This window comes from Ruminococcus flavefaciens ND2009, from assembly GCF_000621785.1.
GTDB classification, from domain to species: domain Bacteria; phylum Bacillota; class Clostridia; order Oscillospirales; family Ruminococcaceae; genus Ruminococcus; species Ruminococcus flavefaciens_C.
Genome location: NZ_KK211346.1, coordinates 1 through 115,343 on the forward strand (window position 1 = coordinate 1; position 115,343 = coordinate 115,343).

At 48.8% G+C, this 115,343-nt stretch carries 112 protein-coding genes, 2 tRNA genes, 1 pseudogene and 1 riboswitch (1 of these 116 running past the window's edge); of the genes and pseudogenes, 87 read left to right on the top strand and 28 right to left on the bottom strand.

Annotation, left to right across the window (positions count from 1 at the left end; genetic code table 11):
- Window positions 1–520, top strand: a 520-nt coding sequence (locus T488_RS0106755; protein ID WP_242838314.1) for a GNAT family N-acetyltransferase, incomplete at its 5' end; no start/stop codon positions are given.
- Between the two features lie 6 nt (window positions 521–526).
- Here T488_RS0106755 and T488_RS0106760 read toward each other — a convergent pair.
- From T488_RS0106760 to T488_RS0106770, 3 genes are all read right to left on the bottom strand, one after another.
- Window positions 527–1,312: a ZIP family metal transporter gene (locus tag T488_RS0106760; protein WP_028520115.1), complete on the bottom strand. Its 786-nt coding sequence runs from the start codon at window positions 1,310–1,312 to the stop codon at window positions 527–529.
- Window positions 1,313–1,524: 212 nt separating this feature from the next.
- On the bottom strand, window positions 1,525–3,111 hold the full coding sequence (locus tag T488_RS0106765) for a DUF1653 domain-containing protein (protein WP_028520116.1): 1,587 nt from the start codon (window positions 3,109–3,111) through the stop codon (window positions 1,525–1,527).
- 20 nt (window positions 3,112–3,131) lie between these two features.
- Entirely contained in the window at window positions 3,132–3,734 is a 603-nt protein-coding gene (locus T488_RS0106770; RefSeq protein ID WP_028520117.1) for an HD domain-containing protein, read from the bottom strand.
- Between the two features lie 315 nt (window positions 3,735–4,049).
- Here T488_RS0106770 and guaA point away from each other — a divergent pair, with 315 nt between their 5' ends.
- Complete coding sequence (guaA, locus tag T488_RS0106775; protein WP_028520118.1) at window positions 4,050–5,603, top strand: glutamine-hydrolyzing GMP synthase; 1,554 nt, start codon at window positions 4,050–4,052, stop codon at window positions 5,601–5,603.
- A 167-nt stretch (window positions 5,604–5,770) separates the two neighbouring features.
- Here guaA and T488_RS0106780 read toward each other — a convergent pair whose 3' ends face one another.
- Window positions 5,771–6,043, bottom strand: coding sequence for a hypothetical protein (locus tag T488_RS0106780; RefSeq protein WP_028520119.1), 273 nt, complete (start codon window positions 6,041–6,043; stop codon window positions 5,771–5,773).
- An 84-nt stretch (window positions 6,044–6,127) separates the two neighbouring features.
- Entirely contained in the window at window positions 6,128–7,429 is a 1,302-nt protein-coding gene (locus T488_RS0106785) for a GH25 family lysozyme (protein ID WP_028520120.1), read from the bottom strand.
- A 201-nt stretch (window positions 7,430–7,630) separates the two neighbouring features.
- Between T488_RS0106785 and T488_RS0106790 the strand changes: the two genes are divergently transcribed.
- Both T488_RS0106790 and T488_RS0106795 read left to right on the top strand, forming a co-directional pair.
- Window positions 7,631–8,410 carry an amidohydrolase family protein gene (locus tag T488_RS0106790; protein ID WP_028520121.1) on the top strand — a complete coding sequence of 260 codons (780 nt, stop codon included), beginning with the start codon at window positions 7,631–7,633 and terminating at the stop codon, window positions 8,408–8,410.
- Window positions 8,411–8,478: 68 nt separating this feature from the next.
- A complete protein-coding gene (locus T488_RS0106795; RefSeq protein WP_028520122.1) occupies window positions 8,479–10,038 on the top strand; it encodes a TIR domain-containing protein in 1,560 nt (519 codons plus the stop codon).
- Window positions 10,039–10,376: 338 nt separating this feature from the next.
- Here the strand turns inward: T488_RS0106795 and T488_RS0106800 are convergent, their stop codons facing one another.
- Window positions 10,377–11,171, bottom strand: a complete 795-nt coding sequence (locus tag T488_RS0106800; protein WP_028520123.1) for an AraC family transcriptional regulator — start codon at window positions 11,169–11,171, stop codon at window positions 10,377–10,379.
- A gap of 160 nt (window positions 11,172–11,331) precedes the next feature.
- On the opposite strand from T488_RS0106800, the gene T488_RS17300 reads away from it, so the two are divergent.
- Window positions 11,332–13,503, top strand: a complete 2,172-nt coding sequence (locus T488_RS17300; RefSeq protein WP_051536382.1) for a SulP family inorganic anion transporter — start codon at window positions 11,332–11,334, stop codon at window positions 13,501–13,503.
- Between the two features lie 48 nt (window positions 13,504–13,551).
- On the opposite strand, the gene T488_RS0106810 is transcribed toward T488_RS17300, so the two are convergent.
- The 3 genes from T488_RS0106810 to T488_RS17305 all read right to left on the bottom strand — a co-directional run bounded on the left by T488_RS0106810 (window position 13,552) and on the right by T488_RS17305 (window position 15,593).
- Window positions 13,552–13,624, bottom strand: a tRNA-Ala gene (locus T488_RS0106810).
- A gap of 118 nt (window positions 13,625–13,742) precedes the next feature.
- Window positions 13,743–13,829: transfer RNA gene (locus tag T488_RS0106815), tRNA-Leu, on the bottom strand.
- Window positions 13,830–13,910: 81 nt separating this feature from the next.
- Window positions 13,911–15,593: a putative bifunctional diguanylate cyclase/phosphodiesterase gene (locus T488_RS17305; RefSeq protein WP_051536383.1), complete on the bottom strand. Its 1,683-nt coding sequence runs from the start codon at window positions 15,591–15,593 to the stop codon at window positions 13,911–13,913.
- A gap of 359 nt (window positions 15,594–15,952) precedes the next feature.
- Between T488_RS17305 and aroB the strand changes: the two genes are divergently transcribed.
- The 5 genes from aroB to T488_RS0106845 all read left to right on the top strand — a co-directional run bounded on the left by aroB (window position 15,953) and on the right by T488_RS0106845 (window position 20,975).
- The gene (aroB, locus tag T488_RS0106825; RefSeq protein WP_028520124.1) at window positions 15,953–16,993 is read left to right on the top strand and encodes a 3-dehydroquinate synthase; all 1,041 of its coding nucleotides are present in this window, start codon (window positions 15,953–15,955) and stop codon (window positions 16,991–16,993) included.
- A gap of 2 nt (window positions 16,994–16,995) precedes the next feature.
- Window positions 16,996–18,228: a 3-phosphoshikimate 1-carboxyvinyltransferase gene (gene aroA, locus T488_RS0106830; protein WP_028520125.1), complete on the top strand. Its 1,233-nt coding sequence runs from the start codon at window positions 16,996–16,998 to the stop codon at window positions 18,226–18,228.
- Window positions 18,209–19,288 carry a chorismate synthase gene (gene aroC / locus T488_RS0106835; protein WP_028520126.1) on the top strand — a complete coding sequence of 360 codons (1,080 nt, stop codon included), beginning with the start codon at window positions 18,209–18,211 and terminating at the stop codon, window positions 19,286–19,288. The genes aroA and aroC overlap by 20 nt, the downstream gene beginning before the upstream one ends.
- Before the next feature lie 9 nt (window positions 19,289–19,297).
- Complete coding sequence (locus T488_RS0106840) at window positions 19,298–19,891, top strand: DUF4364 family protein (RefSeq protein WP_028520127.1); 594 nt, start codon at window positions 19,298–19,300, stop codon at window positions 19,889–19,891.
- A 232-nt stretch (window positions 19,892–20,123) separates the two neighbouring features.
- Window positions 20,124–20,975, top strand: a complete 852-nt coding sequence (locus T488_RS0106845) for a patatin-like phospholipase family protein (RefSeq protein ID WP_028520128.1) — start codon at window positions 20,124–20,126, stop codon at window positions 20,973–20,975.
- A 207-nt stretch (window positions 20,976–21,182) separates the two neighbouring features.
- Here the strand turns inward: T488_RS0106845 and T488_RS0106850 are convergent, their stop codons facing one another.
- Window positions 21,183–21,755, bottom strand: a complete 573-nt coding sequence (locus tag T488_RS0106850; protein WP_028520129.1) for a biotin transporter BioY — start codon at window positions 21,753–21,755, stop codon at window positions 21,183–21,185.
- A gap of 200 nt (window positions 21,756–21,955) precedes the next feature.
- On the opposite strand from T488_RS0106850, the gene T488_RS17310 reads away from it, so the two are divergent.
- Window positions 21,956–24,340, top strand: coding sequence for a cation-translocating P-type ATPase (locus T488_RS17310; protein WP_037297525.1), 2,385 nt, complete (start codon window positions 21,956–21,958; stop codon window positions 24,338–24,340).
- A 59-nt stretch (window positions 24,341–24,399) separates the two neighbouring features.
- Here the strand turns inward: T488_RS17310 and T488_RS0106860 are convergent, their stop codons facing one another.
- On the bottom strand, window positions 24,400–24,651 hold the full coding sequence (locus T488_RS0106860; protein WP_028520130.1) for a heavy-metal-associated domain-containing protein: 252 nt from the start codon (window positions 24,649–24,651) through the stop codon (window positions 24,400–24,402).
- 238 nt (window positions 24,652–24,889) lie between these two features.
- Here T488_RS0106860 and T488_RS18695 point away from each other — a divergent pair, with 238 nt between their 5' ends.
- Both T488_RS18695 and T488_RS0106875 read left to right on the top strand, forming a co-directional pair.
- Window positions 24,890–26,263, top strand: coding sequence for a peptidoglycan DD-metalloendopeptidase family protein (locus T488_RS18695; protein ID WP_028520131.1), 1,374 nt, complete (start codon window positions 24,890–24,892; stop codon window positions 26,261–26,263).
- Between the two features lie 65 nt (window positions 26,264–26,328).
- Window positions 26,329–26,934: a uridine kinase gene (locus tag T488_RS0106875; RefSeq protein ID WP_028520132.1), complete on the top strand. Its 606-nt coding sequence runs from the start codon at window positions 26,329–26,331 to the stop codon at window positions 26,932–26,934.
- A 69-nt stretch (window positions 26,935–27,003) separates the two neighbouring features.
- On the opposite strand, the gene T488_RS18700 is transcribed toward T488_RS0106875, so the two are convergent.
- Window positions 27,004–30,129, bottom strand: a complete 3,126-nt coding sequence (locus T488_RS18700) for a glycoside hydrolase family 11 protein (RefSeq protein WP_051536384.1) — start codon at window positions 30,127–30,129, stop codon at window positions 27,004–27,006.
- Window positions 30,130–30,626: 497 nt separating this feature from the next.
- Between T488_RS18700 and T488_RS0106890 the strand changes: the two genes are divergently transcribed.
- The 4 genes from T488_RS0106890 to bglS all read left to right on the top strand — a co-directional run bounded on the left by T488_RS0106890 (window position 30,627) and on the right by bglS (window position 38,024).
- On the top strand, window positions 30,627–33,596 hold the full coding sequence (locus T488_RS0106890) for a family 43 glycosylhydrolase (RefSeq protein ID WP_028520133.1): 2,970 nt from the start codon (window positions 30,627–30,629) through the stop codon (window positions 33,594–33,596).
- A 179-nt stretch (window positions 33,597–33,775) separates the two neighbouring features.
- Window positions 33,776–34,528, top strand: coding sequence for a helix-turn-helix domain-containing protein (locus T488_RS0106895; protein WP_028520134.1), 753 nt, complete (start codon window positions 33,776–33,778; stop codon window positions 34,526–34,528).
- A 193-nt stretch (window positions 34,529–34,721) separates the two neighbouring features.
- Complete coding sequence (locus T488_RS0106900; protein WP_028520135.1) at window positions 34,722–35,513, top strand: AraC family transcriptional regulator; 792 nt, start codon at window positions 34,722–34,724, stop codon at window positions 35,511–35,513.
- Window positions 35,514–35,603: 90 nt separating this feature from the next.
- Window positions 35,604–38,024 (top strand): beta-glucanase, encoded by a 2,421-nt coding sequence (bglS, locus tag T488_RS19280; protein WP_082320464.1) that lies wholly within the window; start codon window positions 35,604–35,606, stop codon window positions 38,022–38,024.
- A gap of 166 nt (window positions 38,025–38,190) precedes the next feature.
- Here the strand turns inward: bglS and T488_RS0106915 are convergent, their stop codons facing one another.
- Window positions 38,191–39,057, bottom strand: coding sequence for a helix-turn-helix transcriptional regulator (locus T488_RS0106915; protein ID WP_028520136.1), 867 nt, complete (start codon window positions 39,055–39,057; stop codon window positions 38,191–38,193).
- A 223-nt stretch (window positions 39,058–39,280) separates the two neighbouring features.
- On the opposite strand from T488_RS0106915, the gene T488_RS0106920 reads away from it, so the two are divergent.
- The 11 genes from T488_RS0106920 (at window position 39,281) to upp (ending at window position 51,062) form a co-directional block, all read left to right on the top strand.
- The gene (locus T488_RS0106920) at window positions 39,281–40,171 is read left to right on the top strand and encodes a hypothetical protein (protein ID WP_028520137.1); all 891 of its coding nucleotides are present in this window, start codon (window positions 39,281–39,283) and stop codon (window positions 40,169–40,171) included.
- An 18-nt stretch (window positions 40,172–40,189) separates the two neighbouring features.
- Window positions 40,190–42,268: a glycoside hydrolase family 3 C-terminal domain-containing protein gene (locus T488_RS0106925; RefSeq protein ID WP_028520138.1), complete on the top strand. Its 2,079-nt coding sequence runs from the start codon at window positions 40,190–40,192 to the stop codon at window positions 42,266–42,268.
- A gap of 12 nt (window positions 42,269–42,280) precedes the next feature.
- Window positions 42,281–43,594, top strand: a complete 1,314-nt coding sequence (gene xylA, locus T488_RS0106930) for a xylose isomerase (protein WP_196243282.1) — start codon at window positions 42,281–42,283, stop codon at window positions 43,592–43,594.
- A 47-nt stretch (window positions 43,595–43,641) separates the two neighbouring features.
- Complete coding sequence (locus T488_RS0106935) at window positions 43,642–45,051, top strand: ABC transporter substrate-binding protein (protein ID WP_028520140.1); 1,410 nt, start codon at window positions 43,642–43,644, stop codon at window positions 45,049–45,051.
- A 142-nt stretch (window positions 45,052–45,193) separates the two neighbouring features.
- Window positions 45,194–46,108, top strand: coding sequence for a carbohydrate ABC transporter permease (locus tag T488_RS0106940; protein WP_242838326.1), 915 nt, complete (start codon window positions 45,194–45,196; stop codon window positions 46,106–46,108).
- Window positions 46,096–46,947: a carbohydrate ABC transporter permease gene (locus T488_RS0106945; RefSeq protein ID WP_028520142.1), complete on the top strand. Its 852-nt coding sequence runs from the start codon at window positions 46,096–46,098 to the stop codon at window positions 46,945–46,947. The genes T488_RS0106940 and T488_RS0106945 overlap by 13 nt, the downstream gene beginning before the upstream one ends.
- A 204-nt stretch (window positions 46,948–47,151) precedes the next feature.
- Window positions 47,152–48,825 (top strand): formate--tetrahydrofolate ligase, encoded by a 1,674-nt coding sequence (locus tag T488_RS0106950; RefSeq protein ID WP_028520143.1) that lies wholly within the window; start codon window positions 47,152–47,154, stop codon window positions 48,823–48,825.
- Between the two features lie 15 nt (window positions 48,826–48,840).
- Window positions 48,841–49,281 (top strand): tRNA (adenosine(37)-N6)-threonylcarbamoyltransferase complex ATPase subunit type 1 TsaE, encoded by a 441-nt coding sequence (gene tsaE, locus T488_RS0106955; protein ID WP_028520144.1) that lies wholly within the window; start codon window positions 48,841–48,843, stop codon window positions 49,279–49,281.
- Window positions 49,262–49,957 carry a tRNA (adenosine(37)-N6)-threonylcarbamoyltransferase complex dimerization subunit type 1 TsaB gene (gene tsaB / locus T488_RS0106960; protein ID WP_028520145.1) on the top strand — a complete coding sequence of 232 codons (696 nt, stop codon included), beginning with the start codon at window positions 49,262–49,264 and terminating at the stop codon, window positions 49,955–49,957. The genes tsaE and tsaB overlap by 20 nt, the downstream gene beginning before the upstream one ends.
- Before the next feature lie 22 nt (window positions 49,958–49,979).
- Entirely contained in the window at window positions 49,980–50,417 is a 438-nt protein-coding gene (rpiB, locus tag T488_RS0106965; protein ID WP_028520146.1) for a ribose 5-phosphate isomerase B, read from the top strand.
- Window positions 50,418–50,432: 15 nt separating this feature from the next.
- Complete coding sequence (gene upp, locus T488_RS0106970) at window positions 50,433–51,062, top strand: uracil phosphoribosyltransferase (protein ID WP_028520147.1); 630 nt, start codon at window positions 50,433–50,435, stop codon at window positions 51,060–51,062.
- Between the two features lie 280 nt (window positions 51,063–51,342).
- On the opposite strand, the gene T488_RS0106975 is transcribed toward upp, so the two are convergent.
- The 4 genes from T488_RS0106975 to T488_RS0106990 all read right to left on the bottom strand — a co-directional run bounded on the left by T488_RS0106975 (window position 51,343) and on the right by T488_RS0106990 (window position 54,548).
- A complete protein-coding gene (locus T488_RS0106975) occupies window positions 51,343–52,323 on the bottom strand; it encodes a Gfo/Idh/MocA family protein (protein ID WP_028520148.1) in 981 nt (326 codons plus the stop codon).
- A gap of 16 nt (window positions 52,324–52,339) precedes the next feature.
- On the bottom strand, window positions 52,340–52,819 hold the full coding sequence (locus T488_RS0106980; RefSeq protein WP_028520149.1) for an LURP-one-related/scramblase family protein: 480 nt from the start codon (window positions 52,817–52,819) through the stop codon (window positions 52,340–52,342).
- Window positions 52,820–52,862: 43 nt separating this feature from the next.
- Window positions 52,863–53,675, bottom strand: a complete 813-nt coding sequence (locus T488_RS0106985) for a TrmH family RNA methyltransferase (RefSeq protein WP_028520150.1) — start codon at window positions 53,673–53,675, stop codon at window positions 52,863–52,865.
- 81 nt (window positions 53,676–53,756) lie between these two features.
- On the bottom strand, window positions 53,757–54,548 hold the full coding sequence (locus T488_RS0106990) for a flavodoxin family protein (RefSeq protein ID WP_028520151.1): 792 nt from the start codon (window positions 54,546–54,548) through the stop codon (window positions 53,757–53,759).
- 171 nt (window positions 54,549–54,719) lie between these two features.
- Here T488_RS0106990 and ligA point away from each other — a divergent pair, with 171 nt between their 5' ends.
- From ligA to T488_RS18705, 3 genes are all read left to right on the top strand, one after another.
- Complete coding sequence (gene ligA, locus T488_RS0106995; protein WP_028520152.1) at window positions 54,720–56,675, top strand: NAD-dependent DNA ligase LigA; 1,956 nt, start codon at window positions 54,720–54,722, stop codon at window positions 56,673–56,675.
- A 140-nt stretch (window positions 56,676–56,815) separates the two neighbouring features.
- Complete coding sequence (locus T488_RS0107000) at window positions 56,816–57,313, top strand: RNA polymerase sigma factor (RefSeq protein ID WP_028520153.1); 498 nt, start codon at window positions 56,816–56,818, stop codon at window positions 57,311–57,313.
- On the top strand, window positions 57,310–58,095 hold the full coding sequence (locus tag T488_RS18705) for a zf-HC2 domain-containing protein (protein WP_028520154.1): 786 nt from the start codon (window positions 57,310–57,312) through the stop codon (window positions 58,093–58,095). Before T488_RS0107000 ends, T488_RS18705 begins: the two co-directional genes overlap by 4 nt.
- 33 nt (window positions 58,096–58,128) lie before the next feature.
- On the opposite strand, the gene T488_RS0107010 is transcribed toward T488_RS18705, so the two are convergent.
- From T488_RS0107010 to T488_RS0107020, 3 genes are all read right to left on the bottom strand, one after another.
- Window positions 58,129–58,779: a CpXC domain-containing protein gene (locus T488_RS0107010; RefSeq protein WP_028520155.1), complete on the bottom strand. Its 651-nt coding sequence runs from the start codon at window positions 58,777–58,779 to the stop codon at window positions 58,129–58,131.
- A 219-nt stretch (window positions 58,780–58,998) separates the two neighbouring features.
- Window positions 58,999–59,355 (bottom strand): hypothetical protein, encoded by a 357-nt coding sequence (locus tag T488_RS0107015; RefSeq protein ID WP_028520156.1) that lies wholly within the window; start codon window positions 59,353–59,355, stop codon window positions 58,999–59,001.
- A gap of 251 nt (window positions 59,356–59,606) precedes the next feature.
- Complete coding sequence (locus T488_RS0107020) at window positions 59,607–59,834, bottom strand: hypothetical protein (protein ID WP_028520157.1); 228 nt, start codon at window positions 59,832–59,834, stop codon at window positions 59,607–59,609.
- Between the two features lie 211 nt (window positions 59,835–60,045).
- Between T488_RS0107020 and T488_RS0107025 the strand changes: the two genes are divergently transcribed.
- From T488_RS0107025 to T488_RS0107045, 5 genes are read left to right on the top strand one after another with little or no spacing between them, the layout of a single operon-like run.
- A complete protein-coding gene (locus T488_RS0107025; protein ID WP_028520158.1) occupies window positions 60,046–60,237 on the top strand; it encodes an AbrB/MazE/SpoVT family DNA-binding domain-containing protein in 192 nt (63 codons plus the stop codon).
- A 22-nt stretch (window positions 60,238–60,259) separates the two neighbouring features.
- Window positions 60,260–61,048: a DNA-methyltransferase gene (locus tag T488_RS0107030; RefSeq protein ID WP_037297536.1), complete on the top strand. Its 789-nt coding sequence runs from the start codon at window positions 60,260–60,262 to the stop codon at window positions 61,046–61,048.
- On the top strand, window positions 61,041–61,826 hold the full coding sequence (locus T488_RS0107035) for a DNA-methyltransferase (protein ID WP_207640295.1): 786 nt from the start codon (window positions 61,041–61,043) through the stop codon (window positions 61,824–61,826). The genes T488_RS0107030 and T488_RS0107035 overlap by 8 nt, the downstream gene beginning before the upstream one ends.
- 8 nt (window positions 61,827–61,834) lie before the next feature.
- Window positions 61,835–62,620 (top strand): hypothetical protein, encoded by a 786-nt coding sequence (locus T488_RS0107040; protein WP_028520161.1) that lies wholly within the window; start codon window positions 61,835–61,837, stop codon window positions 62,618–62,620.
- Between the two features lies 1 nt (window position 62,621).
- Window positions 62,622–63,155, top strand: a complete 534-nt coding sequence (locus tag T488_RS0107045) for a hypothetical protein (protein WP_028520162.1) — start codon at window positions 62,622–62,624, stop codon at window positions 63,153–63,155.
- 51 nt (window positions 63,156–63,206) lie between these two features.
- Here the strand turns inward: T488_RS0107045 and T488_RS0107050 are convergent, their stop codons facing one another.
- The 3 genes from T488_RS0107050 to T488_RS0107060 all read right to left on the bottom strand — a co-directional run bounded on the left by T488_RS0107050 (window position 63,207) and on the right by T488_RS0107060 (window position 68,553).
- Window positions 63,207–64,568: a hypothetical protein gene (locus T488_RS0107050; protein WP_028520163.1), complete on the bottom strand. Its 1,362-nt coding sequence runs from the start codon at window positions 64,566–64,568 to the stop codon at window positions 63,207–63,209.
- A gap of 98 nt (window positions 64,569–64,666) precedes the next feature.
- A complete protein-coding gene (locus T488_RS0107055; RefSeq protein WP_028520164.1) occupies window positions 64,667–67,273 on the bottom strand; it encodes a DEAD/DEAH box helicase in 2,607 nt (868 codons plus the stop codon).
- A 2-nt stretch (window positions 67,274–67,275) separates the two neighbouring features.
- Window positions 67,276–68,553, bottom strand: coding sequence for a HamA C-terminal domain-containing protein (locus tag T488_RS0107060; RefSeq protein WP_196243283.1), 1,278 nt, complete (start codon window positions 68,551–68,553; stop codon window positions 67,276–67,278).
- A gap of 435 nt (window positions 68,554–68,988) precedes the next feature.
- Between T488_RS0107060 and T488_RS0107065 the strand changes: the two genes are divergently transcribed.
- Entirely contained in the window at window positions 68,989–69,177 is a 189-nt protein-coding gene (locus T488_RS0107065; RefSeq protein ID WP_028520166.1) for a hypothetical protein, read from the top strand.
- Window positions 69,178–69,272: 95 nt separating this feature from the next.
- Here T488_RS0107065 and T488_RS0107070 read toward each other — a convergent pair whose 3' ends face one another.
- Window positions 69,273–70,505 (bottom strand): CGNR zinc finger domain-containing protein, encoded by a 1,233-nt coding sequence (locus T488_RS0107070; RefSeq protein ID WP_028520167.1) that lies wholly within the window; start codon window positions 70,503–70,505, stop codon window positions 69,273–69,275.
- A gap of 328 nt (window positions 70,506–70,833) precedes the next feature.
- Between T488_RS0107070 and T488_RS0107075 the strand changes: the two genes are divergently transcribed.
- The 17 genes from T488_RS0107075 (at window position 70,834) to T488_RS0107160 (ending at window position 83,963) form a co-directional block, all read left to right on the top strand.
- Complete coding sequence (locus T488_RS0107075) at window positions 70,834–71,478, top strand: hypothetical protein (RefSeq protein WP_196243284.1); 645 nt, start codon at window positions 70,834–70,836, stop codon at window positions 71,476–71,478.
- A 35-nt stretch (window positions 71,479–71,513) separates the two neighbouring features.
- Window positions 71,514–71,720, top strand: a complete 207-nt coding sequence (locus tag T488_RS0107080) for a hypothetical protein (RefSeq protein WP_028520169.1) — start codon at window positions 71,514–71,516, stop codon at window positions 71,718–71,720.
- Between the two features lie 15 nt (window positions 71,721–71,735).
- On the top strand, window positions 71,736–72,032 hold the full coding sequence (locus tag T488_RS0107085) for a hypothetical protein (RefSeq protein ID WP_028520170.1): 297 nt from the start codon (window positions 71,736–71,738) through the stop codon (window positions 72,030–72,032).
- Window positions 72,029–72,373: a hypothetical protein gene (locus tag T488_RS18710; protein WP_155267182.1), complete on the top strand. Its 345-nt coding sequence runs from the start codon at window positions 72,029–72,031 to the stop codon at window positions 72,371–72,373. The genes T488_RS0107085 and T488_RS18710 overlap by 4 nt, the downstream gene beginning before the upstream one ends.
- A complete protein-coding gene (locus T488_RS0107095; RefSeq protein ID WP_028520171.1) occupies window positions 72,373–73,500 on the top strand; it encodes a DUF2800 domain-containing protein in 1,128 nt (375 codons plus the stop codon). The genes T488_RS18710 and T488_RS0107095 overlap by 1 nt, the downstream gene beginning before the upstream one ends.
- Window positions 73,493–74,059, top strand: coding sequence for a DUF2815 family protein (locus T488_RS0107100; RefSeq protein ID WP_028520172.1), 567 nt, complete (start codon window positions 73,493–73,495; stop codon window positions 74,057–74,059). The genes T488_RS0107095 and T488_RS0107100 overlap by 8 nt, the downstream gene beginning before the upstream one ends.
- 186 nt (window positions 74,060–74,245) lie before the next feature.
- Complete coding sequence (locus T488_RS0107110; RefSeq protein WP_028520173.1) at window positions 74,246–76,222, top strand: DNA polymerase; 1,977 nt, start codon at window positions 74,246–74,248, stop codon at window positions 76,220–76,222.
- 94 nt (window positions 76,223–76,316) lie between these two features.
- Window positions 76,317–76,535, top strand: a complete 219-nt coding sequence (locus T488_RS0107115; protein ID WP_028520174.1) for a hypothetical protein — start codon at window positions 76,317–76,319, stop codon at window positions 76,533–76,535.
- 1 nt (window position 76,536) lies between these two features.
- Window positions 76,537–76,689, top strand: a complete 153-nt coding sequence (locus T488_RS19585; RefSeq protein WP_155250356.1) for a hypothetical protein — start codon at window positions 76,537–76,539, stop codon at window positions 76,687–76,689.
- The gene (locus tag T488_RS0107125; protein ID WP_028520175.1) at window positions 76,682–77,110 is read left to right on the top strand and encodes a DUF4406 domain-containing protein; all 429 of its coding nucleotides are present in this window, start codon (window positions 76,682–76,684) and stop codon (window positions 77,108–77,110) included. The genes T488_RS19585 and T488_RS0107125 overlap by 8 nt, the downstream gene beginning before the upstream one ends.
- Window positions 77,107–79,329 (top strand): phage/plasmid primase, P4 family, encoded by a 2,223-nt coding sequence (locus T488_RS0107130; protein WP_028520176.1) that lies wholly within the window; start codon window positions 77,107–77,109, stop codon window positions 79,327–79,329. The genes T488_RS0107125 and T488_RS0107130 overlap by 4 nt, the downstream gene beginning before the upstream one ends.
- A 164-nt stretch (window positions 79,330–79,493) precedes the next feature.
- On the top strand, window positions 79,494–79,775 hold the full coding sequence (locus T488_RS0107135; protein ID WP_028520177.1) for a VRR-NUC domain-containing protein: 282 nt from the start codon (window positions 79,494–79,496) through the stop codon (window positions 79,773–79,775).
- The gene (locus T488_RS0107140) at window positions 79,756–81,093 is read left to right on the top strand and encodes an SNF2-related protein (RefSeq protein ID WP_028520178.1); all 1,338 of its coding nucleotides are present in this window, start codon (window positions 79,756–79,758) and stop codon (window positions 81,091–81,093) included. The genes T488_RS0107135 and T488_RS0107140 overlap by 20 nt, the downstream gene beginning before the upstream one ends.
- Entirely contained in the window at window positions 81,090–81,524 is a 435-nt protein-coding gene (locus tag T488_RS0107145; RefSeq protein ID WP_028520179.1) for a DUF1492 domain-containing protein, read from the top strand. The genes T488_RS0107140 and T488_RS0107145 overlap by 4 nt, the downstream gene beginning before the upstream one ends.
- An 83-nt stretch (window positions 81,525–81,607) precedes the next feature.
- Window positions 81,608–81,958: an HNH endonuclease gene (locus T488_RS0107150; protein ID WP_028520180.1), complete on the top strand. Its 351-nt coding sequence runs from the start codon at window positions 81,608–81,610 to the stop codon at window positions 81,956–81,958.
- A gap of 177 nt (window positions 81,959–82,135) precedes the next feature.
- Window positions 82,136–82,696: a terminase gene (locus T488_RS0107155; protein WP_028520181.1), complete on the top strand. Its 561-nt coding sequence runs from the start codon at window positions 82,136–82,138 to the stop codon at window positions 82,694–82,696.
- Window positions 82,697–82,703: 7 nt separating this feature from the next.
- Complete coding sequence (locus tag T488_RS0107160; RefSeq protein ID WP_028520182.1) at window positions 82,704–83,963, top strand: site-specific DNA-methyltransferase; 1,260 nt, start codon at window positions 82,704–82,706, stop codon at window positions 83,961–83,963.
- Window positions 83,964–84,246: 283 nt separating this feature from the next.
- Here the strand turns inward: T488_RS0107160 and T488_RS0107170 are convergent, their stop codons facing one another.
- Window positions 84,247–84,663, bottom strand: a complete 417-nt coding sequence (locus T488_RS0107170) for an iron chaperone (RefSeq protein ID WP_024860237.1) — start codon at window positions 84,661–84,663, stop codon at window positions 84,247–84,249.
- 218 nt (window positions 84,664–84,881) lie between these two features.
- Between T488_RS0107170 and T488_RS17355 the strand changes: the two genes are divergently transcribed.
- The 10 genes from T488_RS17355 (at window position 84,882) to T488_RS0107220 (ending at window position 91,413) form a co-directional block, all read left to right on the top strand.
- Window positions 84,882–85,532 carry a hypothetical protein gene (locus T488_RS17355; protein ID WP_037297547.1) on the top strand — a complete coding sequence of 217 codons (651 nt, stop codon included), beginning with the start codon at window positions 84,882–84,884 and terminating at the stop codon, window positions 85,530–85,532.
- A complete protein-coding gene (locus T488_RS0107180; RefSeq protein ID WP_028520184.1) occupies window positions 85,516–85,746 on the top strand; it encodes a DUF4314 domain-containing protein in 231 nt (76 codons plus the stop codon). Before T488_RS17355 ends, T488_RS0107180 begins: the two co-directional genes overlap by 17 nt.
- Window positions 85,747–85,970: 224 nt before the next feature.
- Entirely contained in the window at window positions 85,971–86,915 is a 945-nt protein-coding gene (locus T488_RS0107185) for an amidoligase family protein (protein ID WP_028520185.1), read from the top strand.
- 298 nt (window positions 86,916–87,213) lie between these two features.
- The gene (locus T488_RS0107190; protein WP_028520186.1) at window positions 87,214–87,408 is read left to right on the top strand and encodes a DUF6900 domain-containing protein; all 195 of its coding nucleotides are present in this window, start codon (window positions 87,214–87,216) and stop codon (window positions 87,406–87,408) included.
- 79 nt (window positions 87,409–87,487) lie between these two features.
- Window positions 87,488–87,952, top strand: coding sequence for a gamma-glutamylcyclotransferase family protein (locus T488_RS0107195; protein ID WP_028520187.1), 465 nt, complete (start codon window positions 87,488–87,490; stop codon window positions 87,950–87,952).
- A complete protein-coding gene (locus T488_RS0107200) occupies window positions 87,949–88,152 on the top strand; it encodes a hypothetical protein (RefSeq protein WP_024860231.1) in 204 nt (67 codons plus the stop codon). Before T488_RS0107195 ends, T488_RS0107200 begins: the two co-directional genes overlap by 4 nt.
- Before the next feature lie 243 nt (window positions 88,153–88,395).
- On the top strand, window positions 88,396–88,749 hold the full coding sequence (locus tag T488_RS17360) for a DUF3846 domain-containing protein (protein ID WP_024860230.1): 354 nt from the start codon (window positions 88,396–88,398) through the stop codon (window positions 88,747–88,749).
- Between the two features lie 158 nt (window positions 88,750–88,907).
- Window positions 88,908–89,252: a hypothetical protein gene (locus T488_RS0107210; protein WP_028520188.1), complete on the top strand. Its 345-nt coding sequence runs from the start codon at window positions 88,908–88,910 to the stop codon at window positions 89,250–89,252.
- A 261-nt stretch (window positions 89,253–89,513) separates the two neighbouring features.
- A complete protein-coding gene (locus tag T488_RS0107215) occupies window positions 89,514–89,753 on the top strand; it encodes a DUF7678 domain-containing protein (protein WP_028520189.1) in 240 nt (79 codons plus the stop codon).
- 58 nt (window positions 89,754–89,811) lie between these two features.
- The gene (locus T488_RS0107220; protein ID WP_028520190.1) at window positions 89,812–91,413 is read left to right on the top strand and encodes a terminase large subunit; all 1,602 of its coding nucleotides are present in this window, start codon (window positions 89,812–89,814) and stop codon (window positions 91,411–91,413) included.
- Here T488_RS0107220 and T488_RS18715 read toward each other — a convergent pair.
- Window positions 91,410–92,411, bottom strand: coding sequence for a DUF4238 domain-containing protein (locus T488_RS18715; RefSeq protein ID WP_051536387.1), 1,002 nt, complete (start codon window positions 92,409–92,411; stop codon window positions 91,410–91,412). The two genes, T488_RS0107220 and T488_RS18715, sit on opposite strands and share 4 nt — an antisense overlap.
- A gap of 80 nt (window positions 92,412–92,491) precedes the next feature.
- On the opposite strand from T488_RS18715, the gene T488_RS0107235 reads away from it, so the two are divergent.
- From T488_RS0107235 to T488_RS17375, 12 genes and pseudogenes are all read left to right on the top strand, one after another.
- A complete protein-coding gene (locus tag T488_RS0107235; protein WP_028520191.1) occupies window positions 92,492–93,739 on the top strand; it encodes a phage portal protein in 1,248 nt (415 codons plus the stop codon).
- Window positions 93,732–94,472, top strand: a complete 741-nt coding sequence (locus T488_RS0107240) for a head maturation protease, ClpP-related (protein WP_028520192.1) — start codon at window positions 93,732–93,734, stop codon at window positions 94,470–94,472. Before T488_RS0107235 ends, T488_RS0107240 begins: the two co-directional genes overlap by 8 nt.
- 12 nt (window positions 94,473–94,484) lie before the next feature.
- Entirely contained in the window at window positions 94,485–95,693 is a 1,209-nt protein-coding gene (locus tag T488_RS0107245; RefSeq protein ID WP_167549424.1) for a phage major capsid protein, read from the top strand.
- Complete coding sequence (locus T488_RS0107250; protein ID WP_024860222.1) at window positions 95,690–95,962, top strand: head-tail connector protein; 273 nt, start codon at window positions 95,690–95,692, stop codon at window positions 95,960–95,962. Before T488_RS0107245 ends, T488_RS0107250 begins: the two co-directional genes overlap by 4 nt.
- Window positions 95,962–96,315: a phage head closure protein gene (locus T488_RS0107255; protein WP_009986404.1), complete on the top strand. Its 354-nt coding sequence runs from the start codon at window positions 95,962–95,964 to the stop codon at window positions 96,313–96,315. The genes T488_RS0107250 and T488_RS0107255 overlap by 1 nt, the downstream gene beginning before the upstream one ends.
- Window positions 96,302–96,670, top strand: a complete 369-nt coding sequence (locus T488_RS0107260; protein ID WP_037280144.1) for an HK97 gp10 family phage protein — start codon at window positions 96,302–96,304, stop codon at window positions 96,668–96,670. The genes T488_RS0107255 and T488_RS0107260 overlap by 14 nt, the downstream gene beginning before the upstream one ends.
- Window positions 96,667–96,984, top strand: coding sequence for a hypothetical protein (locus tag T488_RS0107265; protein WP_024860220.1), 318 nt, complete (start codon window positions 96,667–96,669; stop codon window positions 96,982–96,984). The genes T488_RS0107260 and T488_RS0107265 overlap by 4 nt, the downstream gene beginning before the upstream one ends.
- 2 nt (window positions 96,985–96,986) lie before the next feature.
- Window positions 96,987–97,619 carry a major tail protein gene (locus T488_RS0107270; protein WP_024860219.1) on the top strand — a complete coding sequence of 211 codons (633 nt, stop codon included), beginning with the start codon at window positions 96,987–96,989 and terminating at the stop codon, window positions 97,617–97,619.
- Window positions 97,620–97,630: 11 nt separating this feature from the next.
- On the top strand, window positions 97,631–98,011 hold the full coding sequence (locus tag T488_RS0107275) for a hypothetical protein (RefSeq protein ID WP_024860218.1): 381 nt from the start codon (window positions 97,631–97,633) through the stop codon (window positions 98,009–98,011).
- A 26-nt stretch (window positions 98,012–98,037) separates the two neighbouring features.
- A complete protein-coding gene (locus tag T488_RS19855; RefSeq protein WP_175541940.1) occupies window positions 98,038–98,175 on the top strand; it encodes a hypothetical protein in 138 nt (45 codons plus the stop codon).
- 137 nt (window positions 98,176–98,312) lie between these two features.
- Entirely contained in the window at window positions 98,313–99,179 is an 867-nt protein-coding gene (locus T488_RS0107285; RefSeq protein ID WP_022785503.1) for an EamA family transporter, read from the top strand.
- Between the two features lie 104 nt (window positions 99,180–99,283).
- A pseudogene (locus T488_RS17375) lies at window positions 99,284–102,559 on the top strand (phage tail tape measure protein); the annotation flags it as partial.
- A 1,055-nt stretch (window positions 102,560–103,614) separates the two neighbouring features.
- Here the strand turns inward: T488_RS17375 and T488_RS0107295 are convergent.
- Window positions 103,615–104,820, bottom strand: coding sequence for a cation:proton antiporter (locus T488_RS0107295; RefSeq protein ID WP_028520193.1), 1,206 nt, complete (start codon window positions 104,818–104,820; stop codon window positions 103,615–103,617).
- 43 nt (window positions 104,821–104,863) lie between these two features.
- Window positions 104,864–104,935, bottom strand: a riboswitch (Fluoride riboswitch).
- A 60-nt stretch (window positions 104,936–104,995) separates the two neighbouring features.
- Between T488_RS0107295 and T488_RS0107300 the strand changes: the two genes are divergently transcribed.
- The 7 genes from T488_RS0107300 to T488_RS18730 are packed head-to-tail and all read left to right on the top strand — an operon-like array spanning window position 104,996 to window position 111,789.
- Entirely contained in the window at window positions 104,996–105,853 is an 858-nt protein-coding gene (locus tag T488_RS0107300) for a phage distal tail protein (protein ID WP_028520194.1), read from the top strand.
- Window position 105,854: 1 nt separating this feature from the next.
- Complete coding sequence (locus T488_RS0107305) at window positions 105,855–106,967, top strand: siphovirus ReqiPepy6 Gp37-like family protein (protein WP_028520195.1); 1,113 nt, start codon at window positions 105,855–105,857, stop codon at window positions 106,965–106,967.
- Between the two features lie 3 nt (window positions 106,968–106,970).
- Window positions 106,971–108,320: a leucine-rich repeat domain-containing protein gene (locus tag T488_RS18720; RefSeq protein WP_051536389.1), complete on the top strand. Its 1,350-nt coding sequence runs from the start codon at window positions 106,971–106,973 to the stop codon at window positions 108,318–108,320.
- Window positions 108,320–109,528, top strand: coding sequence for a hypothetical protein (locus tag T488_RS18725; protein ID WP_051536390.1), 1,209 nt, complete (start codon window positions 108,320–108,322; stop codon window positions 109,526–109,528). The genes T488_RS18720 and T488_RS18725 overlap by 1 nt, the downstream gene beginning before the upstream one ends.
- The gene (locus T488_RS0107320) at window positions 109,525–110,196 is read left to right on the top strand and encodes a hypothetical protein (protein ID WP_028520196.1); all 672 of its coding nucleotides are present in this window, start codon (window positions 109,525–109,527) and stop codon (window positions 110,194–110,196) included. Before T488_RS18725 ends, T488_RS0107320 begins: the two co-directional genes overlap by 4 nt.
- Complete coding sequence (locus tag T488_RS0107325; protein WP_028520197.1) at window positions 110,193–110,621, top strand: phage holin family protein; 429 nt, start codon at window positions 110,193–110,195, stop codon at window positions 110,619–110,621. The genes T488_RS0107320 and T488_RS0107325 overlap by 4 nt, the downstream gene beginning before the upstream one ends.
- Window positions 110,605–111,789, top strand: coding sequence for a GH25 family lysozyme (locus T488_RS18730; protein WP_196243285.1), 1,185 nt, complete (start codon window positions 110,605–110,607; stop codon window positions 111,787–111,789). The genes T488_RS0107325 and T488_RS18730 overlap by 17 nt, the downstream gene beginning before the upstream one ends.
- A 95-nt stretch (window positions 111,790–111,884) precedes the next feature.
- On the opposite strand, the gene T488_RS0107335 is transcribed toward T488_RS18730, so the two are convergent.
- Complete coding sequence (locus tag T488_RS0107335; protein WP_028520198.1) at window positions 111,885–112,463, bottom strand: pentapeptide repeat-containing protein; 579 nt, start codon at window positions 112,461–112,463, stop codon at window positions 111,885–111,887.
- 216 nt (window positions 112,464–112,679) lie between these two features.
- Between T488_RS0107335 and T488_RS0107340 the strand changes: the two genes are divergently transcribed.
- The 4 genes in view from T488_RS0107340 to T488_RS0107355 are tightly spaced (at most 30 nt apart) and all read left to right on the top strand, a layout consistent with a single transcriptional unit that may run on beyond the window.
- Entirely contained in the window at window positions 112,680–112,871 is a 192-nt protein-coding gene (locus tag T488_RS0107340; RefSeq protein ID WP_028517487.1) for an SHOCT domain-containing protein, read from the top strand.
- A gap of 30 nt (window positions 112,872–112,901) precedes the next feature.
- Window positions 112,902–114,449 (top strand): recombinase family protein, encoded by a 1,548-nt coding sequence (locus T488_RS0107345; protein WP_051536392.1) that lies wholly within the window; start codon window positions 112,902–112,904, stop codon window positions 114,447–114,449.
- Window positions 114,431–114,823 (top strand): hypothetical protein, encoded by a 393-nt coding sequence (locus T488_RS0107350; RefSeq protein ID WP_024860204.1) that lies wholly within the window; start codon window positions 114,431–114,433, stop codon window positions 114,821–114,823. Before T488_RS0107345 ends, T488_RS0107350 begins: the two co-directional genes overlap by 19 nt.
- Window positions 114,820–115,343, top strand: partial view of a recombinase family protein gene (locus tag T488_RS0107355; RefSeq protein WP_037297567.1) — the 5' portion only. 1,030 nt of this gene lie beyond the right edge of the window; 524 of the gene's 1,554 nt are visible here — the first part of the coding sequence; the start codon lies at window positions 114,820–114,822; its stop codon lies beyond the right edge, outside the window. Before T488_RS0107350 ends, T488_RS0107355 begins: the two co-directional genes overlap by 4 nt.

Sequence of the window (115,343 nt, forward strand, 5' to 3'; positions counted from 1 at the left end):
ATCGGGCAATTATAGCATAACGCTCCGCTTTTATGCTATAATCATCAATAAAGGAGCCGTGGATATGGAAATAAGACGAGCAGAAATAACAGATCTGGAAACGGTAAAACGAATAGTGCATGAGACTATAAGAGCAGTCTACCCTCACTATTATCCCAATGGCGCGGTAGAGTTCTTCATTGCCCACCACAGTCACGAAAACATCATGAAGGACATTAGCGCGGGCGGAGTGTATATACTTTACGACGGCGGAGTTCCTGCCGGAACGGTAACTGCTGCGGAAAATGAGCTGAACAGGCTTTTCGTGCTGCCCGAATTTCAGGGCAGAGGATACGGCGGAAAGCTCCTTGCCTTTGCCGAGGAGCGCATTGCAGAGAGGTATGATAATATAGTTCTTTCCGCGTCACTGCCTGCAAAGCCTATCTACATGAAAAAGGGATATATTTTCAAGGATTATAACAGTATAAAGTGCGGCGGCGGAGACTATCTCTGCTATGATGAGATGAAAAAGAAGCTGTAAGGGTTCTCAGCCCAGAGCCACGTCCAGTATCATCATGGCGGTGAATCCGCCGGCGAAGGAGATAGTTCCCACGTTTGAGTGTTCTCCCTCTGACATTTCGGGGATAAGCTCCTCCACCACGACGTATATCATAGCACCTGCGGCAAAGCTGAGGAGATAGGGCATAGCAGGTATGACAAGACCTGCGGCGAGAATGGTGAGAATAGCTCCCACGGGCTCGGCAGCACCCGAGAGCATACCCATTAGGAAAGCCTTTGGCTTGCTCATGCCTCCTGCGCGGAGGGGCATGGAGATGATAGCGCCCTCGGGGAAATTCTGGATAGCTATTCCCAGTGCAAGGGCGAATGCCTCGGCGGCGGAAATATTTGTATTTCCGTAGAAAAGTCCCGCATATACAACTCCTACAGCCATACCCTCCGGGATATTATGGAGGGTCACAGCCAGGAGGAGCATGGTGTTTTTTGAAAGCTTAGCCTTTATACCCTCCGCCTTGTCGCTGTTCATGTGAAGGTGGGGGATAAGCTTGTCAAGGAGGAGAAGGAAGGCTATTCCTGCAAGGAAGCCCGCAGCGGCAGGTATGAACGCCAGACGTCCCATTTTTCCCTCCGACTGTTCAATGGCAGGAATAAGTAGGCTCCAGACGCTTGCGGCAGTCATTACTCCTGCGGCAAAGCCTGTAAGTATGCGCTGTATAGTAATGCTGAAGTTGTTCTTCATCGCAAAGACGCAGGCAGCGCCCAGGGACGTACCGAGAAACGGTATGGAAAGTCCTTTTACAATTTCAAGCATAATAACTCCTTTCTTGATTAGCAACTGCTAACCATATATATTATAACATAACACAGTTAAAACATCAAGGGCGCAGTGCACTGATGCAACAGTCACCGCGCCCTGTTATTATATTATTCGCAACAGCCTCTGCAAGTGATTAACGTCTGCGGGAGGTATAAGAAAAGCCATAGTATCCCGGATTTTTATGGGGACACTATGGCTTTGATACTATATCAGTCCAGCTTTGTGAAGCGTCTTACCTCACCTGATTTTCCAACGAACATTGCCTTTGGTCTTGCCCAGACCTCGCCGTCCTTGAGGGACTTGTAGACCACAAGCTCCTCCATGGTCTCGCTGTGTCTTGCAACTGCGATGACCTCATACTCATTGCCCTTGAAATGGCGGTACTTAGCGCCCACAACTATCTCTGTATCCTTGTCCTCAACGGGCTTCTCGTCTTCGGGTTCGATGTTGACTATATCATCGGCAACGATTATCATAGCCGAGTAAGGTCTCATGCGGACATAGGCGTTTCCGTTCTCCACCTGAAGGGGAGAAGCTGTGAATACGTCCACCAGTCTTGAGAGGTGGGTGCCGAAGTTAAGGTCGAAGTCATAGTCTGCAAGGTTGAGAGCAACGTAAACGGTCTGATCGCCCAGTACCTTCTTGAACAGCAGCTGCTGATTGGTTATCATGATACGTTCATAGCTGCCTGTTCTGAGTGCAGGGTAAGCGCGGTAGATCCGACCAAGCTTTACGATGTGCTTATAGAGGGATAAGTTCTCACGCTCCATATCCTGAAGGTGGAGGCAGGGGCGGAGGTTATCGTCGGAGTTGTTTTCCTTTCTTCCCTCTATGCCGTATTCGCTTCCGTAGTAGATAGAGGGGATACCGGGCATGGTGTACATGAGAGTGTAGACGAGGGGCAGATGTGCATGGTTGTGGAGGGTGCTTGCCAGACGGTTGACATCGTGGTTGTCCACGAAGTTGTACAGGTCGATATTGCGGTAGATACCGCCGTTAGCGCCCGACTGTCTGTTTATGGAGTAGTCTATCTCGAAGTAGTTCTTGTCGTTGTGAGAGGACCACAGTCCCTTGTAGCACTCATAGTTGGTAACGCTGTCCAGCATCTCGGGGTTAGCCCAGCGGTTGTAGTCCCCGTGGATTATCTCACCCATGAGCCAGAAATCGGGCTTCTTGCCCTTGCAGAAGCTTCTTATGCGCTTGAAGAAGTCGAAGTCGATACAGTCAGCGGCGTCGAAGCGTATACCGTCAATGTCAAAGGACTCTATCCAGTAGTTCACAGCGTCCAGCAGGTGGTCGCAGACTCCGGGATTGCGGAGATTGAGCTTTACCAGATTGTAGTGACCGTTCCAGCCCTCGTACCAGAAGGGGTCGCCGCAGGGGCTGGGACCGCCGAAGTTCAGGTTCTGGAACCAGTCGCAGTACTCAGAGCCCTGGCCCTTTTCCTGTATATCAACGAACTGAGGGAATTTTCTTCCGACGTGGTTGAAAACTCCGTCAAGGATTATGCGTATGCCGTTTTCATGAAGTCTGTCACAAATGAAGCGGAAGGAGTTATTGTCACCGAGTCTGCGGTCTATCTTCTTGTAGTCGATGGTGTCATAGCCATGCTCAACGGACTCAAAAACGGGACCGAAGTAAACGGCGTCCACGTTCATTTCCTTGAGATGAGGGATCCAGTCCAGGACCTTGTCGAGACGGTAGGTAACGTCCTCGCTTCCGTCATTGAATTTAGGTGCCCCGCAGAATCCAAGCGGATAGATGTGATAGATTATCGCGTTATCGTACCAATTCATAAATAACACACTCCTTATTTTTATTTGTTTGAGCCTTCAAGGAAATATGACGCCTCCATATCAGCCACGTTCAGTGCCAACGCCAGCGGATACATTTCGAGCGCCTTTCCGATGGTACCTCTTTCCTCGGTACCGCCATATGAAAAGCCCATGTGGTAGCGTATTGCGAATGCTTCCTCGCGGGTCAGTCGGTTCTCACCGTAGAAATAACCCGAGAGTATGTATACGGACTTCTCCCCATGTCCGTAAGGAAGCGTATCATTGATGGCGTAGAAGGGGACCTTTTCCCACTGTCCCGTTTCATCGTTCTTCTTGTTGCGCATCTCAACGGTGTAGAAATTCACCTTGCAGACGTCATGGAGAAGAGCGACCAGAGCGATAGTCTCCTCGGAATAGTCCATACCGTAGAGCTCCTTGGTGCGGGGGCGTGAAAGATAGTCCTTCAGGCAGTGGTACACATTCAGGCTGTGCTGAACGAGACCTCCCTCATAGGAGCCGTGGAATCTTGTGCTGCTGGGAGCGGTGAAGAAATCGCTTCTCTCGAGAAACTCCAGAAGCTTGTCTGCACCCTCGCGTTTGATGTTTTCTTTGTAAATTGATATGAATTCTTCTTTTGCCGTCATAATGTTACTCCTTAAAATACAGTATAATTATTATACCACAAATTGTAATTAAATTCAATAGGGCGTATATGATTTTTTTATGGATTTTAACTATAATTGGCAGTACAACTTTTCCAGCGGAAAAAAAGTAGGTGCAGGCACTTGAAATTTCTTCTGAAATATGGCATAATTAAAACATGATCCTTTAGCCGTCAGCCATTGGTATCGGAAGGATCATATCATCCGTATGTTTGAGCGGCGAAGCCGCTTCCCGAAGGCTGACAGCTTCATAAATACGGCGTCCGCAGCCGAAAAGCGGAAGTTAAGGAGGGACTTATGTCTAACCAGCTTTGTATAGTCCTCGATTTCGGCGGTCAGTACAATCAGCTCATCGCAAGAAGAGTCAGAGAGTGCGGAGTATACTGCGAGATCAAGAGATTTGACACGCCCATAAGCGAGATAAAGGCGATGAACCCGACTGCTATCATTTTCACAGGCGGTCCCAACAGCGTTTACGATCCCAGCTCGCCCCATATCTCAGAGGAGATATTCAGCATCGGAGTACCGATACTCGGTATCTGCTACGGATGTCAGCTCATGGCGTACACTCTCGGCGGCAAGGTAGAGAGCTGCGAGAAAAGCGAATACGGAAAGATCGAGATCTCTCAGAACAGCGGAAGCCTTATATTTGAGGGCGTTCCCGAAAAGAGCGTAGTATGGATGAGCCACACCGATTTCGTAAGTCAGCTTCCCGAGGGCTTCAGCGTAACGGCAAAGTCTGCGGACTGTCCCTGTGCCGCATTTGAAGCACCCGATAGAAAGCTCTATGCAGTGCAGTTCCACCCCGAGGTGACACACAGCGAATACGGCAAGCAGATACTCCATAATTTCTTATATAACGTTTGCGGCTGCACAGGCGACTGGGTAATGGACGATTTCATCGAGAACACAGTTGCGAAGCTCCGCGAGCAGATAGGCGACAAGAAGGTAATACTGGGACTTTCAGGGGGAGTTGACTCCTCAGTCGCAGCAGGACTTCTCAGCCGTGCAGTGGGCAAGCAGCTTACCTGCGTATTCGTGGATCAGGGACTTATGCGCAAGGACGAGGGAGACTTCGTCGAGGAGACCTTTACAAAGCTTTTTGACATGAACTTTGTCCGTGTAAACTGCAAGGACCAGTTCCTCAAGGCGCTCAAGGGCGTCAGCGACCCCGAGCAGAAGCGTAAGATAATCGGCACAGAGTTCTACAACGTATTCTGGGACAAGATAAGAGAGCAGGGAACAGACGGATTTTTCGCACAGGGAACCATCTACCCCGACCGTATCGAATCGGGCAGAGGAAATCAGGCAGGTCACGGCAGCACAGCTGTCATCAAGACCCACCACAACATGGTAAAGATGCCCGAGGACATCAAGTTCGCAGGAACTATCGAGCCTCTGGGCGACCTGTTCAAGGACGAGGTAAGACAGGTGGGCGAGAAGCTTGGCATACCCCACGATCTTGTGTGGAGACAGCCCTTCCCGGGACCGGGTCTCGGAGTTCGTATCATCGGCGAGATAACCGAGGAGAAGATAAAGATACTTCAGGAAGCAGACGCAGTATTCCGTGACGAGATACGCAAGAGCGGCATTGAGTCGGAGCTCAAGCAGTTCTTTGCAGTTCTGCCCGACGTGCGTACAGTAGGCGTAATGGGCGACCATCGTACATACGACCACCTTATCGCAATACGCGCAGTTACCACCGATGACTTCATGACAGCGGACTGGGCGCGTATCCCCTATGACGTGCTTGCGAGAGTATCCAACCGTCTCTGCAACGAGGTAGAGCACGTTAACAGAGTAGTGTATGATATAACCTCCAAGCCTCCGGGAACCGTGGAGTGGGAATAATAAACAAGGCCTCAGAAACGGCGTAAATACGCCAAAAGCCGTTATTAAACCGTTATCATGGCAACGTTTTGGCAACAATTCTCGATTATCGGCAACAGTTATAAATATTCTGTCTGAAAAGATAAGAGCTATCTGATTCAAGTTAGAATCTGATAGCTCTTTTTGTTTTATTGTGATATTCCTAAGAGTTTTTCTAATTCCGGTTTATTGGCTATTCGACATCTAAGAGATATGGTGAATGACGCAAGCCAATTCGGACCATCAAGCATAAATCTGAACCTTTGGTAGATAGGAGCATATTCAATCACAATTTCTTTTAGAGCATCATTATTTAAGCCTTCAAGTTTCCGAGGATTCATTATAAAGGCAAGTAGCTTCTTTGAAATGTCAATTCCAGTTCCTTCTTTAATAAAGTTTTTCACATCTTGATGTTTATCCATTGTTCTCCTCTTTCAATGCTCTGCGCTCAGCTTCATTCCGCTCCGCCTCCGACCTCGGATACCTATATCTCCATTGGTCGTGTTTTATCTATTCATATACTGTATGTCCATATCCACATCACCAATAATACCGGGGATATGACCGTAGGCGCTTGCCTGCCAGATAGCGTAGTCGCCCTCATAGTCGGTCTCATCGACGAAGTGAGCCAGCCATACGGGGTGAGAAGCCTTTGTGCGCTGGCTCCAGAAGTTATTGAGGAAGTTCTTGCTGCTGTAGAGCATAGCGGAGTAGCCGCACTTTTCCATTTCGTCGGCGAAGGCGGCATATATGTCATTGAGGTCCCTGATGCTCATGCCGTATTTCTGGAAGTTTCCGAACTCCTCCCAGTCGAAGGCGACGGGGAAGTCCAGCTGCTGACCGTTCAGGTTATCGGCTATCCAGCGGGCGTGTTCGCGGACGCCCTCCTCGGAGTTATCGGTGGTATAGAAGTAAACGCCCACATCGAGACCTGCGGCGGTGGCGTTCTCGATATTCTGGCGGAAGTAGTCATCCATGGTGATCTGGCTGTAGTAATAGCCGATACGGATAATGACGAAGCTGCACCCTGCGTCGCGGACCGCGTTGTAGTCCACATTGGTCTGCCATGCAGATACATCGATGCCGAAGCGGACACCCTCCTGATCGTATCTTTCGATAAAGCTGCTGTAATCCACTCTCGGGTTATTGTCAACGGGAGCAGGCACCTGTTCCACAACAGATATAGTCAGGTCCCAGGAAACGGAATTGCCGGAGCTGTCGGTGGCTGTGGCAGTAAGGGGATAATCGCCCACAGCATTTGGGTCAACGTCTCCCTCGTAGGTAAGGGAAGGAGTCTTATCGAAATTATCCGCAAATCCCACATAATTGTTCAGGTCAAATGGAGTTCCTACTTTATGATTTGGAGTCCACCCTGCATTGAGCACAATGGGAGGAGTGGTGTCCAACACGCTGTACTGAAGCTTCTGTTTGAACTCATTTCCCTTGTAGATATAGGGTATCTCAACCTCGAAAACGCCTGTATCTGAGGTGTTGAGCATTACCTCACCGTCCTTGAGGTCCACATTTTTCTCGGTGATGAAGTCCTTGAGCTTTATTTCCTCATAGACCTCTACGGAGTCCTTGCCCTTGAGCACCAGATCCTTGGGAGGCTCGGGCTTGGCGGCGGTAGTTGTTGTGGTAACAGCCGTAGTTTTTACGGCAGATGAAGAGGTTTTTGCAGTTGATGTAACAGCGGTTGTGGTATTGACCTCAACGGAAACGCTTGCTGTATTGCTTACCTTTTTGCTGCCGCAGCCTGCGAGGAGGCAGAGTGCAGCGAAAACGGGGATTATATATTTTGATCTCATGTTGTTCCTTTCGGCAGATGGATTTTATCGTGTAAAGATATAATCAATTATATCATAAGCGGAGCCGATTGTAAAGAAAAACTATATCATGTGCAGAAAAGAATGGGTACAAATTTGACTTTTTATCGGCTGTTTGCTATAATATTATATTATTTTGATTATGTACAGTTCAGCGCAGCTTCTTATGAAAGGAATAATACAATGATCTTAGATGCACATTTACATCTTCCCTGGCAGGAGCCTGAGCTTAACGCGAAGAGGGACAGGCTCACGGCGGAGCTTGAAAAAAACGGCGTCAGCGGCGGAGTAGTCATAGCCGATTCCGAGCTTGAAAGCGTTATCGGCTCCGTCGCAGAGTGTGCGGAGCTTTTCCGCGGCAGCGATAATATTAAGGTAGTCGCAGGCATAAGCCCTCTTATCAGCTTTGAAGGGCAGCTGCGGCTTTGCAGGGAGCTTCTTGACCACAGAGACATTGCGGGGCTGAAGGTGTACACAGGCCATGAGGACTTTTACTGTACCGACAGCAGCCTTTTCCCCGTGTATGACCTTGCGGCGGAGTACCGCGTGCCCGTACTTTTTCACACGGGCTGGGACAACTCTCACTATGCTTCTCCCGAGCGTATGAAGGAGCTTGCCGAGAGCCGACCGCAGAACATATTCGTCTACTGTCACTGCTTTTATCCTGACACAGATAAGTGCTTTAAGGTGCTGGGAGACTGCGGCAACGTCATGTTTGACACCTCATCGCTGGCAGACAGTGAGGAGCATATCCCTGCCATAGCCGAAAGCCTTGAAGGAGCCATTGAGCGTATTCCCTACAGGATAATGTACGGCTCCGACTTCGGGAGCTGTGACATGGGAGCCCATATCCGCTTTGCAAAGGGGCTGCACCTGACAGATGTACAGCGCCGCCTGTTCATGTGGGGGAACGCAGCAAGGCTCTACGGCATAATGCAGGGGAGGGCGTCCCGCATCTTGTAATAACAAATAACGTTGCATTTTTTACAAATACGTGTTATAATATCAAAGTATCAAAGGAGGTGGAGCTGATGGACTATATCTGCAAGATGTGCGGCGGTATCATATCACCCGATGACGGTACGGGAGTATGCGACTGTGAGCACTGCGGCTCACGACAGACCTATCCGCTGAGGTATTTCGGCGACCATGCGGAGATGTACAACAGAGCCTGTCAGCTTCGTCTCAAGACCGATTTTGAGGGAGCGGAGAAGCTTTTCACCGGGCTTTCCGAGGAGATACCCAACGAGTCCGAGGGCTTCTGGGGAGTGCTCATGTGCCGCTGCGGACTTGTATATGAGGACGATCCTATCTCGGGTATGAAGATACCCGTTTGCAGCAGGACTGAAACGGGAGAGATAACCTCAGACCCAAACTATCATGCCGCATTGCTGACTGCCACTCCGTCGCAGGGAGCCTTCTACCGCAGAGAGGCGGCTGCATTGGAAATGCTGCGCCGCGAGACCGTGGAGCGAGTGGGAACAGGTGAGAGATACGATGTGTTCATCTGCTGCCGTCTCACCGATGACAGCGGACGCTCCACACCTGACAGCGCAGTTGCTGAGGAGATATGCCATCAGCTCACTGAGGAGGGCATGAAGGTCTTCTACGCTCCCGTAACTCTCGGAGATATACCGGAGAGCGAGTATGAGCCCTATGTGAATGCGGCTATAACAAATGCTTCGGCACTGCTTGTAGTGGGCTGCAAGGCTGAGAACTTCAGCGTGCCCAGATTCAGGAGCGAGTGGAGCAGGTGCGGAGCTGCCATAAAGCGCGGCGAGAGCAGGCTGCTTTATGTGTGCATAAAGAACACCGATCCCCGCGACCTTCCCGATGAACTGAGTGAGTATCCTGTGAAGGACGTGACGAGAATGGGCTTCCTGACGGAGGTCATAAGGAGCATAAACTCACTGGGCGACAGCAGCGGCAGCCGTCCGCGGAGCATAGTGAAAAAAACTCCCGAGAAGCTCATCCGCCGCATGAAGATTTTCCTTGCAGATGAGGATTTCGACGCCGCCGAGGAGTACAGCGGACTTATACTCGACGCCGACCCATATTGCTGGCAGGCGCATTTTGCACGTTTCCTTGCGGACAACGGCTGCCGCAGCACCGACGACCTTATGCTTGAGGAAATGGTGGGCAGCTTCGCCGATGACTATGTTGAGCGCTTCGGCTTTGATTTTACCGACGATGACATCTACCGCGCCCAGCTTTCGGATATGCTGGGAAGCTCTCTCCGCAGCGCCCTTCGCTTTGCAGAGGGAGAGGACAGCGTAAAGCTCACGACCCTGTATGAGCGCTTTGTAAGTGCGGTCAGGGACGCAGTCTTCCTACGTGAGCAGGAGCAGATAGACAGTGAGGAGCAGGCTGAGATGGAGAAGCTCCGACAGCTCCATGCAGAGGAGGAGACGGAGCGGGAGTCGCGGAAGCGGAAGAAACAGGTGATAAAGGCACGCTTTCTGGGCTATATGGCGATAATTGCCGCTGTGCTGATAGTTCTGGCAGTAAAGTTCCATTCAAAGCTTGCGGTGGTACTCATAGTCGTACTTGCAGTTCTCATGGTCGCCGTACTTGCAGGACTTGAAAAATAAAAACAGTTCCTGAGCATATAAGTGTTTCTATTGACAATACGGCAATGTCATGCACATAAATCGGGATTTAGCGCGTATGCGCTAAGTTGATAGTTGAAAGTTGAGAGTTGAGAGTTAATGTGTTCGCTTCGCTCACAATATTTAAATATTGTCGCCGCAGGCGACTCCACAACTTTCAACTCTAAACTCTCAACTCTAAACTCAAATCAAAATTCAGCAAAGCTAAATTATGATTTAGCTTATTAACTGTATAAATACAATGCCCCGAAGCATTTTAAAGTGCTTCGGGGCAAAATGTCTATATGGTTATCTGTAATATTTGCTCAGGGGCTTTGGATTTATCGTTTATCCTCGGATTGCCTGAACTGAAGGGGCGTGAGACCATAGGAGCTTCCGAAAAGCTTCACAAAATAAGAGGTGTTGGTGTACCCAACATTGATACCCACGTCCTTGACGGAGAGGTCGGTAGTTTTCAGCAGCTCCGCAGCCTTGTTGAGACGGCTGGTGATGACATCCTTATTGACGCTTACGCCGAAGGTCTCGGTGTAGATATGCTGAAACCGAGAGCGGCTGAGAGAGAGCTCCTTAGCCATATCGTCAATGGAGTAGTCTCTGCCGGGCCAGCGGTAAATTGACTGGCGTATCCACAGCAGCTTTTCCGAATAAATGCCCTCGGGACGGTCGGTGAGGGTCTGCTTTTTGCGGAGCTTTTCCGAGGTCTTATACATGAGAAGCTGAAAATAAAGGTCGATAGCCTTCTCCTTGAATGTATTGGAAGAGTAGTGCTCAAAGCACATACTGCGTATCATTTCCGACATTTCGGTTATATCTGTTATATCAACGGGACGGTCCAGGGGGATATTGAGCTCAGCCATCATTTCCTGCTCGTCCTCATCGGGAAAAAAGTGCATCCAGTCGTCGAAATATTCGGTACTGGCAGGATAGTAATATTGGGGGGTATCAGGACGGAAGATTATGAACGAATGGGCACCTGTGCGGATGTCCTTGCCTTTTATTCTGAAATGTGCGGGGGTCTTTACTATGAGCATGAGCCAGCTTTCTGTGCCGTTTGGTCTGTCTATGCAGAAATTTTTGCCGTGGCGGTGGTTATAGCCGATCTCGACCATTTTCATGAGCTTTCCCTCCTATTGCAAATTACGGGAATATTATACCACAGTAGGCGCTGGCGTGTCAATGACTTTCAGCACAAAAGTGATATATAAATACCTTATCCTCCGATAGTTGAATTTTAAAGCGGGATATGGTATACTTATTCAGTCGGGAGGCGATATATTGAAACTTAAAGACATCACCGCCGCATCAGCGGCTAAGGATATATTCACTGGCATCATCATAGCACTTGTATCCATCCCCATATCCATGGGATATGCCCAGGTATCGGGACTTCCTGCCGTTTACGGCTTGTACGGTTCCATTTTTCCCATACTCATCTTCGGACTTCTTTCCACCTCGAAGCAGTTCATCTTCGGCGTGGACGCGGCACCTGCCGCCCTTGTGGGAGCTTTTCTTGCCACACTTGGCATAGAGAGCGGCTCTGCTGAGGCAGTACAGCTTGTGCCGGTCATCAGTTTTTTCGTGGGAGTCTGGCTGCTGCTTATGGCGCTGTTCAGGGCGGGCAGGGTAGTTTCCTACATATCCACGCCTGTTATGGGCGGCTTTATAAGCGGTATCTCCACCACAATAATCTTCATGCAGATACCCAAGATACTGGGCGGCACCGGCGGCAGAGGAGAGATAGTTGAGCTGGCAGAGCATATTGTTGAGACCTGCGCTCACAGCTTCAATGCCACATCAGCTATACTTGGCGGAGCGGCTCTGGCAGTTCTGCTCATATCGAAAAAACTGATGCCCAGGCTGCCCATGTCTGTATTCGTAATGATAGGCGGAGCGGTGCTGGGCTGGACAGGCTTTGCGGAGAGCCGCGGCGTTGCCCTCCTTGAAAACGTGGAGCGTGGACTTCCTGCGTGGCGGCTTCCCCATTTCAGCGGCTGGGACCTTACACAGGTGCTGACCACAAGTCTTACCGTTGCTGTTGTAATAATGGCAGAGACCCTTCTTGCCTCCAGCAGCTATGCTGCAAAGAACGGCTACAAGCTGAAAAACGACCGTGAGATACTGGCATACGGACTGGGGAATATAGCCGCCTCCATGACGGGCTGCTGTCCTGTCAACGGCTCAGTGTCACGAAGCGCAATGGGGGAGCAGTACGGCGGGAAGTCACAGATAATGTCAATAGCTGCGTCATTTTCCATGATGCTAATAATGCTTTTCGGCACAGGCTTCATAAAGTATCTTCCCGTACCAATACTGACAGCAATAGTGGTCTCGGCGCTTCTGGGAGCCGTGGAATTCCACCTGATGAAGCGGCTTTTCAGGCAGGACAAAAGAGAGCTTTTCATCTTTTTCGGCGCCTTTTTCGGAGTTCTCATATTCGGAACAGTTTACGGCGTAATGACGGGCGTGATACTTTCCTTTATCAGCCTTATCCTCAATGTTGCCAACCCGAAGCGCTCCTTCCTTGGCGTTATCGAGGGGCACGAGGGCTTCCACAGCCTTGAGCGCAACACCTACGCCTATCCCGTTAAGGGGGCAGTGCTGTACAGGTTTTCGGGCAATCTCTATTTTGCCAATATCAATATATTCATCTCGGATATTGAGTCCGCCCTCAAGGACGATACAAGGGTAGTCGTGGTAGACTCGGGAGCCGTCTGCAATATAGACATAACCGCCGCCGACAGGATAGCTGAGCTGAAAAAGCTTCTTGACGGCAGAGGGATAAAGCTGTATTTCGCCTCTCATATCGGCTCGCTGAATGACCGTTTCCGCCGGCTCGGACTGGGCTCCATGGTGGAGGAGGGGCATTGCAGGCGGACTATCCCCGCGGCGCTTCTGGACGCAGGCTTTACGGCTCCCTATGATACCGAAAATGACAAGGATCTGGTCAAGGATGAGCTTCCGGTCCGCAGCTTTGAGCGTCTTGAGTTTGAGTGGGCGTTTGGCTCAGCTGCTGATGAGGAAATGGAGAAGTACGCCGAAAAGCTCCTTGTGAGTATCAACAGCAGCGGAAATGCCGAAGAGCAGCTGACTGGGATAATCAATGCCGATGAAAACTGGAAGGGCATGGGGGAGCTTGACCGCGAGGAGCTCCTTGTGCATCTGGAATCCCACCTGAAGGAGCTGTCGGAGAAGCTCCACATCAGCGAGGAACGCATTGAGGAAGCCATAGAGCTCCGGAAGCTGCGCCTTGCAAAGAGTATCGGCGTCAGGGATCCCAAGGCACTGAAAACACTGCGAGAGCATGACCGCCGCTTTGTAAGGACGCTGAAAAAGCATGACTCAAAGTTATATGAGAAGCTGCTTGCCCACAGACGCGAGGCACTTGACAACCTCAGAAAGTCCAACCCCGAATTCACCGATCTTATCGACGATCTCTACAAGCACTGAAAAAACAAAAAGCCTGAGAGCGAAAAACTCTCAGGCTTTTTCATGTAATGGACCCGAAGGGGATTGAACCCTCGGCCTCTGCGTTGCGAACGCAGCGCTCTCCCAACTGAGCTACGGGCCCATGCTTATTTGAAGTCTGCATAACTGATGATATTTTCGTTGTTGAACGCAGACTATCGTTGTTAACAGGATAAGCGAGCCTGCGGGCGTCAACGCGGACGGGTGCACAGGCTCTGTGCTGGTGCCGGTGGCGGGGGTCGAACCCGCACGGTGTTGCCACCACGAGATTTTGAGTCTCGCACGTCTGCCAATTCCATCACACCGGCGCATTGTTATAATTATAACACATAATATTACAGATTGTCAATACCAAAATTAAAGGCTGCCGAAGAAGGCAGCCCTTAGCGTTATTTATCATAGATATAATTATCGTAAAGCCGTTTCTCGAACTCCTCAACGGGGAGGGGCTTGTCGAAGTAATAGCCCTGAGCCAGCTTGCAGCAGTTTGAGGTGAGCAGGTCAACGTGCTCTTTGGTCTCAACGCCCTCCGCGATACACTCCAGTCCCATTTCCTGAGCCATGGCGACGATGTACTTGAACATGATGCCTTTCTGCACATCGTTATTGCTGTTATGGTCGGGGAGCAGGCTCTTGTCCAGCTTCAGCACGTTCCAGGGCAGCTCCTTTATGAGGTTCAGCGAGGAATAGCCGATACCGAAGTCATCTACCGAGGTTGAGATACCTGTTGTGTGTAGACCGCTGATAGTGCGTTTCAGGTCCTTGAACTCCACATCGGTGGTGGTCTCTGTGAGCTCTATCTCTATGAGCTCATGGGGCACATTATGCCTGTCGATTATTGCCACGATACGATCGAGGAGATCCATATCCGAGAGATGCCGTCTTGAAAGGTTGACGGAGATCCTGACAACCTTTCTGCCTGTATCCAGCCATCTTCTTATATCCCTGCAAACTCTGTCCAGAACGTAGAAATCCAGCTTGCAGATGTCGCGTCCCTGTTCGAGGACGGGTATGAAGTCTGCGGGAGAAATGAGCCTTCCGTTATGGAACCAGCGTGACAGTGCTTCTGCGCCTGCGATATTCCTGCCATCAAGAGCAATCTTGGGCTGATAGTAGACGAGGAACTCCTCGTCCTCAAGAGCCTTGGGGAAGCTGGCGGTAATGTCGTTATTTCTCTTGCTCCTTGTGAGGAGGGCGTCATCGAAGAACACCACATCCTGTGTGAGCTTAGCAATATGGAAAGCCATGCTTACTCTGTCCATTATATCGGTGGGCAGGACGAAGCTGTCCATATCGGGGATGACGTAAACGCCGACGGTAGCGGAGATAAAGATACGCTCCGATCTGCTGTCGTCAATGGTGATGCCTGTGCCGTTCAGTAGCTTCAGAACGGGTTCAAGCTTAGTATCCTCAAGGATTATGATGAAGTTGTCGCCGCCGATACGGCAGACGAACTCATGTTTATGGTCAAGAAGATCGTCGATCATGCCGATGAATTTTTTCATGACGCGGGTGCCGTTTTCGCGTCCTATCTGCTGATTGACGATGGAAAAGCGCTTGAGGTTGAAGTAAACAGCGGTATAATCCTCGATTATCTCCTCTTTGCAGAGCTGTCTTACCGTCTTCATGAACTGTCTGAGGTTGTACATATTGAGCTCGCCGTCGAAGAAGGTGAGTCTGTGCGTCAGTTTAAGAAGTCTTGCTCTTGCGTTGAAGGTGCTGAGCAGAGAGATGAATATCTCAATTCTTGCACGGTCCAGCTGAGTCCACTCGTCGGCCCCGTCGCGGAGAATTATTTTATACACTGCTATATTCTCATCGGGCGTGATAAGGCGCCTTGTGATGTAATCGCCGTCACAGCTGCCCCCACAGTCGTAAAAGCAATAGCTCCTGAAAAGTCCCATATGCTCAGAAGCCTCGTTGTCATAGGCAACGAAATCGATCTTGCCGATCTTGAGGACGTAGCACAGATCCTCCATTATCTCGGAAGTTTCGGGAGCAAGTGTATCCGGGATCAGGTACATACCGTTTATGAATTTCTCAAGTGCTGTCAGATACTCGTTTGTATTCATGCATATCCCCTCCGAACAGGCATAAGCCTGCATCAGATTATATTTTTATACATCATAATTATATCATAAGAAAATGCCATAATGATTGATAATTTATGAACATAGTGTGAATAATACAATGTCGGTTTTTGAATGTTATTTTTTGTTGTTGAAAATCACCAAAGAGAAGCTTCTGCTTCTCGGCTTTGAGTCATATATTAAGTATGGAGCAGCGGCTGAAATGACAAGAAAATAATAGTTTCAGCGGATAAAAGTTTTAGAGTGGAAAAGCGTTGACAATTTTACTGTGCTATGGTATAATTTTTCTAAGATGACCGCAGTGTTTAACGGCGGTCGGTCAAGTATCGGAGGTCGGTAAAATGAAGAAAATAAGCGTAAAGACCAGTCACCCCTATGAGGTGCTCATACAGCGTGGGGGGCTTGCTCACTGCGGAGAATATATATCAGAGGTAACAAAGTCGAGAAAGGCAGCCATCATCACTGATGACATTGTGGAAAAGCTCCACCTTCAGACTGCCCTTGACTCAATGAAGGCTGCGGGTTTTGAGTGCAGCGTTTTTGTTTTCCCCAACGGCGAGCAGTCCAAGTGCCTTGAAAATCTGGGAAAGATATACGACTTCCTCTGTGAGAACAACATCACCAGAAGTGACATCATCGTAGCTCTCGGCGGCGGAGTTGTTGGCGATATTACAGGATTTGCCGCTGCTTCCTATCTCAGGGGAGTAGAGTTCGTGCAGATACCCACCACTCTTCTTGCACAGGTGGATTCATCTGTGGGCGGCAAGACCGCTATCGACATTGCAGGGGGCAAGAACCTTGTGGGCGCATTCAAGCAGCCTGCACTTGTCATCTGCGACAGTGACATACTGAAAACTCTCAAGCCCGAGACCCTTGCAGAGGGCATGGGCGAGTGTATAAAATACGGCATGATAAGGGACGAAAAGCTCTTTGAGCTCATGGAGTCCAAGGACCTTGATACTGTTGACGACATAATGGACGAAATGGTATATGCCTGCATAGATATAAAGCGTATCGTAGTCGAGCACGACGAGTTTGACAGGGGAGAGCGCATGGTGCTCAACTTCGGTCATACTCTCGGACACGCCTTAGAGGGCTGGCACAACTACAAGGGCATTGCCCATGGCGAAGCAGTTGCCGCAGGTATGTGCATGATAACCGACCGTCTCGCACCACAGCTGGCGGACAGGCTCAGAAAGGTCTGCGAGGCGTACAGGCTGCCCACAGGAAGCGACATTCCAATGGGAGAGCTGCTGCCCTTCTGCTCCAAGGACAAGAAGAACGAGGCGAAGGACATAAATTACATCATCTGCAATGAGATAGGCAAGGGCGAGATAGTGAAGGTTCCCTTCACTGAATTCTGCCGCCTTATGGAGGGCTGACCATGGACGTAAGTATCAGACCCTCGGTGCTTCGCGGAAAGCTCAGTGTACCCGCTTCTAAAAGCTGTGCACATCGCTCGATCATCTGCGCTGCGCTGGCAGACGGAGTTTCACACCTCAGCGGAGTCACAATGTCCAAGGACATTGAGGCTACTATCGGAGCCATGACCGCCCTCGGTGCTCAGTTCACCGTAGACGGCGGCGATATTACCGTTATAGGCTCGGGAAGCCGTAAGGCGGACAAGTGCGTTATAGACTGCAACGAGAGCGGCTCCACTCTCCGCTTTATAATCCCCATAGCGGCTGCACTGGGCAGCGATACAGAGTTCCGCGGCAGGGGAAGGCTGCCTCAGCGTCCCATTGACATTTTCATCAGGGAGCTGGGGAAAAACGGTGTTGCCTTTGACTACCACAACACCATGCCCTTCAGTGTATCGGGCGGACTTAAAAGCGGCATTTTTGAGATAGAGGGGGACGTTTCCTCACAGTTCATCACGGGACTTCTCTTTGCGCTGCCCCTTCTTGAGGGCGACTCCGAGATAGTTCTCACCTCACATCTGGAATCCCGTCCCTATGTGGATATAACCATTGATACCCTGCGCAGATCCGGCGTTTCCGTTGAGGAGACCGACTGCGGCTTCCGCATAAAGGGCGGTCAGAGCTATGCTCCTCACGATGAGAGGATAGAGGGAGATTACTCACAGGCAGCATTTTTCTGCGTGGCAAATGCTCTCGGCTCACAGGTGGAGCTTGGAAATCTCAACGAAAACAGCGTTCAGGGCGACAAGAAAATCCTTGAAATTATACGCGATATGTGTTATAATGGCAGTATCGGACACTACAGTGCCGACTGCTCGGACATTCCCGACCTTGTACCCATACTTGCGGTGCTTGGTGCCTTCGGCAGCGGCGATTCGGTAATATACAACGCTAAACGACTCAGGATCAAGGAAAGCGACCGCCTTCAGACCACTGCCGCCATGCTCAATGCTCTCGGCGGAAATGTGGAGATAACCGACGATGGTCTCATTATCCACCCTACAGGTGCTATGCACGGCGGTACAGTTGACAGCTTCGGAGACCACAGGATAGTAATGGCGGCTGCCATTGCTGCTACCCGTATCGACGGGGAGGTGGTCATCACGGGAGCTGAGGCTGCGGAAAAGTCTTACCCTGCTTTCTTTGACGACTACAATATGCTCGGAGGTAAAGCAAATGTCATCATTCTGGAATAATAGGATATCTGTCTCCATGTTCGGTGAGGCTCACGGACCCGCCATAGGCGTTACCGTGGACAACCTTCCCTCGGGAGAATATATTGACGCCGAGGAGCTTGCACGCTTCATGGCAAGAAGATATTCCTGCGGCAGCGCTCCTGCCGTTAATTCCATGCCCCATATCATGTCGGGTATCTTCAATGACCGCACTACGGGAACTCCCCTCTGTGCGTTTTTGCAGAATACCGACATATCCGCACCTCAGCATGAGCAGCCCGATAATCTGGTGAGACCCGGTCATGCCGACTATACGGGTACTCTCCGCTATAAGGGCTTCAATGATGTGCGCGGCGGCGGACATTTCTCCGACAGACTTACAGCTCCTCTCTGCTTTGCGGGAGCTGTCTGCGCCCAGATACTGGAAAGACGCGGTATCTACACAGGCGCACATATTCTTCAGATACATAACATAAAGGATAATCCCTTTGACCCCGTCAATATCACAAGAGACGGCATACTCAGCGTAAGGAACAAGGATTTCCCCGTCATCAACGACCGCAAGGGCTGGGAGATGACAGAGGACATCAACAAGGCTTTCGAGGGAGGCGAGTCCCTCGGCGGCGTTATCGAGTGCGCTTCGGTGAATGTTCCCGCAGGTATCGGCTCTCCCATATTCGACGGACTTGAAAACAGCATCGCTCAGCTCATCTTCGGTATCCCCAATGTCAGGGGACTGGAGTTCGGAGCAGGCTTCCTTTCGGCAAAAATGGTGGGAAGCCAGAACAACGATGAATTCTATGTGGACGATCACGGTCACGTTGTCACAAGGACCAATAACCACGGCGGCATAATCGGCGGTATCTCCTCGGGTATGCCCATAACTCTCAGAGTTGCCTTCCGTCCCTCGGAATATGTGGGCGGTCAGCAGAATGCGGTGAACTACCGCGAAATGATCGGCGAGACCGCAGAGAGCGTAAAGCACATTCCCTGCAATGTCCCTGCGGCAGTTCCCTGTGTGGAGGCTGCGGTGAATATTGCCCTTCTTTCCCATATGATGGACTATCCTAATTTCTGTTAAGGTGATTATATGCAGGACGAAAATATCATGAAAATGGCAGAACGTGCCGATACTGAGATAAGGGATATTCCCACCCTCAATATCCTCCTCTGCTATCTTCTTTACAAAATAGACAGACCCGTCAGTCCCGACCAGCTCTATGATATAGCTATCGGGACGGGTATCATAAACTATTTCTACTATCAGGACTCAATCGGCTATCTCCTGAAAAACGGACATATCACAGCCGAAAAGGACGACAAGGACGAGGACTGCTATGTGCTCCAGCCCAAGGGCAGAGAGTGTGCAAAGCAGCTTAAAAACTATGCTCCCAAGTCCTACAGGGACAAGCTGGTACTGGCTGCGCTCCGCTATTTTGCGCGTATTCAGTATGAAAAGGAGCTGAAGATAGAGTATGAGCCCGTGGGAAACGGCTACTATACCCATGTAAGGTGTATCGACTCAAGCTTTGACCTTATGGACCTGAAGCTCTATGCTCCCGATCTTACACAGGCTAAGCTCATAGGCGAGAAGATACTTCTCAATCCTGCGGGATTTTACGGCAAGGTCATTGAAGTTGCTCTCTCAAACGAGGAGCCTCCCTACGACCTCAGCGACAACTGAAAATATAAGGAGCTGTCTTTGGTCAGCTCTTTTGTTTTATGCCCGTTATAATTTGGGCAGCATCATCTCCGTTCTGAAAAAGTGCTTTCACTATAGGTTCGGAAATGCTGTATTTTCAACGGAAAACCGTTGTATAACTCAGAATTTGTTTTCAACTTCGTAGGAATGACTGAATCAGTATACGAATAATTGTCAGTATTGAATAATAATGGCAAGTTATAAGGAGTAAGCTATGAAATACGGACTCGTTCTCGAGGGCGGCGCTATGCGCGGACTTTTCTCCGCAGGCGTTATCGACGTCCTCATGGAAAACAATATTATCCTCGACGGTACTGTGGGAGTTTCCGCAGGCGCTGCCTTTGGCTGCAACTACAAATCGGGACAGATACGCAGAGCTATCCGCTATAATACGCGGTTCTGCAAGGACAAGCGCTATTGCAGCAAGCGCTCTCTCATAAAAACAGGAGACCTTTTTGGTGCGGAGTTCTGCTATCATACAGTGCCGCAGGAGCTGGATATTTTCGACAATGAAGCCTTTGCAGCTTCTCCTATAGAGTTCTGGGTGGTGGCTACTGATATTACCACAGGCAAGGCAGTTTACCACAAATGCGGTCCCATAGACTACGACGAGCTGGAGTGGATAAGAGCTTCCGCTTCTATGCCAGTTGTTGCGCGTATCGTTGAGGTGGGCGGCTATAAGCTGCTGGACGGCGGTATCTCCGACTCTATCCCGCTAAGGTTCATGGAGAGCAGGGGCTACGACAGGAACGTCGTAGTGCTCACACAGCCGCGCGACTACGTCAAGAAGCCTGCAAGCGGCATAGGTCTTATGAAGATAAAGTACAATAAGTATCCCGAGGTCATAAAGGCTGCCGAGAACAGGCACAAGATGTACAACAGTGAGCTGAAGTATATCCGCGGTGCCGAGGAGAAGGGGACCGCCTTCGTTATTGCTCCCGAGGAGGCTCTGCCTGTGGGACACGTTGAGCACGACCCCGATGTCATGCGCGAGGTCTACCGCATAGGCAGACGTATCGCAAAGGAACGCCTTGAAGCCCTGAAAGCTTTTCTGGAGCAGGAGTGAAGTAAATCAAAATTTAGCTTTGCTAAATTTTGATTTGAGCCCTTAGCCCTTAGCCGTTAGCTAATGTAGGGGACGCCGCCCTCGGCGTCCCGCGAGATATATTACACTCCCAACGGGACGTCGAGGACGCCGTCCCCTACAAATGTAAATTATGATTTAACACAGCAATGAAAAAATCCCCGAAGCATTTAAGCTTCGGGGACGCTTTTATATATCCGCGTGTTTCTTTATGCGCTCTGTGATGACCAGTGCAAGTATCAGCTTCACTACATCTCCCGGGATATAGGGAAGTACGCAAAGCTCCATGGCGTGTATGAATGTCATGTCGCTGCCTGATTTGGTATAGCCGAATACGAACCAGATAGTGCCGAAGGTGTAGCAAAGGATAAGTCCAACGACCATGAGGGCTACCCTTACGGGAAGGCTCCTGCCGAAGAGCTTCGTGCCTCCCCAGTATACCAGCGCCATCAGGACAAATCCAAGTATATAGCCGCCTGTGGGACCTGTTATGACTCCGGCGCCGCTCTGCATCTTCGAGAATACGGGAAGTCCCACACAGCCAAGAAGTATGTACACCAGAACGGAGAAAAGTCCGTTTCTGCCTCCTATGACGTTAAGGGCACAGAACACCGCGAAGGTCTGGAGGGTGAATGAGATCTCTCCTATTGGTATGGAGATTATGGAGCAGACTGCGATAAGCGCCGTGAACATGGCGGTGAGTACAAGCTCCTTTGTGGTGAATGGTCTATGTGGTTCCTTTACGGAAACAGTGCTGTTCATAATTCATTACTCCTTTCGGGATATGTTCTATTATAGCACAGTGGGGCAACTTTGTCAACTGCCATGCTGTATATGGGTGACGATACTGGAATTGGAGCTGAGGCAATTGTTATTAATATTTTTTTGTTCCGTGTGTTGCTTTATTTTGAATTATGTGTTATAATTAAAAAAGTATATTTTGCGAGGTGTTTATCGACATAATGAAAACCAGTGAATTCCGCGAGGTGACCGACCCGGAACGCTTCAAGGCAGATCCCGATGAGGGACTTTCCGCCTCTCAGGTAAAACAGCGTATCGCTGAGGGACTCGACAATAAGCCTGTTGAGTCGCCCTCAAAAACGGTGAAGGAAATTCTCGCTGACAACATCTTTACCTACTTTAACCTTATATTCGTTATCCTATCTGTGCTTCTCATTGTAGTGGGCTCATACCGAGACCTGACATTCATGCCTGTTATCATCGCAAATGCCCTTATAGGTATCATTCAGGAGCTTCGTTCAAAGTCCGTTCTGGACAAGATCACGGTGCTCAATGCTCCTGTGAGCACGGCGGTCCGCGACGGACAGGTCATAAGCGTCCCCTCAAAGGAACTTGTGCTTGATGATATAGTCATTTTCAAGGCAGGAAACCAGATATGTGCCGACGCTATCGTGGTGGACGGAAACGTTTCCGTAAACGAGTCGCTGCTGACCGGTGAGTCCGACGAAATATCAAAGAAACCGGGCGACACCCTCATGTCGGGAAGCTATATAGTTTCGGGAAGCTGCCGCGCAAGGCTTGAAAAGGTGGGCAGACATTCCTATATCTCAAGACTGACCCTTCAGGCAAAGAAGTCCAAGAAGGGCGAGCAGTCCGAAATGATACGCTCACTCAACAAGATAGTAAAGTTCGCAGGCGTGGCTATCATTCCTATCGGCATTATCCTTTTCTATCAGGCTTACTATGTGAACCACTATAATGTCAAGGAAAGCGTCCAGTCCATGGTCGCGGCTGTCATAGGCATGATCCCTGAGGGACTTTTCCTCCTCGCCAGCGTTTCCCTTGTTATCAGCGCTATGAAGCTGGCTATAAACAAGGTTCTCGTCCACGATATGAAATGTATCGAGACTCTTGCCCGAGTTGATGTGCTCTGTGTGGATAAGACAGGTACTATCACCCAGAATGAGATGACAGTTGCGGACGTTGTCTCGGCTTCCGATGACTATGCGGACGATGTGATACAGGGACTTCTCAGCGATTTTGCCGCTGCACAGGAGTCCGATAACCAGACCATGACCGCTATGAAGGGGCACTTCCACCGTCCCGCAGGAAGAATGGCGATCTCTACCACAGGCTTCTCCTCCGAGTTCAAGTACAGCAGTGTTACCTTTGAACGCGAAGCCTTCGTTCTCGGCGCTCCCGAGTTCGTGCTCAAGGACAACATAAGGGAGTTCAAGAGCGTTATCGACAGCTACAGCCGCAAGGGCTACCGTGTTCTTGTGTTCGGAAGATACAGAGGCATTCCCGACGGAAAGGCACTTACAGCTCCCGTTGAGCCTGTTTGCTTCGTTATGATGTCAAATCCTATCCGTGAGAATGCTCCCGAGACCTTCAAATACTTCGCCGAGCAGGGTGTTGAGATAAAGGTCATTTCAGGCGATAACCCAGTGACCGTTTCTGAGGTCGCCAAGCAGGCAGGTATCAGGAATGCAGGGGAATATGTTGACGCTACTACGCTCACCACAGATGACGCTATCAAGGACGCTGTGAGAAAGTATACCGTATTCGGACGTGTTACTCCCGAACAGAAGCGAAAGTTCGTCAGGGCTCTCAAAAAGGCGGGCAAGACCGTTGCCATGACAGGAGACGGTGTAAACGATGTCCTCGCTCTCAAGGACGCAGACTGCTCCGTGGCTATGGCTTCGGGAAGTGATGTTGCCGCTCAGGCTGCACAGCTGGTTCTCCTGGAGTCAGACTTCTCAAAGATGCCCGACGTTGTTGCCGAGGGACGCAAGGTGGTAAACAACCTGGAGCGCTCGGGAAGCCTTTTCATCGTAAAGAATATCTTCTCGCTGATAATCGCTATACTGTCTATCTGCTTCGGTATGAAGTATCCTCTCATGCCCTCGCAGATCTCGCTCATAAGCGTGTTCACTATCGGACTTCCTGCCTTCTTCCTTTCATTCATGCCAAACCGTGACCTCATACGCGGAAGGTTCATCACAAATATCCTGCTGAAGGCTCTGCCTGCGGCACTGACTGATGTACTTGTTGTCGGCGCTATGATATACTTCGGCAATATCTTCAGCGTGGCGCCTACGGATATTGCTACGGCTTCAACCATTCTCATGAGTATCGTCGGTATGATGATAGTTTACCAGATCTCCAAGCCCCTTGATGTGTACAAGCTGGGCATATGGATATTCTGCGGCGTGGGACTTGCCTGCTGTATGATATTCGTCAGCAACCTGTTCGCTATCACTTCAATGTCGAACCGCTGTATCCTTCTCTGTGTGAACTTCTCTATCATCGCAGAGCCCTGTCTCAGGTATATGACACTGATAACCAAAAAGGTCCAGGATTTCTTTATCAGGGACAACACATAAAAAGAGCTCCCCGAGGCTTCGGGGAGCTTTTTGTATAGTTTATGCAATGGCAGGGAGGCTTACTTTCTGCCGAAAAGTCCCTTCTTTTCATAGGGCTCGGAGGTGATGTCCAGCACCTTGTAGCCGTCCTTCTCTACCGCTTCTCTGAGAACTGCGCTGTCAAGCTCGTTTTCTGAGATTATCTCGGTAATTCCCTTGCTGTGGGAGGAGTTTACCTTTTTGGGTGAGACTGCTGCGCGGATAGCGTCGTTTACGTGTGCCTCGCACATCCCGCACATCATGCCGTCGATCTTCATTATTGTTTTTACCATATTATACACTCCTTTGGGTTAGTATATGCTGACAATATAATTCTAAACCTTTTTTCGCCGATTGTCAAGTGGAAGTGCCAATATGAAGAAATCTTATGAAATGGTGACAGAATATGACCGGAGACAGGCAAAAATTGCTCCCTTTGTCAGAAATTACGGTTTTGCATTGACTTTTTGCCAAAAATATGGTAATATATATATTGTTCAGTTACTTTTTACTATGTAAGGAGAAAATATTATGAAGAATGTGATCAAAAGGGCGGCTGCTGTTATGCTTGCATTTGCAGTGCTCTTCACAGTACAGATATGTACTCCCATCGGAACAGTCCGCGCTGCAAACTACGCGGTTTGGCCTACAGAGCCTAAGTACAAGAACATTACCACCTACTTCAATCCGCAAAGAAATATCACTGATGTTTCGGGCTATCACAATGCCATCGATATTGAAGCAGCAGGCGGTTCCAATATCTATGCCGCTTGCAGCGGAGAGGTCATCTCCGCAGACTGGAAGGGCGCTTACGGTAATACAGTCATTCTGTATCATGCCGATCTGGGCGTTTATACCTTCTATGCACACGCTTCACAGCTCTGCACAAGCGCAGGTGCTAAGGTAAATCAGGGCGATATTATCGCCAAGGTGGGCAGCACGGGTGAGTCCTCGGGCAATCATCTCCACTTCGGTATCTGCGATACCCTGCTGGGTGCATATCCTGCCCGTACATACTACGATCCGCTTACCTATTTCACATACTCGGATAACGACGGTTCAGGGGTTACAACTCCTCCTCTCGCTTCTTCCGGACCCCAGTGGGATGCATCTGAGGAGTATGCAGGTCTTTATACCACCAAGAATGTGGTGACCTACCTCAATATAAGATCGGGTCCCAATACAAGCTCTTCGATCGTGGGCTCTATACCTGCGAATGCGGAGTTCAATGTCTCAAAGGGAGACGGAAAGTGGGCTGCTGTTGAATATAACGGCGTCAACGGCTATGCTTCCATGGACTATATGCAGCTGAAAAAGGCTCACGAGCCTGTTGAGTCCGATATGAAGATCGAGAACGTGGCTGCTCCGGAGGGTTCTCTTCCCAAGGGCAAGGCATTCTCGCTCAAGGGCGTTATAACTTCAAATCTGCCCATCACTAAGGTGAGCGGCGGTGTTTACTTCAAGAGCGGAGAGGCTACCAGCCAGGTTGCTGAGGCGGCTCCCAATGCTGTGAAGTACGATCTTTCCACCTACTTTGACAAGAATATAGTTTTCAACGCTCTCTATGACGGAGAGTACATATACAAAATAGTTGCTGAGGATAACAGCGGCAAGTCCTATGAGCTGGTGAACACAGAGTTCACTATCGGCGAGGTAAAGCCCTCAGATCCTCCCGCTGATCCCCCTGCAGAGGAGGATCCACCCGAGGACAAGCCCCGGGGCGACCTGAACGGCGACGGCTCCCTTGATGCTTCCGATGCAGAGGTGTTCCAGAGCTATCTGCTGGGCAGTACTGAGAGCTTCACTGAGGAGCAGTACAAGGCTTCCGACCTCAACGGCGACGGCGTTGTTGACGTTTTCGACCTCATCGAGCTGAAACAGGCTATCGTTAAGGCAGCTTCATGACCCAGGCAAAAAAAGGCAGTGTCACTGCGGTGATGCTGCCTTTAATTTTTTATAAGGAGTACAATATGAACGCAGTAAGGATCACAGACGAGATTATGAAAAGACGGAGCACCGACAAGACCTTTATGGTCGGGCTGGACGGTCTGGGAGGCGCAGGCAAGAGCACTGTGGCGGAGAAGGTGAAGTACCTTCTGGAGGAAAAGGGCGTCCATGCGGAGATATTCCACATCGATGACTTTATCCACCCCAGAGCTGTCAGGTATAATGACGATTACCCTCAGTGGGAGCAGTATTACTACCTTCAGTGGAGATACGATCACTTTCTTGAGGCTGTGGCAGGTCCCGTAAGTCAGGGGAGAGAGCTTCCCCCTGTGGAGCTGTATGACAAGGACAATGACACTTATATTCTGAAAAGCATTCAGATCCCCGAGGGCAGCGTGGTCATTACCGAGGGTATCTTCCTTCAGCGCAGGGAGCTTGAGGGCGCCTTTGACTACATGATATATTTTGACGTTCCCGAGGAGACAAGGCTCAGGAGAGTCCTCCTCCGTGACGGATATATCGGTGACGAGATCGCTATCCGTGAGAAGTACGAAAACAGGTATTTCCCTGCGGAGAGATTCTACGCCGAAAAGTACAGCCCTGCTGAAAAGGCTGATCTGGTACTTTGAATATAATAAAACAGCGCTCAGAATTGCTCTGAGCGCTGTTTTTATGCTTACTATATCATGTCCCCACGCTTATTTGAAAGCGTATCTGAAGAATGTATAGAGGTGGGGTTTAACTGAGTTGTCGCCGTGTCCGCCGCCGGGTATGGACTGGTAAACATGGTCAACACCGTTTCTTGTGAGAATGTCACTGTACTGCTTGGGGAATGTGCCGACAACAGAATCGTTTGTTCCGCCTGTGATGAAGAATACGTTAGGCTCGGGACCTACGTCTCTGAACTTCATCTCGCTCTCCTGCATACAGCCGGGGTGAGTCATGAACATATCGCTGCCAGGTGTTATTCCGGGAGCAGGACACGCACCGCCAACATAAGCGAAGAGGTCGGGACGCATAAGTCCGATGTAGATAGCCTCACGGCCGCCCATTGAGAAGCCTGTGATAGCTCTGTTCTCTCTGCCTGTCTTAACGGGGTAGTTAGCCTCGATGAAGGGGATAAGGCTGTCTGAGATGTCATAGAGGAAGTTGTCATAAGCTGCGCATACTTCCTGATTGATACCGAAACCGCCGCCCTGTGAGCCGTTCTTGCTTGTATACTGGCTGGGAAGAACAATTATCATTTCTTCTGCCTTGCCGTTGCTGATAAGTCCTGCAAGGAGCTCCTGAACACCCATGCCGCTTAACATGGAGTCTTCGTTGCCGCCGATACCGTGGAGAACGTACATTACGGGGTACTGCTTGGATGAATTATAGTTGGGAGGAAGAATTACATTACAGCTCTTCTGTCCGCCTGTGAATTTACAGTTATAAGTTTTCTTCTCGACCTTGCACTTGTTGCTCTGCTCATTGCCGCTGGGCACTGAAGTAGGCATATCCTGACGGATCTGTGCGTTGAGGTTCTGACCCTGTGATACGGGCTTTGTTGTGGTAGTTGTGGTTACTCTGGGTGCTGTTGTAGTAGTTGTTACAGCAGCCTCGGGGAACTTGTCGATCTTGCCGAGGAGGAACTGCTTGAGTGTAACAAGGTCAGCAACTGATACGTCATTGTCTCCGTTGACGTCTGAGTTGGGAGCAGCCTTGCCGCTTCCTGCCATTACTGCCATGATTCCCTTTCTCAGGGGGATAAGATCGAATACGTCAACTACGCCGTCCTGGTTCGTATCGCCGCGTACACCTGTTGAAGGCTGTACCACGGGAGTTGAGGGCTGTGAAGCTGAGATGTACTCGTCGATAACGCCTGCCCAGTACTTGCCCATCTTCTCATAGCCTGCCTTGCTGGGGTGGATACCGTCGCCAAGGTCTGCTGTGCCGTTGAGGCAGCCGTGAATGTCAGCAAATGTAACGTGCTTGCCGCTGTTGCTGTATTCCTGAGCTACCTTCTTTACAAGGCTGTTGTAGTTGGCTATCTTCTGTGTGTTGTCTCCGCCGCCGAAAGCGCTGAGCTCGGGAATGGTGGAGAGGAAGATCATTCCGTCTGAGGACATATCTCCCAGCATATAGTCCAGGAGGGTGTGGAGGTCGTCCTCGCACTCGCTCATGGAGCGGTTAGCAGTCATATCGTTTGTACCGATGATGAGGAGGATGATGTCGGGATCAGCCTTCTTGACTGCATTGTTGTTCTTGAGTGTCTCATAGAGACCGCTGTTATTGCTCCAGCCGCCTGCGTGCTGCTTGATGGTGTAGCCGCTGTAGCCTGCGTGGTTGTCATCATAAGTAACGGTCTTGCCGTTGTAGCTGAATGAAGCGCTGTTTGAGCCCTCGGGACCTACGAAGTCCACATTGGTGTAGCCCTTTTCCTTGAGGAAGTAGTCGAGGAACTTTCTGTAGCCGCCGTCATCTCCCATACCGAAGGTGATAGAGTCGCCTGCGGGCATGATCTTGATCTTGTCGGTCTTTGATACAACAGGATCGGATGTTGATGTTACGGGAGTGCTTGTGGAAGGAACAACGCTGGGCTTTGTGCCGCTCTTGGCAGCGAAAGCGTTGTCAACATATAAGTCTGCAAGGCTGTCTGTGGTCTCGATATAGAGAACGAGATCGGTAGCGCCTGCGGGAATAGTGTAGCTGGAATTTGCAACGGATACCCACTGTCCCTTGGAAGCCTTGACTGATGCTACTTCATCGTAGGATGTGCCTGAGCTGCCTGAATACTGGAGAGAGAGCTTCATTGTAGCTGAAGAATCAGTATTCTGCATTGCCATTATTCCGAAGCTGTATGTTTCGCCTGCCTTGAAAGCGCTTGAATCCAGGTTTATAGCTGCGCCGTTCCATTCGTTGGCTCTGTCGGATACAAGGATTCCCTTTGTGTTGTTATAGCCTGTGGAAGAGGTGAGGGTCGCGCTGCCTCTGCCTGTCCAGCTGCCCTTGCCTGACTCAAAGTCGGTGTTGAAGTAGTATCCGTTTGCATCGGGCTCTACAGGATCCGGATCAACTGTAGGTGTAGGGTCGGGATCGCCCCCACCGAATGTGATGGTATTTTTGTTGACTGTAGCCTTGCCGCTGCTCTCCCAACCTTCTACGTTGAAAGCAACCTCGTACATATTACCCATCTGGAGGCCCTTGCTCTCCCAGGCTTCAAAGTGCTTGGAAACGCTGATGGTACCCTTTGTTCTTCCGCTGCTGCGGACACTGAAGTACTGTACGAAGGGCTTGTTACCCTCGATAGTATAGGAGTTACGGTTTTCCTTGTAGATGTAGTACTTTGCACCGTCAAGATCAACTGTGCCTAAAGGACTGCCTGCACCGGGTGAACCGTTTGGAGGACACCAGTTCTTCCAGTCCTCAACGATGTAGTACTCTACGAGAGGATTCTGTGTCCAGCCGTAGATACAGATACGTGAGTTACCTGAAGAGCCTGCTGACCAGCTTACGTCGAAGTCACAAGTGATTCCGTTGTATGACTGGAACTTTCTTGTGCTTCCCATATCCTTACCGCGGCGGGCAAGGAAGTTTCCGTTAGGTCCTGCGCAGTTCCACTCTGTTGAGAATGTACCGTTGTCGCCGAGAGTCATTGATGACGGCTGGCTCGTATCTGCTGCCCAGATCTCATAACTGTAGCCGTCGGGGCCTGTGCCCTTGTGCTGACCGGCGCCGTTGAGCCTGTATGTTTCACCTGCGGCGCTTGAGGGCAGAGCTGCGGGAAGACTTGTAGCGACTAATAATGCTGAAACTATCCCGCTGATAAATTTGCTTGTTTTCACTTAAATCACTCCTTTGTTTAATTAAGCAATGTCATGATTTTAGTAATCCCCTGAGGAGTGCCCGAACTCCTCTTTTTTTATCTTGATACTATTATATATTAATAAACTATGAAATAACAAGTCAAAATTTGTGACCTTGGGCAAAATTGACTAAAAATTGCGATAAATCTGAAAATATCGGTCTAATAGGGACAAAGCGAAAGGGTAACTATATATAATACTTCTAAACCAAAAGATTGACAACCCATATTTTGAAGAATAGGTGGACAAAATAACGGAAGTTTTTGAGAAATTTAGTTTAAAGATAAAATCATGATATTCGTAGCGCAAAAATGCTATTTGAAGTAGAAAAATTACCATAATTATCATTATAATGATATAACGTGTCAAGGGTGACAATTATAATTTAGATAATAAATAAAGAAATGTGTATTATGTATATCTTTTACAAATACACAAAAGAAGGGTAATTAAAAATCTAAAATGGGGGCGTACTTATGAAAAAGCTACTCTCAATGCTGACTGCCGCAGCTCTGGCTATACCTGCAGCAGTTATCACACCGCCTGCATATGTAAATGCGGACAATCCTGCCATCCAGACCATCTACAGCACCGATCCCGCACCTATGGTCTACGGTGATACGGTATACCTGTACACGGGCAGAGACGCGGATAACTCCGACAATTATCATATGCCAGACTGGCACTGCTACTCCTCACAGGATATGCAGAACTGGACTGACCACGGAATGATCCTCTCATGGGACAGCTTCTCATGGGGCAAACAGGACTCAGCCTGGGCAGCTCAGTGTATCGAACGCAACGGTAAATTCTATTACTATGTGACTCTCGAAAACAAATCGGGAGGCGGACGCGGTATAGGTGTTGCTGTTGCGGATTCTCCCACAGGTCCTTTCAAGGACGCTCTGGGCAAGCCGCTCTGTGGTCCCGACTGGGCTTATATCGACCCGACGGTCTTCATTGACGACGACGGTCAGGCTTGGCTCATGTTCGGAAATCCTACCTGCTACTATGTAAAGCTCAAGGAGGATATGGTCACTCTCGACGGCGAGATCAAGCATTTTGACATGAACAAGGATACCTTCGGTCCGTCATCCAAGCAGAGCTCCTATGGTGAGGGTCCCTGGTTCTACAAGAGAGGAGACCTTTACTATCTGGTGTTTGCTGCTTTCTACGGCAGCGACGGAAGTGAGAGCATCGGCTACTCAACTGCTCCTTCGCCTACGGGTCCCTGGACATACCGCGGTCAGGTCATGAAGAAGCATAACTGCTTCACCAACCACCCCGGCGTTATCGATTTCAAGGGACACTCATATCTGTTCTATCACGACGCAAGTCTCCCCGGAGGAGGCACCTTCGACAGAAGCGTCTGCGTTGATGAGTTTACTTACGGCTCTGACGGCTCTATTCCTACAATTTCGCCTTCAAAGACAGGTCCGAAGCAGCTGAAAAGCGTAGATCCCTTCAAGAGAGTTGAAGGCGAGACTATGTGCTTCTCAAAGGGCGTAAAGACTGAGACCTGCACCAACGGCGGTCTCGACCTTGCCAATATCGAGGACGGCGACTACGTTAAGGTCAGCGGCGTCGATTTCGGCAGCGGTGCGGAGAAATTTACTGCGAATATTGCGTCTGCTACAGACGGCGGCAATATAGAGATCTATCTCGACAGCCTTTCAGGGAAAAAGATAGGTACCTGCTCTGTACCCGCAACAGGCGGCTGGCAGGACTGGAAAGAGGTCTCATGCGATGTCAGCGGTGCAAGCGGCGAGCATGACCTGTTCTTCAAGTATACAGGCGGCAGCGGCTATCTGTTCAATGTGGACTGGTGGACCTTCGGCAATGACGAGGAAACTCCACAGACTACAACTTCACCTGCACCTTCGGGTGACAGCGGTGATTACCTCCTGAGCTGCTCCTTTGAGAGCGGCGATGACGGCTGGGAAGGCAGAGCCGGCGCGAGTGTAGCGGTTTCGTCCAAGGCTTCTCTTACGGGCAGCAAATCCCTCTGCTGCTCGGACAGAAGCAGTGAATGGCAGGGCGCAACATACAAGCTGGGCAGCAGCTTCAGACCAGGCGAGAGCTACAGCTTCAGCGCAAATGTCATGTATGATGAGGGCAGCGCAGACAGTCAGCTGTTCCACTTCACCATGCAGTATGACCTGGACGGAACTACAAAGTACGATAAAATTGCAAGTGCTTCTCCCATGAAGGGCAAATGGACTCAGCTTGCGAATACAAGCTTCAAGATACCCTCAGGCGCGGAGAATGTATACATATATGTTGAGACAGACAAGGGCTCAACAAGCTTCTACGTTGACGATGTGAAGATAGCTGCGGCAGGCACCGAGATAGAGGGCGCTGTGGGCGGTCAGTTCATTCTCGGCGACGTAAATTCCGACGGCATTATCAACTCCATGGATATGATCTCTGCGAGAAAGCTTATACTCTCGTCAAACAAGGCTGCCGATCTTGTGAAGCTGGCTGACGTTGACAGAAGCACGGAATTCGAGGTCAATGACCTTGTGCTCCTCCAGCAGTATATCCTTGGCAAGATACAGGAGTTTCCCGACAATACTCCGGAGCCGCCTCCGAGCAATTTCAATTATGAAGAGAACAAGAGATATGTTCCGGCTCCTGACTCTCCCGGGAATAGTTATTTCGACTCATGCTCACAGCAGGGCAAGGTAACGAAGGAGACATATAACGGAATAAGAGGCAACAAGTCACTGTATGTCTATACTCCTTATAATTACGATCCCAGCAAGAAGTACAATATCTTCTACCTCATGCACGGCGGAAGTGAGAACGAGAATACACTGTTCTTCCAGAACGATACTATGATACAGAATATGCTTGACCACATGATAATGAACGGAGAGCTGGAGCCCCTTATCGTGGTAACTCCAACCTTCAACGGCAATGGAAGCTCGGCTCAGAATTTCTATGAGGAGCTCCGCCAGAGCGTTATCCCCTTTGTAGAGAGCAAGTACTCCACTTATGCGGAGGATACCACAGCAGAGGGTATGAAGGCTTCGAGAATGCACAGAGCATACGGCGGCTTCTCCATGGGCGCAGTTTCCACATGGGCTGTGTTCAAGAATGACCTTGACATCGTTGGTTACTTCATGCCTCTCAGCGGCGACCACTGGGGTCCCAACAGCGCTGACGGCAAGGCGCAGGATCTGGCAGATGCTGTTCATAAGTTTGGATTTACCCCGAGGCAGTATTTCATCTTTGCAGCAACAGGTACAAAGGATATGGCACAGCCAAATATCGGCCCTCAGATAGAGGCAATGAAGAAGCTTGATGAGTTCAGGTTCACATCTGATTTCTCAAAGGGCAACTTCTACTACTTCGAGGCTCAGGGCAACGAGCACTGGTGGGGCCATGTAAGACACTATGTATACAACGCACTTCCTTATTTCTTCCATGAATCAGGACAGTAATAGCTGATCACCGACGGCTCACCGCAGTATCCTGCGGTGAGCTATCTTCGGATATATGAAATGGTAGATTAGTTCATAATTATATGATATAATATGTATAAGGAGAAAAATCGCCTTCCGCAGGCTAAGTTTAGCCGGGTGTGAAGAGTGTCCATATTATATCAGAGAGGTGTTTTGACATGAGTGACTATACAGAGAAATATATTTCTTCCCATCTTTTCCTCAAGCGTGAGGAGGGCTTCGAGCACGCGCCCTTTGACCGCGAGATAGCCTGCTATGAGAGTATCTGCTCGGGTAACATCGAGCTGGTAAAGGTCTTTGCGACTCCACTTTGCAGCGAGGGCTACGGTATCCTCAGCAAGGATCCCCTCAGGAACCTGAAATACCACTTTGCTATCTCTGCTGCTCTTATCGCAAGATTCTGCATCAACAGCGGAATGACTCTTGAGGAGGCTTACAACCTCAGTGACATATATATAATGAAATCCGATGAGTGCCGCACGGAAGCAGAAGTCCACGCGGTGCATCAGGAGATGATAGAGGGCTATACCCGCCACATGAGACGTGTGCGCAACAGCGGTATCTACTCAAAGCAGATCGTCCGTGCCCTCGACTATATCAGCGATCATCTCCACGGAAAGATCATGATCGAGGACGCTGCGGCTTACCTTAAAATAAGCCCTGCTTACCTTTCAAGGCTTTTCAAGTCGGAAACAGGTATCGCGTTCAGCAACTACGTCAGCAAGACCAAGGCTGAGGAAGCTGCTAACCTGCTTACCTTCTCGGAGTATACCGACTCTGAGATAAGCAACCTCCTGGGCTTCAGCTCGCAGAGCTACTTCATCAAGATATTCAAGAAATATCTCGGCGTTACGCCCAAGGAGTACAAGAAACGATACAAATTCCCTGACTTCAGTAAGGAAAATCAATGATCTGTGACTATCCCCTGCTTCTGCAGGGGATAACATTTTATGCAGATGTCATAAAATTGCCAATTTTGACAATAAAATAATATATTTATAGGTTTGAAAGTGGTATAATCATTGTAGAAAATAACATGGATCACGGATTTTTAAGATAGGGATTTGTCAAAAACAGAATAATTCAGAAAATGGAGAGTTGACAATGATAATTAATAATGTTGGCTTCGATCACTGCCACGACGCAGACTTCTTTATTGACAGACCCGACGGGAGCGGAGACTACCTTCTCCTGCTTGTAAGGACTCCCGCGATTTTTGAAATAGATGGCAGGGAGGTCACTACCTCGCCCGGCACCGTCTTCATCTACCCCAAGGGCAGACCTCAGCGCTATCGCTGCGTTCCCCTCAGTGTGTTCGAGAATGACTGGGTACACTTTGATTTCGATGACAGGGGAGAGGAAGAGGAATTCCTCAGGATGGGCATCCCTCTGGAGGCTCCTATGGAAATGCCTCTTGAGTTCCTCAGCTACTGCGTAAAATCCATCGCCTATGAGAAGTATTCCGATAATCCCTGTAAGGCAGAGTCGGCTGAGCTTTTCATGAAGCTGATGTTCATTAAAATAAGAGAGAGCTCCATCAACAGCGTCTCAGGCAGAAGGAGCACTCAGTTCGAGCTTATATCAACGGTGCGAAACAAGATCTACAGCCGCCCCTACGAGCAGCGCAATGTGGACAGCACCGCCCATGAGGTGCGCATGAGCCGTTCGGCTTTCCAGCACGCCTACAAGAAACACTTCGGTATGACCTTTATCGAGGATCTGGTAAGGAGCAGGGTCAGCTACGCAAAAATGCTGCTCTCTACTACCAATATGAACATAAATGACATCTCCGCAAGCAGCGGTTACCACAGCTATGTTCACTTCGCCAGACAGTTCAAGGAGCAGACGGGATTTACTCCCTCTGAATACCGCAAGAAAGCACAAAATGCAACATGACCCGTTACACCTCTCCGGTGACCGAGGCCGTGCTGCTTTAATGTAAATAAAACAGTGACTTATGTCACAGAATGAGAGGGCTGATATATTATGAAATTCAATGGCGTTAAAATGGCTGCCCTGAGTCTGGCAGCAACCATCGCTTGTGCTTCATCGTCTGTTTTTGCCGGCACTACAGCTGTAGCAGCAGGTACAACTTACAGTCTTAACGGTGCAGGACAGCACAAGGGCACAGGTCCCGACGGCTACAGCTATGAGATCTGGGCAGCAGATACAAACCAGCCGTCATCAATGACTCTTGGTGACAACGGTACATTCTCTACACAGTGGAACTGTGCAGGACCTAACGGCAACTTCCTTGCACGCCGCGGTATCGACATGGGAAGCACAAAGAACTTCCAGGATTACGGCGGGATCACTTGTGAATTCGATGTAAGCTGGTCCGCAAGCAGCCAGGGCAACTCACGTCTCTGTATCTACGGCTGGACACAGAATCCTCTGGTCGAGTACTACATCGTTGAGGACTGGAAAAACTGGTGTCCTCCTAACGGACAGCCCGGAGCAGGTAGTCCTTTAGGCACAGTTAGTCTTGACGGCGCAAATTACTACATCTACAAGGAGAACCGCAACTCCTATACAATTGAAGGTAACAAGCCCTTCGTACAGTATTTCAGCGTTCGCAGCAGCGGCAGAACATCAGGTACCATCAGCGTTTCAAAGCACTTTGAGGCGTGGGAGTCCAAGGGACTCCAGATGGGTAAGATGTACGAGGTAGCTTTCAACGTTGAAGGCTGGGAGAGCAACGGTCAGGCAAGTGTAAATAAGAATACTATCACTCTGGGCAAGGAGCCCGAGCCCGAGAAGCCCATAGAGCCCGATGCAAACGGCTACTATCTCACTGAGGCTTTCGAGTCGGGTGCAGGTGACTGGACAGGACGCGGAAGTGCTAAGGTAACATCAAGCTCAGGCTACAACAGCTCAAAGGGTCTGCTGGTTTCAGGACGTGCAGACAACTGGAACGGCGCTTCAATGAACCTCAGCAGCAATCCCTTCAAGGCAGGCGAGACATTCGCTTTCGGTACTGCTGTAATGCAGGATTCCGAGGACTCTGTTGAGTTCAAGCTCACACTTCAGTATAAGGACAGCTCAGGTACTGAGAAGTATGATGAGGTTAAGACTGCTACCGCTCCAAAGGGTCAGTGGGTAGACCTTTCAAATTCTGCTTACACTATTCCCGAGGGTGCTACAAGCATGGTCCTCTATGTTGAAGCTCCCGAGAGCCTTACAGACTTCTATATCGACGGCGCTTATGCAGGTGTAAAGGGCACAAAGCCTCTCCTCAGCATTGAGGCAGCACAGCCTGTAACTACAACTCCCGTCGTTACAACTCCTATAGTTACTGATCCCCCTGTTGCATCTTCAAATGTAACACTCTGGGGCGATGCTAACCTGGATAATAACGTGGAGCTCAGCGATGCTATCCTGCTCATGCAGCACCTCGCTAACCCCGACAAGTACAGCTATAACGGTTCTTATGACAAGCACCTGACAAAGCAGGGCGCACTCAACGGCGATGTTTACGAGAACGGTTCCGGTATCACAAGCAATGATCCGCTTTCTATCCAGAAGAAGCTCCTCAACCTGATACCTGCACTTCCCGAGTCATATGCACAGGGACAGACACCTGTTGTTACTGATCCCCCTGCACCTATAATGACTACAACGACATCAACAAGCACTACCACAACAACTACAACAACAACCACAACTACCACAGCGCCTGTTGTGACAACTACACCCGCTCCTGCTGTATACGGCGGTATGCAGGATAAGGGCACTCCCATGAACAAGAATGCCACTATGGTATCTGACTTCCGTACAGGCAATGCAGGTGACTTCTTTGCTTCCGACGGATGGACAAACGGCAAGCCCTTCGACTGCTGGTGGTATAAGCGCAACGCTGTTATCGGCGGCGGCGCACTTGAGCTCAGCGTTGACCAGAAGTGGTCAAACGACAGCAACCCTGACTGGAATCCCCAGTACTCAGGCGGCGAGTTCCGTACAAACAACTTCTATCACTACGGTTACTATGAGACCTCTATGCAGGCTATAAAGAATGACGGTGTTGTTTCTTCGTTCTTCACCTACACAGGTCCTTCAGACAACAATCCCTGGGATGAGATCGATATCGAGATCCTGGGCAAGGATACAACAAAGGTTCAGCTCAACTACTACACTGACGGTAAGGGCAAGCACGAGTATATGTATGATCTCGGATTTGACTCATCTGAGGCATTCCACACCTACGGCTTTGACTGGCAGCCCGATCATATCACATGGTATGTTGACGGCAAGGCTGTTTACACTGCTTACCAGAATATCCCCAAGACTCCCGGTAAGATCATGATGAACGCATGGCCCGGAAGAACTGTTGATGACTGGCTCAAGGCATTCAACGGCAGAACACCTCTCAAGGCACACTATCAGTGGGTAACATATAACAAGCAATAATTGCGGTGGTATATAGTTTTTCTTCCATTAAAAAGCAAAAGGCAGTACGAAAGTACTGCCTTTGCTTTTGAGCAGGAAAATATGCAGAATGGTGGATCGGATACACCAGAAATTGCGATAAAAAGATCCCGAAGGCAGCTTCAACAGCTGTTTTCGGGATCCGTTTTTATGTAGTATCAGAGATCTTGTACAAGGTCTTGAACTCGGTTGGGGTGCAGTTTTTGGCTTTTTTGAAGGCTCGGTTGAAGGTGGTGAGACTTGCAAATCCTGCCCTCATGGCGACCTCCGTAACGGAGAGGTTCGGGTCGATGAGAAGCCGTTCCGCAGCCTTTATCCTCTTACTATTTATATATTGTATATAGGACACATTGTTGTATTTCTTGAAAATACGCGAAAAATGGTACTTGCTGTAGCCTGCGATGGAGGCAATCTTTTCAAGAGGTATCTCGTACATATAGTTCTGGTTGATATACTTCATTACCATGCTGAACTTCCGGGTGTCGTCCCTGCCGGAAAGATCTCCCGTAAAGGCGTCAGCTGCCTGAGTGAGCTGATACTCTCTTACGGCAGTGAGCATTTTTATGAGACACAGGTAAATGCGTACGTCTGCCAGAGCAGATTTTGAATAGTATTCGGAATATATATCAAGTATGCTCTTTCGGGAAAGTATGTAAAGCTCCTTGCTGACTGCGGGAGTTATATGGAAAGCCTCGGAAAATACGGGAACTAAGGCTTCAAGTGCTGGAACATCGCTGATTATGCTGTTGTCACACTGGAAGATTATGCGCCTTCCTTCCTGGGCGGGCATGGAATGAAGCTCTCCCGGGGGAATGATGATTATTTCCTTTTCGTTCAGGTGGTAGTCAATACCGCCAGATGTTACCGTAAAACCGTTGTGCAGAGGTATAATGACTTCCACGGCGTTATGCCAGTGAGTAGGGTACTCTTCGACCTGGTCGTTGTCGTAAAGCATGACAAATCTTTGGTTTTCGTATTCAACGGTCTCGTAATCGCCCGATAGATTTTTAATCATGATTAGCCTCCTTAACCAAAAATTGTTGTGAAATTTATGTCAATATTCATAATTCACCGTAATATCTGGATATATTATACACTATTATCATAGTATTTGTAAAGTGGGTTTGAAGAATTTGTGCAATGTTAGCAATTCTTGAATAAACAGCCGCAATATTTGATTAGTATAAATTGCCGAAGTAGTATATAATAGCATTAGAGCTTACGAAAGGTGATGTGTGATGTCTGTTAAGTGCTATGAGACCGACTACAAGAATTACGGAAAATGTCTTTGCCTCGATAATGGTGTTATCAAGCTCATCGCTACTATAGATGTGGGACCGAGAATAGTTTTCTTCGGGTTCACCGATGGTGATAATGTTCTTTTTGAAGACATCGACAGAAACTTCTATGAGATAAACAACGGCTACGGAGTCTGGTACGCCTACGGCGGCCACAGGATATGGAGTGCTCCAGAGGTGATGCCGGAAACTTATCTTCCCGATAATTCAAAGGTCGAGGCGCACTTTGACGGCGGAGTGCTTACCCTCACACCTGCAATGACAAAATTTGAAAAGCAGTTTGAACTGGTCATCTCTATGGACGATAAAACATCGGTCACTATTGAGAACAGGATCACCAACTGCTCCGAAAAGCCCTCGGAATTCGCTCCCTGGTCCGTTACGGGACTTGCAGCGGGCGGCACCGAGATCATTCCTCTTTGCAGAGATGACAAGGGCTTCCTTCCCAACAGAACGATGGCATTGTGGAGCTACTCCGCAATAAATGATCATCGTTTTGTGCTGACTGACAAATATGCTCTCCTGAGACAGGATCCCAAGGAGAAGAAAGCTTTCAAGGTCGGCTTCAATGTAACGGGGGGACAGGTGCTCTACATAAAAGGCAGAAATATTTTCAGAATGAGTTTTGACGGATATGAAAATGTGAATTATCCGGATTTCTGCTGTAATTATGAAACTTACACCAATGACCTCTTCCTTGAATGTGAGCTGCTGGGCGAGCTGAAAAGCTATCAGCCCAATGAGACAGCCTCTATAAAGGAAAAATGGGAACTCTCCACCACGGAATGGTCTCCCGAAAAGGTCATAGATGAGTTTATAAGCAAAATATAAATAGAAAGGAAAATGCTGATGGAGAAGTACATGGACGAAGCATTATCCGCAATTGAGAGAGCTGAGGACCTTACGGACAGGCTTTCTGTTCAGGAAATGGCTGAGCAGCTCAAATATGACGCTCCTGCGGTGGAGCGCCTGGGGATATCCGCTTACAATTGGTGGAGCGAGGGATTGCACGGTGTTGCAAGAGCAGGAACAGCTACCATGTTCCCGCAGGCAATAGGAATGGCTGCTATGTTCGATGAGGAGGCTGTCCGCAGGGCAGGCGAAGTCACATCGACAGAAGCAAGGGCCAAGTACAATGAATATTCCGCTCACGATGATCGTGACATTTATAAAGGTCTTACACTCTGGTCACCGAATATAAATATATTCCGCGATCCGAGATGGGGCAGAGGTCAGGAGACCTACGGCGAAGACCCGTACCTGACAACTCGTCTGGGTGTTGCTTACACCAAGGGACTTCAGGGCGAAGGCAAGGTCCTGAGAGTCGCAGCCTGTGCAAAGCATTTCGCTGTACACAGCGGTCCCGAGGCTACCAGACATGAGTTTGACGCCAAGGCAAACATGAAGGATATGACAGAGACCTATATCGCAGCCTTTGAGGCTCTCGTAAAGGAAGCCAAGGTCGAAAGCGTTATGGGCGCATACAACAGAGTAAACGGCGAACCCGCCTGTGCAAATACCTTCCTCATGGATAAGCTTGAGGAATGGGGGTTCGACGGCCATTTCGTTTCTGATTGCTGGGCAATAAGAGATTTCCACACCAATCACGGTGTTACCAAGACCGCTCCCGAGTCAGCAGCACTCGCTCTCAAGAAGGGCTGCGACCTGAACTGCGGTAATACATATCTCCATCTGCTTGCTGCTTACGGAGAGAAGCTCATTACCGATGAGGACCTCAGAAAGTCCTGCGTCAAGCTGATGAGAACAAGAATAAGACTTGGTATGTTCGACAAGTCCACCGAATACGACGGACTTGATTACGATGTTGTTTCCTGTGATGAGCACAAGAAGTTCGCTCTTGAATGTTCTGAGCGTTCTATGGTGCTTCTCAAGAACAACGGTATCCTGCCACTGGACGGCAGTAAATACAAGACCATCGGAGTTATCGGTCCCAACGCCGACAGCGTTCCCGCTCTGGAGGGCAACTATAACGGCAAGGCTGATGAGTATGTGACCTTCCTGAATGGTATCAGGGAAGCGTTTGACGGCAGAGTGATCTACTCCGAGGGATGTCACCTGTATAAGGACAGATGCATGGGTCTTGCTCTTCCCGACGACAGACTGGCTGAGGCTGAGATAATCACAGAGCATTCTGATATAGTTGTTCTGTGCGTAGGTCTTGACGCTACTATCGAGGGCGAAGAGGGAGACACCGGCAACGAGTTCTCCTCAGGCGACAAAAATGATCTCAGACTTCCTGAGTCACAGAGAAAGCTTGTTAAGACGGTAATGGCTAAAGGAAAGCCCGTTATCATAGTTACTGCCGCAGGCAGTGCAATAAATGTAGAAGCAGACTGCGATGCACTCATACACGCGTGGTATCCAGGTCAGTTCGGCGGAAGAGCTCTTGCGAATATACTTTTCGGTAAGATCTCTCCCTCGGGAAAGCTTCCCGTTACATTCTATGAGGACGCTTCAAAGCTGCCCGATTTCTCGGACTACAGCATGAAGAACCGTACTTACAGATACGCCGAGGGCAATATTCTTTATCCCTTCGGCTTCGGACTTACTTACTCCGAGACAGAGTGTTCGGAGCTCAGCTTCGCAGACGGCAAGGCATCGGTGAAGATCACCAACACAGGCAGCCGTGCAGTTGAGGACGTAGTCCAGTTCTATATCAAAGGTAATTCGGAGAACGCAGTTCCCAACCATAGCCTCTGCGGCTTCAAGAGAGTCGCACTTGACGCGGGCGAGAGTCAGGTCGTACAGATCACCCTTCCCGAAAGAGCCTTTATGGCTGTCAATGAAAAGGGCGAATGGGTAAAGGAAGGCAAGGAGTTCACCCTCTATGCAGGCACCTCTCAGCCCGACTCACTCAGCAAAAAGCTGACAGGAAAAGAATGCACATCTCTGAAAATAAATGCTTAAATGGAGGATATAATGGAATTTTTCAGCAATATCGGTAAAATTCAGTATAAGGGTAAGGATAGTACTGATCCTCTCTCTTTCAAGTACTACAACCCTGATGAGGTCATCAACGGAAAGAAAATGCGCGAGCACCTGAAGTTCGCTCTTTCATGGTGGCACACAATGGGCGGCGACGGAACAGATATGTTCGGCTGCGGCACAACAGACAAGACATGGGGTCAGTCAGATCCCGCTGCAAGAGCTAAGGCTAAGGTAGATGCAGCTAAGGAGATCATGGATAAGCTTTCCATCGATTACTACTGCTTCCACGACCGTGACCTTTCTCCCGAGTACGGCAGCCTCAAGGCTACCAATGACCAGCTCGACATCGTTACAGACTATATGAAGTCTGCAATGGGCGACAAGAAGTGCCTCTGGGGTACAGCTAAGTGCTTCGATCATCCCAGATTCATGCACGGTGCAGGTACTTCTCCTTCCGCTGACGTTTTCGCTTTCTCAGCTGCTCAGATCAAGAAGGCTATTGAGTCTACAGTAAAGCTTGGCGGTAACGGCTATGTATTCTGGGGCGGACGTGAGGGTTATGAGACTCTCCTCAACACAGACATGGGCCTTGAGCTCGACAACATGGCTCGTCTCATGAAGATGGCTGTTGAGTACGGACGTTCTATCGGCTTCACAGGCGATTTCTACATTGAGCCCAAGCCCAAGGAGCCCACAAAGCATCAGTATGATTTCGATACCGCTACAGTTCTTGGATTCCTTAGAAAGTACGGTCTCGACAAGGATTTCAAGATGAACATCGAAGCTAACCACGCTACACTTGCTCAGCACACATTCCAGCATGAGCTCCGTGTTGCAAGAGACAACGGTGTGTTCGGTTCTATCGACGCTAACCAGGGCGATGTTCTTCTCGGATGGGATACAGACCAGTTCCCCACAAACATCTACGACACAACAATGTGTATGTACGAGGTTATCAAGGCAGGCGGCTTCACAAACGGCGGTCTCAACTTCGACGCTAAGGCTCGCAGAGGAAGCTTCACTCCCGAGGATATCTTCTACAGCTACATTGCAGGTATGGATGCATTTGCTCTCGGCTTCAGAGCTGCTCTCAAGCTCATCGAGGACGGACGTATCGACAAGTTCGTAGAGGACAGATACGCTTCATGGAAGACAGGCATCGGTGCTGACATAATCGCTGGCAAGGCAGATTTCGCATCTCTCGAAAAGTATGCTCTTGAAAAGGGCGAGGTTACAGCTTCACTCTCAAGCGGCAGACAGGAAATGTTGGAGTCTATCGTAAATAATGTTCTTTTCAGTCTGTAAAGACTGATTGAAATAATATCAATTTTTATAATTGGAGGTCAAGAAAAATGAAAAAAGCATTATCGGTCATCTCAGCAATCGCTCTTCTGGCATCTTCTGTAGCTGCTACAGGCTGCAGCAAGAAGGAGGAGGCAACCACAAAGGACGGCAAGACCATTATCAACCTGTGGACTTTCACAGACGAAGTTCCCGGAATGGTTAAGAAGTTCATGGCAACACACCCTGACTTCGCTGCAAAGTACGAAGTAAAGGAAACAATCATTCCTACAACTGACGGTAACTACCAGCCTGCTCTTAACAAGGCTCTTCAGGCCGGCGGTAAGGACGCTCCTGACTTCTTCTGCGCAGAGGCTGCTTTCGTTCTGAAGTATACACAGGGCGATATGTCAAGCTATGCTGCTCCTTACAAGGATCTCGGAATCGACGTTGACAAGGAGATCAAGGACGCTGACATTGCTCAGTACTCAGTAGATATCGGTACTAACCCCAACGGTGATGTAGTTGGTCTCGGATACCAGGCTACAGGCGGTGCTTTCATCTACAGACGTTCAGTAGCTAAGGCTGCTTTCGGCAGCGACGATCCTGCTACAGTTTCCGCTAAGATCGGCGGCGGCTCAGGCAGCTGGGATAAGTTCTTCGAGGCAGCTGAAGAGCTCAAGAAGAAGGGCTACGGAATCGTATCAGGCGACGGTGATATCTGGCACGCTGTTGAGAACAGCTCAGACAAGGGCTGGCTCGATGGAGATTCACTCTACATCGATCCTAAGCGTGAGGAATTCCTCGACCTGTCCAAGAAGCTCAAGGACAACAACTACCACAACGACACAGAGGACTGGAGCGATGCCTGGTTCGCTGATATGAAGGGCGAGGGCGATAAGGAAGTTCTCGGATTCTTCGGTCCTGCTTGGCTCATCAACTACACAATCGCTAAGAACTGCGGTTCTTGGGTTGACACAGGTGAGAAGGATGCAGACGGCAACGCTATCCAGGAGCTCGATACTTCTATCGGTACATGGGGCGACTGGGCTGTTTGTGAGCCTCCTATCGGATTCTTCTGGGGCGGTACATGGCTTATCGCTAACAAGGATTCAACAAAGAAGGAGGCTGTTGGACAGATCATCGACTGGATCACACTCGACTGCACTAAGGACGGTCTCCAGTATATGTGGGCTAACGGTACTCTCAACGGCGAAGGCGGTACTAAGGACTCAGTAGCTTCAGGCACAGTTATGGCTATGTCTGACGGTTCACTGGACTTCCTCGGCGGCCAGAATATGTTCGACGTATTCGTTCCCGCTAACCAGTACGCAAACGGTAAGAACCTCACTCAGCACGATGAGAAGATCAACCAGAAGTGGCGTGGTCAGGTTCGTCAGTACACTGCTGGCAACAAGTCCAGAGAAGATGCTATCAAGGACTTCAAGCAGGAAGTTGCAGACGAGCTCGATATTCACTAAGTAACTTGAGCGCTGTACCGCAGGCTTCTGCGGTACAGCCCTCTAAATAAAAAGGAGGCTTTAGGCTTTGAAAACGAAGCTCAAGGGTATTAGTTATTCAAAATACGGATATCTCTTTAGTATTCCTTTTGTTGTTGCATTTTTGATATTTACGCTGTATCCTACGATTTATACAGCAACCCTCGGTTTTACCGATTGTAGAGGTGTACTTAACGACAATTATCATTTCCTTGAACATCCCTTTGAAAACTTCAAGGAGATCTTAAAGAATGACTCATTCCGATTATCTCTGAAGAATACTATAGTTATCTGGATAGCGAACTTTATTCCCCAGATATCAATTGCTCTTCTTCTGACTGCTTGGTTTACCTCGCATTCCAACGAGATCAGAGGAAAAGGTTTCTTCAAAGTCGTTTTCTATATGCCTAACATCATTACGGCTGCAACAGTTGCGATCCTCTTCCATTCACTGTTCAACTATCCTGTAGGCCCTGTAAACGATATCCTCGTAAGAACAGGACTCAGGGATTCATCTTATTATTTCTTTACCAGTAAGACTGCCGCGCGTCTCATAGTTGCGTTCATTCAGTTCTGGACATGGTACGGAAATACTATGATAGTGCTCATTTCGGGTGTACTCGGAATCAGCCCTGATATCTATGAAGCGGCAGAGATCGACGGAGCGAACGGTGTTCAGACCTTCTTCCGTATTACGATACCTAATCTTAAGACAGTTTTACTGTATACACTTATTACCAGCCTTGTCGGCGGACTGAATATGTTCGATATTCCTTTCCTCTTCCTTTCAGGAGGACCCGACAGAGCTACGCTTACCACAAGCGTATTCATTTACAATCTTGCCTTCTCGGGCAACTACATTTACAACAGAGCGGCTGCAGCAAGTATGATAATGTGGCTGTTAATAGCGTTCTTCTCGGCTATCCTGTTCTATATCATGCGTGATAAGGATCAGATCAAGATCGATAAGGAGATCAAGAAAGCAAAGAAGGAAGCTAAAAGAGCAGCGAAGGGAGGAGTCAATCAATGGCAGTGGTAAACAAAAAAGCATCAAGCTATGCATTCAAGATATTTGCTTATGCTTTTTGTATACTCCTTACCGTTCTCAGTCTTTTCCCGTTCGTTATCATGATCGTTAACGCTACAAGAAATACCGCTGAGATCCAGAGCCACGCTGTATCCTTCATTCCCGGACATAATTTCAGAACAAACTGGAATATCCTTATGGGACGCGGATTCAATCCTCTGGACGGCTTTAAGAACTCTCTGATCGTATCAGTAGGTTCCACAGCCTGCAATATTTATTTCTCAACAATGACCGCATTCGCACTCGTTGCGTATGACTGGAAACTGAGAAAACCGTTCTTCACAGTTATCATGGCAGTTCTTATGATACCTGCTCAGGTAACCAGTATCGGTTTCTATTCACTCATGTACAAGATCGGATGGGTAAACAGTTTCCTTCCCCTTATTCTTCCTTCGATCGCAGCACCTACTACTGTTTTCTTCATGAGACAGTATATGATACCCTCGCTTCCTATGGAGATACTCCAGTCAGCGAGAATCGACGGTGCAGGCGAATTCAGGATCTTCAACCAGATAGTGCTTCCCATGATGAAGCCTGCTATGGCTACACAGGCAATTTTCTCCTTCGTAACCAGCTGGAACCAGCTGTTTATGCCTCAGATACTTATCACAAGACCTGAGCTCAGAACAATGCCTATGATGGTAAGCCTCCTCAACGGTGACGCGTACAGGACCGAGTACGGTTCCGTTTATCTGGGACTGCTTTTGACAGTCGTACCTATCCTTATTGCATACTTCCTGTTGTCTAAGTACATCATCGAAGGTGTTGCACTGGGCGGCGTCAAGGGTTGATGTTTTCTTAATGTTATCACATTTTTCTTTCTTAAATCTTTGGGGACTGTACCTTCGGGTACAGTCCTCTTTGAGTTATATGGTAAAAATAGCAGGCTCGGCTTTTTTCACTGAGCCTGCTATAATATTTCCCCAGACCTTGCAATTAAAGAAAAAACGTGGTATAATAAAATTACTATTACAACGACACGGAGGATATTTCTTATGTTATCTGATATTGAAATCGCTCAGGCTGCCGAAATGAAGCGCATCAATGAGATCGCTGCAACGCTCGGCATTGATGAGGAGGACATCGAGCCATACGGTCACTATAAGGCTAAGCTTTCCGAGAACCTTTTCAATAAGCTGGAAGACAAGGAGAACGGCAAGCTCATTCTGGTCACTGCTATCAATCCTACTCCCGCAGGCGAGGGTAAGACCACTATCAGCGTCGGTCTTGCTGATGCTATGCGCAGGATAGGCAAGAACACCGTTCTTGCTCTCCGCGAGCCTTCTCTCGGTCCTGTTTTCGGAATGAAGGGCGGCGCTGCCGGCGGCGGATACGCTCAGGTAGTCCCCATGGAGGACATCAACCTTCACTTTACAGGCGATATGCACGCCATAACTGCTGCAAACAATCTTCTCTGCGCGATGATCGACAATCATCTCCAGCAGGGTAATCAGCTCCAGATAGATCAGCGCAGGATAATGTTCAAGCGCTGCATGGATATGAACGACCGTGCCCTCAGAAATATCCTTATCGGTCTCGGCGGAAGAGCCAACGGAATCCCCCGTGAGGACGGCTTCAATATCACAGTCGCTTCCGAGGTGATGGCTATTCTCTGTCTTGCTTCCGATATTGCCGACCTGAAGGAGAGACTGGGCAATATCCTCGTTGCCTATAACCTCAGCGGCGAGCCTGTCTACGCTAAGGACCTGGGCTGCACAGGCGCTATGACTGCACTCCTCAAGGACGCTCTCAAGCCCAATCTGGTGCAGACTCTGGAAAATACTCCTGCCTTTATCCACGGCGGTCCCTTTGCTAATATCGCTCACGGCTGCAACTCACTGAGAGCTACAAAGCTTGCTCTCAAGCTGGGCGACTATACTGTTACCGAGGCAGGCTTCGGCTCTGACCTGGGTGCAGAAAAGTTTATGGACATCAAGTGCCGTATCGGCGGACTTGCTCCCTCATGCGTTGTCCTTGTTGCAACTATCAAAGCTCTCAAGTACAACGGCGGAGTTCAGAAGCAGGATCTTGGAAAGGAAAATATGTGGGCTCTGGAAAAGGGTATCGAGAACCTGAGAACTCACATTGAGAATATGCACAAGTTCCACGTTCCCGTAGTTGTGGCTATCAACAGATTTGCTGCAGATACCGAGAATGAGATTAAGTTCGTACAGGACTTCTGCGCTGATATGGGCGTTGAGGTATCTATGTGCGAGGTCTTCGCTAAGGGCGGCGAAGGCGGCAAGGATCTTGCTCAGAAGGTCTGCGAGACTATCGACCTTGTAAGCGGAAATGAATTCAAGCCCGTTTACGATACAGAGGCTACCATCAAGGATAAGGTGGAAAAGATCGCTAAGGAGATCTACCGCGCTGATGGCGTTATCTTTACTCCTCAGGCTGAGAAGGCTATCAAGGAGATCGAGAGCATCGGCTTCTGGGATCTGCCTATCTGCGTTGCAAAGACTCAGTACTCGCTTTCCGATAATCCCAATCTTCTCGGAAAGCCCAAAAACTTCAAGATCACTGTCCGTGACGCAAGACTGTCTTCAGGCGCAGGCTTCGTTGTTATATACACAGGCGATATTCTGACTATGCCGGGACTGCCCAAGGCTCCTGCCGCTCTCAATATCGACTGCGACAATAACGGCAATATCACAGGACTTTTCTGATCGGACGGAGTATTTATGAAGATCATCACTCATTCTCCTCAGGAGACCATAGCCGCTGCGGAAAAGCTTGGCGCTATGCTCAGGGCGGGAGATATGATAGCTTATAAAGGCGGACTTGGTGCGGGAAAAACCACCTTCACCAGAGGTCTTGCCCTTGGTATGGGGCTGGGAGACAGCGTTACTTCTCCCACCTTTGCACTTGTAAATGAATACCGCGGTGAGAATATGACTCTCTACCACTTCGATATGTACCGCATAAACTCCGAGGAGGATCTGGAGTCTACGGGCTTTTATGATTACCCATTCGAGGAAAACGTTGCGGCAGTGGAGTGGTCTGAGAATATCGCGGAATTTCTCCCAAAGGACACAATTTATATCACTATAAACAGCATAAGTGAGAATGACAGGGAAATAATTATCGAGGACGGTGGAAGATTTGCTGCTGCTTGGGATTGATACATCGGGAAAGACAGCTTCCGCAGCGCTTTTTGACTCAGAGACTGAGCTCTTTCTGGCTCAGAGCTCGGTTTATACCCAGAAGACCCATTCACAGGTCATTATGCCTATGGTAAAGGACATAATGGCTCAGGCAGGGAAGGAGCTCTCTGACCTGGGCGGCATTGCAGTTGCAAACGGTCCGGGCTCATACACGGGTCTGAGGATCGGTGTAGCCGCTGTTAAGGCGCTCAGCTTCGGGCTCGGTGTGAAATGCTGCGGCGTTTCAACACTTCTGGGACTTGCCTGCAATAATCTCGCCTATAAGGGGCATATCTGCTCTATCATGAAGGCGAGGGGAGAGCTGGTCTACACCTGTACATACAAGAGCGACGGCTTCTGCGTTGAGCAGGTCACTGAGGAGCAGATGATCTCCCGTGACGAGCTTGCGGAGTATCTGGCGCTGAATGTGGGAGAGGCTTTGCTCTGCGGAGACGGTGCTGCCGACTTCTACAATACCTACAGTTCACCCGCCTTCGTTATCGCTCCTCCACAGGGAAGGCTCCAGAGCGCTGTGGGCGTCTGCCTCGCAGGCGTTTCAAGAAAGCTCATCGACCCTGACAGCCTTGAGGTCTCTTACCTCCAGAAGGTAAAGGCTGAGAAGGATCTGGAGGAGAAAAACAAGAATTTAGCGTAATTTTAAGATCGGAGATGTTGATATGATAGCTATCGGTTGCGACCACGCAGGAGTGGAAATGAAAAAGGCTATAATCGAGGCTCTGTCAGTTCAGGGTTTTGATTTCATGGATCTGGGTACCGACGGTGAGCCCTGCGATTATCCCGACGTTGCTGAAAAGCTCTGTCATGAGGTGCTTGCGGGAAACTGTGAAAAGGGTATACTTATCTGCGGCACAGGTATCGGAATGTCCATAGCCGCTAACAAGTTCAAAGGCATAAGAGCAGCTCTCTGTGCGGACTCTTTCTCTACACGCTTCACCCGTATGCACAACAACTCAAATGTAATGTGCATGGGCGCAAGAACTCTCGGCTGCGGACTTGCCTGCGAGCTGGCTGAGATTTTCCTCACTACAGAATTTGAGGGCGGACGCCATCAGAGACGTATCGACCTTATAACAGCAATAGAAGAAAAACAGTGAAGGGAGTAAATTACTATGGCTGAATTACACATTATAGATCATCCTCTGGTACAGCACAAGATCTCGCTGCTCAGAGACAAGAACACAGGTACAAAGGAGTTCCGCGAGCTGGTATCGGAGATCGCTATGTTCATCTGCTATGAGGCTACAAGAGACCTTCCTTTGAAGGAGATCGAGCTTGAGACTCCTCTTGCAGTTGCAAAGACCAAGATAATCTCGGGCAGAAAGCTTGCTTTCATTCCCATTCTCCGTGCAGGTCTGGGCATGGTCGAGGGCGTTACAACTCTCGTTCCTGCTGCAAAGATCGGTCATATCGGACTTTTCCGCGATCCTGTCACCAAGGAGCCTGTGAAGTACTATGCCAAGATGCCCGATGACATCAACGAGCGTGACGCTATTATCGTTGATCCTATGCTGGCAACAGGCAACTCGGCAGTTGCAGCTATCACAGAGCTGAAAAATCTGGGCGTTAAGCACATCAAGTTCATGTGCATCATATGCTCTCCCGAGGGTGTTGAGGCTGTTCAGAAGGCTCACCCCGATGTTGAGATCTATGCAGGCGTTATGGACGAGAAGCTCAATGAGGACAAATACATTGTTCCCGGTGTGGGCGATGCAGGCGACCGTATTTTCGGTACAAAATAATAGTGAAATAAAGCAGCCCCGAAGCATATGCTTCGGGGCATTATGTTTTATTTGAGTGCAAGATAAATCAAAATTTAGCTCTGCTAAATTATGATTTAAGTTTAGAGTTGAGAGTTTAGAGTTGAAAGTTGTGGAGTCGCCTGCGGCGACAATATTTAAATATTGTGAGCGAAGCGAACACATTAACTCTCAACTCTCAACTTTCAACTATCAACTTAGCGCATACGCGCTAAATTATGATTTATCTTAGTAAGCTATGCTTTTGGAGAGAGCTAAAAGCTTATTCGATAGGGAACTTCATTCCCCACTGGCTGCGGCACTGATCCATGAGCTTCATGACTGCCACAGTATCACTGTGGGGCACAAGTGAACTCTCAGTCAGTCCACGGTCAAGGCAGCGATGTACCTCGTCCACCTCGTACTCGTAGCCGTTTATGGCGTCCTTGTAAACGAATTTCTCCACCTCTCTGCCCTCACGGTCAAAGAGTGTAGCCTCATCAGTACAGTGGAACCAGTTCCCAAGGGTGATGAATCCCTTTGTTCCCGAAATTATGGCATTGTTGCGGAGCTGTATCTCAAATCCGTTGTCCATTGAGGAGAAGGCTCCGTTTTTGTATCTGAACAGAATAGAATTGCTCATGTCAATTCCGTTCATCATGTGTGCGGAGCTTATTATCTCGTCGGGAACTCCAAGAAGATCATGGGTGAGGGTAATGGGATATATTCCGAGGTCAAGGAGACAGCCGCCGCCGCAGTCTGCGCGGAAAAGACGATCCTTTTCATCAAAGGGGATAAAGTTGCTGAAATCAGCTTTGATATACTCAATATCACCGATAGCTCCCGAAGCTATCCACTCCTTCATCTTGCGGTAGACAGGACGGCACTTCATCCACATAGCCTCCATGAAGAAAAGCTTCTTCTCACGGGCAAATACCAGGAGCTTCTCGGTCTGTGAGCTGTTGAGAGTAAGTGACTTCTCGCACAGCACGTTCTTTCCGTTTTCAAGGCAGAGCCATGCGTCCTCAAAGTGTGAAGCCATGGGCGTTGCGATATAGACTATCTCCGCATCGCTGTTCTCAGCAAATTCCCGGTAGCTTCCGTAGAAGCTATTGAAGCCGAATTCATCGGCGAATTTTTTTGCCTTTTCCTCAGTTCTTGATGTAACTGCACATAGCTCTGCATTTTCACAGTGTGCCAGCGCTGTTGCAAAGGTGTGGGCTATCTTTCCTGTACCGATAACGCCCCATTTATACTTGTGCATGATAATGATCCTTTCATCATGAATTGTTGGAACTGTTTGCGTCCATAACGCAGTCTATGGCAATGACTGCTGCAAGCACCATGACTACGTCCTGTCCGTCGGCGATGTCAAGCTCATAGCTGTCGCCCCAGGTCATCCAGTGCTTGTGTACGGAAGCAACGTACATATTGCCCGAGAAAACTCTGTAATCGTGGGAGAATACCTCGCCGTCAACTCTCCAGCCTATGCGCTCAAAGACATATGAGGGCTTGAAGAATGTGAACTCCTTGACAATGTCGGTGACATACTGTCCCATTACATAGATGGAAAAGCGTGGGAGAAGCCTTAACAGCTTGCGCTCCACATAAGCTACCTCGTTGCCTGTACGGTCATAGATGTGCATTTTCCTTGCCAGAGATATCTCACCTATGGCGCTGAATAATACGTTTCCGAATTCGTCATATATCTCGGAACGCTGTCTGAGCGAAAACATCTTCTGCTTGAAATAAAGTTTCATATAAAATCCTCCATATCATTATATATCCGTACCCCACGGATATTCAGTGCAGCCCCAGCTGCCAGAAGGCAACTGCGCTTGCGGCGGCGACGTTGAGTGAGTCTACACCATGGGACATGGGTATCTTCACCGTGTAGTCGCAGGCTGTGATAGTCTTGTCGGCAAGTCCCTCGCCCTCAGTACCGAGGACTACGGCAAGCCTTTCTACGTTTTTCAGCTCGGGAGCTTCAATGCTCACTGAGTTGTCGCTGAGCGCCATTGCAGCGGTTTTGAAGCCCATTTCGCGGAGCTGCTGCGGATAGTCCGTATCGCTTGAAAGGTAGGTCCAGGGTATCTGGAACACCGTTCCCATGCTGACCCTTGATGAACGCCTGTACAGCGGGTCACAGCAGGATGGCGTCAGAAGTACGGCGTCCATGCCCAGAGCAGCTGCGGAGCGGAAAATTGCTCCGATATTGGTGGGGTTGACCACGTTTTCCAGTACAGCTATGCGCCGTGCGTTTTTGCAAAGCTCCTCGGCTGTGGGAAGGGCTCTCCGTCGGAAGGCGCACAGTGCGCCGCGGATAAGCTTGAAGCCCGTTATGGCGGTTATCTCATCAAACTCCGCGGTATACACGGGAGCGTCTCCGCAGCGGCAGAGAAGCTCCTTCATCTGTCCCTCAATGTCCTTGTGCTCCATGAGGAGTGCATAGGGCTCATAGCCGCCGTTGAGCGCCCTTTCGATGACCTTTGGGCTCTCCGCAATGAATAGTCCCTCCGCAGGCTCAAAATAGTGCAGGAGCTGCGGCTCCGACATCAGTACGAATATTTGCAGTACATCCGTATTGCTTTTGTTTATCTCGATAATATTTGACATAAATTACCTTTCTGTCTGTATGGAACGGCGTCCCGAAATTTAAAAGTTGTTAGCTGCTGAAGTAAATCAGAATTTGGCAGTCTATTTCCTGTATGTGATCACCATTTTCTGTGAAAGTTTCTTTCCAATTTGATATATAAGCCAACCAATGACTCGTTTAAAATGCGTCATTGGTATACCTGGTGCATATCTCATACCATTGTATTTCGGCCAAAAGTTATTATCCTCAGTGGGATATTCTTTTTCGCCCTTATTATCGACGCACATGGCTTGAAATAAATTAAACGGTATCAGCACGCCCACTCCCGGAACATGTGCTTTTCCGGATTTCACATCAAGGTAAAATCTCTTCGTGATATCATATGTCCTTCGCAGATCCTTCTCAGTTGGCTTGTAGTCATTCCAGCTCAGTGCAGTTATCGGAAGCTGGTAACACTTATTAAAGCCCCACCCGGGCAACGTTGCTGCCAAAGCTTTTGTTGTACTCTCAGCAGATACACCTCCGGTTGTACTGATTATAAGAGCCTTCTTTTTGAAATATCTCGGCCTATGCAGCATAAATGCCATATGATCTGTAAAATTTTTCATAATCCCGGGCAAATGCCCCTGAAAACAGGGAATAGAGAAAATAACCGCATCGCATTCTTCTATCATATCTATTATTGGCTGCATCTTATTATGATGCGGACAAGTTTTATGTCCTTTACGAAAACAGTTGCTACATCCAGTGCAGAAGGGGATATTTATATCTGATAAATGTACTTCACAAAACTGGACCGTATTATCAATTTTCTGAATATACTTCTTTGCAATCTGAGTTAGCCGCCATGTATTCCCTTTGTGTGGTCCACCATTGAAGATCAGTATTTTCATATACAATTACCTCATTCTTGCACAAATTATGATTTATCTCATTAAAACCATTATACCAGTTCCCCTCAATTTCGTCAATATCCTCAGCCATAACTCTTTTTATCTTTTCCTATGGCTTTTTTATCAAAATCATGGTATAATATGAGTATACTTTTTTAAGGAGAGCTTGCTATGGCTAATAATGATATAAACAGAATGAAGGAGCTGAATGAGCTGCTGGCAAAGGCGGCTGACGCTTACTATAATACAGGCGTTGAGATAATGTCCGACAAGCAGTACGACCAGCTTTATGACGAGCTGGAGGCACTTGAGAAAAAGACAGGCGTTATCCTCAGCGGAAGCCGTACCCAGCAGGTGGGCTACGAGGTATCATCGGGACTTCAGAAGATAAGACATACCACCAAAATGCTGTCTCTGGACAAGACCAAGAGTGTTGAGGAGCTGAAAAGCTGGCTGGGTGAGCATGAGGGCTTCCTCAGCTGGAAGCTGGACGGTCTTACACTGGTGCTGACCTATGACGGCGGTACCCTCACGCAAGCGGTCACCCGCGGAAACGGCGAGATAGGCGAGGACATCACTGCCAACGCAAGGCACATTATCGGTATCCCTGCACGCATTCCGTTTACGGGACATCTTGTGGTCCGCGGCGAGTCCCTCATGAAGTACAAGGACTTCGAGAGGGTCAACGAGGAGATAGAGGAGGGGGCAAAGTATAAAAATCCCCGTAATCTCTGCGTGGGAACTGTACGAAACTTGGACTCCCGTGTTACTGCGGAGCGAAATATCAACTTCTTCGCATTCAATCTTGTGTCTGCCGAGGGCTATGAGGAGAACTCCTTTTCGCGCCGTCTGGACTGGCTTGAGGAGCAGGGCTTTCAGCGTGTTTACGGTGTTAAGGTGAAGTCCGACACCGTGGAGGGGGCTGTTTCGGATTTTGAAAAGGCTGTGGCGGAGAACGAGTTCCCCTCGGACGGTCTGGTGCTCATGTACGACGATGTGGCATACGGCCTCAGTCTGGGCGAGACCTCACACGCCCCCAGAAACGGCATAGCCTTCAAATGGCGTGACGAAACTGCGGACACTACTCTCCGCGAGGTGGAGTGGTCCGCCAGCAGAACGGGTCTGCTCAATCCTGTGGCTATATTCGATCCTGTGGAGCTGGAAGGAACTACGGTCACGAGGGCTTCCGTTCACAACCTCAGCATAGTTAAGCAGCTCCGTCTGGGAATAGGTGACACCCTTACCATTTTCAAGGCGAACATGATAATCCCGCAGGTGCTTGAAAACAAGACCGCCTCAGCAAGTCTGGAGATACCTGCGGTATGTCCCGTCTGCGGCGGCGCAACAGAGATACGCACCTCCGATGAGGACGTGGAAACTCTTGTATGTCCCAACAAGGACTGCGCTGCCAAGCATATCGGAAAGTTTGAGCACTTTGTCCAGCGGGACGCCATGAATATCGTGGGAATGTCAACGGCTACCATAGAGACACTGGTCTCGGAGGGCTTTGTCAGGGAGTTCCGTGATTTCTATCACCTTGACGACTACAAGTTCAAGATAGTTGTGCTTGAGGGCTTCGGCGAGAAGTCCTATCAGAAGCTTGCGGACGCCATCGAAGCTTCACGAAAGACAGAGCTGAGCCGTGTGCTCTACGCCATGGGTATACCCAATATCGGCAGACAGGCTTCACGCCTTATCTGCGCAAAGTACACCACTGCCGGGGAGCTTGAGAAGCTTTCTGCGGCGGAGCTTACCTCCATTGACGGTATCGGAGAGGTGCTGGCAAATGACTATGTGAAGTTCTTTGCGGACGAGAAAAATCTCAGGGAGTTCCGAGACCTGCTGGCAGAGCTGGAAATTGAAGAGGCTGAGGCAGTGAACAGCGAGTCAGCCATTGCAGGCAAGACCTTTGTCATCACAGGCTCGGTGCACATCTGGAAGAACCGCAAGGAGCTCCAGGCATATATCGAGCAGAACGGCGGCAAGGCGTCGGGCTCGGTGTCATCAAAGACGGACTACCTTATCAACAACGACAACACCTCTAACTCCACCAAGAACAAGACTGCAAAGGAGCTCGGCATTCCGATAATAACCGAGGAGGAGTTTCAGGCGCTTATCAACGGCTGAAATTCAGTGAATTGAAAGTGCAGGGACGACCATTGGCCGTCCCTGCAAATAATATTAAGGCGGACAATTTGTCCGCTTTTTTTGAAAATTCTGTAATAAAACCAGAAGTCACTCGTCTAACTAAGTGAGGAGGTGAGAAGATGAAGCAGGAATTTCATGAGATATACGAGAAATACAGCTCCGACCTCTATACCTTTATCCTGAGACTGTGCGGCAATGAGCAGCTTGCAAAGGACATTCTTCAGGATACCATGCTGAAGGCTATGACAAGCGCCGACAGCTTTCGGGGAAGCTGCTCCGTGAGGACGTGGCTGTGTACTATCGCGAAAAATCTCTGGTACGACCACCTGAAAAAGGCTGAGAGCAGGAACAGCTCTGCGGAGAGCATCGGCGAGACAGCTGCACAGGGGAGCCTTGAGGAATGCTTTGCCGACAGGGAGACTTCCCTGCGGATACATCATCTTCTACACGACCTTGAGGAGCCGTACAGAGAGGTATTTACCCTGAGAGTTTTCGCGGAGCTGAAATTCGCCGACATAGCAAAGGTTTTCGGAAAGAGTGAGAACTGGGCAGGCGTGACCTATTACCGCGCTAAACAGAAGCTTTTGCAGCTTCTGAAAAAGGAGGGACTTTTATGAACAGAAAGGATATAGACTGCAATGTTATCATCGACCTGCTGCCCCTTTACAAGGAGGAGATATGCAGCGAGGCGACAAGGGAGCTTGTGGAGGAGCACCTCCGCAGCTGTGAGGACTGCCGACAGCTCTGCGAGAACATGATCCTGCCCGAGCCCGAGAAAAAGGCAGTTCCCGACGAAGCCGAGACCTTTAAAAAGGTGGGTAAGAAACTGAAAAAGAGCCGTTTTACCAAGGTCATGGCGGTGCTTATGTCTGTATTTCTTGCGATATTTTTAGGCTTCAACAGTGCATGGTATTTTCTTAAATATCGACCGATGAAGAAACTCTGTGAGGGTATGCAGCTTATAGAGCGTGATTCTACTGCTGTAAAACAGGTAGGTATATACGGAAGTACAGACGATAAATTTTTTTATGTTGTAAGACTGCCTAATTATCTCAGTTTTAGCACAGGATATGTAACTGTTTCGCCGTTAGAAAGCGTCGCTGTAAACGGTGATGGCGGTTTTGTTTATAAAGACACACATTCTCCCGTGATAACTATTCCGCATGAGCTGTCAGGCAGACGAACTTATCAGATCATATGTGAGTCGGATGCAGAAGAAAATGGACATAAAATAACTTATCATTTTGAAGTCGATGAAGATTTTGAACTGATAAACTATTTTGATAATTATAATACCGAAGATGCAAGGAATATGAAAGATATTGTTACAGCTCACAAAGATGAACTGAACGAAGAGATCGAAGCCGCACAGAAAAAGTGGGGCGAATATCTGAAATAAGAAAAGCGGACAGTCATGCTGTCCGCTATGTTTTTACATATTCTTGTTGAGCATCTCCACAGCCCACTCTGTGTCGATTATCACTTCATTATCGGCAAGAAGGGAGGTCTTGAAGGTCTTTGCAACCTGATCGTAGTTTTCCTTGGAGAAGGCAGTGCCGCCCCACTTGTCATTGTCGAACCTGATAGCGAAGCTGTATGTATCGTCCTTTTCCTTTGTGAAGTATATCTCGGTTATCCTGAGGTCCTGTGATGAGGTCTGTATATCGGCAACGATGAACAGCTTCATGAGCTCGATGATACGGTCATCAAGTCCCTCGTCGAGAATGACGAGCTTTTCGCGGAGCTGGTTCATATCGGTCACAACACGCCTTGTGTAGCCATTATCGAAGTTGTAGCCGCTTTCGTTGTCATTGCTGAGGTCCTTCATGCACTTTTCGGCAGTGTCGGGATCTCCGGGAACGTAGCTGACGATGTACTTATCTCCGGGCTGGTGATAGATGGTGGGGAAGAAGATGAGAGAGTTGTCCTCACATTCTGAGCAGTGCCATCTGAAAGCCTCGCCGTTCCTTATCTTCTGCTTCATCTCGGGAGCGTCGGTAACGTCGATAACGTCCCATACTGTCATTTCCGAGATCTTTTTGCACTTAGGGCATTTTATCATTTCAACATGAGTCTTTGACATAGTTATTCCTCTTTTCTCCGGTGCCAATATCTGCACAGGTGATTTTTATTATTATATCATAAAAGCGAAGCGTTATGATATAATTGCCCGATATGCAGGGAGCTGATCTGTGATCAGCGTATCTGCAAGGGCTTTTTGATCAATTATAATGAATGCTTTGCATTCATTATATCACATATTAAGTGATAAAGCAAGTATAAAACTACTGCGGGGCTATGTTTATTCTTCCATCGGCATTCCAGCCGCTATGTATTCCGGTAGGGGAAGCGGTACGCAGAAATCGTTGTCCACATACACATTCTTCGGAAAATCCGGCTGCGTCAGTACATGACGAACATTTGCCGCATTCCGGTAAACGATCATGATAACTGCTGCCGCCTGAAAAGGGAGTTTTTCAAGCTCATCCTTCCAGTCTGATAGATCCGTATCATAATCAAAAAAGATATGCCCGTCAGGAAATTCAGCGCAAAAGCGGTCATCAGACACCTGATAAGTTCTGGTGGCTCCGGGCTGTCTCATCTTTTGAATGCTTGTGAGCGTCAGATTCCTGTCGCCGAGAATACTGATATACTTCATATTATTGTCTCATTACAACCTTTCCCCACACGGGGCGCTGTTTTGCAATCACCCGAATCGCAATTTTTAATTCGTCTGTTTCGGCGATTTTATACCTTACCCCTTGACATCAATACTACGCACTCAACGTGCCGCGACTTACTCGATTTGATGTTTTCCTGCAAAATACTGTGCTTTCGAGTAGCGGGGGATATGTTCAATGCTCTTATCACTACGGGGAAACATAGCTGAAATAGTGCCAAGGTCGGCGTTCATACGCCCAGATGCTTTTCAATTACAGCCATGATTTCCTCTATACGCTTATCGCCGATACCATTGATCTGCCGGAGGTCTTTCTCAACCTCCCGCAGGTCAATGGATTTGCCGTCGTTCTCCAGCAGCCCATCTGCGTAGCGCATCAGGAAGGCTTGCAGCTCCTCACGGCTCATTTTCTTGATAGCACGATAGGTATCTCGATCAATGATTTTCTGTTCCGGCATAGACAGTATACTCCTTTACTATTCCGTATAAATAAATCAGCTTTCTTTCATTCTACCATATATATGGCAAAAAATCAACCCATTCAATTGATATGAATTAGTAAAAGCACAACAATCTTGAGGATACTATCAGTCACTTGACTTAAACGGCTTTTTATGCTATAATAATCTTATTACAGGCCAATATTGGCCTGAATCCAGGAGGGCTATTATGGAGAATAGCGAAGTGCTTTTAGAAAGAAATATGTTGCAAAAAGACCTACGAATTCGTCTTCCCAAGCAAATTTTGACTAATCTCGACATTGTTGTTGGCGAGGAATTAGATATTTATATTGACACGCTTAAACAGGAAATCATTATTCGAAAGAGCAAATCTAACAGCAATGATGCGCTGGAAGCATAATAATTAAGGTGGATAAGAAATAATGATACTTGATCACATTTTTAATTCAACAAGTGAGAATATGTCTGATGTCCCAGACGAATCCGTGGACCTCGTTGTTACATCACCCCCATATAATATCGATATTCAATATGGAAATAAAACTGAAAAAGGAAGTATTCTTGAAAGCAAAGGCATAAAATATGCCGATAAAATGGACGAAGATGATTACAGACAAATGCTATTTACCGTTTTTTCTGAATGCAAGCGCGTTCTTAAGAAGAATGGTTCAGCATGGATCAACATAAAGAACAGATATGATAACGGAATAGTTGTTCCGCCATTCTGGATTCTTGATTTATTTCAAGATATGTATTTGAAGAATCTTATAGTTTGGAATTTTGATTGGGGCGGTTCTACAAATAAACGATTTGCTCCCAGATATGAATTCGTTTTCTGGTTCGTTAAAGACAAGAATAATTATACTTTCAATCTTGACGATGTTAAAATTCCTGCTTTAAATTATAGGCCCGATAGATATAAAAGTCAGTTAAAAAACCCGACGGATGTTTGGCGTATTTCTATGGTATCTGGAAACTTTGAAGAAAGAACGTCGCATCCTGCTCAATATCCTGAAGAACTGATTGAACGGATAGTTCTTGCTGGAACAAATAAAGGCGATATAGTTTTAGATCCTTTTATGGGAAGTGGAACATCAGCGGTTGTAGCAAAAAAACTGGGTAGACATTACCTTGGTTACGAAACTGTTCCAGAATACTGTCAAATCGCAAATGAGCGCTTATCAAGAGTTTCGGAGGGATACAATGAGTGAAGTTATGTACAAGATTGGTGATTGTAGAACGCTCTTGAAGGAGGTCCCAAGCCAGTCGGTAAAATTGGTTGTGACATCACCACCATATAATATTGGTAAGCCGTATGGAAAGTATTCCGATAAGATGCCGCTTGAAGATTGGAAAGCTCTTATCAAAGCGGTAACTCAGGAAGTATATAGAATACTAACACCAGATGGTAGTTTCTTTTTAAATCTTTCGCCTGTTCCGTATGGAAAGGATAAGGAAATATTGCCGTTACCTTTTATCGGATACGAAATCATGCAGGAGTGTGGATTACACCTGAGAAACATGATAACATGGACTTTTAACAATATGCAAAATTGCACGAACAGATTATCAGGTCGTTACGAGAACATATTATGGGGAGTGAAAGACCTAAATAATTATGTTTTCAATTTAGATGATATCAGAATCCCATATATAACCCAAAACGACAAACGTCTCGAAGGTGGAAAAGGAAGAAACCCCACTGATGTTTGGTATTTTGATCGTGTAAACAACATGACAAAGAAGAAACTTGGTTTACAGCACCCGACTGTATATCCTCTTCCGATGATTATGCGTATTCTGCAAATGTCGAGCAATCCGGGGGATACAATACTAGATCCTTTTTTAGGCAGTGGAACTTCACTTGTGGCGGCCAAACTGCTTGACAGAAATGGCATCGGATTTGAATTGGATGCAAAGTATGTTGACGAAATTGAAATGAGATTAGCACAAGAAGGGGTAAGACAATTATCTCTTTTTGAGAATTGAGGAAATGTATGTTATATCAAGAATTATTAGATTCATGTCGTGATCGCTTTGATGAATTTTTTCAAAACGTACCTATTTTTCATAATCAGTTCAGGTGGAATGAATATAATAATGCCTGCTACCAATTGATGTATTCTGAAAATCTGGAAGATAGTATTGCCACCGTAAAAGAATTGAAATCAAAAATTCCGGAACTCACAGACTTGTGTAAGCAATGCGGTTCCTTCTTCATTCCAGCAAGAAATAAGAGCCTTCCCAAATATGATGTAATAATGGGACAACAGCACGAAGAAGCTCTTATGAAATATCTTTCACAGAAGCTTAATACTGAAGTATGCCGTGCTGATCTTGAAGATCGTAGTATGCCTGATTGTAAAGTATTAAAGTCTGATGGCACAGTGGCAGCTTATTTTGAAGTGAAATTTCATGGAGCCCCGTTTGTTTGCGCGTTACAAAAGACCGGAAGGTATTGTTATGAAGGAAGTGCCACACTGGATTATAAAAAAATAGAAAAACAACTTGGAATAATCGAAGGATTAGAGGCCCCGGTATTCTATGTTCATTGGATTGAATATCCATGCTTAAAAGGTGTATTCTACGAGACAAGTGATCAGGTTAAGCAATACATTGCTGAACAACATGAAACATTTGAAAGAGAAAAGCGGGAAGGCGATGATATGAAATCAGCTAAAGCTGTCTATTTGAAAAAGATGTATTCTCCGCTTCTACAAATGAAAGACTTTGATTCTTTCGTTGAGACAATAAGAGCATTGCTTCAATCAAGAGGTGTGTAAAATGAGCGGTCAAGAATTCATATCTTTCTGTTGTTCTCCTACTATGCAACTTCCTTTGGTTATGGATAATGCTGATATCTGCACCTCCGATATCGGCGTTATCGACTATTTCATTCAGTATATGAAATCTCAATATAAGATTAACATTGTAGCATGGGATCCGTCATCGCGTGCCTATCCTAATTATATGTTTCTTGGCGGCGACAGAGGGATTTTAGCATATATTTCATTTCGATATATCCATTCACCTTCAACTATTACATCAGATGATATAAGTTGGAAAAGCAAAGATGTTCTGAATACAGTTCGTGTAGCTGCTTCACAGTTGGATAGACCTGTATTCTATGTTTATCTTATAAATACAGCAGATCGCATTGGGATATATTTTGAAACAGATGAGCAGATTCGAGATCGTTGGTTATCAACCGATTTTTCTGCTGATATTTACACACCCATCACATCAGAAATGGGAGATTTTCAAAACCTATTGTCATTGCTACTCGATTTAAAGCGTAACAGCGTGAAGGTTTCATAATCTGCATTATAACAGGAGCAGCTGCCCTAAATTGGACAGCTGCTCTTTTTTTTAAAGGCGCTCAGAGATATATTTCAGTCCACGGAACAGTTCGTTTGGATAGGCTATTGAAAAATCTTGGATACCCGCATAATTAGGTAGGATTTCGCAGAGTTTGCGATGCTGCATCACTGCATGAAGGCCGATCAATTGCCTGCTATAATAATTGGCTTCCGAGTTTGTAGATTTCATAGAATACAGTTGTTTTATATTGTGTACTGTTTGAGCTTGCAGACAAGCTGGGCAACCACACAAAGGCATACTATCTGGAACTTCATTCAATTTTATATACCCAGTTTTTTCAGGTCTCATGGTATTATCCATATTGATACCGCCCATAAAGAATTTACTAAACCCTACTTTGGAAGGAGTAGGATCGAATACAATTCTTGTTGATTCTTCACTGCCGTCGCCGACACGTCTAACGGGAGAGGCGGCATCAAAAGATGTGGCACCACAGTAATAATTAAGTGCAATGTTATTATATCCGCCACATCCTAAAGCATGAATCGGCCTATCTCCAACGAGTTCTCTGACAATTTTGCTTGCTCTTGCAGGGACGATAGTTTCTATAAACCCACGTTTTCCTATCCGTGATAGATTTATATCATTGTACCAACTTGGATCTACTTGTTTATAGCTTGCAACACCACCAAGAGCAAAGCCCCAAAAGCGAGCATTATACTGTTCTTCCAAGCTAAGAATATATCTCGTGTTTTCGGAATATTCTGCTGGGGTATCACCGTGTACTGTCGCTAAAACATAAGGATAGTAATCGGGATGCTCTTTGATGTACTTCACTGTAAGTTCAAGCAAAGCGTTATTGATCTCATTTTTATCAAGCGAAGCAAGAAATCTCACGAGTCTTGGATTTTTCTTCTCTCCGTCTTTTTCTGTGTATTTACCGCCTAAATCAAACCCGACAACAATATCACACTTGATTCTATCTGCAAAATCATAATATTCAGCGGCGGCTTCAAGAATCCTTTCTCTGAATAAGGCGAGATTGTAGTCTACTGACTCTGCAATCTGCTTCATAATATTGTAAGCACCAGAATCAAGAAGAAACACTTTCTGATTAAAATCATAATCTGGAGAAGAATAGCCACGATAAATCTCACCCTTCTTTATTAAAGAAGCGCGAATGAAATTGTACAAGTCACCAACAGTATTGAAACGTCCGATTTCGTTGAAGAGTTTACTGCTAAACGTATGCGGGAATGAATTGTTGATATAGAAGTAATTGATTAAAGCAGGTGTATTACCGGTTAACTCTGCGTAAACAATTTCTCTGTCTTTGTCACCGTTTCCGCCACCATAATTGTAAACCTGAAAGAAAGATGGGACTGGTAGATCTTTTCCATGAACGTTCATAATAAACCTCCTAAATAAACAAGAATTATAATTATATCAAGGCGCCCTGCCTTAGAACACGTTTAAGAAAATGCCTTTTAGTGATTTGACACACATTATTATTCGACAAACAATTCCGGCATATTAAACATAAGCTCGTTTAACTCCATAACTACGTCGATTCTGCTACATTTGGTAGCAGATTTTTTTATTCTCACTTCTTCACCAGAAATAACAAGGTACTTAGAATTCCTTTGAAGAAACGTAGACACATCTCTTGATAATCCACATTGCTGCAAAACAATTGTTGTAGGGTTAATAGTTCCATACTCTATATACTCATACCAATCATTTTCGAAGTGGTCACATTTATGAAATGCCTTATACTCAATAGAAAATTTACGAAAATAATTTGAAAGCGTAAATAAAATTACGTTTTCAATGATGCCAAGTGTTTCGGCAATAACATAATTCTTATGTAGTTGCGAGTTGCTATTGTAATATGGGACAATTTGATAATGCCCTATCCAAATACCTGACTCTGGATTTTTGGCTTTATGATCAAGGGCTGCATGAATCATAGAATTTAGGCCATTTCCTCTGATCCAACGTAAAAGAACAACCGCATAGCTCTTAAGTACATCTTCAATGTGCTTTTTCCCCGGTCGTCCGATTGTTTGCTTTTCATATATGCCCCATTTGAAAATAGTACGCAATGCCATTAAAAAAGCAACTACCTCATCATAATCAACATCGCCGTCTTGGCTTATTGAAGGATACTCCATACCGTTTTGTATGGCTTGTTTAAGATTAATATCTTGATCATACGACAGTGTAATATCGTCTGATGTTTTAGATTTTGGATAATTGGCTTTAATTGCTGTGGTTAGCTCTGGAGTAATATAATGTGAAAATACACGGGCTATAGGTGAGTCAGCGCCGTTAGCGAGATCACGCACATATACAAGTGCAAACTTTCGCATTGCTTCATAGTCTTTTTCAGCTTTAGCAGCTTTGTGACACTCACTTAACTCAATATCTCCATCAGCAAGTCCTTGAAGTGTTTTTGCAATTAAACTCTGGTTTTCTTTTCGCTCAAGAGCTATTTGCTGATGCGGAACGTCTGATGTCAGAAGCTGCTGATAACGCTCAGCTTTTTCCGCCTCATTCATATGCACCAAGAATACATTTCCATACAAGTTGAATTTAATCCGCCCAACTCGTCCAGAGAGATTCCTAAATTCAACCTCATCCATATTGGATCTACCGTTTTTATAGCTTGTGATAAAAAGATTATCGGCGGGGAGATTGACACCTTCAACAAGTGTACTGGTACAAAATATGGTTCGTATTAAACCGTCTGTGAAACTACTCTCAATTCGCAGCCGTATATTTGCGGGTAAATACCCTACATGATATGCCACTCCACGACGAATGCATTCAACAAGAAAGCATTCTTTATGAACATCCTGTTCGATATCATTTGCTAATGATTGTAAGGCTGGATCAGCGATAATAGGCAGCTTTAGGGCATATTGATAAGCTAAATCCACCACGTTTTGCCTTGAATGACAGTAAACAAGGTTTTGCTTTGCGCCGCCAATGGTCGTAATCAGATGTTCAAAAGTAGTTGATGTCGGTAATAGAAACGCTGGCTCTAAGCAATTAAGCTGCCCGTTGTAAAATGAAACAGCATGACCGCAAAGATCAATATAATATTTGAACTGGCATACTGGAGAAAAATCAGATGCCAGTTTTCTTATTTCTGTTTCCTTAATGTCCGGAATCAAATTTAGGTAAACTTCGGGATTAGGAATATTCGGTGAAGCAAAAACAACCGTAGGAAAATGCTGTTGTTGTTTAAGCTGCGATATGAGTTTATAGTAGTAAACGCTTCTTCCGCCGCGTTCGGATATCTTATGTGCTTCATCAATAAACAGAAAATCGATCGAAATCGCGGGCTTTTCAATTAACAAATGAAGTAAGCGTTCAGGAGTCATAACGAAAATAAAATGATGCTTGCCTTTCAGCAAAATATCACCGGCAGAACTTACAATTCGATAGTTAGCTGAAACAAGATGATCCCGGAAACTATCCAGCAAACTGCTACGTACCTCATTGATCAGTGCCTTTGTTGGCACAACAATAGCATAGTTCTTTTTTAACCCTTGCTCAACTTCTTGTTTGATATATGTCTGAACCACAAATGACTTTCCCATTGAAGTCGGACCGGAGTAACTGTAGTATTTATATTTTAAGGAGTCATAAACTCGTTTCTGATCATGAAAAAAGAATTCTTCATCCGTGTGAGGAATACGTAAATGCTCTTTTTCAGCTTCATGATATACACCATCTAATGCATCAATTGCTTTGTATTCACTTAAGGACGACGTTTGTACTCCTCTATAGTTTCCTACCGTGGAAAGAACAGAATAAAGATATTGATTAACACGAACATCATGGGGATACAGAATCTTCAATAGGATCGCAATTTCTTGACCGAGTTTTCTATGCTGACTGGAGTGTGGATGGTCAATAGATTTTGACAGAATATCTGCAAATCTAAGGGCGTCTCTAAGATTCACAGCGATAGAAGCGTCATTTCTTTGAAATACTTTAACAGCATAATTGAAAAGCAGGCTGGAGTAAATCTTTTTCAAGTACTCACTTTCTTCAACTTTACGATACAGCTCTTCTGCAAGAGTTGATTTTCTTGGGACATACATAGTTATCCTCCTGCAATTATTTCTTCGATAATACTTCTCCGTTCATTATCAGCGTCATTAAATGGAACAACATAAAAATAGAAACTGTATCCTTGAAGTCCAGCGTTTATTATTTTATCGTATACATATGTTTTCATTTCTTCGATGTCAGCTACAAGTTGGTTATGTGCTGCTGTTCTGTATTCATCGTTATTTAATCCTTCTGCATCAACATGAATTGTGTATCCAAGAAAAACTCCGAATGACATATCTGCAGTTGGACTTTTATCATCTTCTGGAACAATCAGCTTTACCAAAAAGGCTGTTGTATCTGGCGACAGGATTTGATTATAGTTCGTGTTGGATACGAACTGATATTCCTTATCGCTATTTGCCTCAATATCGATTATTTTTGAAAACGCTCTATCAACGGCATCATGAAGGTTTCCGCATATATTGGAAGCACCACATACAAGCTGATGAGATGGTAAGCCGGAATTAAAAGGAGCAAGTAAATGGATACATTCACTCTTGCTTTTTATGATTCCAGTTACTTCATCTATTTCAATTTTACTAAGTATTTTCGGTGCTTTTAATGCAACCTCAAGGAAGATGTATAATAGCATCTCGCCTAAAAGAGCCTCTGCATCATCTTTATATATCCGCAGGAAACGCTGCATTCCCTTTATTCCAAGAGTTCGGCTTTTGGCTAAGGTATCTGCCGCATCGATGCTTACTCTTGAAAAAACATAAGAATTTATAGTTTCAAATAATTTTTCCTTTAGTTTTTGAAAATCAAATTTATTGTTCCGGATTAGAACTGAGTATATCTGCGCTGTTGTTTTATTAGGCAGTCCATTTATAACGCCTTTGTTGTCGAAAACAAACGGAGAGAGTGAATCAGCAGATAATGTCGGAAGAAGAGTAGAATCAGGATTAGTTTTCTCCTGCACACGTAGTTGAATACAGTTAGCAGCCTCGTGGAGGCTTTGAAGGAAATCCTTACTGATGGCTTTGGTTTCAGCCTTGCAATCCCGATTCTTAACACAGGTAAGAGCATAGTAGAAAGCGTTGCAAAGCAAATCCGCAAGATTAAAATTCGTAGAGATAATAATGTTCTTCTTTTCATATCCGGATATTTTTCCGATAATTGTATCTTCAGGTATAGTATTATCATCTTCTAAGATTACCTGAATTGCCTTAACGATGTCTTTACAAAGTGAGTTCTTTAGCAAAGGAATCACATGAACAGTAAATAGACGGGAGGCTTCATTAATATCGCAAGTAGTTACTGCATCCATAAATGGTAGTGGAGGGTTATCGTGGCAATCCATCTGATGCGATGCGCTTGTCGAATCAAACTCATATAAAGAGTTAAAGCCTTTAGCAACAGCAGTACATAGCTTAGGCTTTGTGATTCCATTTATTCGTGCTTGATAGATGATTTTTAACAATGCCCCAAAACACAGTCGTTTCATTTTATTTCCTCACTGCTTAATTTAGCGAGCGCAGAGCAATTGAGTGTTGAAAACTCACAAATACTCTTAAACAATAACCGGATGATGTATATATTATAGCACACTTGGGGCGAAAAAGCAATATATCACAGATGTATTCCATTGAAACCTACCCGCTTTTTCCCAAGTATTTTCCCTTATTCCCCCCATATCTTTTTCGAGCCAGCTTTGATAGAATGGGAAGCAAGGTAACTACAACAAGTATGGGAGGTCAACATCATGACAATCACTGAGAGAAAAACAAGGGAAAATCAGGCTTTTATGCTGATAAGCCACATCAATACCCGCTATGAACCGGAAGTTAGCAGCTCTGTTATGACCTTGCACGGTGGCACACCGACCAGTGTTAGCTCTTGGGAACTTGAAGCTATGCTGGATGATCTTCTCACCATTGAGAATGATCGATAATTGTATTCTTAACAAGCGGCTCTTCGATCATGATTATATGAACAATTCTCGCCTCATGGTGCTAAACAAACAAGACCTATGTTTTATAAGAATATTTATAATTTTGGGTTGCGTTTGGCGCGATGACGACGCTGAGCTGTTGCATTTGCGCATTCAGGAGAGCAATACTTTTTGCGGTTGTTTGTTGTTTCAACTTTGAAATAGCATTCACAAGAGGGATTAGCGCATTTTCTGTAAATCTGACTGTTTGTATTCATATAGAAAATGGAAAAGTAGATTGCAGTTATGAAGTGTTCAATTTCCCATGCAGCAGACATTTTGTCGGAGTCATATGAAGGCTTAATATGACTTAATGCATCGTCAATTTCTTCTTTGACAGTTTGCTTTGCAAAGCGTGTGAGTCCAACCTTCATATTATCATCAAATTTGTCCATCTCATTAATTGACATTTGGCGTGTGAATGGAACTTCACTTGTAATTGAATTTGAATGCAATATTTCCGTTAAGTGGTAGGTAAATTCAATGATCAATCTATTTGCAGGAGAGATGTGTATGGTGTCTCTATATAAAACAGATGCATCTGGATATGAGATGAAATAGTCAGCAGGATTATAATCCTCAGGATCGAATCCGTTTATGTCAAATTCAAAATTTAAGTAGTCATACTTTTTTTGGGGAGGGTATATAGAATCTGGAATAACATAATACCAGCTATCCTCCTGATAATCATATCTTTCAAGAATGCTGTCATCTGTTTTAAATTGCTTAATATGTTCGAGAGCTTTTCTCCAAGTATGAATGCAGGAACAATATGTCCTCCTACCTAACTCAATAGATGTTTGATTTTTGTAATGTAACCATATAGCATAATCAAATATAGTATCAAGGTTTTGCGGGGATTCAGTTACTGCTTGCAGCAATTGAATCGTTTTTTGGAGCCGGAGAATAATGTCGAAGATATCTTTCTGCTTAAAAATGTAGAGCTTTTCTTCAGGAAGGTTAAATAAAAAGCCGTATTTATTCACAAATTCAACTACATCGTTGGGAGAGTCCGATCTTACAGATAAGATTTCAGACAAGATATCATTGCTTATTTTGGTGCCATTATCATCAATCATAACAAGACCGATATGTTCAACATACGCATATTTATGTGTGATGTCAAATCTTGGTGTGACCAAAAATCGTTCTTCTAAACTGTTATCACTTAGATGAAACGACTCAATTTGACAAAGGCACGCATGATTATAAATTCTGAAATGGCTTCCTGTCCATGAAGCGGTCATGGAGGATTCAACATCGTGAAAGCTTCCGTTTGTTTTTTTCATGTAACACCTCAAAAGTAATATATTATTGAAATTTCATCATTTTCGTAAAGGAAAAGATAAGACTATATAAATTATATCATACATCTGTAAGAAATACAATAATGTATTATCTAAAAATCTGAAAAAATAATAGATAATTTAAAGAGAACCCTTTATCGCAGATTCGCGGTATAATTAAGCTTAAGAAGGCATGATGCCTTCAAATTATAATACTACAGCCGGAGCGAAGTACAAGCTCAGGGTGTGAGGATATTCTTACGGGACGTCAGTTTTTCTGATGTATCGGTAATAGGATACCCTTCCCTTCTTGTACCTTTTTTCCGGTGCTATGGGAGTCGGTATCTCTACCGACTCCCATTTTTATTGTCCTCAGCCCATACAGTTTTCCGGCGGAGAGGACAAGCACATGACAAATTTACCGTTCGAGAGAAAAAGCAAAGTCAACACAAGCAGCGACAGCTATTTGGATGCCAATGGCAACTATGTGTACACACGCATGGTACGCCAACCTAACGGGAAGTGGGAACGTGAGGTCATTGACGTTGTGCCGCTGACCGCTGAAAACATGGAGTGCCTCATCGTTCTGGAGGAGAACGACCACGATATCGATCTGGCAGAACGCTATGATGCTGAGAACTCCGACTACGGCTTCCTTGCGCAGAAGGATGCAGACGAGGGCGATCCGTTTGACCGCATTGCCGTTCAGATGTTTGAGGATGACGTTCCGGAGCATCCGGGCATGGAAAAGGTTCTCGCCTTCATCGAAGCGCTCACACCTGCACAGCAGGATTTACTGTATGCCCACCTCGGTGAGAGAAAGTTCCTCGAAGATATCCGCAGGGAGGAAGAAGCAGCGACCGGAAAGAAAATCACCAAACAGGCGATGCACAATCGCTGGAATAAGATCATCACCAAAGCCTGTAAGTACTTCGGTGTGGAGAAACCGAAGCAGACGCATAAGCAAGGGGGTTGACTTTTTCGGCTTAGGGTGAAAGGCAGGTGAGATATATGAAGCACAAGGTCAAGATTGCCGTCTCCAACGGCGGCACGAAAACACAGGTACTGGCTGGCGGATGTATCAGGCTTCCGAAGCGTCTGCTCCGCTGGCTGCTCGGCGACTTCTGCGAAATCCTTGTCCTGACTCCCGGTAAGACGGTGCAGGGCGTGGAAATACAGGAAGTCACCGAGGGGGGTGACTTTTCCGGCAATGTATGAAAGGTGGTGTTAAGCATGGAAATTCAGAAGCGACAGGAATATCTGCCTGAAGAGGTTGCTATTGCAATGACGGTGGTTGTTGAGAAAAGAACACTCATCGTTGAACGCAGTAAGAATCCCAATGCCTCGACTGGTACTCCGATATCCGACCTGAACGGTATTGCGAAGTCTCTGGCGATGATTTCAAATCTCGGAGGAGGCTCCAAAGCTATCGGCGGCGGTGGTGTCGAGGAAGGAATCAGAAACATTAATGACCTTGCACGTGCGGAGGCATATATCGCAGGGTATCGTGATGGAAAGAGAGGAAAATGATGGACAAGATGTTTGAACTGATCAACTCTCTGAATGCGCTGACCAAAGCTGTGTCAGCGCTGACAGAGAAGATCACAAAGGAGTACCTCGACACGTTCGAGGTTCTGTATGATCCCGAAAAGGACGAGCCGCAGGCAGAGACACCGAAGGAACAGCCTACACTGAAGAATGAAGAAGCGACTGTTTCCTTTGTTCAACTCCGCAGCCGTCTGTCCGAGATCAGCCGCAGCGGACATACACAGGAGGTTAAGGAGCTGATTGCCAAGTACGGCGCAGAGAAGCTCTCCGACCTTGCCGAAAGCGACTACGCTGCAGTGCTTGCAGAAGCGGAGGGATTGTGATGCCCGGAACACACGCGATTCTGTCACCGTCAAGTAGCGAACGCTGGATTAACTGCCCGCCCAGCGCAAAGGAAAATGCGGGCGGCGATACCGGCAGCACCTATGCCCAGCAAGGTACGGACGCACACGCCCTCTGCGAGTACAAGGTCAAGAAGGCACTCGGCTTCAAGGTTCGTGATCCCACCGACGATCTGGAATACTTCGACGAAGAAATGGCGGAATGTACCGATGCTTATTGCGAGTTCGTCATGGAGCAGGTGCAAGCGGCAAAGGAGACCTGCGCTGATCCGCTGGTTCTGGTCGAACAGCGCCTCGACTTCACACGTTGGGTGGCAGAGAGTTTCGGAACCGCCGACTGCATTGTTGTTGCCGACGGCGTTATGACTGTCATCGACTTCAAGTACGGGCTTGGCGTCCTCGTCGAAGCGAATGGAAACAGCCAGATGCGGATGTATGCGCTGGGCGCTCTTAATCTCTTTGAGTCGCTGTATGACATCAATACAGTCCGTATGATTATCTTCCAGCCCCGCCGCGATAACGTCAGTACGGCAGAGGTCACAACCGAGGAGCTGCTTCGCTGGGCTGACGACGTCCTTATCCCTGCCGCAGCACTTGCAGCGAACGGTGATGGTGACTACAAGGCGGGCAAGCACTGTCAGTTCTGTAAGATCAAGGCGACCTGCCGGAAACGGGCGGAATATAATCTCCAGCTCGCGCAGTATGATTTCGCCGTTCCGGATACACTCGCAGACGACGAAATCAGCATGATACTCGACCGCGCAGATACCTTCATCGGTTGGATCAACGATATCAAGGACTACGCACTCGAACAGGCTATCAGCGGCAAATGCTATCCCGGCTTCAAGGTCGTGGAAGGACGCAGCAACCGCAGATACACAGACACCGATGCCGTTGCAGCAGCAGTTACCGAAGCAGGCTATGATCCCTTTGAGAAGAAGCTCATGGGCGTGACCGCAATGACCAAGCTGCTCGGCGCTAAAAAGTTCAACACCCTGCTCGGCTCTCTGATCGAGAAGCCGAAGGGCAAACCCACACTCGTACCAGAGTCGGACAAGCGTCCGGCATGGACAATTGATGATTTCAAGGAGGAAACTGAAAATGAGTAAAATGACAAATCCGTGCAAAGTGATCACCGGCAAGAATACACGCTTCAGCTATCTGATCGTGAACGAGCCGAAAGCAATCAACGGCGGCACCCCGAAGTACAGCGTGTCGCTCATCATTCCGAAGTCTGATACCGTGACAGTCGAGAAGATCAAGGCGGCTATTAAGGCTGCATACGACGAAGGTCAGTCCAAGCTCAAGGGCAACGGCAAGTCCGTCCCGGCGCTGAAGGCGATTAAGACTCCGCTGCGTGACGGCGACGAGGAACGTCCTGACGATGAGGCATACGCAGGCTGCTATTTCATCAACGCAAACAGTGCTACCAAGCCCGGTGTTGTGGATGCCGACTGCCAGCCGATTCTCGATACCAGTGAACTTTACTCCGGTATCTACGGCAGAGCTTCCATTAACTTCTACGCTTTCAACACCAACGGCAATAAGGGCATCGCCTGCGGTCTGAACAATCTCCAGAAGCTCCGTGATGGTGAGCCTCTCGGCGGCAAGTCCCGTGCTGAGGATGATTTCAGCGACGACGATGATGACGACGATTTCCTTTCATGAGGTGACGGCGTATGAGTACAGTATTCTCTCTCATTCTGTGTGTTTCCGGCAGCATCACGATGATCTGCTGGACGATTATGACGGTCAGCATTATGATTGACCACTTCAAGAACCGTAAGAAATAAGTGAATGTCGGGAGGGCGACTGGCGGTATAACCGTTCGGGTGGGTTTAAGGAAGTGTTACCATGAAAACTTTAGAAATCGATCTGGAGACTCGGAGTGACCGTGACATCACCAAGTGTGGTGTGTACGCTTACGTCGATTCTCCGTATTTTGCTATTACGCTGATGAGCGTGTCAGTGGATGACGGTGCAGTGCAGCTTTATGATCTGGCGAACGGCGATCGTGTCCCCGAAGATATTCTGACTGCGCTTGCGGATGAGTCCGTCATCAAGCGGGCGTTCAACGTGCAATTTGAGCGTGTATGTCTTTCCAAATATCTGCGGGAGGAGTATCCGCAGTTCTTCCGCAGTTACAGCATTGAAGCCGATACCGTCGGCGATTATCTGAGTCCTGTCGGCTGGCAGTGTACCATGATCCATTGCAGGACGCTCGGTCTGCCATCGACGCTTGCCTCTGCTGGTGCTGCTCTGAAGCTGGAACAGCAGAAGATGCCGGAGGGCAAGGCGCTCATCAAGTATTTTTGCGTTCCCTACGATACCGTTGACGGCGTTCCGCAGTTTCATACACCCGCCGATGCTCCGGATAAGTGGGAAACCTTCAAGGCTTACAACAAGCAGGATGTGGAGGCGGAGCTTGCCATTGACCTGCGCCTTTCACGTTTTCCCGTACCGGATTTCATCTGGGAACAGTTTTATCTGGATCAGGAGATCAACGATCGCGGCATCCGTGTCGATATGGAGCTTGTTGAGGCAGCGCTGACGCTGGATGCACAGGCGAAGGCAACGCTGTCGGCAGAAATGTGCAGGCTTACCGGTATCGAGAATCCGAATTCCGTGTATCAGCTTCTGGAGTGGCTCGGCGAACAGGGATATAAGTCCGACTGTCTGGATAAGGCAGCGGTTCGTGAATTACTGAAAACAGCAAAAGATCCGGTGAAGTCAGTGCTGGAGCTTCGACTCATGCTGTCAAAGTCCAGCGTCAAGAAGTATCAGGCGATGCAGACAGCAGCCTGCTCGGATTCCAGAGCGAGAGGGATGTTCAGCTTTTACGGCGCTGCCCGCACGGGACGCTGGGCGGGGCGCATTATCCAGTTGCAGAATCTGCCGCAGAATCATATTCCTGACCTGACCGAAGCGAGAAATACAGTCAAGTACGGCTATTATGATGAGGTCGAAATGTTCTATGAGGATGTACCGGATACTCTGTCGCAGCTTATCCGTACCGCTTTTGTTCCCAGACAGGGATATAAGTTTATTGTCGCGGACTTCTCTGCAATTGAAGCGAGAGTTATAGCGTGGATCGCTGGGGAGCAATGGCGCATGGACGCTTTTGCGAACGGCGCGGATATTTACTGTGCTTCGGCATCAAAGATGTTCGGTGTTCCAGTTGTGAAACACGGTGTCAACGGCGAACTGCGTCAGAAGGGCAAGGTCGCGGAGCTTGCCTGCGGCTACGGCGGCAGCGTGGGCGCAATGAAGGCTATGGGCGGCGATGCCCTGAACCTCTCCGATGCAGAGCTGAAGAAGATCGTGGACGACTGGCGGGCTGCTTCTCCGCATATTACAGCGCTGTGGTGGGCTGTCGATGCTGCGGTCAAAAAAACGATAAAGCAGAAAACCACCACAGAAACACACGGATTGCAATTCAGCTACCAGAGCAAGATGTTGTTCATTACGCTGCCCTCCGGCAGAAAGCTCTGCTACGCACACCCGCAGATCGGCGAGAACCAGTTCGGCGGCGAGTCCGTCACCTATATGGGTGTCGGTGCATCGAAGAAGTGGGAGCGCATCGAGAGCTACGGTCCGAAGTTTGTTGAGAATATCGTGCAGGCGGTCGCCCGTGATCTGCTTATGTTCTCTATGCAGACGCTGTCGCACTGTTTTATCGTCGGTCACATACACGACGAAATGATTATTGAGGCTGACCGCAGGATGTCTCTTGATGAGGTTTGCCGACAGATGGAACGAACGCCTTCGTGGGCAAAAGGTCTGCTCCTGCGGGCGGACGGGTACGAGTGCGAGTTTTATAAAAAGGACTGATTGTTTCGTCCAAAACGCTCCCGATTCTGTAGTGGGTTGTAGAGCAGGAATGCTCTCCCCACATCTGGGGGCAAAGAATGAAGGGAGAATAGTTATGTTTTATGTGAAGGAAAAGACCGATGAGATCGAGGTTAAGGTGGAGTTGAACAGCGAGAACGTGTTCTGCGCCTGCCCGGACTGCGGCAAGGAGGTCGCTGTTGATCTGTCGTGTGTGTTTGCCGATGGTCTGGGCGATATGTACGGCACGGCAGTCTTCTGCAACGAGTGCGCTTGGAAGAGACTGCACGTGAAGCTGAAAAGAAAAGAGGGATGATATGAAATACAGTATTGAATGGTTTTATGCGCTGGTCAGCGGAAAGCTGGTCAAACCGGAGAACGTCTATGTGAAATGCCCCCGCTGCGGCAAGCTCTGCAACAAGGGCTGCGACAGGAAGCCCTGCGGCAGGAACGAGGTGAAGCATGGCTGATTATTATAACAGCGAAGGCTATGCAAGTCCGACGGAACATGAGGCGTTCACCCGCATCGAGAAGGAGGAGAAGGCTGCGGCAAAAGCTGCCGCCTTCCGTCCGGTCGTGTATATCTGTTCGCCGTACTCCGGTGATACGGAGAGAAACGTCGAGAACGCCAAGAGATACAGCCGCTTTGCTGTTGACCGGCACTATCTGCCGATCACGCCACATATCTACTTTACGCAGTTTATGGACGACAATATCCCGGAGGAACGGGATACAGCCATTTTCATGAACTGGGTGCTGATGAGTAAGTGCGTGGAGCTGTGGGTGTTCGGCGACACGGTCAGCTCCGGCATGAAGGCAGAGATTGACCGGGCAAAGCGCAAACACATGAAAATCCGTTATTTTACGGAGAATTTGGAGGAAAAGATATGAAGTTTACCCTGTACACTGCCGATTGTACCGGCAACGCAAAGAACACGATTTACCCGAATCAGAAGGTCATTACCTCGGAAGCGGATCTCCGCAAGGCAGTCACGTTCGACCATGTGTGTGCGCTGTATGCGAATAATGCCCGCAGCGATGCCAATTTTCAGCTCTCAGATGTTGTGCCGATGGACTGCGACAATGATCACAGCGACAATCCCGATGAGTGGATCACTCCGGAAAAGCTGTCCGAAATGCTCAGCGATGTGGAGTTTGCGATCACATACAGCCGTCATCATATGCTGGCGAAAGGCTCTGTAACAGCTCGCCCTCGTTTCCATGTATTTTTCCCGACTACGCCCTGCAAGGATGCCGCATTCCATAAGAACATCAAAGCCCGCATCTATTCGGAGCTTTCATTCTTTGACGGCAATGCGCTGGATGCGTCAAGATTCTTGTTCGGATCGAACGGCGATGTTGTCTGGCATGAGGGCAGTCTGACCATTGAGAACTGGCTGCAGCTTATGAAAACGAACAACAGCATTCCGGAAGGACAGCGCAACAGTACAATGTCCCGTATCGCAGGCAGACTCGTCAAGCGCTTCGGCGTGACGGAGAACGCCCATGCTAAGTTCCTTGAAAAAGCAGCGGAATGCGATCCGCCTCTGGATGACGAAGAACTGGAGGGTATCTGGGCAAGCGCCTGCAAATTCGGTACGAAGGTCACATCGCAGGAAGGATATGTGCCGCCGGAGGAATACGGTCAGGAGCCGATGATGCCGGAAGACTTTTCTGATGTTGGGGAAGCTCGCACACTTGTCAACTGTTACGGTGACGAGCTGGCGTTCACGATTGCTACCAACTATCTGCGTTATAACGGTACCTACTGGGAGGAGTCGGAGCAGGCAGCAGTAATGGCTATGATCGAACATACAGATGCTCAGCTTGCCGAAGCGGACAAGCAGATCAGTGCCGCATTGGAGGCACTTGAAAAAGCAGGTATCAGCAAACAGGACGCCGAAAAGGGCGGAAAGAAGTTTGAAAGCGATCTCGGCTTGGGAGAGATGAAGTTGTATTCCCGCATGAAACGTTATGATGTATTCCATAAATTCGTCATGAAATATCGTAATATCCGCAGCCTGAACAATGCGCTTGATGCTGCAAAGCCGCTGGTTCTTCACAACCCGGAGCAACTTGACGGAGATCCGATGCTGCTGAATACTCCCGGCGGTACCTACGACCTTTCCAAAGGTCTCGAAGGCTGGAAAGCGACCGATCCTGCCGACCTCATCACAAAGGTGACGACGGTCGTTCCGAATGGGGAGGGGCAGCAGCTCTGGGCTGATGCACTGCAGGTTTTTTTCTGCGGCGACCAGAGCCTTATCGACTACGTCCAGATGATCTGCGGTCTCTGTCTGATCGGAAAAGTATACACGGAAGCGATGATTATCGCATACGGCGACGGCAGGAACGGCAAGTCAACTTTCTGGAATGTCATCTATAAGGTTCTCGGCAGCTATTCCGGCAATATCTCTGCCGATGCCTTGACCGTCAACTGTAAGCGTAACGTAAAACCGGAGATGGCAGAGCTGAAAGGCAAGCGTCTCATCATTGCGGCGGAACTGCAGGAAGGTATGCGTTTGAACACCAGCGTGGTAAAGCAGCTCTGTTCGACCGATCCCATTTTCGCAGAAAAGAAGTTCAAGGCTCCGTTCTCCTTTGAGCCAAGTCATACGCTGGTGCTGTACACGAATCACCTGCCGAAGGTGGCGGCTTCTGATGACGGCACTTGGCGCAGACTGATCGTGATCCCGTTCCATGCAAAAATCGAAGGTTCTGCAGATATAAAGAACTATACCCAGTATCTTATCGACAATGCAGGCGGAGCGGTTCTGTCGTGGTTAATCGAAGGTGCCATGAAAGTAGTCGCCGCCGATTTTAAGGTAGACCGCCCGCAATGCGTGCTGGACGCGATCGGAGCGTACCGTGACGGCAATGACTGGCTCGGCTCCTTCATAAATGACTGCTGTGATGTCGATGCATCATATCAGGAGAAGTCCGGCGATCTGTATAAGCGTTATCGTGAATACTGCACCGATACCGGAGAATATGTCCGCAGCACCACAGATTTTTATACTGCACTGGAGCAGGCAGGCTTCAAGCGTAAGAAAATGAATAGCGGAAAGTATATCATGGGGCTTTGCCTCAGATTTGACTTCCTCGACTGACACTTTCATCATACGAAAAACAACGTAGAATTGGGAAAGTGCCGGTCGGTGACACTCATATACATACTTTACGCACGCGAGAGAATTTTAGAAATTTCTCTCTATATATAAGGTTTGCAAATGACCGTCACCGACCGGCACTTTTGCCCTGAAAGGTCGTATTTATGCGAGAAAATGAAATTGAAGCGAAACTGGTCAAAGCCGTGAAAGCTCACGGCGGCGTCTGCTGGAAGTTTGTATCTCCGGGAACAGCAGGCGTACCCGACCGCATTGTATTGATGCCGTCCGGCAGGATCGCTTTCGTGGAAGTGAAAGCACCCGGAGAGAAATCGCGTCCGTTGCAGCGTGTACGCATAAAACTTCTGCGTCGGCTGGGCTTCAAGGTGTATGTCCTTGACGGCGCGGAGCAGATTGGAGGTATCATTGATGAAATACAATCCGCATGATTATCAGAAATATGCGATCGACTTTATCGAAAAGAATCCGCAGGCAGCGGTATTGCTCGAATGCGGATTAGGGAAAACGAGCATTACACTTACAGCGCTGAACGACATGATGTTCGACCGCTTCGAGGTCAGAAAGGTTCTTATCATCGCACCGATCCGTGTATGCAAGAATAGCTGGGCAGCAGAGATCGGGAAATGGGATCACCTGAAAGGGCTGACGTACAGTCTGGTTCTCGGAAACCGTGAACAGCGCCTTGCGGCTCTCCGAAAGAAAGCTGATCTGTATATCATCAACCGTGAGAACGTACAATGGCTTATTGAAGAAACCGGGATGCCGTTTGACTTTGACATGGTGGTGATCGATGAGCTGAGTTCCTTTAAGAATCATCAGTCCAAGCGCTTCAAGGCGCTGCGGAAGGTGCGCCCGTTTGTGAAGCGTATCGTCGGGCTGACCGGTACACCTTGCAGCAACGGTCTCATGGATCTATGGGCGCAGTTCCGCCTGCTGGATAAGGGAGAGCGCCTCGGCAAGAGAATCGGGCAGTACCGCGATGCATATTTCACGCCTGACTGGAACGGTTTTACCTATTCTCCCCGACCGGGTGCTGAAAAAGAAATCTACGGCAAGATCGCAGACATCAGCATTTCCATGAAAACCACCGATCACCTGAAGATGCCGGAACTGGTGTCCGTATCTGATCCGGTTATCATGTCGGAAGCAGAAATAAAAGCATACCGGAAGCTCGAAAAGGAATACACGCTTCCGCTGCTGCATGATGATGTCACTGCCGCCAATGCCGCTGTTCTTTGCGGAAAGCTGGTACAGCTTGCAAGCGGATGCGTATATGACGACGGCGGCACTCCGACCATCATTCATAACCGGAAGCTTGATGCGCTGGAGGATTTGCTGGAAGCGCAGAATGGGAAGCCGGTGTTGGTGGCGTACTGGTATCAGCATGAGCGGGAACGTATCAAGGCGCGTTTCGACGTTCGTGAGATCAAGACCGATCAGGATATCGCCGACTGGAACGACGGCAAAATACCGGTCGCGCTGATACAACCATCCTCCGCCGGTCACGGTCTGAATCTTCAGGACGGCGGCAGCACAATCATATGGTTTACGATGCCGTGGTCGCTGGAACTGTATCAGCAGACGAACGCCCGACTCTGGCGACAGGGACAGAATGCAGATACCGTTGTGATACATCATCTGGTAGCGACGGGAACAATCGACGAAGATATCATGGACGCGCTGGAAAGCAAGGATAAGACACAGTCGACAATGATGAGTGCAGTGAAAGCGAGGTTGAGGGAATGAAGGAATACTGGAACAAGATGGAGCAGCTCCGCAGGCGTATTGACCGGAAGATTCATGAGATACATCTTCTGCGGCAGCGGGCAGAAGGCATGAACGGCAGTGGCATCAATGATATGCCGAGGACGGTATCACCTGACCGCAGCAAGATGGAAGGTACCGTTTTCAAGATCATGGCGCTGGAAAAGGATATACAGGAAACGCAGGCAGAATACGATGCGCTGCTTGCTGATATGGAAGTCCGCATAAACGCAGTTGAAGATGGCGATGCAAGTGATCTTCTGAGGAAGCGTTACCTCGAATTCCTGCCGTGGTCGGAGATCATGAAGGAAATGGGATACAGCAAATCCCACGTGTTCCGCCTTCACAGCACAGCCGTAGCTGCCTTGAAAAGTTGGGACACCGTGGGACTTGCAAACACCGGTAATGTGTGATATAATGTATAATAGAAGAATATGTATAAAGCCGTTGTGGGTATCCGCAGCGGCTTTTGTTATGCCCGAAGGAGGTGTCGGCGATGCCGAGGAAGGCACTGAAACCGTGCAAGCACCCCGGCTGTCCGAGACTGACCGAGGGTGCGTACTGCGACGAACACAAGCCCCTGCACCCTGACCGACCGTCAGCCGCCAAGCGTGGCTACGGCAGCAAGTGGCAGCGTGTCAGCAAGGCGTACCTGCGCAAGCACCCGCTGTGCGTGAAGTGTCTGGCGCAGGGAAAGTATGTGACGGCAACTGTTGTCGATCATATCGTTCCGCATCGTGGCGATCACTACCTGATGTGGAGTGATACCAACTGGCAGGCGCTGTGCAAAGCGTGTCACGACCGCAAGACCGGAACAGAAGACAAAAACCCCGAATATCACTACTGATGGGGAGGGCTGGGGGCTGCCCGGTGGGGGTATCGAAATCTCTACGGAGCAGCGATCACAAGACCGGCGCCCCCTCTCACGCGCAAAAAGTCCGGTTCAAACACCCGATTAACCCCTCGAATATTTTACAAGCCGAAATCCGCGTGGTTTCGGCATTTTTTATAGGCAGGTGATGATATGGCAAAGGACGGTACAAACCGTGGCGGACGCAGAGTCCGTGCAGGCGACAAGCCGAAGCCTCTCGCCGAGAAAATTGCCGCAGGAGAGGATGCCGACATCATCGAATTCACCCCGACCACGCTGGAAGGTGCTGACCTTGATGATGCCGCTGACCTTGTCGGTGAGGATATGCCCACGCCGAGTGAATACCTCTCGGCACGGCAGAAGGACGGTAAGCCTCTCGGCGCTGATGAAATCTACAAGGAAACATGGATATGGCTGAAAAATCGCGGCTGCGAAAAGCTGGTGAACAAGCGCCTGCTCGAAAGCTACTCGCTGGCGTTCGCTCGTTTCGTACAGTGCGAAGAAGCGCTCTCGACCTACGGTCTGCTTGGCAAGCACCCGACGACCGGCGGCGTGGTCGCATCCCCGTTCGCATCGCTCAGCCAGTCCTATCAGAAACAGGCAAATCTGCTCTGGTACGAAATTTTCGATATCGTGAAGCAGAATTGCACGACCAAGTTCGACGGCTCTCCGCAGGACGATATGATGGAGCAGCTACTCCGCAGCAGGAAGTGAGGTACACATGAAAACAACGACAGACTTTCAGCTTGTCCCAACTGACAAGCTCATCCCGTATGTAAATAACGCCCGCACTCACTCGCCGGAGCAGATCAAGAAGCTGCGCTCCTCTCTGCGTGAGTTCGGTTTCGTGAACCCGGTCATCATCGACCGGGAGTACAATGTCATCGCAGGTCACGGTCGCCTGATGGCGGCGAAGGAGGAAGGTATCACGGAGGTGCCGTGTGTCTATGTTGACCACCTGACCGATGCGCAGAAGAAAGCCTATATCCTCGCGGATAACCGTATGGCGCTGGATGCGGGCTGGGACGAGGAGCTTCTTGCCGTGGAGATGCAGGAACTGCAAGACCTCGGCTATGACCTTTCTATGACCGGCTTCGATGAAAAGGAACTGGCTGACCTGTTTTCCGACGGCACTGACTCCGATGCGAAGGACGATGACTTCGACCTGACGGCGGCGCTGGAGAAGGCTTCCTTCGTGGAGCGTGGCGACGTCTGGACGGTCGGCAGGCATCGCCTCATGTGCGGTGATGCGACCAGCCCCGAAGATGTAAATACACTTATGGGCGATACGAAAGCAAATCTCATCCTGACCGATCCGCCCTACGGTGTATCTTTCAAGAGTGCCAGCGGTCTGACCATTCAGAACGACAGCATGAAGAACGAGGAGTTTTACAACTTCCTGCTTGCTGCGTTCCAGTGTATGGCAGCGCACCTCGAAAAAGGCGGTGCGGCTTATGTGTTCCATGCCGATACGGAAGGACTGAACTTCCGCCGTGCATTTGTCGATGCAGGATTCCACCTTGCAGGCTGCTGCATCTGGGTGAAGGACAGCCTCGTCCTCGGACGCTCGGATTATCAGTGGCAGCACGAACCGGTGCTGTACGGCTTCATGCAGAATGGCAAGCACAAGTGGTATTCCGACCGCAAGCAGACGACCATCTGGCACTTCGACAAGCCGAAGCGCAATGCGAACCACCCGACCAGCAAGCCTCTCGACCTGCTCGGTTATCCCATCGGCAACTCCACGCAGGAAAACGGCGTGGTGATCGACACCTTCGGCGGCAGCGGCTCGACGCTTATGGCTTGTGAGCAGATGAACCGCATCTGCTACATGATGGAACTGGACGAAAAATACGCCTCCGTCATTCTCCGGCGCTACGTTGAGGACACCGGTGATGCCGAAGGCGTGTATGTAATTCGTAACGGACAGCAGATTCCTTATTCCGATCTGGTTAAAGAAGTCGAGACGAAGGAAGGCTGATGGTGTATTATTCGCGTAAACCAGAATTTGTTAGTCTGCTTTATCTGCCATAATTACGATATACCTGTTCATTCACCTGCCAGATTCTTTCAAGACTTCCCTCGAAATATCTTTTTGTACAGGAAACGACTCAGCATCCCGATCACCACATTGAACACAATTAACAGAATGATAAGGAGCGCGATATCATTATCGATCTGGACAGTTGCATCAACAATTCTGATTACAAACCTTGATGTGATCAGCATTATAAAAACAGTCGTGATAATAAATATAGCCTTTTTCATTTGCGGTATTTTTCATAGCACCATCTTGCAATGTTGGCAATAAGGTCTTTAGGAAGAGGTGAAATATACGGAATCCGTATAGTACCTTTACTCACGTCATACCCTGCAAGTTGATCAGCAAAGACAACAGGGGCTTCATCGCCGGGATAGAGTCCGATATGTTTTTTTGATGCGGCAAAATGTATAATGTTCGCGCCCTTCCAGTATGTTGGCATACTCCACGATATCTTTTCCTGTGCTTCAGGAATAGCACTGCGAAGTATTTGCCGAATTTCATTCAAATAAGGCTTTACACTTTCATCCTGCGCATCAATATACTCATCTATCGTTTCGACTTTTCCACAATAGTGCCCCTGGCCTGTCCGGCTAAAACTACGGCCGCACTTTGGACACTTCCACTTATTATCTTTCATAATCGAATAACCCTCACAAATTCCGATTTCTATTACTATGATTATACAGCACATCCGCCGATATGTCAATATCTGGAGCCGTTGTAATATGCACAAATATCGGAAAATCCTCCCCGCACATATTCTCCGTTTTACAGTCTTGCTATCTGTGCGATTCAGAGTTAATATGTGACTACAATCAAAACCGCAGCAAGCGGTGAAAAACAGGAGGTCACATCATGAATATCAAGTTTAATATTGAAAAGAGCCAGCGCAAGGCACTGGCACAGAAGATCGGTGAGCTGACCGGCGATGAGGTGAAGTACCTCGGCGTTCCGAGCTGCGGATACCAGATCGGTGCATACACCCTCGACAAGGAAGCGGTGCTGCACGGCAATGAGCTTCCGGACGAGATCCGGAGCGAACTGCAAAAGGCAGGCTACACCGCAGAGAACGAGCCGGTGGCACTGACGATTTCGATGCCGCGAGACTTCTTCGGCGAACAGGGACTGGAGAACCTGCTTCAGATTATCGAGAACAAGGAAACGCTTCTGAAGCACGCACTGAATACAGAGAGCCTTGCGGTCAACGAGTGCGAGGAAACGATCGAGTTCCCGTGGTTCACGGTCGAGAAGGACGGCGACGGCGATGCCTACGCCCGCTTCATTACCGCCCTCTGCGAGTTCGCAAAGAACCTCAAGCGCGTGGTCAACAAGCCGGATACCAGCGACAACGAGAAGTACGCATTCCGCTGCTTCCTCCTGCGCCTCGGCATGATCGGTGAAGAGTACAAGCCGGTGCGCAAGGTTCTGCTCCGCAGCCTGACCGGAAGCTCCGCCTTCCGTCACGGCAAGCCCGAAGGAGGTGCTGACGATGCGGTTTCCGAATGATGCTGAACTGAAAGCCCTGCGGGAGCGTTATCCCGCAGGCACCAGAATCCGCCTGATACACATGGCGGACGACATCGCGCCCGTACCGCCCGGTACGATCGGCTCGGTAGCGATCATCGACGACGCAGGCAACATCCACATGAACTGGGAGAACGGCAGAAGCCTTGCCTTGATCGAGGGCGTGGATGAATTCGAGGTCATCTCCGGCGGCTGATTTTACAGCCTCCGGGGGCGCCGGAAAATGTGAGAACCTATTCCATCGTACCCCATATTACCACACGATTGCAAGTAAGTCAAGGGTGTATACTACACAATCATCAAGGCTGTATTTTCCCCGATATTCTGTGGTTTTAGCGGCTTGATATATCCTCGGTTTAGAGTTAATATGTGACTACCGAAAGGGAAAACACACCAAAAACCAAACAGGAGGATACCACCATGAACGCAAACACACAGGCACAGATCAACAGAATGAAGGAGCAGACGATCGGGGTTGAGGTTGAGATGAACAGCATCACCCGCAAGGCTGCCGCAAAGCTCGCCGCCGAGTTCTTCGGCACGAACCGCTACGAGGACACCGCCTTCCGCAACGGCTACTACACTTGGAGCGCTTGGGACGCACAGGGACGCGAGTGGAAATTCCAGCGCGACGTGAGCATCAGCGGACCGGACAGCGAAAAGTGCGAAATGGTCACACCGATCCTGCACTACGAGGACATCGAAACCCTGCAGGAGCTGATCAGACGCCTTCGCAAGGCGGGCGCAAAGAGCGACTACACCAGAGGCTGCGGAGTTCACATTCACATCGGCGCAGCGGGACACACACCGCAGAGCCTGAGAAACCTCGCAAACATCATGGCAAGCCACGAAACCCTGATCGCCGAGGCAATCAAGGTTGACCGCAACAGAATGAACCAGTATTGCAGAACGGTCAACCCGAATTTCCTGCAGCAGCTCAACGCCAAGAAGCCCAGAACGATGGCGCAGCTCGCAGACATCTGGTACGGCGCACAGGGATGCGACAACGGCAGAAGCCACCATTACAACAGCAGCCGCTACCATATGCTGAACCTCCACGCCACCTTCACAAAAGGCACGATTGAATTCCGCCTTTTCCAGTTCGACAAGCCTGCAGGCGGCAAGCAGAACGGACTTCACGCAGGCAAGCTCAAGAGCTACATTCAGCTTTGCCTCGCAATGAGCCAGATGGCAAAAGACCTGCGCAGCGCAAGCCCGAAGGAACAGCAGAAGGAAAACAAAAAGTTCGCAATGAGAACTTGGCTGATGAGAATGGGCTTCATTGGCGACGAATTTGCAACGGCAAGAGAAACCCTGACGCAGAACCTTACCGGCGACAACGCCTTCAGATTCGGCAGACCTTGAGGGAAGCCGAATCCCAGCCGCCAACCACGGCGGCTGGGGCGGCAAGCCGCACACAGCGCCCACGTTGCCCCGTGTGGGGCGGGAGTGGTATCCTCCAAGTAACTGCCCCTTTCGGTAAAAAGCCCTGTACGGGGCGCACACGGCGCAAACAGCGGCAAGGCATATTCTACACAAAGAACGGCGCATTTTTCCCCGCGATGTTTTGTACATTTAGCGGCTTGCTATTCTCCCTGAAAAGAGTTAATATGTGACTACCGGAACGGAAAACGACTGGAAAACAAACACGGAGGAACGAGCAATGAGCAACATCGAATGGGGAACGGAAACTGACAAGAAGCTGGAGCAGATCGCAATGAAAGCGGACTACGCACTGGAGCAGCGGGGCGGGCTGGACACCCGCTGGAACGACACCGAGGACTTCCCGGAGGTGAGCGTCTGGGGCATACGCGAAATGCTGCGAAAGGCATACGAACTGGGCAAGGCGGAACGCTGATCCGCCGCCTTTCCCCACCTGCCGCCTACGGGCGGCTCAGGGTGGTAGAAGGAGACTTCCTTCGGAAAGGACGATTAACATGGAAAAGAAGTACTACCTTGCCTACGGCTCGAACCTGAACATCCGCCAGATGCGGTACCGCTGCCCGACCGCAAAGCCCATCGGCATCACGGCGATCCCCGACTACGAGTTGCTTTACAAGGGCAGCAAGACCGGCGCGTACCTGACCATAGAACCGAAGAAGAACGGCATCGTTCCGATCGCGGTCTGGGAGGTCACCGCAGCCGACGAGAAGCGGCTGGATGCCTATGAGGGCTGCCCGACCTTCTACTACAAGAAGGAAGTCCGCCTGCCCGTGAAGCTGGCAAGCGGCAAGACCAAGAAGCTGACCGCCTTCGTGTACATCATGCATGAGGAACGCAGCCTCGGCATTCCGTCGCTTGCCTACATCCGCACCTGCGAGGAAGGCTACCGGAACTTCGGCTTCGACACCAAGTTCCTCGATGCCGCCTACGAAATCAGCGCAAAGGAGGTGCAGCGATGAAAGACCGCAACAACGAGCCGCGCATCTGCCCGAAATGCGGGCAGGCGTACACCGCCCGACCAGCACTTTCCCGCGTGGATAACAGCCCGATCTGCCCCGACTGCGGAACGCGTGAGGCGCTTGAAAGCATCGGCGTCGGACGCGAGGAACAGGACAAAATTCTCGGCATCATCCACGAGAAGTACGAAGGCGAAGAATAAGGCGCACAGAGCCGCCACGTTGCAACGTGTGGCGCGGGACGGGTATCCTCCAAACGGTATCCCTTTCGGTAACCCGCCCCACACAGGGCGCGTGTGCGGCTCTTGTGCGATGTACAATACGGCGCTGAAATGCAGGCAATGTTTGTCACATTTATTTTTCCGATATTGCTTGATATATCCTCGGTTCAGAGTTAATATGTCACTACCGCAAGAGAAGCGGAATAAACACAAAGGAGCATTCACATGAACATTTTAGTTGTTGAACCGGGCAAGCGCCCCTACGCAAAGGAGATCAGCGGAGAGCTTGAAAGCCTGCAGCAGACGGTCGGCGGCTACATTCAGGCGATTTACCCCTTCGATGATCCGGTCGCACTGGTGTGCGAGGAGGAAGCCCTCTACCATCCGGAGCAGAAGTGGAATCGCCCGATCAAGGGCTACGGCGTTATCAAGGGTACATTCTTCCTTTGCGGCTTGGGCGAGGATGACTTCACCGACCTGCCGCAGGAGCTGACCGAGAAATACACAGAGTTCTTCCGGCAGGCATACGATTTCGTGCTGGTCGGAAACATCCTGATGCCGATTCCCCTCGGCGAATAACCGAAAAGCGGCGGGTGTAATATACACAACACCCGCCGCACATTTTCCCCGTATCTTCTGTAGTTTTAGCGGCTTGATATAATGTGCTTTTAGAGTTAATATGTACACAACGGAAGGGCAAAGCCCGCCGGAAACTACGAAACACGGAGGAAAAAACAATGATCAGCTACGGAATGGCAAAGGCAAGAGCAATGGCAGGCAGAGACGACTGGAACGAGCGCGAGGCAATCAAGAGCGCAACGATCCTTTGGTACGACACCGAGGAGGAAGGCTACGAACTGGAGATCGAGAACGAGGACGACCTCGACGCAGAGGACTTCAGGGCTTGGGTTGAGGAGAACGCCGACAGTCTTGCGCAGGAAGACGCAGCCGCAAACGGCACGACCTTCGAGGGCATCGAGGAGATCGAGTACGAAACCGAATGGATTGACGACGATGCACTTTTTGACGAAGACTACGCCGCCGCCTGCGAAAGCGAATGGGAATGGATGACCGGCAGATGAGCCGGTCGCCTCACCGGGGCGGCACAGCGCCGCCCTGTGCGCGGGCAGCCGATTCCGCGCAAACGGATGCCATGCCAGAACAAGCTCGACACAGCGCGTTTCTGCGGCACCTGCTGGCGGCGTAAAGTACACAAACAAGCGAAAAATACCGCAGAGATCATTGTTATTACTCACACTTGATATATCCGCCGTTTAGAGTTAATATGTGTACAACGGAAGGGCAAAGCCCACCGAAAACTACGAAAAACGGAGGAAAACATTATGTGGCATGAAGGTACGATTGGAGTTCCGAAGGGAGACGGCAAGTACACGGTCGTTCATTACTGGGTGAAAGCCTATGACGAGGGCAGCCAGTACGGAATCGACGGCGGCAGGATCAGCAAGCTGACGCTGAAGATCAGCGGCGAGGTTGTTTACAACTACGACCGGGGGCTGGATGTTCCGCCGCAGAACGAGGCAGCGGAAATGGCGCTGGCGATCCTGATGCACGAATACAACTAAAAACACGAAGGCGGCAACCGGAAGGATGCCGCCTTTCTCTCTGAAGGAGGTGAGGCACTTGCGAAAGCTGAAAGATTATACACCGACAAAGTTTATGGCGGAGGATTCCCATTACGACAAAGCCGCCGCCGACTACGCAGTCCGGTTCATCGAGTGCCTTGCCCATACAAAAGGTACATGGGCGGGAAAGCCGTTCGAGTTGATTGACTGGCAGGAGCGCATCATCCGTGACCTGTTCGGTGTCATCAAGCCCAACGGCTACCGTCAGTTCAACACGGCATACATCGAGATTCCGAAAAAGAACGGCAAGTCTGAGCTTGCCGCCGCTGTTGCGTTATTGCTAACCTGCGGCGACGGCGAGGAACGTGCCGAGGTCTACGGCTGCGCTGCCGACCGTCAGCAGGCTGCGATCGTGTTCGATGTCGCCGCTGACATGGTACGAATGTGTCCTGCGCTGAATAAGCGAGTGAAGATACTGACTTCGCAGAAGCGCATCGTGTACGTCCCGACCAACTCCTTCTATCAGGTGCTTTCCGCCGAGGCGTACAGCAAGCATGGCTTCAATATCCACGGAGTCGTGTTCGATGAGCTGCACACGCAGCCGAATCGAAAACTCTTTGACGTTATGACGAAAGGCTCCGGCGATGCCAGAATGCAGCCGCTGTATTTCCTTATCACAACGGCAGGCACGGACACCAATTCCATCTGCTACGAGCAGCACCAGAAGGCGCAGGATATTCTCGAAGGGCGCAAGATTGACAAGACCTTCTATCCGGTCATCTACGGCGCTCCTGATGATGCCGACTGGACTTCTCCGGAGGTCTGGAAGAATTCAAATCCATCCCTCGGCGAAACGATCGGCATGGACAAAGTGGAAGCCGCCTGCGAATCCGCCAAGCAGAACCCCGGCGAAGAAAACGCCTTCCGGCAGCTCCGTCTGAATCAATGGGTGAAACAGACCGTCCGCTGGATGCCGATGCACAAGTGGGACGCCTGCAAGGTCGATTTTGACGAATCCTTCCTCGAAGGTCGTGTATGTTACGGCGGTCTTGATCTTTCAAGCACCACGGACATCACGGCTTTTGTTCTGGTTTTTCCGCCGACCGAGGAGGACGACCATTATTATATTCTGCCGTACTTCTGGCTACCGGAGGAAACGCTTGATCTCCGCGTCCGGCGCGACCATGTGCCGTATGACCTCTGGCAGCGACAGGGCTACCTGCTGACGACCGAGGGCAATGTCGTTCACTACGGCTTCATCGAAAACTTCATCGACGAACTGGGTACACGGTTCAATATCCGGGAGATCGCCTTCGACCGCTGGGGCGCAGTGCAGATGTCGCAGAACCTTGAGGGGCTGGGCTTCACGCTGGTGCAGTTCGGTCAGGGCTACCGTGATATGTCGCCGCCGACCAAAGAGCTGATGAAGCTGACGCTGGAGCAGAAAATAGCTCACAACGGGCATCCGGTTCTCCGCTGGAATATGGACAACATTTTCATCAAGCGTGATCCGGCGGGCAACATCAAGCCGGACAAGGAAAAATCCACGGAGAAGATTGACGGAACGGTCGCCACGATCATGGCTCTCGACCGGGCAATCCGATGCGGAAACGAAACCGGCGACAGCATTTATGATGAAAGAGATTTGTTGATACTTTAATTCGGATGAATAATGAACTCTGTTGCATTATTTCCAATAGCCTTATTGTATTCTCTCACGTCGTCATCGCTAATATGAGTTATATAAAATTTATCAAAATCGTTGGGATCAGAGCATTTTCCTTTAGCCATTAGTATTTGTGGCGTAATTGGAAGTAAGCCCATTTTCAATCCGTCTTTTCGCGTGTAAATAAAAGCAGGACTATCACAGGTTAGAAATTTTGTTGCGCCATCAGCAATCATAAAGTGAAAATTTGTTTGTTTTAAGTTTATCATAGCATCTTTATATATTACACCAGAATCATTTAAAAATGCTCTATACCAACTGAGTAGTAAATAATGTCGCATTTCTTCGGCTGCAGTTTTAATTGATGGAAGAATTCTTTCATCAACTGGGATTTCCTCATCTGTCAAACAATCCTCCATTTTTTTATAAACGGATTCAAAAATGACGTTTGATGTAAATCCTCGCCAATCCAACGCAGTAAAGAATAGCATTAGAAAATCTCTTTCAAATGCTGTTAAATATCCGTTTGGCGCGGATAAAATAGTGCTGCTTATCTGAGAAACAATGGATTTCCATTTGTTTTCATATTTGGTACACCAGTTTTCTTCTATATCTTTTATTTTAACTTGTTCTATTATATCTTTGAGTCTTTTTTTAGAAACTGGCGTGCCATCCGGACGAGTAATTACCCACTTATGAAAATCAATATAATGCCTATTCAATTCTAAAGGAGTTGCAAGTAATACTCCGTCGCATGATACTGAGTATGAAGACAATTCAGAAAAAATAAGTTTTGCATCTGATTCAGTACAAATCGGCATACCGGCTTTGATCGAGTGAAAATCAGTTATGCCGCCTATTCTTTCCTTGTTTCGATCAACAATTGTTCCAAGATTGGACTTGAATTCTACTTTAAGAGTTCCGCTTGCATTAGCCCATGCGGACATATATGTTTGAGGTATTAGATGATGGTATTTTGCTTCTGTACTCATAATTATTCCCTCCAATTGTATGCGTTATACAACATTATAACATAAGCCCATACAAAAAGTCAACGAAAGGAGTGATGCACATGGGTATTTTCAGCGGACTGTTCCGGTCACGGGACAAGCCGAAGGACAGCTACGACAGCCCGTCCTACAGCTATTTCTTCGGGCGGACTCATGCAGGCAAGCGAGTCAACGACCGCACGGCAATGCAGATCATTGCGGTGTACGCCTGCGTGAGAGTGCTGTCGGAGGCGATTGCACAACTGCCGCTGCACGTCTACCAATACACCGATAACGGAAAAGAGCGAGTGCCGAAGCACCCGCTTTATTTTTTGCTGCATGACCAGCCGAATCCCGAAATGACATCGTTCGTTTTCCGGGAAACGCTCATGGCACACCTGCTGATCTATGGCAACGCCTATGCGCAGATCATCCGAAACGGCAGAGGTGACGTCATCGGGCTGTATCCGCTGATGCCGGATAAGGTGCGTGTTGACCGTGATGATCGCGGCAGGCTCATTTACCGCTACAGCCGGTACGACGAACACAACCCGAATTTCAGGCAGCAGGGCGAGATCATTCTGCCGATGGAACAGGTACTGCATATTCCGGGACTGGGCTTTGACGGTCTGGTCGGATACAGCCCTATTGCAATGGCGAAGAACGCACTCGGTCTGGCGGTCGCCTGTGATGAGTACGGCTCGTCCTTCTTCGCAAACGGCGCAGCGCCCTCTGCGGTGCTGGAACATCCGGGCGTCATCAAAAATCCGGAGCGTGTGCGTGAGGCGTGGCAGCGGGCGTATGGCAGCAGCAATGCGCATAAAACTGCGATCTTGGAGGAGGGCATGAAATACACGCCCATCTCCATTCCCAACAACGAGGCGCAGTTCCTTGAAACCAGAAAGTTTCAGATTGAGGAAATTGCCCGCCTGTACCGTGTGCCGCTGCATATGATCGGCGACCTCGATCATGCTACTTTCAGCAACATCGAGCATCTGTCGCTCGAATTCGTAAAATACACCCTTGATCCGTGGCTGGTACGCTGGGAACAGGGACTACAGAAGGCGCTTCTTTCGGATTCCGAAAAGGGGCGCTATTTCATTAAATTCAATGTGGAAGGTCTGCTGCGCGGCGACTACGCAAGCCGTATGCAGGGATATGCGACCGCACGTCAGAACGGCTGGCTGTCCGCCAACGATATCCGTGAGCTGGAGGATATGAACGCAATTCCCGATGAGGAAGGCGGCAATCTGTATCTGGTGAACGGCAGCTTCACAAAGCTGGAGGACGCAGGCGCTTTCGCAGAGAAAGGAGGAAATGCAGATGAATAAGTTCTGGAACTGGGTACGCAATGAAGACACCGGCGCATCCGAGCTGATCTTCAACGGACCGATTTCGGAAGACACATGGTTTGGCGATGAGATCACGCCTGCCATGTTCCGTAACGAGCTTTCAAAGGTCAGCGGCGATCTCACCGTCTGGCTGAATTCACCCGGCGGAGATGTATTTGCGGCATCGCAGATTTATACGATGCTCCGCAACCACAAGGGCAAGGTCACAGTCAAGATCGACGGCATTGCTGCTTCGGCGGCAAGCGTGGTCGCTATGGCTGGCGATGAAACCCTCATCGCACCGACCGGTATGCTGATGATTCACAACCCCTCTACGGTCGCTTTCGGCAACAAGGAAGCGATGCAGAAGGCAATCGAGCTTCTGGACGAGGTCAAGGAGAGCATTATCAACGCCTACGAGGAGAAGTCCGGTCTGAGCCGCAGCAAGATCGCCCGCATGATGGACGAGGAAACATGGCTCAATGCGAAAAAGGCACAGTCCCTCGGACTGGTGGACGGTATTCTCTTTGCGGGCAGCGCTCCGCAGCCGAAGCCGGAGGAAGAACCCGATGAAGATACACCGGATGAGGACGAGCCGAAGGAGGACACCCTCACGGCGATGTCTTATTCCCGTGCAGCAACCATGCAGAGCCTGATGCAGAAGGTCTCTGCGGAACACAAAGGTACACCCGTGGATCAGCTCATGAGTCGGCTGAATCTGCTGAAATACTGATTGGAGGTATGTATAATGACTATTCAGGAACTTCGTGAAAAGAGAGCGAAGGCGTGGGATACCGCCCGTGACTTCCTCGACAGCAAGAGACAGGCAGACGGTACGCTTTCCGAGGAGGACAGCAAGACCTACGATGCAATGGAGGCAACTATCGTCAACCTCGGCAAGGAGATCCAGCGCATGGAGCGTCAGGCAGAGATCGAGGCGGATATGGCGAAGGCAACATCTGCACCGATTCTCACCACACCTGCTGCGCAGAATACCGAGCCGGAAAAGACCGGAACTGCATCTGCTGCATACAGCGATGCATTCTGGAACAGCATCCGCAACCGCAACTGGATCGATGTCCGCAACGATCTTCATGTCGGCACTGACACAGAGGGCGGCTATCTTGTGCCGGATGAATTCGAGCGCAAGCTCATCGAGGCGCTTGAGGAGGAGAACATCTTCCGCCAGATGGCAACCGTTATCAAGACCAGTTCCGGCGACCGCAAGATTCCTATCGTGACATCGAAGGGCGATGCGGTCTGGATGGATGAGGAGGAGCAGTATACGCTTTCCGATGACACCTTCGGTCAGGCATCGCTCTCCGCATACAAGCTCGGTACAGCGATCAAGATTTCCGAGGAACTTCTCAACGACAGCGTGTTCGACCTTCCGTCCTACATCGCCCGTGAGTTTGCACGCAGAATCGGCGCAAAGGAGGAGGAAGCCTTCTTCATCGGCAACGGCACCGGCAAGCCTACCGGTATTTTCAATGCAACCGGCGGCGCACAGGACGGCGCGACTACCGCAGGCGCAAGCATCACCTTTGATGATGTGATGGAGCTGTTCTATTCGCTCCGCAGCCCTTACCGCAAGAAGGCTGTCTGGGTGCTGAATGATTCTACGGTCAAGGCACTCCGTAAGCTCAAGGACGGCAACGGCAACTACATCTGGCAGCCTTCCGTTGCGGCAGGCGTTCCCGATACCATCCTCAACCGTCCTTACAAGACCTCCAGCTATGTTCCGGAGATCGGCGCTGGCAAGAAGTGTATGGCATTCGGCGATTTCAGCTATTACTGGATCGCTGACCGTTCCGGTCGTACCTTCAAGCGTCTGAATGAGCTGTTCGCTATGACCGGTCAGGTCGGCTTCCTTGCAATGGAGCGTCTTGACGGCAAGCTCATTCTCCCCGAAGCGATCAAGACACTCAAGGTCAAGAGTGGCAGCGGTGCATGATCACTCTGGCTGAGACAAAAAACTATCTTCGTGTGGATCATACAGAGGATGACAAGCTCATCCTCTCGCTGATCGACACTGCCAAGCGGCTGGTGCAGGACGTCGGCAGAATGGACGATGCGGCACTTGCGGTCAATGAGGAAACCACCCGGCAGGCTATGCTGTATACTGTTTCTTACCTCTATGAGAACCGCAACGGCGCTGACTACCACAAGCTGACGCTGACACTCCGGTCGCTGTTATTTGCGCAGCGTGAAGGGGTGATCTGATGGAGATCGGAACGCTGAATCAGCGCATCGCCTTTCTGGAACACAGCACGAAGATAGACGGCATCGGCAACCACAAAGCCCGGTGGGAGGAAGCCTTCTCCTGCTGGGCTGCCGTGTCCGTAAAGACATCGACGGAAACAACCGAGGCGGGAGTAACGCAGGAAGTCGTATCGCTGGAATTCACTGTCCGGCAGACACCCGATACCAAACGCATCAATACAACGACGCACAAGTTGCGCTTCCGTGGACTGGTGTACGACATCAACGGTGTACTGCCGAATTATAAATCACTCGACTATATGAAGATCACGGCAGGTACACGAAAGGCTGGTGAGCAGGATGACTTCGATTGACGATATGGCGGCGGAGATCATGCAGGGGCTGACAGAATATGCAGACCTTGCGGATACCGCTATGAAAGCCGCTGTGAAAAAGACAGCAACCTCCGTCAAGAAGGAAATCTCCGCCAATGCTCCGAAGCGCAGCGGCAAGTACCGCAAGAGCTGGACGACCAAGAAAACGAAGGAGAACAGCCATACACTCGAAATGACCGTTCACTCCAAAGACCGCTACCAGCTTGCGCACCTGCTGGAAAAAGGTCATGCAAAGCGCAACGGCGGACGTGTATCCGGCAAGCCGCATATCGCGCCTGCGGAAGCGCATGGCGAAGAAATGCTCACGCATCTTATCGAGGAGGCGCTGTCATGACCTATGAAGAAATCAATGAAATGATGCAGGAGATCGGGATGCCGTTCGCCTATCATCATTTTGCCGAGGGCGAGTCTCCGAAACCGCCTTTCGTTATTTTTCTCTCACCTGGCGAGGATACCTTCGGCGCGGATAATCTGATGTATCACAGCTTCAAGCAACTCGATATTGAACTGTATACAGATGAAAAGTCACCCGATACGGAAAGCCGTGTGGAGGAAGTGCTGACGCAGCACAATATCTATTACACGAAAACTGAAAGCTGGATCGAGAGCGAAAAGCTCTACGAGGTGCTTTACGAAATGGAGGTATAACAATGGCACTGCAGAAGAATAAGGTAAAATTCGGTCTGAACAAGGTGCATTGGGCAAAGATCACAGCATGGAGCGATGATGGCGTTCCGACCTTCGCAACGCCTGTACGCCTGCCCGGTGCAGTTTCCCTGAGCATTGATGCGAACGGCGAAAACGAGAACTTCTACGCTGACAACAGCGTGTATTATGTAATCAATAACAACGCAGGCTACGACGGTGATCTGGAGGTCGCACTCATCACAACCGACTTTGCTACGGCGATTCTCGGTGAGCAGCTCGATGCAAAGGGCGTTCTGGTGGAGCGTAACGATGCGGAAACATCGCAGTTCGCACTCATGTTCGAGTTTGACGGCGACAAGAACCACATCCGCCATGTGCTGTACTGCTGCTCTGCATCCCGTCCTGCGACTGAGGGTGAGACCACGGAGGAAAGCAAGAGCGTCAAGACGGAAAAGCTCTCCCTCAAGGCATCGGCGCTGCCGAACGGTCTGGTGAAGTCCAAGACCTGCGAAAGCACTGACCAGACCACCTATGACAACTGGTACAATGCTGTGTATATGCCGACTGCTGCTACCAACAACAGCACCGGCACACGTTCCGCAGGCACAACCAAAAGCAGCAGCACGACCGAGTAAGGAGGTACAGCATGGCTATTAAAAAGACGATCACCGTTGACGGTATCGAGGTTCCTTTCAAGGCGAGTGCCGCTGTGCCTCGCCTTTACCGTATCAAGTTCCGCAGGGATATTTACAAGGACTTCGCTGCACTTCAGACTTCCGTGCAGGAGGGTGACGAGGAAAGTTCTGCTCTTGACATCGAGAGCCTTGAAGTGTTCGAGAATATCGCATACATCATGGCGAAACACGCTGATCCGGAAAACGTCCCGGACAACCCCGACGAGTGGCTCGAAGCGTTCAACACGTTCTCCATTTACGAGGTGCTGCCGCAGCTCATCGAGCTGTGGGGACTCAACGTGGAAACGCAGGCGGAATCTAAAAAAAACATCGAAAAACTGACCGCCCGATGACAACGCCCCTCTTCCTTCTCCGATGTGTGCAGATCGGGCTGTCCCTTTCGGAGCTTGATCTGCTCACGATCGGAGTCGTGAATGATATGTTTACCGAAAAGGAAAATGACGAATATGACGGCTGGCATGAGGTCGCTGGACAGGCAGACTTTGATGCGTTCTGATTGACTTTTTCTTCCTACTGTGTTATAATTCTGTTGTGAAGGAAACATGAAGCTTCCTTCGCTAAATCGGGATTTATCTTAGAGATAATTGATGGACGAGAATTACCAGAATATATGACAATGAATAAGGGGAAGATATGTGGCTGATCATGGCGGCTTTGTCCGCGCTCTTTGCCGGACTTACGGCGATACTTGCGAAATGCGGAATCAAAAAGACTGATTCAGACGTGGCGACTGCTCTGCGGACGGTCGTTGTACTCCTTTTTGCCTGGATCATGGTGTTTATCGTTGGCTCTGCTGGAACGATCACGGAAATATCGGCAAAATCTATCATCTTCTTAATTCTGTCCGGCTTTGCGACAGGAGCCTCGTGGATCTGCTATTTTAAAGCCCTGTCCGTCGGCGATGTGAACAAGGTCGTTCCCGTCGATAAATCCAGCACGGTTCTGACAGTGCTTATCGCAATCATCCTTTTCAGTGAGACAGAACATCTGGCGGTCAAGCTGATCGGTACTGCACTTCTTGCGGCAGGCGTGTTTCTGATGATCGAAAAGAAGAAAACTGAAGCAAAGGACACAAAGCGCACGTGGCTGCCCTACGCGATCGGTTCCGCTGTTTTTGCTGCCCTGACCTCTATTCTGGGAAAGATCGGCATAACGGATGTAGAATCAAATCTCGGGACGGCGATCCGTACTGGTGTTGTTCTTGTTATGGCTTGGCTGATCGTCTTCGTTAAAGGCAAAGGTGCTGAACTGAAAAATACTGATTCCAAAGAACTTGTATTCATAGCTCTGTCCGGGATTGCCACAGGCGCATCATGGCTCTGTTACTATTACTCCATACAGAACGGCGTTGTCAGCGTTGTCGTACCGATTGATAAGCTCAGCATTATCGTTTCCGTCGCTTTTTCCTATTTCGTATTCAAAGAAAAGTTGAGCAGAAAGGCGCTTGCCGGGTTGATTCTGATTGTTGTCGGCACTTTGGCGATGGCGATCTGGGCATAGGAAACAAATAACGGCAAATTCTGATTTAGCTTAGTAACTGAATATACACTGAGCAGTCCTTCGGGGCTGCTTTTTTCATGCCCTCACAGAGGAGGTGAAACCGCATGGCAAACAGAATCAAGGGCATCACGGTCGAAATCGGCGGCGATACGACCAAGCTGTCGAAGGCGCTGGAAGGTGTCAACAAAAACATCAAGAACACGCAGACGCAGCTCAAGGATGTACAGAAGCTGCTGAAGCTCGATCCCAGCAACACGGAACTGCTCTCGCAGAAGCATAAGCTCCTCGCCGATGCGGTGAAGGCTACCAAAGAAAAGCTGGAAACTCTGAAAACGGCAGCAGAGCAAGCAAATCAGGCGCTTGCGAACGGCGACATTTCGCAGGAGCAATATGATGCCCTCCAGCGTGAGATCATCGAAACGGAACAGGAGCTACAAAACCTCCAGCGTGAGGTAGAGGCTTCCAGCACGGCTCTTGCCAAGCTCGGTCAGGCGGGTGAAATGCTCGAAAAGGCAGGCGACAAAATCGCCGATGTCGGTACGACACTGACCACCCATGTGACCGTTCCCATTGCGGCTGCGGGTACAGCCGCCGTAAAAACAGCAGCGGATTTCGATTCTGCAATGTCGAAGGTCGCTGCTGTATCCGGTGCGACTGGTGATGAACTGGACGCACTGCGTGACAAAGCCCGTGAAATGGGCGCAAAGACCAAGTTCTCCGCTTCCGAGGCTGCCGATGCTATGAACTACATGGCAATGGCAGGCTGGAAAACCGGAGATATGCTGGAAGGTATCGAGGGCATCATGAACCTTGCTGCCGCTTCCGGCGAGGACTTGGCGACAACATCGGATATTGTAACAGATGCACTGACCGCTTTCGGCTTAACTGCTGCCGACAGCGGTCATTTTGCTGATGTGCTGGCGGCGGCATCGTCCAATGCAAACACGAACGTCAGCATGATGGGTGAAACCTTCAAATACTGTGCGCCTGTTGCAGGTTCTCTCGGATTCTCCTGTGAAGATACCGCACAGGCAATCGGTCTGATGGCAAACAGCGGTATCAAGGGTTCGCAGTCCGGTACTGCATTGCGTTCGATCATGACCGCCCTTGCGGGTGATGTGAAGTTCTGCGGTGATGCCTTCGGCGAAATCGAAATTGCAACGACAAATACAGACGGCTCTATGCGTGAGCTGAATGACATTCTGGCAGACTGCCGTGTGGCTTTTGCGCAGATGTCCGAATCGGAACAGGCATCAGCGGCACAGGCACTGGTCGGCAAAAATGCAATGTCCGGCTTCCTTGCGCTGATGAATGCTGCACCTGCGGATATTCAGAAGCTGGAGGGTGCGATCAGCACTTGTTCCGATGAGATTGACGGCTACAACGGTGTTACTGAAAAGATGGCTGCCGTCATGCAGGATAACCTTGCAGGACAGCTCACCATTTTGAAATCCCAGCTTCAGGAGCTTGCTATCTCTTTCGGCGAAATCCTGATGCCTGCAATTCGCTCTATTGTATCTCGTATTCAGGGACTTATTGATAAATTCAACGCGCTGTCGCCTGCGACAAAAGAAACCATTGTCAAGGTCGCTCTTGTAGCGGCTGCACTCGGACCTCTCCTTGTGGTGGTCGGCAAAACAATGGTCGGTGTGGGCAAGCTGATGCAGCTTGTTTCCAATCTCCCGACAATCATCGCAGGCGCAAAGGCGGCATTCACTTCCTTCGGCGCTGCGATTGGCGGTATCAGTGCGCCCGTGGTCGCTGTCATTGCCGTTGTTGCGGCACTGGTGGCGGCTTTTGTGCATTTGTGGCGTACAAACGAGGACTTCCGCAATAAGATCACTGCGATCTGGGAGCAGATCAAGAGCATTTTCTCCGGCTTCTGTCAAGGCATTGTTGACCGCATCAATGCGCTGGGCTTCGATTTCAAAAACATCACCGAGGTCATCAAGGCTGTATGGGACGGACTCTGCAAGTTCCTGAAACCGATCTTTGAGGGGCAGTTCCAGCAGATCGCAAATATCTTCAAAGCCGTGACAGACATTATTCTGAGTGTTCTGGATATTTTCGTCGGCATCTTTACCGGCGACTGGAGCAGAGTGTGGGACGGTATCAAGGGCATTTTTGCTGCTGTATGGAATTTCATCAAGGATACGCTGAAAAATGCGCTGAATATGATCTGTGGTATTTTCGGCACCGATCTTTGTGAAGTGAAGGAATTCTGGGTGAACGTCTGGACGAGCATCAAGAACTTTTTCGTCAACATCTGGAACGGCATCAAAAGCTTTATTACCGGCATTCTAAACGGTATCAAAAACTTCTTCATTACGATCTGGACGGGTATCAAGAATTTCTTTGTTGGTATCTGGACGGCGATTTATAACTCCGTCGCTGAAAAGATCAACCTGATCAAGACGGTTATTACTGTTGTCTGGAATGCGATTCATACAGCGATCAGCACGGTGCTGAATGCAATCTGGAATGTCATTTCTACAGTATGGCAGACAATCTACGACTTTATCTCTCCGCTGCTGGAAGCATTCAGATATCTCTTCGAGACGATTTTTGAGGCTATCCATGTAATTATCAGTCGCGTCATGGACTGGATTCACGATAAAATCGTGGAGCGCTGGGAAACCATCAAGGCGGTTGTAACGATCGTGCTTGAGGCGATCAAGAGCGTTATTGAAACCGTATGGAACGCGATTCATACAGCGATCACCACGGTGATGGACGCGATCAGCAATGTCGTTTCTACAGTCTGGAACGCGATCTCCGGCTTTATCTCCGGTGTGCTGAATGCGATCTGGTCTGTGATTTCTTCTATCTGGGAGAGCATCAAAAACCACATCACAAATACACTGAACGCAATTCATGCTGTCGTATCGGCGGTGTGGAATGCGATCAGCGGCTTTATTTCCGGAGTGCTGAATACCATTTCTTCCGTTGTATCCTCCGTATGGAACGCGATCAAAAATACAGTCACAACCGTGATGAACGCCATTAAAACAACGGTATCGAATATCTGGGACAGCGTCAAAAATGCCATTACCCAGAAGATAACGGCGATCAAGGGTACGATTGTCAACGGCTTCAATGCTGCGGTGAGCTTCATCAAGAACCTTGCATCGCAGGCGTTCCAGTGGGGCGCAGACATTATCAACGGTATCGTCAACGGCATCAAAAACTGTATCGGCAAGGTCGCAGATGCGGTCAAGGGCGTGGCAAACAAGATTAAGTCCTTCCTGCACTTTTCTGTACCTGATGAGGGACCTCTTGCGGATTTCGAGAGCTGGATGCCGGACTTCATGCAGGGACTTGCAGACGGTATCAACGCAAATACAAGCGTGGTAAACGATGCAGTCAACAGCTTTGCTGGCGGACTGGCTGAGAAAATCAGCAGTGTGATTCAGAGCGCTCTCTCCAATGTGGTCACATCGGTGCAGGGCTTCATGACGCAGGTGTTTGATACCGTGAAAACGGTCTGGACAAACGCCAATGCTGCGATTGATGCGACGATGTCGCAGATCAGCAGCGGTATCACTTCTGGATGGAAAACGATCGTCAGCACGATTAAAACGGCGCTTGAAAATATCCGCAATGTCATCACGACCACATGGAAGGCTGTATCTTCTGTGATCTCCGCAACGCTGGACGGTATCAAGAAAATCGTCACGGCGGTATGGACGGCGCTGAAGAACCTCATCAAAACGGGGCAGCTTGACATCAAGTCCGTGGTGACGACTACTTGGGAAGCTGTATCCGGTGTAGTTCGGACAGCGGTCAATGCGATCAAATCCGTTGTGCAGGCGGTCTGGGATGCAATGCCAGATACCGTGCGCAGTGCCATGAACCGTGTCAAGGAAGCCGTGCTGTCTATCTGGGACGGCATCAAAAACGGCATCGGTGACAGGCTCGGCGGTGTGCGGGATGCGGTCGTCAACGCCATGAACGCTGTTTATAACGCAGTCATGGACAAGGTCAACAGCTCGTGGTCGTGGGGACGCGACCTCATGCAGAACCTTATCAACGGCATCACCTATATGCTCGGCAGCCTGATTAACACAGTCGCGGATGTGGCTCGTTCCATCTGGGAATACCTGCATTTCTCTGTGCCTGAAAAGGGTGCGCTAACCGATGTGGAGGAGTGGATGCCGGACTTCATGAAGGGGCTGGCAAAGGGCATCAACAAGAGCAGAAAGTATGTGGAAAAGGCTGTGTCCGGTGTGGCTGATGCCATGACGATGACGATGCAGTCCGGGCTGAACGTCGATATGGACGGCATCTCCGGCGCGATGATGAACGGAGGCAGCGGCGGTGTGGTCAATAACTACTACAACAATGACAACAGCCGGACAGTGAATCAGACAAACAATAGTCCGAAATCGCTGTCGCGGCTGGAGATTTATCGTATGACGCGAAATGCATTGAATGTTTAGTCAGATTTGTTTGAACTAAGCCAAGCCCTGCTTGTTGCATCAATTCCGATTGCACCAAGTGGGGCTGTAATCAGTATTGCAAGAACTGCAACAGAAAGTATGATTTTTCCGCAGGGTAAGCCCAGTGATAACGGAACGGAGCCGATTGCTGCCTGAACAGTTGCTTTCGGAAGGTATGCTATTATGCAGAACAGCCTTTCTTTTAAGGAAAGATTTGTTCCGATCATACAGAAACACACGCCAATTGCGCGAAAGGCAAGCGCAATGAAAATCATAATAATGGCTGAAATACCTGCTGTCAATGTATAACGAATATCCACAGCAGCGCCGACCAGAACAAATAACATGATCTCGGCGGCAATCCAAAGCTTTCCGAATTTCTGAGAAAGTCTCTCAGATACAGATTTGTCTGTTTTTATTTTAATGACACAAGCCATTGCAACTACTGCGAGAAGTCCAGAAACAGAAATATGGGTTTTGAGAGCCGTTTCAACGGACATCAGTACAAAAGCAGTTGCAAGCAGGATGAGCGCTTTTGTGCTGTTTCGTATTTTATGTTGCGTCTGGTAGCATTTTTCAAACAGAATGAATAACACAGCCCCCGTGATGATACCGAGTGAAATGCCGAGGATTATTGAAATGGGAATATTAAGAAAATCAGTAATCTGGGCTGAACCGCCCTGTGCCATCGTTACAAACGTACTGAAAAGAACAATTACAAAGATATCATCACAGGAAGCTCCGGCGAGAATCATTTGCGGTATGCTTTTATTTGTTCCGCGTTTTTCCTCTATCAGTTTTACCATTCTTGGTACTACTACAGCAGGAGAAACGGCACTCAATACAGCACCCATTACAGCAGCTTCGATTTTTCTGACATTCAGAAGAATTGGTGCAAAGCAAAGATATCCAAGTATTTCAAAGCAAGCCGGAACAAATGACATCATTACAGCAGGTCTGCCGACCTTTTTTAAATCAGACAAATCAAGTGACAATCCCGCTTTAATCAGAATGATAATAAGTGCAATCTGGCGTAATTCTGAAGAGATACCGAGTATAGACGGATCAAGCAGGTCAAGCACATACGGTCCGGTAATGATTCCGACTGCAAGCATACCTATAATTCGCGGAAGTTTAAGTTGCTGTACGATCGCAGAAACAGAAAGACCAACAAGAAAAACAATAGCAAGTGATAATAACATTATATTTCCTCCTGATATAACAAAAAAGCTGACAACATCTGCGTAAAATGCAGACGTCATCAGCTTAATTAGCGGTTTAGTTTTCACAAGGGAGAACATCATTCCCTGAATATTCATTTTTTATATTATAGCACTTTCCCAGCGTGTTGTCAATATAAAGAACGGAGGTGTAACCATGTTTTTCAAACTTATCCTTGAAAATGCCAACGGCGACCGGGTGGATATGACCACGACCGCCAATCAGTATATGACATCAAAGGTGGAAGGACTGAATCCTCCCACCGGCACGATCAGCACCTCAAGCTATGCGGGCATGGATGGAAGCTACCTCAATAACGCTTTCATAGAAAAGCGAAATGTTGTCATTTCCTTTGAGCTGCGCGGAGTGGGCGTGGAAGCCCGCAGGCATCAGCTTTACAAGGTGGTGAAGCCGTCCCGCTACATCAAAATCTACTACGCGACCGCAGGCATTGATGTATTTGCGGAGGGCTATGTTGAGTCCTGTGAGGTACAAAACTTCGAGATGCTTACAACCGGGCAGATTTCTATTCTCTGCCCGGATATTTATTGGTATTCCACGACGTCGGTCATGGCGTACTATTCGCAGATCACCGGTGCTTTCACATTCCCGTTCCCGACGGAGAGCAATCCGGAGCCGTTTATACTCGGCAAATACAACACGCAGAACATGATGACCATTGTCAACGACGGCGACGAGATCGGCTTCACGCTGGTGATTGAAGCGCTGGAGGATGCGCGTTCTCCTACGCTGTATAACGCGGACACGGACGAGTATCTGCAAATCACCGGTGATATTCTCGCGGGCGATATTATCACGGTGACGACCAAAACAGGAAATAAGACGGTCACACTCGATCGCGGCGGCGTCAAGACCAATATCATCAACCGGCTTGTGTCCGGCTCGACATGGCTGACGCTGCGTGAAGGCAGAAACCGCTTTTATCTGCGTGGCACGGGACTTCAAAACCTGAAAGTCACCATCGTCCACACCAATGCGTATCTGGGGGTATAATATGCAGATTGAAGTTTATAGAATGGAAGCTGCGGAAGACTCCCTCACGATTACGCTTGAAGCGGTCTGCGACACCTTTTCTTCGCTGCTCTGGGATATAGAATATTACAAGTGCGGCAGCTTTGAGGTGTATATCGCCGCCAATCCGCAGAACATCGAGATTTTCCAGACTGGCAGAATCGTCGGTCGTGATGACGATAATCAGCACTTCGGCATCATAGAATCCGTGCTGATCAATACAGATATTGAAAACGGCGACTACCTGACAGTGCGTGGTCGCTTTTTGATGTGCCTGCTGGAACGGCGCATCATTCACCCGACATATAACGTGACAGCGGCAAAGGCATACAGTGAGATCGTCCGGGAGGTCGTGACGCAGAATGCGCTTCTCTCGGATAACCGTAGGATTCCGGGACTTTCCCTCGGAACGGTCACCGGCACCTGCTGGGAGCAGACCGCTACGCTGCAGATCTCATACACGAACCTGATGCAGTGGGTGTATACGATCTGCGAGAAGCTCGGCGGCACGGCAAATATCCGGCTGGTGAAATCCTCCGGAGAACAGTACCGCATGGTATTCGACCTCTCCGAAGGCGCTGACCGCAGCATTATGCAGGAGGATAATCCGCATATTATTTTCTCCGACGCATACAGCAATCTGCTCTCGTTCAGCTATGCCGAGGACAGCAGCGTCCAGAAGAACTTCGCATATATCTTCGGTCAGGGCAAGGGCGATGAGCGCAAGCGCACCACATATTGTAATGGTGATGAACCGACCTACCTTGACCGATATGAAGTGTATGTGGATGCGGACGATATTTCCGAGACAGAGCAGGTCGAGGGTGAAACGATACCAATTCCGGAGGAGAAGTATCTGGAACTGCTGCGCACTCGCGGCTCGGAACGGCTGGTGCTGCCAAAAACGGCATCGGAGTCGGACATTGCAGCGCACAACACGCAGTATGTATATAACCGCGATTATTTTGTCGGCGATTACGTTACGGTGCAGCACCGGCGCTTCGGTATGATGCAGCCGCAGATACAGCTTATCGGCATGATTGAGGGCTTCGACCAGAACGGGCGCAGCCTGACACCAACATTCAAGGAGGTATGATATATGGCTTTCTACAGCGGTTTCTTCAATTCAAAGGGGCTTGACCGCACCTATACGGCGGAGGATTTCACATCGTATTTGTCGAGCATTATCTGCAATGGTATCCTCGACACCTACGGTCAGAATTTCAAGCTGACAGCAGCGAACAGCGGTCTTGGCGTGGTTCTTGGTACCGGTAAGGCGTGGATCGACGGACACTATTTTATCAACGATTCCAGATATGTGATTGATCTCACATCGTATCAGGATGAATCGCTCCCGCGCTATGTCGCCATTGCGATTTATCTTGACACCACAGAATCCGTTCGCAGTGTTTCTCTCCGGCTATTCGCCGGAACTCCAGCAGAGAATCCGTCGCTTCCGTCCATTCCGCAGGATGAAGATCATGTCCGCCTTTTGATGTATGCGGTGCGTATGAATCCGGGAGCTTCACGGATTACAGAGAGCGATTGGTTTGACTACCGAGAAGACAGCAATGTCTGCGGTTACTGCAAATGCATCCTTGGCAAGTGCAAGGTCACAGAACTGATGTCTCAGATGGCGCAGCTTATCGCTGAGGTAGCTGAGAATAATGAAACAATTGCGGCACTTTCAAATCAGGTAGAGACATTACAGACCGAAGTTGACGATATCATCGGCGGTATAATAGAAATCGGTACCTGCGGCGATAATATCCATTATGTCCTTTACGAAAATGGAAAGCTATTGCTTCATGGCTCCGGTGCGACCTATGATTATGAGATCGGGCATTCTCCTTTCTGGGAGAATGATAATATCCGTTCTCTTGTTGTTTCTGACGGTATTACAGAGATCGGCAGCAGTGTGTTTGAACGCTGCGTCAATATGGCATCGGCAAGTTTTCCGAGTACGCTGACAACCATTGGCGAGCGTGCTTTTTTCATGTATACACATGGTGGCCTGAGAGAACTTGTGATACCTTCGTCGGTGACAACGCTGGGAGAAAAGGCATTTGTGGATCAGGATATCACTTCCGTTACGCTCCCTGCAACGCTCACTACGCTTGGCACATATATCTTCATGGGATGCGATCAGCTTACGACTGCAAGAGTTGAATGCTCCGAGTTACCGGGATTCTGTTTTGTGAGCTGCGGCAGGCTGCAAAATCTTACTCTCAGCCATAATGTGACAAAGGTCTGCTCTCATGCGCTCAATTATACGCCGCTGAGAACGCTGACCTATGAAGGTAGCCTTGCAGACTGGGCTGCGGTAACAAAGCAGACAAACTGGGACGGTAATGCCGGTGATCTTAACGGTCTGGACAAGGTGCAGTGCCTTGACGGATATATGGAATACAATGATGAAACCAGAGAATGGACGGAGGTGCATGAATAATGTGGAAATTTCTTGTAAAGAACCAGAGCATTGAGATTCTGGAGCGTGAGGTGCTGGCGGATCATCAGATCCAGTATGTGCAGTTCCGCTTCACTTTTGATGGTGACTGGCGGCGCTTTCATAAGGTCGTGCAGTTCTCGCAGTGTGACGAGACATACAGCATTGTTCTCGGTTTTGACGGGACGAACTGCTATCTGCCTGCGGAGCTTCATGTCGGCGCTGCAAAAATGTCGGTGTTCGGCTACGACACCGAAAGCGACACGACTGTTCGTGCAACGACTGTGCCGGTTACGCTGAATATCCGTCCTTCCGGTTTCGTCGGTGATGATGAACCGCCCATTCCGCCGACGCCTGATCTGTATGCGCAGCTTCTGAAGAAGATCGAGGAAGCAGGACACGGCGCTGACGGTAAGTCCGCCTACGAGATTGCTGTGGAGCATGGATATGTCGGTACGGAAACCGAGTGGCTGGCATCGCTCAAGGGAGAGCCGGGTGAAACACCGGATATGTCGGAATACCCGAAAACATCTGAGGTCACGACTATTGTCGAGCGCGAGATTGAGGCGGCAACCGGAGATTTTCATTCTCATGCGAACAAGGCAACGCTGGATGCTTTTACGCCGGAACTTCTTCAGGAGCTTTCCGGCTTGCAGCAGTTTGAGGACAGGACGCAGTATGAGATTCAGACAATTAACGAAGAATTACTTACTCTGAATGCGCAGCGGCATACACATAATAACAAGGATGTTCTGGACACCATTACGGAGCAGTATTTGCAGGATGAAGCGGCATTCCGCGCATCGACCAGCAATGCCCTGCATGGGCTTTCCACAGGGTTGAGTGAAGTCTCTGCGCAGGCGCATTCTCATGCAAATAAATCCATTCTGGACAGTATCACACAGGAAATGCTTGACGGTATCGCAGGTGCGGAGAGACAGGCGCATACACATCACAACCTCGCAACGCTGAACGGCATCACGGATTCTCACGTTTCCCGCTGGGAGGAAGCATACACCAGCGCTATGAATCTCAATGAGCGTGTCGGTGTCAACGAGGGCGCTTTTGAGCGTTTCAAGACCGAAATTCTCTATGATATGCAGGGGTGCAGGACTTCCATTTCGGATATTCTGAACCGGCTTTCTGCCGTGGAGATTGAGCTTTCCGGCGTAGAGACCGCACTTGCGGCAATTGTGGAGGTGACGACATGAGCATTGCAAATTATCTGACAGCACTGGATGCGCAGCGCGACCAGCTTGCCCGGAACCTTGTGACAATGGGTGTTCAGGCATCGGAGTCCGAAAAGCTGAATACGCTTGTGCCGAAGGTGCTGCAAATTCCGTCCGGCAGACCGGAGGTGACGCTGTTCTGCAACGGAAATGATGCTCTTACCACATACGGTGAGAGCATCTACACTTTTTATATTGACGGATACCGCAGCATCGCTGGCTTTGCTGATGTGTATCCGCATTTCTGCTGTGCGGAGAATGACTACTCGCTTTACTACAATCAGCCGGACTTTAACTGGGGTGCTGTCATTTATACGATGTGTATCACTCTGGTACGCATCACACCTGCAAGCAGGATTCTGCTTACCTACAAGTCCGGAGCGACCGATGCAGGTGAAATGTGGCTGGTGCGCAAGAGCAGTCAGCAGATGTCGCCTGCGGAAACGGCAAGGTATATCCATGAAAAGCTCAGCGGCGGCGAGGCAATCTCCGTTCCGTTCGGCTGGCTCGGCTCTGTCGGAAACTATATCTCCGTCTTGCACGACTGCAGCGATGTATCTGCTGACGAGTATTATCTTGCATGGAAAGCGGTGACAGACAATACAAGCCCTATGATCAGAACGGTCAAGGTACTGGAGGTGACAACATGAAAGGAAGTATCTGTACGGTGATCGGCGCGATCGGCGGCGGAATCGCAGCGCTGTTCGGCGGCTGGGACTCCGCGCTGGTGACGCTCATCATCTTCATGGGCATTGACTTTGCAACCGGGATGATTACCGGTGCTATGGGCAAGTCCAAACACAGCAAGACCGGAAAGCTGAACAGCAAGGCTGGCTGGTACGGGCTTGCGAAGAAAGGCAGCATTCTCATGCTCATTATCGTGGCGGTGCGTCTGGATATTCTGCTCAATACGAATTATGTGCGTGATGCGGTCTGCATTGCATTCTGCGTCAATGAGCTGCTGTCCATTGTGGAAAATACATCGCTCATGGGAATTCCGTATCCTCCCGCACTGAAAAATGCCATTGAGGTTCTGCAGAAGCAGACCGGCAGAAAGGATGATAAGGATGATTAAGACCTACGGCTATACCGATAATACACAGCTCTCTCCGCACTTTAATGCGCAGGAGTTCCGCTGTAAATGCGGCAAAGCACATGATTTTCAGATCGACGATGATCTCATCACCAAGCTGGAGACGCTCTATTCTACGCTGAACTGTTCCAAGATCATCGTGACCTCCGGGTTCCGTTGTGCTGCTCATGATAAGGCAGTCAAGGGCAGCGGCACGGGACAGCATACACTCGGCAAGGCGGCGGACATCTGCTGCTACGGGCAGGACGGACAGCCCATCAGCAGCAAGACCGTCTGCTGCAAGGCACAGGATACCGGCTTTACCGGCATTGCAAATATCACTGCCGCCTACATCTATACGCACGTCGATGTGCGCTCCGGCGGCAAGTGGTATGGTGATGAGGTTCACGGCAACAGCTCCGTCACGGATGATTTCTATAAATACTTCGGAGGCGAGGATATGAAGGGCATCGACGTCAGCGTTCACAACGGCAAGATCGACTGGCAGAAGGTCAGGGCGGCAGGCATTGATTTTGCAATCCTGAGAGCAGGATACGGCAGGCTTGCATCGCAGAAGGATGAGCGTTTCGTGGAGAACTATGCGGGTGCTAAGGCGGCAGGCATTCCGGTCGGCGCTTACTGGTATTCCTATGCAATGACACCGGAGGAAGCAGAACTGGAGGCGGATGTGTTCCTGTCGGTCATCAAGGGAAAACAGTTCGAGATGCCTGTATATTTTGACCTTGAGGAGAAAAAGCAGTTCGATCTCGGTAAGGAGAAGGTGTCTGCCATTATGCGGGCATTTCTTGAAAGAGTGGAGGCAGCGGGATATTTCGTCGGTCTCTACGGCTCTGCGTCCTCGCTCGTGACGCACACCGCCGATGACATCAAGAGCCGCTATACCATCTGGCTGGCGCACTGGGTTGACCAGACCAACTACAGCGGCGCATACGGCATCTGGCAGCATTCTGAGAAAGGCAGCGTAGACGGCATCAACGGCAATGTCGATCTCGACATCGGTTACAAGAATTTCCCGACCATCATCAAGGCGAAGGGGCTAAACGGCTACGGTAAAGCGGCGAATCTTACGCCTGCCGAGCCGGACACCACAGCTACTGTGATCGTTACTATCGGCAAGGATACCTACAAGGGTACGCTTGTGAAGGAGTAAAGCAATCGGGCAGAGGATGTTCTCTGCCCGGTACATACTGTGGTAATCTTTTTGATAATCTTAATTGTGTGTTTTCAAAGGTATAAACCGTGGAATCATTTATACGGAACTGTTTTGAACTCGCAGTCCTTAAAATGAACGCCGGGATTCGTTGTATCAATATCAGTATTCGTAAACTTACACCCGATAAACTCGACAGAATCAAAAGTGCAGTCTTCAAAGCTGCAATTGTTAAATGCGCAGTTCCTGAAAACCGTTTTTGAAAGGTGTCCCTCTTCCTGTCCTTCTTTATGCACAGGATTAAAGTAACAACTAAAGAATTCTGAGTTTTTAACCTCACAGTCTTCCATAATGATACTTAAGAACGATACTCTCACTGCCTCTATGGAAACAATAGAACAGTAAATAAACTTCACATTATTCCAATCGGCTTTCAGAATATAATTCTCGCTGAATTTGCAATTACGAAAGACACTACAGTTAAAATTGGTATCCGTAAGTCTGGTAGTGTGGAATATGCAGGAATCAAATTGATTCCCCATAAACCATGTTAAACCAAGATAATAGGAAGAAAAATCCATATCGCTGATGGTTTCGTCTGTAATCGTAAGATCGGACATTTTCTCATTTTGCGTATATTCCTCAAGCAGTTTTATCAATTCTGCTCTGTCCATAGCTTGCCCTCTTTTCTTGGGAAAATCATAGCATCCCCTTATCCACTTTATTATACATCCTATCCCCGAAAAAGTCAATGAACTATATCATGCATAACACCAGCGCCCGTCGGGATTTTTTTCTCGGTGGGCGTATTTTTTTCGTCCAAACGCACCTCGATTCTGTAGTGGTATATGAAGGGATTGACTTTTCCGGCTATCAATAGGAGGTGCGATATGGAACAGCAGAAAATCATTGATGAGATCAATTATCACAAGGCACAGGCAATCACAGAATTGCTCTACGCCAGCGGTATGATTACAGTTGTCGAGTATGACAAATTATCGGAATTAAACCGCAAATCTTTCTCTCCGCTGTACGCGGACTTATTACCGAAAACGCTTGATAAATCATCGGTTCAGAGTTAATATTGTATACTGACAAAGGAGGGACAACCATTGAAAATCAAGAAAATCGAAGCACAGTCTGCTGTGGTGAAAAAGCTCCGGGTGGCTGCCTACTGCCGAGTCAGTACCGAGAATGAAGACCAGAAAGAAAGTCTGGAAGCGCAGCGTGAGCATTACGAGTCGTGGATCAGAATGCACGATGACTGGGAATGCGTTGGTGTGTTCTATGATTTCGGCATAAGCGGCACAAAGGCGGATGCCCGTGAAGGCTTACAGGCGCTGTTATACGCCTGCCGCACTGGAAGCGTCGACTATGTGCTGACAAAATCCATCAGCCGATTCTCCAGAAACACATCCGACTGCTTGTCACTGGTGCGTGAGCTGCTTTCATATAATATCCCGATCTACTTCGAGAAGGAGAACATTGATACCGGCAGCATGGAAAGTGAGCTGATTTTATCAGTTCTCAGCAGCATGGCACAGAGCGAATCCGAGTCCATTTCCAAGAATGTGAAGTGGTCGGTGAAAAAGCGAATGGAAGAAGGTAACTTTGTTTTCGGCTACCTTCCATACGGCTACACAAAGGACACAGCCGGAAACATGGTCATTGATCCGGTTGAGAGCGAGATCGTCAAGCTGATTTTTGATCTGGCGCTGAATGGTATGGGGACATACAAGATCGCGCAATTGCTCGACAAAAGGAAGGTTCCTACCCGCAAGGGCGGCAAATGGTCAGGCTCAACGGTCAAGGGGATTCTTGTGAACGAGAAGTACTACGGCGCTGCTGCCTTCCAGAAAACCTACACCGACAGCAACTTCCGACGTCATAACAACCACGGTGAGGTCGATAGCTTCATAGCGGAAGATCACCATGAAGCGATTATCAGCAAAGAGGTTTTTGACCGGGTGCAGGTCATGATACAGAAGCGCATTGATGAACACGGCATCGTAAAGGATATGGGAAAGTACCATAACAAGTATCCTTTTTCCGGTATCATCATCTGCGGAGAGTGCGGCGGTAAGTTCAAGCGGCAGACGCAGAGTGGTGGTATTGCATGGGCTTGCTCAACACATCTTTATAATAAAGACGCCTGTTCCATGATGTTTATCAAGGATGAAGCGATAAAGGCAGCCTTTGTGACGATGATGAACAAGCTGATATTCGGCTGCAAGCAGGTTCTCGTTCCTTATTACGATGCGCTCCGCCTTGCCGATACAGACGAGAGCCTGCAAGGGATACTGGATCTGAAAAATGAATTGCAGCGCAACAGCGACCGCAAGAACGATCTGCGGAAGCTGCGTGTCAAGGGCTTCCTTGATGCAGCGATGTACAATCAGGAACTGAGGCGTATCGAAATGGAGAGCGAGGAAATCCGCGCTAAAATGAAATGCATTGACAGAGCCGGGGAGAACGGCGATATCAAGGAAACGAAAAAGCTCCTGCGCTTTGCTGAATCGGCAGAAATGCTCACAGAATTCAGCGACGAACTGTTCACCGAATACGTTGACAGCATCATTGTATACACCAGAACCTGCATCGGCTTCCGGCTGAGATGCGGGCTGACACTGAAGGAGGAAGTATGTACGGGTACAAGATAGTGGACGGCAAAGTAATCGTTGACGAACAGGAAGCGGCAGTTGTTATAAACATCTTCAACGGGTATCTTTCCGGCATGAGTCTGCGAGATGCTGCCGTGAATGCAGGCAGACCGATGGTTCACAGCATGGTGAAGCGCATCATCAGTAACTTCTGCTATGTCGGCGATGACTTCTATCCTGCGATTGTCAGCCGCCAGACCTTTGCGAGAGCGAACGCTGAACTGATACGCAGGTCAGAAAAGCACGGCGGCAAGAAGCGTCTGCAACTGCCGCCGGTCTATACGGAGTTTGAGATTTCAGAGCCGGAGATGCATTTTGACGATCCGATAAAGCAAGCCGAATACATCTACAGTCTGATCGGGGTGAGGAAATGAATGTTATAAAAATACCTGCCAAACCGCAGAAAGGCAATAATGCGGCGAAGCAGGAAGTCAAGAAGCTGCGTGTTGCAGCCTATTGCCGTGTTTCAACGGACAACGAGGAACAGGCTACCAGCTACGAAACACAGATCGAGCACTACACTGAATTTATCAATAAGAATCCTGAATGGGAGCTTGTCAAGGTGTATGCCGATGACGGTATCAGCGCGACATCGACCAAAGGCAGAGAGCAGTTCAACGCTATGATTGAGGACTGCAAGAAGGGCTTGATCGACATGATCTTCACAAAGTCGATCAGCCGATTTGCCCGCAATACCGTTGACTGCCTGAACTATATCCGAATGCTCAAGGAGATGAATATTCCGGTATTCTTCGAGAAGGAGTCCATAAACACAATGGACTCGAAGGGAGAAGTCCTCCTGACCATTATGGCATCTCTGGCACAGCAGGAATCGGAATCACTCAGCCAGAACGTCAAGATCGGTGTGCAGTACCGCTTCCAGCAGGGGAAAGT

Bases quoted from the DNA above. Each gene is read 5' to 3' on its own strand.
- T488_RS0106860 (WP_028520130.1), bottom strand. From the start codon at position 24,651: ATGGTAAAAACAATAATGAAGATCGACGGCATGATGTGCGGGATGTGC.
- T488_RS0107070 (WP_028520167.1), bottom strand. From the start codon at position 70,505: ATGAAAAAAACAAACGGAAGCTTTCACGATGTTGAATCCTCCATGACC.
- T488_RS0107145 (WP_028520179.1), top strand. From the start codon at position 81,090: ATGAAGGAATACTGGAACAAGATGGAGCAGCTCCGCAGGCGTATTGAC.
- T488_RS0107160 (WP_028520182.1), top strand. From the start codon at position 82,704: ATGAAAACAACGACAGACTTTCAGCTTGTCCCAACTGACAAGCTCATC.
- T488_RS0107275 (WP_024860218.1), top strand. From the start codon at position 97,631: ATGGCTATTAAAAAGACGATCACCGTTGACGGTATCGAGGTTCCTTTC.
- aroA (WP_028520125.1), top strand. From the start codon at position 16,996: ATGGACGTAAGTATCAGACCCTCGGTGCTTCGCGGAAAGCTCAGTGTA.
- T488_RS0107265 (WP_024860220.1), top strand. From the start codon at position 96,667: ATGACCTATGAAGAAATCAATGAAATGATGCAGGAGATCGGGATGCCG.
- T488_RS0107350 (WP_024860204.1), top strand. From the start codon at position 114,431: ATGTACGGGTACAAGATAGTGGACGGCAAAGTAATCGTTGACGAACAG.
- T488_RS18705 (WP_028520154.1), top strand. From the start codon at position 57,310: ATGAACAGAAAGGATATAGACTGCAATGTTATCATCGACCTGCTGCCC.
- xylA (WP_196243282.1), top strand. From the start codon at position 42,281: ATGGAATTTTTCAGCAATATCGGTAAAATTCAGTATAAGGGTAAGGAT.
- T488_RS0106840 (WP_028520127.1), top strand. From the start codon at position 19,298: ATGCAGGACGAAAATATCATGAAAATGGCAGAACGTGCCGATACTGAG.
- T488_RS0107035 (WP_207640295.1), top strand. From the start codon at position 61,041: ATGAGTGAAGTTATGTACAAGATTGGTGATTGTAGAACGCTCTTGAAG.
- T488_RS0107190 (WP_028520186.1), top strand. From the start codon at position 87,214: ATGAGCAACATCGAATGGGGAACGGAAACTGACAAGAAGCTGGAGCAG.
- T488_RS0106985 (WP_028520150.1), bottom strand. From the start codon at position 53,675: ATGTCAAATATTATCGAGATAAACAAAAGCAATACGGATGTACTGCAA.
- T488_RS0106945 (WP_028520142.1), top strand. From the start codon at position 46,096: ATGGCAGTGGTAAACAAAAAAGCATCAAGCTATGCATTCAAGATATTT.
- T488_RS17360 (WP_024860230.1), top strand. From the start codon at position 88,396: ATGAACATTTTAGTTGTTGAACCGGGCAAGCGCCCCTACGCAAAGGAG.
- T488_RS0107170 (WP_024860237.1), bottom strand. From the start codon at position 84,663: ATGAAAGATAATAAGTGGAAGTGTCCAAAGTGCGGCCGTAGTTTTAGC.
- T488_RS0106765 (WP_028520116.1), bottom strand. From the start codon at position 3,111: ATGAATTGGTACGATAACGCGATAATCTATCACATCTATCCGCTTGGA.
- T488_RS0107305 (WP_028520195.1), top strand. From the start codon at position 105,855: ATGCAGATTGAAGTTTATAGAATGGAAGCTGCGGAAGACTCCCTCACG.
- T488_RS18695 (WP_028520131.1), top strand. From the start codon at position 24,890: ATGAAGAATGTGATCAAAAGGGCGGCTGCTGTTATGCTTGCATTTGCA.
- T488_RS0106890 (WP_028520133.1), top strand. From the start codon at position 30,627: ATGAAAAAGCTACTCTCAATGCTGACTGCCGCAGCTCTGGCTATACCT.
- T488_RS0107200 (WP_024860231.1), top strand. From the start codon at position 87,949: ATGAAAGACCGCAACAACGAGCCGCGCATCTGCCCGAAATGCGGGCAG.
- T488_RS18715 (WP_051536387.1), bottom strand. From the start codon at position 92,411: ATGAGTACAGAAGCAAAATACCATCATCTAATACCTCAAACATATATG.
- T488_RS0106925 (WP_028520138.1), top strand. From the start codon at position 40,190: ATGGAGAAGTACATGGACGAAGCATTATCCGCAATTGAGAGAGCTGAG.
- rpiB (WP_028520146.1), top strand. From the start codon at position 49,980: ATGATAGCTATCGGTTGCGACCACGCAGGAGTGGAAATGAAAAAGGCT.
- T488_RS0107185 (WP_028520185.1), top strand. From the start codon at position 85,971: ATGAACGCAAACACACAGGCACAGATCAACAGAATGAAGGAGCAGACG.
- T488_RS0106975 (WP_028520148.1), bottom strand. From the start codon at position 52,323: ATGCACAAGTATAAATGGGGCGTTATCGGTACAGGAAAGATAGCCCAC.
- T488_RS0107020 (WP_028520157.1), bottom strand. From the start codon at position 59,834: ATGCCGGAACAGAAAATCATTGATCGAGATACCTATCGTGCTATCAAG.
- T488_RS0107300 (WP_028520194.1), top strand. From the start codon at position 104,996: ATGTTTTTCAAACTTATCCTTGAAAATGCCAACGGCGACCGGGTGGAT.
- T488_RS0107135 (WP_028520177.1), top strand. From the start codon at position 79,494: ATGCGAGAAAATGAAATTGAAGCGAAACTGGTCAAAGCCGTGAAAGCT.
- T488_RS0107115 (WP_028520174.1), top strand. From the start codon at position 76,317: ATGTTTTATGTGAAGGAAAAGACCGATGAGATCGAGGTTAAGGTGGAG.
- T488_RS0107210 (WP_028520188.1), top strand. From the start codon at position 88,908: ATGATCAGCTACGGAATGGCAAAGGCAAGAGCAATGGCAGGCAGAGAC.
- T488_RS17310 (WP_037297525.1), top strand. From the start codon at position 21,956: ATGAAAACCAGTGAATTCCGCGAGGTGACCGACCCGGAACGCTTCAAG.
- T488_RS0107250 (WP_024860222.1), top strand. From the start codon at position 95,690: ATGATCACTCTGGCTGAGACAAAAAACTATCTTCGTGTGGATCATACA.
- T488_RS0107140 (WP_028520178.1), top strand. From the start codon at position 79,756: ATGAAATACAATCCGCATGATTATCAGAAATATGCGATCGACTTTATC.
- T488_RS0107270 (WP_024860219.1), top strand. From the start codon at position 96,987: ATGGCACTGCAGAAGAATAAGGTAAAATTCGGTCTGAACAAGGTGCAT.
- T488_RS0107040 (WP_028520161.1), top strand. From the start codon at position 61,835: ATGTTATATCAAGAATTATTAGATTCATGTCGTGATCGCTTTGATGAA.
- guaA (WP_028520118.1), top strand. From the start codon at position 4,050: ATGTCTAACCAGCTTTGTATAGTCCTCGATTTCGGCGGTCAGTACAAT.
- T488_RS0107125 (WP_028520175.1), top strand. From the start codon at position 76,682: ATGGCTGATTATTATAACAGCGAAGGCTATGCAAGTCCGACGGAACAT.
- T488_RS0106915 (WP_028520136.1), bottom strand. From the start codon at position 39,057: ATGATTAAAAATCTATCGGGCGATTACGAGACCGTTGAATACGAAAAC.
- T488_RS0107000 (WP_028520153.1), top strand. From the start codon at position 56,816: ATGAAGCAGGAATTTCATGAGATATACGAGAAATACAGCTCCGACCTC.
- T488_RS0106845 (WP_028520128.1), top strand. From the start codon at position 20,124: ATGAAATACGGACTCGTTCTCGAGGGCGGCGCTATGCGCGGACTTTTC.
- T488_RS0106900 (WP_028520135.1), top strand. From the start codon at position 34,722: ATGATAATTAATAATGTTGGCTTCGATCACTGCCACGACGCAGACTTC.
- T488_RS0107180 (WP_028520184.1), top strand. From the start codon at position 85,516: ATGCGGTTTCCGAATGATGCTGAACTGAAAGCCCTGCGGGAGCGTTAT.
- T488_RS0106875 (WP_028520132.1), top strand. From the start codon at position 26,329: ATGAACGCAGTAAGGATCACAGACGAGATTATGAAAAGACGGAGCACC.
- T488_RS0107080 (WP_028520169.1), top strand. From the start codon at position 71,514: ATGAAGCACAAGGTCAAGATTGCCGTCTCCAACGGCGGCACGAAAACA.
- T488_RS0107015 (WP_028520156.1), bottom strand. From the start codon at position 59,355: ATGAAGTATATCAGTATTCTCGGCGACAGGAATCTGACGCTCACAAGC.
- T488_RS0106770 (WP_028520117.1), bottom strand. From the start codon at position 3,734: ATGACGGCAAAAGAAGAATTCATATCAATTTACAAAGAAAACATCAAA.
- T488_RS0107085 (WP_028520170.1), top strand. From the start codon at position 71,736: ATGGAAATTCAGAAGCGACAGGAATATCTGCCTGAAGAGGTTGCTATT.
- T488_RS0107285 (WP_022785503.1), top strand. From the start codon at position 98,313: ATGTGGCTGATCATGGCGGCTTTGTCCGCGCTCTTTGCCGGACTTACG.
- T488_RS0106990 (WP_028520151.1), bottom strand. From the start codon at position 54,548: ATGAAAATACTGATCTTCAATGGTGGACCACACAAAGGGAATACATGG.
- T488_RS0107195 (WP_028520187.1), top strand. From the start codon at position 87,488: ATGGAAAAGAAGTACTACCTTGCCTACGGCTCGAACCTGAACATCCGC.
- T488_RS0106850 (WP_028520129.1), bottom strand. From the start codon at position 21,755: ATGAACAGCACTGTTTCCGTAAAGGAACCACATAGACCATTCACCACA.
- T488_RS18730 (WP_196243285.1), top strand. From the start codon at position 110,605: ATGATAAGGATGATTAAGACCTACGGCTATACCGATAATACACAGCTC.
- T488_RS0107130 (WP_028520176.1), top strand. From the start codon at position 77,107: ATGAAGTTTACCCTGTACACTGCCGATTGTACCGGCAACGCAAAGAAC.
- T488_RS0107075 (WP_196243284.1), top strand. From the start codon at position 70,834: ATGGGAGTCGGTATCTCTACCGACTCCCATTTTTATTGTCCTCAGCCC.
- T488_RS17305 (WP_051536383.1), bottom strand. From the start codon at position 15,593: ATGAATACAAACGAGTATCTGACAGCACTTGAGAAATTCATAAACGGT.
- T488_RS0106895 (WP_028520134.1), top strand. From the start codon at position 33,776: ATGAGTGACTATACAGAGAAATATATTTCTTCCCATCTTTTCCTCAAG.
- T488_RS0107110 (WP_028520173.1), top strand. From the start codon at position 74,246: ATGAAAACTTTAGAAATCGATCTGGAGACTCGGAGTGACCGTGACATC.
- T488_RS0107320 (WP_028520196.1), top strand. From the start codon at position 109,525: ATGAGCATTGCAAATTATCTGACAGCACTGGATGCGCAGCGCGACCAG.
- T488_RS0107045 (WP_028520162.1), top strand. From the start codon at position 62,622: ATGAGCGGTCAAGAATTCATATCTTTCTGTTGTTCTCCTACTATGCAA.
- T488_RS0106935 (WP_028520140.1), top strand. From the start codon at position 43,642: ATGAAAAAAGCATTATCGGTCATCTCAGCAATCGCTCTTCTGGCATCT.
- T488_RS18725 (WP_051536390.1), top strand. From the start codon at position 108,320: ATGTGGAAATTTCTTGTAAAGAACCAGAGCATTGAGATTCTGGAGCGT.
- T488_RS0107235 (WP_028520191.1), top strand. From the start codon at position 92,492: ATGGGTATTTTCAGCGGACTGTTCCGGTCACGGGACAAGCCGAAGGAC.
- T488_RS0106780 (WP_028520119.1), bottom strand. From the start codon at position 6,043: ATGGATAAACATCAAGATGTGAAAAACTTTATTAAAGAAGGAACTGGA.
- T488_RS17355 (WP_037297547.1), top strand. From the start codon at position 84,882: ATGAATATCAAGTTTAATATTGAAAAGAGCCAGCGCAAGGCACTGGCA.
- T488_RS0106950 (WP_028520143.1), top strand. From the start codon at position 47,152: ATGTTATCTGATATTGAAATCGCTCAGGCTGCCGAAATGAAGCGCATC.
- T488_RS0107295 (WP_028520193.1), bottom strand. From the start codon at position 104,820: ATGTTATTATCACTTGCTATTGTTTTTCTTGTTGGTCTTTCTGTTTCT.
- T488_RS0107255 (WP_009986404.1), top strand. From the start codon at position 95,962: ATGGAGATCGGAACGCTGAATCAGCGCATCGCCTTTCTGGAACACAGC.
- T488_RS0107055 (WP_028520164.1), bottom strand. From the start codon at position 67,273: ATGTATGTCCCAAGAAAATCAACTCTTGCAGAAGAGCTGTATCGTAAA.
- T488_RS0107010 (WP_028520155.1), bottom strand. From the start codon at position 58,779: ATGTCAAAGACTCATGTTGAAATGATAAAATGCCCTAAGTGCAAAAAG.
- T488_RS0107260 (WP_037280144.1), top strand. From the start codon at position 96,302: ATGACTTCGATTGACGATATGGCGGCGGAGATCATGCAGGGGCTGACA.
- T488_RS0107150 (WP_028520180.1), top strand. From the start codon at position 81,608: ATGCCGAGGAAGGCACTGAAACCGTGCAAGCACCCCGGCTGTCCGAGA.
- aroC (WP_028520126.1), top strand. From the start codon at position 18,209: ATGTCATCATTCTGGAATAATAGGATATCTGTCTCCATGTTCGGTGAG.
- T488_RS0107025 (WP_028520158.1), top strand. From the start codon at position 60,046: ATGGAGAATAGCGAAGTGCTTTTAGAAAGAAATATGTTGCAAAAAGAC.
- T488_RS0107335 (WP_028520198.1), bottom strand. From the start codon at position 112,463: ATGGACAGAGCAGAATTGATAAAACTGCTTGAGGAATATACGCAAAAT.
- T488_RS0106800 (WP_028520123.1), bottom strand. From the start codon at position 11,171: ATGAAAATGGTCGAGATCGGCTATAACCACCGCCACGGCAAAAATTTC.
- T488_RS0106920 (WP_028520137.1), top strand. From the start codon at position 39,281: ATGTCTGTTAAGTGCTATGAGACCGACTACAAGAATTACGGAAAATGT.
- T488_RS0106790 (WP_028520121.1), top strand. From the start codon at position 7,631: ATGATCTTAGATGCACATTTACATCTTCCCTGGCAGGAGCCTGAGCTT.
- T488_RS0107325 (WP_028520197.1), top strand. From the start codon at position 110,193: ATGAAAGGAAGTATCTGTACGGTGATCGGCGCGATCGGCGGCGGAATC.
- T488_RS0107340 (WP_028517487.1), top strand. From the start codon at position 112,680: ATGGAACAGCAGAAAATCATTGATGAGATCAATTATCACAAGGCACAG.
- T488_RS0107050 (WP_028520163.1), bottom strand. From the start codon at position 64,568: ATGAACGTTCATGGAAAAGATCTACCAGTCCCATCTTTCTTTCAGGTT.
- T488_RS0107240 (WP_028520192.1), top strand. From the start codon at position 93,732: ATGAATAAGTTCTGGAACTGGGTACGCAATGAAGACACCGGCGCATCC.
- aroB (WP_028520124.1), top strand. From the start codon at position 15,953: ATGAAGAAAATAAGCGTAAAGACCAGTCACCCCTATGAGGTGCTCATA.
- T488_RS18720 (WP_051536389.1), top strand. From the start codon at position 106,971: ATGGCTTTCTACAGCGGTTTCTTCAATTCAAAGGGGCTTGACCGCACC.
- T488_RS19585 (WP_155250356.1), top strand. From the start codon at position 76,537: ATGAAATACAGTATTGAATGGTTTTATGCGCTGGTCAGCGGAAAGCTG.
- T488_RS18710 (WP_155267182.1), top strand. From the start codon at position 72,029: ATGATGGACAAGATGTTTGAACTGATCAACTCTCTGAATGCGCTGACC.
- T488_RS0107215 (WP_028520189.1), top strand. From the start codon at position 89,514: ATGTGGCATGAAGGTACGATTGGAGTTCCGAAGGGAGACGGCAAGTAC.
- T488_RS0107155 (WP_028520181.1), top strand. From the start codon at position 82,136: ATGGCAAAGGACGGTACAAACCGTGGCGGACGCAGAGTCCGTGCAGGC.
- T488_RS0106980 (WP_028520149.1), bottom strand. From the start codon at position 52,819: ATGAAACTTTATTTCAAGCAGAAGATGTTTTCGCTCAGACAGCGTTCC.
- T488_RS0107060 (WP_196243283.1), bottom strand. From the start codon at position 68,553: ATGGATGCAGTAACTACTTGCGATATTAATGAAGCCTCCCGTCTATTT.
- tsaE (WP_028520144.1), top strand. From the start codon at position 48,841: ATGAAGATCATCACTCATTCTCCTCAGGAGACCATAGCCGCTGCGGAA.
- T488_RS0107095 (WP_028520171.1), top strand. From the start codon at position 72,373: ATGCCCGGAACACACGCGATTCTGTCACCGTCAAGTAGCGAACGCTGG.
- bglS (WP_082320464.1), top strand. From the start codon at position 35,604: ATGAAATTCAATGGCGTTAAAATGGCTGCCCTGAGTCTGGCAGCAACC.
- upp (WP_028520147.1), top strand. From the start codon at position 50,433: ATGGCTGAATTACACATTATAGATCATCCTCTGGTACAGCACAAGATC.
- T488_RS0107065 (WP_028520166.1), top strand. From the start codon at position 68,989: ATGACAATCACTGAGAGAAAAACAAGGGAAAATCAGGCTTTTATGCTG.
- ligA (WP_028520152.1), top strand. From the start codon at position 54,720: ATGGCTAATAATGATATAAACAGAATGAAGGAGCTGAATGAGCTGCTG.
- T488_RS0107030 (WP_037297536.1), top strand. From the start codon at position 60,260: ATGATACTTGATCACATTTTTAATTCAACAAGTGAGAATATGTCTGAT.
- T488_RS0106795 (WP_028520122.1), top strand. From the start codon at position 8,479: ATGGACTATATCTGCAAGATGTGCGGCGGTATCATATCACCCGATGAC.
- T488_RS0107100 (WP_028520172.1), top strand. From the start codon at position 73,493: ATGAGTAAAATGACAAATCCGTGCAAAGTGATCACCGGCAAGAATACA.
- T488_RS0106785 (WP_028520120.1), bottom strand. From the start codon at position 7,429: ATGAGATCAAAATATATAATCCCCGTTTTCGCTGCACTCTGCCTCCTC.